Source organism: Amphritea opalescens (genome assembly GCF_003957515.1).
Lineage (GTDB): Bacteria > Pseudomonadota > Gammaproteobacteria > Pseudomonadales > Balneatricaceae > Amphritea > Amphritea opalescens.
Map to the genome: position 1 here is coordinate 1 of NZ_RQXW01000009.1, position 115343 is coordinate 115343.

Sequence of the window (115343 nt, forward strand, 5' to 3'; positions counted from 1 at the left end):
TTGGAGAAAAAAGAAGTCAGGTTTAATCTACGGCACAGCATCAAAGTGCTAAGGGTGCTCCCAAACTGACTGACTTCTTTGCAATGGAGATAGCTAATCATCCATCGCTGAGAGATACAAGGGTGCTTGGTGAGCTTCGCGAACCGCACCGTTGCCAGAATCGTACCAGCGTTAAATCAAAATCCATCGCCTCTAGAAGAGCCTCCCACACAAGACAATACGGCACCCGCAAATTTTTGCGGTGATCAATTGCTGTCGCGGGTGCCGGATATGGTTCGACTTAGCAGAATAACAGGAATAATCCCCACCAACACAATCAAAAGTGCCGCCAGCGAGCAGGCTTCCAGCATCTCATCAGAAGCATACTGATACACGTAGGTGGCCAAGGTGTCGTAATTAAAGGGCCGCAAAATCAGGGTGGCGGGTAGCTCCTTCATCGAATCAACAAAGACCACTAGTGCAGCCGTGAGGATGCCGCCTTTGATCAACGGCAGGTGAACCTTGAGGAGGGTTTGCAGTGGGGAGAGCCCCAGTGAGCGGGATGCCATGTCCATGCTTTCGGTAATCTTATTCAGGCTTGAATCGACCGAGCCTAATGATACGGCTAAAAAGCGCACCACGTAGGCAAAGATAACGGCAAAAGCAGTGCCGCTCAGCAGCAAGCCGGTGGAAATGCCAAAAAACTGATCCATCAGGCTGTCGATCGTATTATCAAACGCGGCTAATGGGATGATCACCCCGATCGCTAATACGGCCCCAGGCATTGCGTAACCGAGGCTGGAAAATTGCACCGCTATCTTCAGGCTTTTGTTTTTATGCAGTCGCTTCGAATACGCCAGTAAGAGGGCGATCATAATGGTTAATATGGCTGCGCTGCTCGATAGTATAAAACTGTGACTGGCATAGGTGAAAAACTCGAGAGTCCAGAGTTGATCGATATTGTGCAGTGCATAGCCAGCTAATACCCAGACAGGAATAAAAAAGCCAGTGATGACCGGTAGGGCGCAGAGTAGAGTTGCACCCCAAGCACGCCAGCCCGATAGACGATAACCGGTGAGCACTTTATAGCGGTCTGGGCTATTAAATTGTCGCTGTTTCGCCCGAGCGAGGCGCTCTAATGAGATCAGTATGACCACAAACACCATCATCAGGCTGGCGATCTGCGCTGCGCCCCCTAAGTTGCTCATATTTAGCCAGGTATCGTAGATACCCGCGCTCATGCTTTTGACAGCAAAGTAATCCACGGTACCAAAATCGTTGAGTGTCTCCATCGAGACGAGGGATAAGCCGACGGCGATGGCAGGTCGGGCGATGGGCAGCGATACACGGTAGAAACTTTGAAACGGTGTGCAGCCAAGGGTGCGGCTAGCATCATGGATGGTGGTCGATTGTTCTAAAAATGATGCCCGTGCTAACAGATAAACATAGGGATACAGCACCATCGATAGCATCAGGATCGCGCCCCCGAGGGTGCGAATATCGGGGAACCAGTAGTCGCGGGCGGTTTGCCAGCCGAACAGTTCACGCAGCGCTATCTGCAGCGGGCCGGAGTATTCCAGCAGGTCGGTATAGACATAGGCGATAACATAGGCGGGAACAGCAAAGGGCAGCAGTAGCGCCCACTCGAATAGCCGACGGCCGGGGAAACGACACATGGTGACGAGCCAGGCACCACAAACGCCGGTGGCGACGGACAGTGCGCCGACGCCGAGCATCAGTGCCAGTGTTGTGGTGATATATACCGGCAGTACTGTGGCGGCGAGGTGAGACCAGATATTTTCGCTGGGAAACAGCGCTAAATAGAACACAGAGAGGATCGGCAGCGCCACCATGAGCGCTGCGCCCCAGGTGCCACTGTACCAACCAAACAGGTAGTTCTTCTGCTGAGGCGCTGAAGCGGGCTGCTGGATTTCTTGGATGGCGTGCTCTGCCTGCATAGCTGTGTCTTCTTAAACAAAAAACGGTAGCGCGCAGACTACCGTTTTGATCTTGAATTGTCCAAATATGTCGTTAGGCGGGTTTAGTTATCAAAACCCACTTTGTCGACCATGCGTGCCGCAACGGCACGTAATTCGGCAATATGTTGCAGGCTGACGTCATCCTGTTTGAATTCGCCCATGTATTTGTCAATCAGGGCTGAACGCTTGGTGCCTGGACGGATAGGGAACTCAAAGTTCGCTTCAGCATACATCGATTGTGCTTTAGCTTGGCTGAGGAACTCCATGAGTTGGATCGCCGCTGCTTTGTTCGGTGCATATTTGGTCAGTGCAGCCCCAGAGATACTCATATGTGCGCCGCGACCCTCTTGGTTAGGGAATACCAAGTTAACGGAATTAGCCCACTCTTTCTGTTCAGGTTGCTGCTCGTTAGTGAGCATCTTGCCAAAGTAGTAAGAGTTACCTAGGGCTAGATCACACACGCCCTCTTTAACAGCTTTTACCTGAGCACGGTCGTTACCTTGTGGTTTGCGGGCAAGGTTGGCCTTTAAACCTTCGAGCCACTGTTCTGCTTCGGCTTCACCGTGGTGAATGATCATTGAGCCGATCAGTGACAGGTTATAGGTGTGTTTACCGCTGCGGGTACAGATGCGGCCTTTCCATTTAGGATCGGTCAGTTCTTCGTAGGTGGTAATCTCGCCCGGTGCAACGCGGTCTTTAGAGGCGTAGATCAGTCGAGCACGGCTTGTTAGGCCAAACCAGTGAGCGTTGGGATCACGGTAATGAGCAGGGATATTCTCTTCCAGCACGTCGCTGTGGACTGCTTGGGTTAAACCCTTGGCGACGACATCGTAAAGTGGGCCAATATCAGAGGTGAGGACGATATCAGCGGGTGAGTTTTTACCTTCGTGCTGTAGGCGCTCAATCAAGCCTTTTTTGGCGAATACTACATTGGTTTTAATGCCGGTCTCTTCACTAAAGGCGTCTAGCATCGGTTGAATCAGGAATTGCTGGCGGTAAGAGTAGATATTTACTTCATCGGCAGCAGATACATGGGGCGCTGCGATCGAGAGAGGGAGTGTAAGGAAGGCCAGTTTTTTCAAATGATTTCGCATGATTGGGGTACCTGATCTGTGGGACGCTATATAACGCCGCAAGAGATGACTAATCTGTAATATTGGTAATGGGAACTATTCTTATTTAAAAGAGGCTTAATGTCAATGGTAATGCGTATGATTCTCAATTAAATTAAGCGCGGTGTTCTATCGTTGCCGGTTTTAAGGGTACTGAGTGTTAAATCGCTGCCCTTTAGTATTAGAAGGCAGCGTCGAAAAGGGCTAGTGAAGCATAGTTAAGCCACGGTGCTAAACGGGAAAGAGCCGCGATAATAGCACCGGCACGGCGTTTTCTACCCGTAAAATTCTAGGGCCGATATGAATCGCTGCAAAGCCTGCATCTTGTAGTTTTTCGACTTCATAGGGGATAAAGCCTCCTTCAGGGCCGACGGCGAGGGTGGTGTTAATATCCTCTGCTGGCGGACAGATAGCGGCGTTATAGGGGTGGGCTACCAGTGCGCGACTGTCTTTGATGAGGGCGGGGAGCTCATCTTCAACAAAGGGCTTAAAGCGTTTGCGTAAGTGTACCTCTGGCAGTTGTGTGTCACCGGCCTGTTCTAATCCTAGATAGAGCTGCTCATTGACGCTGTGTTCTTGTAATACCGGCGTTGACCAATAACTCTTATCAACCTTGTATGAGTTGATTAGATAGATCTGTTTCACTCCCATACTCGTGACGGTTTGCAGGGTGCGCTTGAGCATTTTTGGCCGGGGGAGCGCGAGTATCAAGGTGAGTGGTAGTGGCGCGGGTGGTTGCTTATCTAATGTAACCTGTAAGGTAATCGATTGATCGCTAAGTTGAGTGACCGTGCCTTGGCCAATCTCTCCATCCAACAAGCCTACTTTTAACTGTTGCGCCTGCACCGGTTGATAAAACTGTTTGATATGGTGGAAGCGGCGGTCATTAATAACAACGGTGTCGGCGGCGATAAAATCACTTTTAAACAGCAGAATCAGATTCATGTTATCCCAATGTAGCGTCAATTTAGGCTCGCCATTCTAAAGCAGCCTATTTAAGTTATCTATCTTGCTGTGGGTTGTTGCGACATATAGTCGATCAGGCCATCGGCAAAGGCTTTGACCTTGGCTGAGAGGTGCTGCCGATGCGGGTAGATAATATTGAGTGGTATCTGTGTCTGGCAGGTGTTGACTAATACGGGGACCAGTTCGCCAGTCTGTAACATTGTGCTGATGGCAAAGTCTGGACAATAGGCCATGACGGTGCCGCTGCGGGCCATATTAGCGGCGGCGAGGGCGCTGTTCACACGGACAACAAATGTGGGGCGGACCTCAACCAAGCCTTGCTCTGTTTGAAAACTCCAGCTGGCACCTGCTCGGTGATTACTGTCATAAACACAGGGGAGTTGATTCAGTTGTTCTAAGCTATCCGGCACACCGTATCGCTTGAGATAATCGGGGCTGGCACAGAGCATCATTTTTAGTGACCCAGCGGAACGGGTGATCAGGTTAGAATCTTCCATTTGACCAATACGGATGCCCACATCAAAGCCTTCAGCAATAAGATCGGTAAAGCGATCACTCAACACTAACTCGATGTTTAAGTTGGGGTTTGCTGCCATGATTTGAGCAATATAGGGCATCAGCACCAGCTCACCGAAGGTGGTGGGGGCGGCAACCCGTAAGCGACCCACTAAGGTGCGGTGTTGGTGCTGCAGTTCAGCCTCTAGCGTGGCGATATCATCGATTATTTTCTTCGCTTGTTCATAGTAACTCTGACCTTCGGCGGTGAGTTTCATGCTGCGGGTCGAGCGGGTAATCAGTCGGACTGTCAGCCATTCCTCTAATTGCGACACATGAGTGCTCAGCAATGCCTTCGTTTTACCCAGTTGCCGTGCAGCAGCGGTAAAACTGCCTTGTTCTGCGACAGAGATGAAGGAGGTCATGAGGTTGAGCTTATCCATATTGTTAAATATATCCGAACAATGTTTATATAAAATGGATTATTGTTTATTTTTTGTCTTTGGTCAAAAATCATCGCATCTAAACAACACCGATTTGATTAAGGAACAGAAAATGAATACACAACAGGAATATGCAACGACACTGTTACGCATCACACTGGGGGCGATGTATCTAGCCCATGGTTTACTCAAGCTGCTGGTGTTTACACCAGATGGAACCGCGGGTTACTTTGCCTCATTAGGGGTGCCTGCTTTTATGGGGCCGCTGACCATGGCGATTGAAATTGCCGGTGGCACCGCATTGGTGTTAGGTGTTTATGCTCGCTGGGTAGCGTTGGCCTTGGTGCCGGTTTTGCTTGGTTCGATTGTCCTGGTACACGGAGCCAATGGTTGGGGCTTTGGTAATACAGGTGGTGGTTGGGAATATCCTGCGTTTCTGATCGTCGCATCCTTAGTGCAAGGCTTGTTAGGCAATGGTCGTTGGGTGTTGTGGGCGGAAAACCGCAAGATTGATCGGTCGTTGAAGCCCGCGGTTTAAATGCAGCCGCGAGAGGCTGTTAGCCAAAACAGGTGAATGGGTCATATTAAAGCAAGCTATATATGCGATTAAGAGGCTAAGCCTAAATGGTTTGCCGCCCGCTGCCCTAGGTTCAGCGGGTATCGTTATTTTCAGGATAATTCATGATGACAGTAGAAAAAGCACCGGTGATGTTTATTAGCCACGGTTCGCCCATGTGGGCCCTCGAATCGGGAGAGGCGGGCGATCATTTGATGCAGCTCACGCCTGAATTTGAACGATTCGCGGGCGTTGTGATTATCTCACCCCACTGGATGACGCGAGAGGCGGAAGTCACATCAGCGTTACAGCCTGAGACCATCCATGATTTTGGCGGTTTTCCCGAAGCGCTGTATCAGTTGCAATATCCTGCACGGGGTAGTGCGGAGATAGCGGGGCAAGTGGTTCGCTGCCTGAACGATGCAAATATCAAGGTATCGCTGAATGCTCAACGTGGGTTGGATCACGGTGCTTGGGTGCCGTTACGTTTTCTGCTGCCAAAGGCGAATATTCCAGTGGTGCAATTATCACTGCCGGTGAGCTTGTCGCCAGCACAGTTAGTTGAGCTGGGTGAATCACTGGCATCGTTGCGGGCGCAAAATATCGCCGTGATTGCCTCGGGCAGTCTTACCCACAACCTGCGTGATATGGTGCGTGACGACCATGCGGTACCGGCTGGGTATGTCGAGCGGTTTCAGGCATGGGCACGCGATAAGGTGCAGCAGCGAGATATTCCCGCGTTATGCCAGCCGCATCTTGAAACCGAGACCTTTGCGCAGGCACACCCCTCGGCGGACCATTATCTGCCATTACTGATCGCCATGGGCGCCAGTCATCCGGCTGATCACCTTACCGTGCTGCAAAGCCCTATTCAGTACGGTGCACTATCGATGGAATCTTATCTCTGGCGGTAATGCTACCGGATCTGCCTCACTCTCACTTTCTAAGCAGCCTGACATTGATCAGGCTTTTTTGCGTCTTTTTTGTCGTGGTTAATTTAGATGCTTCGTTTAGACGCTTAATTTAAAGGCTTAATTAAAAGGTATGAGTTAAAAGCTGAGATTGATGGCTGAGTGGCGGGCATATTTCAAATACTGTCCTATAGTGACGGAGTCCTGTTGTCGGTTTACTGATCAGAGTGATCGATTGCGTCGATGCTCAATTGATTAAATGATCACTTGGCTCGGCTTAAATTAATCATTTGATCACTTTTCTTGAGAGGTGAATCTTTATTTTAATCTGATTTTTTATTGAAAGTGTTTATAAAACAATAAGTTAATTTTGTTTCAGAGATAGTGGCTCAGTGTTTGCTTATTCATTAGGGCAATCATCGAGTGTTAAGTGTGGAGTCTCTTATGCCCGATTCGCTGATACATCAGATCAAGGTGGTTAATCGTCAGCTGAGCTTTAGCTGCAGTGAAGATCAGGCCTTACTGATGGGAATGGAGCGATGCAACGCTGGTGCGATTAATGTGGGTTGCCGGGGTGGCGGTTGCGGTGTCTGTAAAATTCGTATTCTCAGTGGAGAGTATGAAGTGAAACGGATGAGTCAGGTTCACTGTTCAGCGGATCAGTTGCAGCAAGGTTTTGCCCTTGCCTGCCGAGTGTTTCCGAGATCTGACCTTGAGATTGAATCTGATCACTGTGATGCCGTCTTGATACCTGGTGATAAACCGGCTGAGCAAAACGAATGAACATAATAAATACTAATAACAGTAAGTGCAGAGGTTAATATGAGAAATGGCGTTATGCGTCCCGGTCATGTGCAGATACGGGTTTTAGATATGGAAGAAGCACTGGAACATTATCGTGATCTGATGGGCTTAATCGAAGTTGAGCGCGATAATCAGGGGCGTGTTTACCTGAAAGCCTGGACTGAGGTCGATAAGTTTTCCGTTGTGCTACGCGAAGCCGATAAGCCTGGTATGGATCATATGGCTTTTAAAGTGCTGAATAATGAAGTGCTGGAACAATTGGAAGCAGAGCTGGTGGCCTATGGGTGTGAAGTAGAACAGATTCCCGAAGGCGAGCTGAGTGGCTGTGGTCGTCGTGTGCGTTTTGTCGCGCCAACCGGGCATAACTTTGATCTGTTTGCTGAGAAAGAGCAAACCGGTAAATGGGGTATCTCTAGCGTTAACCCAGAAGCCTGGCCGCGAGGCTTGAAAGGGATGAAAGCGAGCCGCTTCGATCATTGCTTGCTGTATGGGCCGAACATTGAAGAAACCTATGTGCTGTTCCGTGATGTGCTGGGCTTTGAACTGGCCGAACAGGTAGTCGACCCTGAAGGTGGCCGGGTGGCGGTTTTCTTGACCGTCGGCATGAAAGCTCATGATGTGGCGTTTATCGATTGTCCTGAACCGAATAAATTCCATCACGCATCCTTCTTCCTCGAAACTTGGGAAGCCGTATTGCGTGCCGCAGATTTGATCTCCATGACCAATACGTCTATCGATATTGGCCCAACCCGTCACGGCTTGACTCACGGCCAGACCATTTATTTCTTTGATCCATCGGGTAACCGTAACGAGGTTTTCTGTGGTGGTGATTATCACTATCCCGATCACGAACCGATCACTTGGAAAGCTGAAGATCTAGGTAAGGCGATTTTCTACCATGACCGTGTACTGAATGAACGCTTCCTAAGCGTGCTTACCTGATTTGATGCGCTGCCCTAGGTTGGGCAGCTGATTACTTGACCATTGTTATTTTCACCGAGGCTTGAGAATGAAAGAATTTAAGAACTTTATTAATGGCGAATTTGTTACCAGCGCCAGCGGTAAAACCTTTGAAAATCGTAACCCGGTGGATAACAGTCTACTGGGTCAGGTACATGAAGCGGGTGAGCCAGAAGTGGCCGCCGCTGTTGCAGCGGCTAAAGCGGCCATGAAAGGCCCTTGGGGTAAAATGACCCAAGCGCAGCGTATTGCATTACTGGATAAAGTGGCAGATCGCATCAATGAACGTTTTGATGAGTTTCTTGATGCTGAATGTAAAGATACCGGTAAACCTCACAAAATTGCATCGCACATCGATATTCCTCGGGGCGCGGCGAACTTTAAAGCGTTCTCTGAAACCCTCGCTAATCACCCGACCGAAGCTTACAAGCTGGATACACCGGATGGTCGTGGTGCGCTGAACTATGGTCACCGTTCCCCTAAAGGGGTGATCGCGGTGATCAGTCCATGGAATCTGCCGCTGCTGCTGATGACTTGGAAAGTAGGCCCAGCACTGGCCTGTGGTAATGCTGTGGTAGTGAAACCGTCGGAAGAAACACCGGCAACAGCAACCCTGCTCGGCGAAGTGATGAACGAGTGTGGTGTACCTGAAGGTGTGTATAACGTGGTGCATGGTTTCGGCCCTGATTCGGCGGGTGCTTTCTTAACCGCACACCCCGATGTAAATGCGATTACCTTTACTGGTGAGACTCGCACCGGCGAAACCATTATGCGTGCGGCCTCGGTTGGCCTGCGGAATATTTCACTGGAGTGTGGTGGTAAAAACCCTGGGATTGTTTTTGCGGATTGCGATCTGGATAAAGCGATTGAAGGCACCATGCGTTCGGCGTTCGTTAACTGTGGTCAGGTCTGTTTAGGTACTGAACGCATCTATGTTGAACGACCTATCTTTGATGAGTTTGTGGCGCGGTTAAAAGCCGGTGTTGAACAGCTTAAATTGGGTGTGCCTGAAGATGCTTCTGTCGATTTTGGCCCGCTGGTCAGCCAAGAACATAAAGAAAAAGTGTTGTCCTACTACCGTTTAGCCGTCGAAGAGGGCGCCACGGTTGTCACGGGTGGCGGTGTGCCTGAGATGGGTGATGCCTTGAATGCTGGTGCTTGGGTTGAACCTACTATCTGGACCGGCCTTGCGGATGATGCTCGGGTGGTCAACGAAGAGATCTTTGGCCCTTGCTGCCATATTCGTCCGTTTGATACGGAAGACGAAGTCATCGAACTAGCAAATGATACTAAATACGGTTTGTCGGCGGCGATCTGGACGGAAAACTCGTCCCGTGCTTCCCGCGTCGCTGAGGCGATGGATGTGGGTATCGCTTGGGTTAATAGCTGGTTCCTGCGGGATCTGCGTACGGCGTTTGGTGGAGCAAAAGAATCGGGTATTGGCCGTGAAGGCGGGGTACACGGTTTGGAGTTTTATACCGAATTGAAAAATGTCTGCATCAAGCTGTAACCGTTTGACTAAATAGAGAATCATGATGAATAAAGAACAGATACTACTGTGCGGCGATGAGTTATATGAGGCGATGACCCAGCGTCATACGCTACGTCCTTTTACCGAACGCTTTACCGACATCACTATTGAAGACGCCTATGCCATTTCGTTGCGCATGATCGAACGTCGCGTCGCCGCCGGTGAAAAAATCATCGGTAAAAAGATCGGTCTTACATCAAAAGCCGTGCAGAACATGCTGAAAGTCGGTCAACCGGATTTTGGTTTCTTGACTGATGCGATGGCTTACTCTGAAGGTCAAGAGATGCCGATCAGCGAGAAGTTGATGCAGCCAAAAGCCGAAGGTGAGATCGCTTTTATTCTGAAAAAGGATCTCTTAGGCCCAGGCATCACGAATGCAGATGTGCTGGCCGCAACCGATTGTGTGCTGCCTTGTTTTGAAGTGGTGGATTCGCGTATCGAGAACTGGAATATCAAGATTCAGGATACCGTAGCGGATAATGCGTCCTGTGGCCTGTTTATTCTGGGTGATAAAGCCGTTGATCCCCGTAAAGTCGATCTGTCGACTTGCGGTATGGTGGTTGAGAAGAACGGTTCGATTATTTCCACCGGTGCGGGTGCTGCGGCGTTGGGTAGCCCGGTTAATTGTGTGACCTGGCTGGCGAATACTCTTGGGCACTTTGGTATTCCACTGAAAGCGGGTGAAGTGATTCTGTCCGGTTCATTAGTACCGTTAGAGCCTGTTCAGGCCGGTGACTTTATGAGTGTATCTATTGGTGGTATCGGTTCTGCATCGGTCCGGTTTGTTTAACGACCAGTGACTGGGAAACCATCAACAGAGCTGAAGGTGAGAAGAATGAGTAAGAAATTAAAAGCAGTGATTATTGGGCCGGGTAATATCGGCACCGATTTGTTAATGAAAATAAAACGCTCCGAGTGGGTCGAGCCGGTTTGGATGGTGGGTATCGACCCTGAATCCGACGGTCTTAAACGGGCGCAAGCAATGGGTATTAAAACCACCGCTGAAGGTGTGGATGGTGTGTTACCCCACATTATTGAAGATGATATTCGAGTGGCGTTTGATGCGACCTCGGCTTATGTTCATGCCGAAAATAGCCGCAAGCTGAATGAGCTAGGCGTGATTATGATCGACCTGACGCCTGCTGCGATCGGCCCTTTCTGTGTGCCGCCGGTGAATCTGGTGCAACACGCGAAAGAACTAGAGATGAACGTCAATATGGTGACCTGTGGTGGCCAAGCGACGATTCCAATGGTTGCGGCGGTCTCTCAAGTACAGCCGGTTGAATATGGCGAAATTATCGCCACGGTCTCCTCTAAATCGGCTGGCCCCGGTACCCGCAAAAATATCGATGAGTTCACCCGAACCACCGCCAGTGCGGTGGAGAAGGTTGGCGGTGCTAAACAGGGTAAAGCGATCATCATTATCAATCCGGCTGAACCGCCATTATTGATGCGTGATACCGTCCACTGTCTGACTGAAAGCGAGCCGGATCAAGCAGCAATCACAGCATCGGTACAGGCGATGGTGAAAGAGGTGCAGAAATATGTGCCGGGTTATCGTTTGGTGAACGGCCCTGTCTTTGATGGCAATCGTGTTTCTATGTTTATGGAAGTTGAAGGACTCGGTGATTATCTGCCGAAGTATTCCGGCAACCTAGACATCATGACAGCGGCGGGTTTACGTACGGCTGAGATGTTCGCTGAAGAAGCGAATAACGGCAATATTACCCTGCCAGCACGCGGCTAAGTGGAGGAAAAGAGAATGAACTTGAACGGAAAAAAAGTAGTACTCCACGACATGAGTCTGCGTGATGGTATGCATGCGAAACGTCATCAGATCTCATTGGAACAGATGGTTGCTATCGCTACCGGCTTAGATGCAGCTGGCATGCCGCTGATCGAAGTAACTCATGGTGATGGTCTCGGTGGCGCGTCGGTTAACTACGGTTTCCCCGCCCACAGCGATGAAGAATACCTCGGTGCGGTGATTCCCAAACTGAAAAACGCTAAGGTTTCTGCACTCCTGTTGCCGGGGATCGGAACGGTTGATCATCTGCGCATGGCCAATGATCTCGGCGTGAACACTATTCGTGTCGCGTCTCACTGTACTGAAGCAGATGTGACCGAACAGCATATTGGCTTAGCGGCCAAGCTAGAGATGGACACCGTTGGCTTCTTGATGATGGCTCACATGGCTAGCCCAGAAAAAATTCTGGAACAAGCGCGCCTGATGGAATCCTATGGTGCTAACTGTATCTACTGCACCGATTCCGCCGGTTATATGTTGCCGGATGAAGTGACTGAAAAAATCGGTCTACTGCGGGCAGAATTAAACCCAACCACCGAAGTCGGTTTCCACGGTCATCACAATATGGGCATGGCGATCGCTAACTCATTAGCGGCGATTGATGCTGGTGCTATCCGTATCGATGGTTCGGTAGCAGGCTTAGGCGCAGGGGCGGGTAATACGCCACTGGAAGTACTGGTCGCTGTGTTGGATCGTATGGGGGCGGATCACGGTATCGATCTCTATAGCATCATGGATGTGGCGGAAGATTTAGTGGTGCCTCTGATGGATCACCCGATTCGACTGGATCGTGATGCGCTGACATTGGGTTATGCCGGTGTGTACTCATCCTTCCTGCTGTTCGCTAAACGCGCAGAAGCGAAGTATGGCATTCAAGCACGAGACCTGCTGGTGGAACTGGGCCGTCGCGGCACTGTCGGTGGACAAGAAGATATGATTGAAGATTTGGCGCTGACCATGGCCAAAGAGAAGGGGTTAATTTAATGTCCGATGTAAATGAGAATAAGCTGTCACAAACGCAGATCGAAGAGCTAGCGGAACATCTAGAAAATGCCGAGCTACAAGCGTATGAAGTGACTAAGATCACCGATGACTATCCCGATATGACCTATAAGGATGCATTTGATATCCAGTGGGAAATTCGTCGCCGTAAAGAAGCCCGTGGCAATAAAATTGTCGGTATGAAGATGGGTCTGACCTCTTGGGCAAAAATGTCCCAAATGGGCGTTGAACATCCTTGCTATGGTTTCCTCGCAGACTACTTTACCGTGCCCGACGGTGGTGAAATTAAGCACGACGAACTGATTCACCCTAAGATCGAGGCGGAGTTGGCATTTGTCACTAAAGCGCCGTTGAAAGGACCGGGTATCCATATTGGTGATGTGCTACGGGCAACTGATTTTGTGATGCCGGCCGTTGAAGTGATCGATTCACGTTATAAAGATTTTAAATTCGATCTGAAATCGGTGATTGCCGATAATTCCTCTTCGACTCGGTTTATCACCGGTGGTCGGATGGCGGATGTAGCGGATCTTGATCTGAAAACCCTTGGCGTGGTCATGGAGATCAACGGCGAAGTGGTTGAAGTCGGTGCTGGCGCGGCGGTGTTAGGGCATCCAGCTTCCTCTGTCGCGATGCTGGCGAATATGCTGGGTGAGCGCGGCGAAGAGCTGCCTGCTGGTTCTTTCGTGATGATCGGTGCCATTACTGCGGCGGTTCAGGTGAACAAAGGCGATTCTTTTTGTGTTCGTTATCAGGATCTGGGTACAATCAGTGGTAAATTTGTGTAATTAACTGAGGTGTGACAGTGACGGGCGAAACGGGTATTGAACAACAACTGACCGAACCCGGTCAGGAAGGTCCAGTCACTGTCAGTATCTCCCGTAAGGTGATTGCGGGGAAAGAAGCGGACTTTGAACAGTGGGTTTCAGACGTTGTTGAAGAGGCGTCTGTCTATCCCGGTCATCAGGGGAGTAATGTGCTGCGCCCCTCTGCCTCTACCGGTAACTGCTATGTGCTGATCTACCGTTTTGATAACTACAAAAATTGTCAAAACTGGGAGAATTCAGAGGTACGCCGGAAGTGGCTCAAAAAACTTGAGCCAATCATCGAGGGGGAGCCTGAGGTACAGCGGGGTACCGGACTCGAGTTTTGGTTTGACCTGCCTGAGCTGCCGGTGAGCAAGCCTTCACCCCACAAAATGACATGCGTGTTATTAGTGGTGGTGTATGCCTTAGTGATGGCGATCAATGTGCTGTTAGGGCCCTTTCTTAATAGTCTCGATCTATGGTTGAGATCGGTGGTGATTGTGCTGTTACAGGTATTACTGCTGACCTATATCGTGATGCCCCGCGTGACCCGGTTGCTGCAATCCTGGCTGTTTAGTCAGGGGCCTAAATAGGGCGATTAACAAGAGGAAAACGGCATGCCTATCGTGACGGTTAATATGATGGAAGGACGCTCCGATGAACAGAAAGAGCGGATGATCGCGGAAGTGAGCGATGCTTTGGTGCGTTCTCTGGGTGCGCCTATCGAAAGTGTTCGGGTATTGATTAACGAGATGCCTAAGCAGCACTTCGGTATTGCGGGCCAGTCGGCTAAAAAAATGGGCAAATAGTTCCATCTTCATCTGCTGAAACCTCCTACGGGAGGTTTTTTTATGCCCCTTTACTGATGACTACAGGGTTGATGACACATAGCACCCTTGAGCGGGTAGAGGTATGATGGCGGCTATTTTAATCTTATGTATAAAGGTATTGAGTGAAATCTGATCTGCTGAACGATGAGGTCCGACCTACCCTGATTAAAATGACGCTACCGATGATGCTCGGTATCGTCAGTCTGATGTTATTTAATATTGCCGATAGTTATTTTGTTAGTCAGTTGGGCACCCACCAACTCGCCGCCTTGGGCTTTACCTTTCCCGTGTCATTTACGGTGATCAGCCTATCGATCGGCTTGAGTATCGGCACTTCCGCCACTATCGCGAGGTTGATAGGTTCGGGTAACGAATCCGGTGCCCGGCAGCTAACCACCGATAATCTATTGATGACCACTCTGTTGATGGTCACGATTGCCGTACTGGCCACTCAGATGATCGATCCACTGTTCCGCTTGCTCGGTGCCGGTGACGATCTACTGCCGTATATCGATCAATATATGTCGGTGTGGTTTGGTGGGGCGGTTTTCTATGTCTTGATTATGGTGTCTAATAGCTCTTTAAGGGCCAGTGGCGATACTCGTTCTCCGGCATTATTGATGGGCATCTCATCACTACTCAATTTTATACTCGATCCCATCATGATTTTTGGCTGGGGGCCGGTGCCTGCATTAGGGATTCAGGGGGCTTCGATTGCCAGTTGCATTGCCTGGGGCTTAACCGCGGTGTTTGCTTTATGGAATCTTTATTTTAATAAAGGTTTATTAGTACTGCGGATTGAGTCGGTGTCTGTTGCGCTGCAACACTGGATGATGGTGATGAAAATCGGTTTTCCGGCGGCATTGTCCAATATGATGACACCTATCGCTGCGGCGATTATGACGGCGATTGTGGCCACCCACGGGCCTGAAGCGGTGGCGGCATTCGGGGTGGGGAGTCGGCTTGAGTCTCTTTCGTTACTGGCCAACTTGGCGCTCTCAATGACCCTGCCGCCCTTTATTAGTCAGAACTTTGGCCGTGGTTATGTTGACCGTGTGCGGGGGGCTTATCTGGCGGCAGTCAAATTTGCGTTGCTATGGCAGGCCGCTGTCTATCTCTTGTTGCTGCTGTTTGCTGGTGGGATTGGTTCACTGTTCAGCGACAACGATTCGGTGATCAGTTTGATTGGCTTATGGATTTTGATTGTGCCTTTAGGTTTTGGTTTTCAGGCGGTGACTTTTTTGACTGCATCGAGCTTCAATGCCTTACATCAACCGATTAGAGCGATGCGAATCAGTATCTTTCGGTTATTTTGTCTCTATGTTCCCTTAGGGTTATTAGGCAATTATTTGGCTGATTTACAGGGGATGTTTATTGGTTTCGTGATCGCAAATATGTGCACCGCAGCAATGGCTTACTGGTGGATGCAGCGACATCTGAAGCGTCTGTAAAGGCTTTGACTTCAGTAAAATAAGTTGTATGTTGTCATTAGGCCGTAAGGAAGCAACGATAAGCTTTTGAGCTAGATCAAACGTTTGTTTAATAGTTGATCTAACTGCTGTTACGTGCTGAGTATGACTTAATCATGGTGGTAGTATTGAGTACTCAACCAAAGTCATATTATCACGCTGATCGGTTCGCTATATGATCGGTGTCGATAACATAATAATTACAACGCTAAACAACGACTCGAAACAATTAACTCTCAAAAAGCAAAGGGGACACGAGCATGACACAGAAAATTGCTCTAGTTACAGGAGGTACTGGTGGTATTGGCTCCGCCATCTGTCGGGCATTGGCTGACGCAGGCGTCAAGGTTGTTGCAGGTTATAACTCCGGCGGCAATCATGAAAAAGCCAAAGCTTGGCAAGCAGAGCAAAAAAAGGATGGTTACGATATTTTGGTCGCCTATGGCGATGTTACCAATGAAGAGTCATGTGCTGCCTGTATTAAAACGGTAGAAGAAGTTGCCGGCGGCAGTGTTGATATCCTTGTCAATAATGCGGGTATTACCCGTGATGGTACGTTCCGCAAGATGAGTTGGGAGCAATGGAACGAAGTGCTGTCTGCTAACCTTGATTCAATGTTCCATATGACCCGTCTAGTGATTAATCCAATGCTGGATAAAGGTTGGGGTCGGGTTGTCAATATCTCCTCAGTCAACGCTCAGAAAGGCCAGTTTGGTCAGTGTAACTACTCCGCGGCTAAAGCGGGTATTCACGGTTTCACTAAGGCATTAGCGCAGGAAGTAGCCGCTAAAGGTGTGACGGTTAACACTGTTTCTCCCGGTTACGTTATGACGCCCATGGTTGCTAAGATTCCTGAAGAGGTGCTTGAGAAGATTATTCGTCAAGTGCCTGTCGGTCGTCTAGGAGCACCTGAAGAGATTGGTAAAGCGGTCTCTTATCTGGCCAGTGATGATTGTGGTTATGTCACCGGTTCTGACTTCTCCATTAATGGTGGTCAGCATATGTCATAAGCTGTCTTCAGCTGATAAAAAAACCCGCCATTGCGGGTTTTTTTGTGCCAGTCATAGAATGCTAGTGTTGAAGCATCGATTATCGCGGCTTAGCTTACTTGCTGAAGGTTGCTATAGAAGCGGATCTGCAGTGCTTCATGTTGCAATGTTAAGGGTTGGCACTGCCACTCCAGTTCGAGCTGTTTAAGGTCGTTATTATCGGTTGACGTTTGGCGCTGTTCCAGGGCCTGTTGTAACCGATCCATCTGATATTCCATGCGTAGGCTTTGATCCTGTTCGGGTGACTCTAGCCCCAGTAGGATTTCCAATCGAATACAGAGTTGGCGTAATGACTTTTCGGTGATCGCTAGTAAGTCTTCTATCTCTATCTCGCCGGAGATGTAGGCCAATAAACGTTCGTAGCGGGCGTTGATGCGAGGGCCGAAGTCGTTATCGACCGCACCGCACTGCGCCCAAGCCGCTTCAATCTCATCGAGCGCGAGTTGATCGAGCGTGCCATCTTGAATAAAGTTTTCCAACTGATCACATAACGCGATACGGCTTAACAAGGCTTGATAGGCGGGGCTATCGACCAGTGCTAATGAATCATTCTTTTCGGTGGTTGAATGGGCCGGTTTATGGATTTTCTGCTGTTGGTTGAGTTTTTCAAACACCAGATTGCAGGCATGACGAAAGGCAGGCCAAAGCTCACGTTCAACGCTATGGAAGGTATTGCCAACCTCTTTCCAGCGTTTCTGCAGCCTTTTAATGTCGGCCGCTGCGGTGGAGATATTATCTTCCAATAGCAGTTGCTCGGCTTGTTCTAATAAGGCTTTTTTCTCGCCGGCGACCTGATCGCGATGGGCTGAAATCTTATGGTCGATCTGCTTTAACAGGGCGTTAAATTCGGTTTGTACTTGACGGCCTGGGGTGCGGTCGACGGGAGCATACTCTTTCCATTCTCGTTTAGCGGTGCGGCTGACCTGTTCGATCAGTGACCAATCGGCCTGTTCCCAGTCTACTTGTTCGAGGAAATTACTTAACTCGGCGGCCAGATTAATCCGCTTTTTGAGATTATCGGTACGCTGTTGTTTCTGCACCCGAAAGTACTGTTCGCAAGGAGAATAGGCTTGATCGGACGCGGCTTTAAAGCGTTGCCAGACTTTATGGGAGTGCAGAGGGTCACCGCTATCGAGTGCTTTCCACTGTAACTGCAATGCGTTGATCTGTTTCGCTAGGAGCGGAGGCTCAGTGGTGCTGCCGATCAGTGCTTCCATCGCTTCGCAGAGTTCTTCCTTCTTCGCTGATACGGCAAACCCTTGCCAGTTTTTCAACTCAATCAGACGGGCGAGTAAGCCTTTATAACGTTGCTGCAGCGATTTGGGCAGTGTGCCGTTGAGCTCGCTGAACTGTGCTTCTGCTTTCTGTTCTAATTGGCTCGCACGTTTAATCTGACCCGCGTCGATCTGTTGCTCTAGCTGATTTAGCAGCTCAGACAGATCTTGATTGCTATGTTGTTGTTCGCGTTTTAGCAGATTAATCTGCTGTACTAGGGTTTCGCGCTGCTGCTTAAGGTTTTGTAGCGGTTCCGGCGATTTTACATCGTCAGGCCAGTTGAGCTGTTCAGTGAATCGATCAATCTGTTCTAGCTGGCTCAGTAGCAGGGGCTTCTCTGCGGCCTCAGGCTGTTCGGCGTCCAATAGGGCTATGATGGCCTGTTGGTGTTGCAACCACGTACGACCGGCTTGCTGATAGTGATCAAAGCGCTGTTTCAGTGGTTTGATAAGAGCGGAGGCTTTGGTTGCATCGATCTCCTGTAGTTCGGTGCAGTTATTGTCCCAGCAACTTTGTTCTGCATCGAGGTCGGCTTTGCCAAAGAGTTCGCCGGCGATCAGTGATGCGCAGCGGTTAACGGTATCTTCCAGTTTTTGCCGCAATGCAGTTTGTTGCAAGGTTTGGCTGTGTATCTTTTGCTGTTCAGCCTGTTGCTGCTCGTTTTTGATCTGTTCTGCGCGAAGGGTGCTTTGGCAGCATTCAACCAGATCCTTATAACGCTGATCCATGCTGGCATCATGAGCATCTGTTAGTGCCTTCCATTGAAGGCTGAGGGCTTCTAGCTTAGCGCTATACAGGGGAAAGTAAGCGGTTCTACTGAGCTGTTCAAGGCTGCAGAGGAGTTCCTCTTTACGTAGCAGCAGCTGCTCTTGCTGCCGTGCTTGCTCCTGCTGCTGCTGCTGTTTGTTACGGATAATACGATAAACAGTTTTGTCTCGTCCTCTGATGGCCTTGGCGGCCTGCTCTAGCAGTTCAGACGACTCTAGTTTTTCAGCGGCCAATTGACGTAGCTGGGTACAGTTGCCATTGACGATGACCGAGATAAGGCTGTGCTGATCATTGATGCGCTGTATCGCTTGCTGTTGTAACTTTGAGTTTTCACTGTTGAGGGCGATATGGGCGAGCATATTTTCATCCTGAAGACAGCTGATACACTCATGTTGCTGACTATAGGTATAGCCGGGGTCGAGGATGATTTCACAGATCCGTTTGGCGACGCTGCGCCGGATATCGGGGTCTTCATCATGGGCTAGAATATCGGATAAAAGGTCTGGTGCGGCAATCTTTTCGACCGCGGCTAAACGGACATCGACACTCTGATCCTGCCGAGCGAGTCGGGCTAGTACCTCACGATGTTCGGTGTTACCAGGGCTCAAACGGTGCACCGCTCGGATACGAACAGTGGCCTTATTGTGCTGCCAACGGGGTTTAAAAAACTTTGCAAACATTACATCGATCCTGCAAGGGCCACTCTATAAAAGCAGTACTGGTGGCAAAAGCCCGTATTCTACCGGCGTTTAGCGGTACAGGAAAAGCCTTGACAGAAAAGAAAAAATGTCTCTGTCAGGCGACATTGAAGGCGGTTTGCCTGTCTGTGGGGCTTTACGGTCATTTATCGACGTAAATTTTATTTATTCTTATTGATGATTTCGACGTCCCCTTCTACGTAAACCCAATGATTGTCCTCTTTTCGGAAATATGAGCGCTCGTGAAGGTCGGCTTTTTGTTCACTGGTTTCAAAATGGGCGATAAATTCCACCACGCCTTCTTGATCATCCGGCTGGCCAGCTTCGGTATTTAGGATCTTGAGGCCGGTCCAGGTGGTCGCTTTAATCTGTTCGGCCATCAGCGCGGCATCATCGGGATCGCGTTGCTCAACGGCGGTGCTGCTGATTAGATAATCAACGGCGCCAAGCACAAAGGCGGTGTACCGCGAACGCATCAGCGCCTCGGCGGTGGCGGCGGGTTTATGTCCCTCTATTGCGGCTTCACAGCAGAATGAAAATGGCTTATTTGAGCCACAAGGGCAGGTAAGCGTGGTATCTTTATGGTTATGAAGCATGTGGGCTCCGGCTTAGATAGAAATCGACTATTGATAGGCTATTATAAGGGGCACAGAAATGAAACCTATTGATCAAAAGCATTAACCGGTTAACCGGTGCAAAGGCGAATAGAATGGCGGCATCAGCAACACCTACCTTTTTTTGGCATGACTATGAAACCTCTGGGGCGGACACTAAGCGAGATAGGCCGTTACAGTTTGCGGGTATTCGCACCGACCAAGACTTGAATATCATCGAAGAGCCTGTGATGTTTTATTGCAAGCCGGCAGAAGATCTACTGCCACATCCTCAGGCCTGTTTGATTACGGGGATTACACCGCAAAAAGCGCTGCAGGAAGGGTATTGTGAAGCGGAGTTTATCGCGCTGGTGCATGAGCAGCTAGCGCGGCCCGACACCTGCGGCGTGGGTTATAACAGTATTCGTTTTGATGACGAGATTACCCGTTATTCGCTGTACCGTAATTTTTACGACCCCTATGGCCGAGAGTATCAAAATGGCTGCTCCCGCTGGGATATTATCGATATGCTGCGGCTGACCCGGGCGCTCCGGCCTGAGGGCATTGAGTGGCCGGTCTATGAAGATGGTCGTCCGAGTATGCGTTTGGAAGACCTAACCAAAGCGAATGGTATTGATCATGGCAATGCCCATGATGCCTTGGCCGATGTCTATGCCACCATTGCGATGGCTCGGCTGGTGAAAGAGCGGCAACCCAAATTGTATCAATATGCGTTGAATAACCGCGATAAGCGCACAATACAGGGCATGCTCGATGTGATGAGTATGAAGCCTGTGCTGCATATCTCCTCTATGTACCCCTCTGAGTGGGGTAATGCCGCGGTGGTGGCACCGCTTGCACAGCATCCGGTGAATAAAAATGCCGTTTTAGCCTTTGACCTGCGCTGTGATCCAACGCCACTGTTAACCTTGCCGGCGGATGAAGTACGCCGCTTGATCTACACCCGCACTGAAGATCTTGCCGAAGGGGAGCAGCGTATCCCTCTGAAACAGATACATACCAATAAGTCCCCCGTTATCGCCCCTGCGTCGATGTTAACGGCGGTAGAGGCGGAGCGCTTGAATATCTCTGGCGATCTTTGTCGTACTCATTTGGGCATGTTGCGTCATAGTCCCGATCTGAAGCAAAAGTTGGCGGAGGTTTTCTCCGTCAGTGATTTTGAGGAGGATTTCGATCCCGATCATATGCTTTATAGTGGCGGATTCTTCGGCGATGCCGATAAAAAGAATATGGATATCATCAGACATACGCCGGCAGACGAGCTAGGGACACTCGACTTAGCGTTTCAAGATGGCCGCTTGGAGGAGATGTTCCTGCGCTATCGTGCCCGCAACTATCCGTTCAGTCTGAATGACGAGGAGCGGGCACGTTGGGAAGAGTTCCGCCATCTGCGCTTACTCGGGCCGAATAATGGTGGCCATCTCACCATGACCGAGCTCTTTAGCCAGTTGAATGAGTTGTATCAAAAACCAGATCTGTCTGCGGCCCATAAAGAGATCCTTGAAGAGTTAGCGCTGTATGCTGAAGCGATCTATCCCTTGGATGAGGTGTATTGATGAGCCAATCTATTAGCGCAGTATCGTTAGGCTTGATCGCGTGGACGATCAGCTTGACGGTGATGGCTGATAGAAAAGAGGATCTGGTCGATCCGATTGGCTATGAGGTGGTTCAGCCAGCGGGGGATATCGATCTGCCCGTGGATCCGAAAACCGTGTATGAATATAAACGGCGCGGCTATGTTGATAGCGAACCGATGACGGAAATTAAGCCATATGTGCTGCCCGACCGGCAGCTACCGCCGCCCACTGTCGTGCCTTATAGTGAACCGGAACCGGTTGAGCGGATAGTCAGTGTGGAAAAAAAGGCCCCGCCATTGACGGGTGAAGATAAGATCTTTGCACAGATTGAACGGGATCAATTGGAGATTCAATGTGCGTTGGACGATACCCTTGAGCAGTGTGAAGGGGTTGAGATCGTCCAACCGAAAGAAGAAACAAAACCCCGCTCACGCAGGGTTATCGAACGTCAGATTCAGGCGTCTGGGACAAACTGATTAGCCTGTTTGAGATTGGCGATCTCGCTATCACATATTTTATCAAGCGCCTGTTTATCGACCCCTTGACGGTGTTGTTCACCAAAGGAGCGAACGGTGAGCCGGCGTAGTGGTAGTTGGGCGTAGCACTTGTGTAAATCCTCTAGTGTTAGCGCCTCAATAGCGCGGGTGAGCTGCTCGCGACTATCAAAGTTCAGCTCCCCTCGATCAATCTCCTGCCAATACCGCTCGCTCAGTTCGCCCATACGATTCTCTTTACGGTTGATGCGGGAGATCAAGCTTCGTTTAAAGGCATTGAGTTGCGATGCATCCATCGTCGCTAAGGTGGTTCCCGTCGAGTCGATAAATTGATTAATCTGCTTTTCCAACCCCAATGGGTTGGTATTCGGTGATTGAATCACAAAAGCCAATCCAGGGGCTTTACGCATGGGGAGAGAGGTTTCGAACACAACATAACCTAGCTGCTGCTCTGTCCGCAGGCTGCTGTAAAATGGCGCCGATAGCATTTCGCCTAGCAGGGCGTATTCGGCCCGGGTCTGGGTGCTGCTGTTCTCACCTTGAAAATAGACGCTGATGGCTGAATCGTTATGATCCAAGGGCAGTGTTTGTGTTAGCTCGGTATTGGATTGTAATCGAATGACCGGCAACGTATTGCTGTTATGGAAGGCTTTCTCTGATGGTAGGCCCGCTTCGACGGTTTGGGCCATCTCTAGAGCGTCCGCCTGAGTAAGGTTGCCGTGTGCCAGCATCCGTACTTCGACCTGATTAAGAAGTTTAGGCACAAAGGTATGTAATGTTTCTAGGGTAACGCCATCTAAGGCCGCCAGCTTTTTGTCGGTGCTCCAGCTCTGCAGCAACAGGTTATAGACTTCGCCGATGGCTTGGTTGAAGGGTTTGTCTTTACGGCTGTTCTCTAGCTCTTGGGTATACTTCTCTTTGATGCGGGCAAAGTTATCTTCGTCAAACTGAGCCTGCTGTAGGCTGGAGATGACCTGTTTTAGCAGCTTCTGCTGCTTATCATCATAGCCGGAGATACGCACACTTAGGCCACGCATATGGGGATAGATACGGGTACTTAACCCTGCAAGGGAAGCATCGTAGAGCGTTTCGTTGAGCTGGTCATTGATCAGCTTTGTATACAGCGAAGTCATCACGGCGTTTTCTGCCGTTTGGTTTGCCTGTGGCGAAATAATGGAAAAGAAGAAGTCGGCTTTTGGCAGTTTAAAAATAGAGTCCTGTTTGTGCCAAAGGGAGAATCCTCCCTGCTGCAGAATCCGTTCGGGATGTTGCTGCTCATGCTCAATCGGTTTAAGCGTAAAGCGTTCTGCAATATAGGGGTTGAGTTGACGAATCTGTAAGGCGGCAACCGCTTTCGGCTGGCGCCACTGTTTGAGACGGTCGGCATCGATAGAGGTGACGCTATACTCCGCCTTGAACCAAGGGTCTTGCTGATCGGTTTCGACGTTTTTAGCCTGTAAGGTGATCAAAAGGTTATCCGGTGTCATCTGCTCCAGAATATTGTTGATCAGTGCGGGATTAAATTTCTCCATCAGATAATCGGCACTGATCACCGCATCGGCGGGGTAGAGTTGCAAGTTGTGCGATAGTCGCGTGACCTCATGGATCGGTTCAGACTGCTCTTTGAAGCGAAAGCTGATCTCGCTTAGTTTCTGCTCTTCTTGATAAAGTTCGGCGGAAACCCCTCGTTGTTTCAATAACTGAATGGCGGCGAAAGTCGTTTCGATCACTTCATTATAGTTTTTCAGCCCGTCATCGGTGAGCGAAATGGAGAGTTCAATCGATGATTGGTCAGGCAGGTCGGTGCCTCGGTAAGCACTTAGACTATTCACCCAACCTTTTGCTTTGAGAGTCGAGAACAGACTACCTTTACCCTCATAGCCAAGCATAGAGGCGATATAATGGGCCGGTTTTTCGCGATAGTATTCACGGGTGGCTTGTATTGGGAAGGTCAAGGTTAACTGTTGTAGATCTTTCAGCGTTTTAATATTTTGCTGTTGTGGCAGGTGCTGATAGAGCGGCACAGCGGTGATGAATGGCGTGGCGTGACGATTTTCGACGGGAGAAAATTTGGCTTCAACCAGTGCTTTTAATTCGGTCACAGAGGCTTTACCCAATACCACCAGAGACATCAGATTGGCAGAGTAGTAGCGTTGATAGAAATCGATTAGATCATCTCTCAGTTTGCCCTGTTTATTCGATAGGGTGGCTAAACTGCCGACAGCAAACCGACTCATGCTGTGCTCTGGGTTAATCAGATGCTTGCCCGCAGAATAGCCTCGACGACCATCGTCCCGCAGTTTGGATTGATATTCAGAGTTGACCGCATGACGTTCACGATCGACATAGTCTTCAGCGAACAGAGGGTCGATAAAAAAATGTGAAAAACGGTCGAGAGCAGGTTCTAATTGATCAGCTTTAATATCGAAGAAGTAATTGGTGTTTTCAAAGGCGGTAAAGGCGTTGTGGCTGCCCCCATGGTTGCTGATATATTCTTGATAACTGCCTGCTTCGGGGTATTTTTCAGTGCCGAGAAAAAGCATGTGCTCAAGAAAGTGGGCCAGCCCTAGACGGTTTTCCGGATTAGCATTTGAGCCGACATCAACATTCATCGAGGCGGCGGCTTTATCGGTACTGGGATCGGAGATGACCAACACCTGCATCTGGTTAGGTAGGGTAAAGGTTAGATAATCTCGCTGATCGGTGGGGCTTTTGATAACGGCGGCATAAGCGGCGTTAGAGGTCAAAAATAACAGCAGTAGAAGGGTGTAGATGATATTTTTGTTATGTACTGTATCTCGCATGCACTCAAGCCTCTGGATGTTAAGCGGTTATTTCAAAACCCTGATAATGGCCAATGTAAGGGGTTATCTCTCTTTTCTATAGCAACTGGCCGTTTTTGGATACTGTGTTATCAAAAACTTTATTGGTCGCCCTGCGATTTTTTGTTCAGGGGTTCCTGTTATATATCATTGCTATCTGCTTATATATAGTCAGTGGTAACCAATCAGGAGATTGGACAGAGATTTTCGGTGTCAGTTCGATTGTTTCTCTATTACCTCGGGATGTTTTACAATTGCGCTGTAAGTTTTTGTTGTTATAACTATTTTTCACTTGGTGGATGGATTCTATGAATCGCGAAAAGGTGATTTACGCTTTCTTTATTGTGCTTGCCTTAACCATGAACTTTGGTTTTTTCATTGGTGAAATGGATGATCCAACACATCATAATGTGTATGAGTTTTTTGCCGCCATCGTTATTAGCATCGTCTGTACCGTGCTGAAGTTTGGTGACCGGACTCATTTGGGTGCGTTGATGTTGGCAACCAGTTTGGTGGCCGATCTTCAGTTAGTGATTGCGGCGATGATCTGGGGTTATGGCGCCCAGTTATCGGCGAATGGGGTAACGACCGAAATGTTCAGCAGTGTGATCTCGATGTCGGGTGGAGCGCTATTGGCCAATATCGTATCGGTGATTCTGCTTATGGTTGAGACCGTCGTCGTGCGCCGTTAAGCGGCCTGCGTTATGAATGATATCTTCTATTTGATGTTACGCCGCCTGCGGCACCCTTTGATAACGTTGATTGTTATCTATTCGGTGACGATCTTGGGCTTTGTCATGATCCCCGGTCAGGATGATCAGGGTAATGTCTGGGCGATGGATTTTTTCCACGCGATCTATTTTGTCAGTTTTATGGGATCGACCATCGGTTTTGGTGAGATCCCTTATGCTTTTACGTCGGCCCAGAGGGCTTGGACGCTCGTCACCATTTACGGCACCGTGATTGCGTGGTTGTACTGTATCGGCTCACTGTTGGCGCTGTTACAGGAGCCGGTTTTTCGCCGGATGTTACGCCGTCGTTCATTTGCTAATGAGGTGAAAAACTTCAATGAGCCGTTTTATCTGATCTGTGGTTACGGTATTACTGGCAGTGCCATTGTTGAAAAATTGTGTGAACGCGGTATTCGTTCGGTCATTATCGATATCGATCAAGATCGGATTGATCAACTCGAAATTGACGGCTTAGTGTTGCGGGTACCGGGTCTGTGTGCCGATGCCTCCTTACCGGAGACACTGGATGATGCCGGGCTACAGCATCCCGATTGTATCGGTGTCTTGGCACTGACCAATGATGACAATGTGAACCTGTCTATCTCGATCGCCAGTAAGCTGTTGGTGCCAGAGCGGATTGTGGTGAGCCGCACGGAGTCTGAGGTGAATGCGCGAAACTTAGCGTCCTTTGGCACCGATCATATTATCGACCCCTTTAAAGATTATGCCGAATATCTCTCATTAGCGGCCCATGCGCCCTATACCCATCTGGTTTATGACTGGTTGGTCAATCCCTTTCATCGGCCGCTTTCCAGTGCTTATAAACAAGCCAGTGGACGGTGGATTATCTGTGGGTTGGGACGCTTTGGTAAAGCGTTGTATCGGGAGTTCGCTAAACAGGATGTTGAGCTGGTGTTGCTAGATGACAATGCCGCGCAATTGAAAGGCTATCGCAATACTGTGACTGGGTTAGGCACGGAGGCGGCAACGCTGCAGGCTGCCGGTATCAATGAGGCGGTGGGGATTATCGCGGGGACGCATAATGATGCAGATAACCTCTCGATTATCATGACCGCACGGGAGTTAAATCCGAAATTGATTACCGTGGTGCGTCAGAATCTGAATAGTAATACCCTGATCTATCAGAACTCTAAAGCTGATTTTATTATGGAGCCGGGCAAAATTATTGCCAACCGGATTCTGGCTAAGCTGAAAACCCCGCTGTTGCCCGCCTTTATTGAACAGATGAAATTGCAGGACGATGTTTGGGCGCACACCTTGTTAAATCGGATGAGTAGTGTAGCGGGGGATGACGAGTTGGATAGCTGGTCGATCACCGTGAGCCCTCAGATGACACCGGCAATCTGTGCGATTACCGCGGAAGGGCTAGAGGTGAAATTGAGTCATTTGATGAAAGACCCTCGTCATCGCAAGGAACAGTTACCCTGTTTTCCCTTGATGTTTAGACGTGATGGCGAAAGTAAACTCCTGCCCGGTGAGTTGATGGTGCTTCAGGAAGGGGATGAAATACTCTTCTGCGGGCTAGCAGCAGCGAGCAATCAGATGAGCTGGAGTATCAATAATTACAATATCTTGTTTTATCTACAGACCGGTGAAGAGCCGAGTCATAATCTGTTAGCCAAACTGTTGAAGCGAATCTAATGCCTTATTTTCTATTGACCATGACGGTGCTTTTTTGGGCCGGTAATTTTGTAACAGCTAGGGGAGTGCATGGTGACTTCCCCCCTCTGACGATGTCTTTTATGCGTTGGGGGATAGCGCTGTTAATTATTCTTCCTTTTTTACTACCACGTTTGCTGCGCAAATGGCCGCTCATTCGCGCTAATCTGCCGATTCTCAGCGTACTCTCGGTATTGAGCGTCGTCTGTTTTAACTCTTTTATCTATCTGGGTGTACAGACCACTCAGGCGACGAATGCCACGCTGATGCAATCGGCTATCCCCATTATTATTCTGGTATTTACCTCGCTATTTTTGGGTGAAACGGTGGTTCGCCGGCAGTGGTTAGGGGTGGCTATTTCATTAGCGGGGATTATTACGCTGGTGTCTAAGGGTGATCCCGAGATATTGCGGACATTCTCGTTTAATAGCGGCGATCTTTGGATTTTGGCTGGGGTGCTTAGTTGGTCGGCGTATTCGGTGATGCTGCGTCTAAAACCGATGGATCTAGATGGCTTTACCTTTTTTGGTGTTACCGTCGTGGTGGGAGTCATCGTGCTATTTCCCTTTATGGTATGGGAGTTCATGTCAGGCGCTCGGCCGGTGTGGAATCCTCAGACCGTGTCGGCGATTATTTATATGGCGATCTGCCCGTCGATACTCGCGTATATCTTCTGGAACCGCGGGGTCGCCGAGTTAGGGCCAGCGAAAGCGGGGTTGTTTATCCACCTGATGCCGCCATTCGGTCTGATACTCTCAGTTATCTTTCTCAATGAAGCCGTGGAACCTTTCCATTTTATAGGTATCGGGCTAATATTCAGCGGCATCTATTTAGCGATCATTACCGGTCGCAGCCAGAACGATAAAAAGTCACCCGCCTAGGTAAACCATGGCCAAGTGGCTCACTAAAACAAAGGAGTTTCTATGCGTACACTGTTGGTTTCATTTTTTGCACTGATTATCAGCTTCGGTCTGATAGTCCCTGATGCTGAAGCGAAACGATTTGGGGGAGGTTTTAGCTTTGGTAAATCCTATTCAACCCCTAAACGAGTTCAACCTGCAGCACCAACGCAGCAAAAAGCCGCACCAACAGGTAGTAGTGCTAAGGCTGCGGGTCAGCCGCGCCGTAGTGGCTTTGGTGGTTTGATGGGTGGTTTATTAGCGGGTGGATTACTGGCTGCGCTGTTTATGGGCGGTGCCTTTGATGGTATCCAGTTCATGGATATTCTGCTGATCGGTTTGTTGATTTTTGCGGCGATTAAAATCTTCTCTGCGATGAAGAAACCCTCTCAGCCACAATATGCCGGCGCTCAGCATCGTCAAGCGTCTGACGTATCAGAAACCCCAGAAACGCCTACTTATCAGAATGATGCTCCGGCTGCGACTGCAGCTCCGGCTTCAGACGCTGGGTTTGAATTTGCAGCGGGCGAACTGCAATTGCCTGAATGGTTTAACGAGCAAGCCTTTTTGGAAGGTGCGAAAGGTCACTTCAGTCATCTGCAGAATGCTTGGGATAATAGTGACTGGGATGATATTAAGACCTACACCACCCCTGAATTACTGGCAACACTGCAAGAGGAGCGGGCCAAGCAAACCGATGGTCAGAAGACCGAAGTTGTTTCTGTGATGGCTGAATTGGCGAACTTTATCGATAACGGTGATCACGTTGTCGCGTCGATTAACTTTTATGGCTGGCTGAAAGAAGACAGTGATGAAACCACCGAGTTTAGCGAAATCTGGCATCTGCGTCGGGATATGGATGGCGCCGATACTAACTGGGTGATTGTGGGTATCCAGCAGCCTTAATCGGCTGAACTTATTGGCTTAAATCATCATTAAGCAACATTAAAAAACGCAGCCATGAGCTGCGTTTTTTTGTGCTAGCGAAAGCAGAAAGCGGGCACGTTATGCCTCTTTACGGGTAAAGACCCAGGTGTCGCCTTTGGATTGATCTTCATCATATTGATATCCGGCGAGGTCGAACTGCTTCAGTTGTTCAGCATCATTGATGCGATTTTTGATCGCGTAGCGACACATAAGACCACGGGCTTTTTTGGCATAGAAGCTGATGATTTTATATTGGCCATTTTTCCAGTCTTTGAACACCGGCGTAATGATGCGACCGTCTAATGCTTTAGGCTTCACGGATTTGAAGTATTCATTGGACGCTAGGTTAACCAGTACGGGATTAGCGTTATCGGCTAACGCTTGGTTCAGATCGTCAGTGACGATATTGCCCCAGAAGGCATAGAGATCTTTACCCCGAGGGTTGCTGAGTTTTGTTCCCATCTCTAACCGGTAGGGCTGCATGAGGTCCAGCGGTTTAAGTACGCCATAAAGGCCGGAGAGAATACGCAGGTGTTGCTGAGTGAAGGTTAGGTCTTCATCGTTGAAGTCATCAGCGTTCAGGCCACTATACACATCGCCATTAAAGGCTAAGATGGCCTGTTTGGCATTGTCGGGCGTAAAGGACTCAGACCAGCTTTCATAGCGGGCGACGTTGAGTGCTGAGAGCTTATCGCTGAGTTTCATTAGCTCAGCAATATCCTGTACCGAGTATCGGCGTAACTGCTCAATGAGTTCTGCGGACTGATCCAGGTGCTGTGGCTGTGTGTAACGCTCGGTGGTGGCCGGCGTATCGTAATCGAGATTTTTTGCGGGGGAAATAACCAGTAGCATAGTCTTCTAGCTTCATTGTCTGATAATGACTTGATCCTAAACTAAAAAGGCCAGCTCTGGAAAGAGCTGGCCCGATTAGTTCTATTTATTAGCCTGATAGTTAGCCATCTGGCTATGATTTTAGCGCTTAAGCATGCAGCCTAGTATTCAGGTCATCCACGACTTCGCTCCAGTCTGAATCACGGTCCAAGCATTCTTGGATAAAATTGGCTTGGCTATCGCTCCAGAACGGCGCTTCATTCAACTTAACGTCTTGGTTGGACAAGGTGTGCGTGCGGATAAACTGATCAATATAGGCATCATCATTAGGCATACCTAATTGTGCGAAGAGAGCATTAATCGTATGTGCTGATCTGTCCATCTCAACCTCTATAAATGTAGTTAATTGCAGCCTCTTTAGTTTTGGCTAGGGTGGTGCTTTTGTCAATGCATCCTTAGCTTAGCCCTAGCGTTAACTTGATTTTAATCAGGTTTGCTACGGTCTCCTGGTTTGCTGGGTATGGTTCGGTGCTTCTCGAGTTTTTGCTTTTCATCTAGTTTGATATAGATCGCTAACGAGCCAAAGGTACCGATCGCCACCAAAACCGCGATGATGTAGGGATTGGAATTTTCATTGCCAACCGCGCGGGTATACATCGCTGACACTATCAGGCCGCCAATAAAGCAGAAGACGGACATAATTAGGTTGCTCACAATGGTGCCAGGCTGTCGATCCGGTGCCCGTCGCAGCATGATAAACAGGGTAACGAGTAGGGAGCCGAGCACGATACAGGATGGGATAATCGATGACATAATGATTCCTTACATTAGAGATGGCTATTTGTACCACCGATCAGCATTTGAAAAAACCCTTGTCGTCATTTCAAGCGCTATTACATAGGCCATACGGTTAATTTTCTTGTATTATATAGCCCACATTTCGTTAGATTCAGTATAAAAGATAATCAAATGACCAAACAGACCGTTCTGACCGGTATTACGACTTCCGGTACCCCGCACATTGGTAACTATTTAGGTGCTATCAAGCCTGCTATTGAGGCGAGCCTAAACAGTAATAATGACAGTTACTTCTTTCTCGCCGATTTTCATGCGCTGATCAAATGCCATGATCCTGATCGGGTAGCACGTTCTACCCGCGAAATCGCCGCGACCTGGCTGGCATTGGGGTTGGATATCGATAAAGCGACCTTCTACCGGCAGACGGATATTCCTGAAATTACCGAGTTAGCTTGGATTCTCACCTGCATGACCTCGAAGGGGTTGATGAACCGAGCGCACGCTTATAAAGGCTCGGTTGATGCTAACCGTGAAGCCGGTCGTCAGGATGATGACGATATCACCATGGGGCTGTTTAGTTACCCGGTTTTGATGGCGGCGGATATCTTGATGTTTAACGCCGATATTATTCCGGTGGGTAAAGATCAGATCCAACATATTGAGATGGCGCGGGATATTGCCGGCCGTTTTAACCATACCTATGGCACGCTATTTAATCTGCCGGAAGCTCAGGTTGATGAGCAAACTCAACTGATTCCAGGGCTAGATGGCCGCAAGATGTCTAAGAGTTATGACAACACTATTCCGTTGTTCAGCAGCTCGGATGATCTGTATAAATTGATTAAACAGATCAAAACTGATGCCCTGCAACCGGGCGAGCCAAAAGACGCGGATAACAGCACGATCTTCCAGTTGTATGCCAACTTCGCGTCATCGGCAGAGCAGGCGCAGATGCGCGCTAAGTTTGAGAACGGTATTGGCTGGGGCGATGCTAAAAAAGAGTTGTTTGAATACTTGGATAGCTACCTGAGCCAACCGCGAGAAGAATATAACCGCCTGATGGGTGATCTTGGTTATGTCGAAGAGCAGTTGCTGAAAGGCGCCGACAAAGCCCGTCAGGTTGCTGCGCCGATGTTGGAAAAAGCGCGGGTTTCGGTGGGTATTCGTCCATTGAACTGGCAGGAGAGTCCGGCTCCACAGGAAGAAGCCAAACAAGAGAAAGAGCAATCGGCTGAACAGGTTGCCCGTGCCGAAGAGGGACGTCGTCGTGCGATTCTGATGCAGCTTAAACCGTTGCTAGATCGGGTGAATAATGCAGCGGATAAAGCTCAGGAAGCGGCCTTATTGATTGCTGAAAAAGAACAGCAAGTCGCTAGTTTGAAAAAGAAAGCCAAACAGAAGGCGCAGAATGAACTGGATTTTCTGCGTGAAGAACTGTCTGGCTTACTTGGCTAATAACGTCCATTAGATTGAAAGGAGAAGGTTCCATGTTGACTACCCTGATATCAGTATCAGCGTTGGCTGATCGGCTGGATGATAACGATATGACCACGGTCGTATTGGATTGTCGTTCATCGCTCATGGACCATGATCAAGGTCGACGCTTCTATGGGGAAGGGCATATCCCTTCGGCTGTTTTTATCGATCTAGAAACGGAGCTATCGTCACCTATTACGGCGTACAGCGGCCGTCACCCATTGCCCGATTTTACCGAGCTAGCCGCGATACTGCGTGGTGCCGGTGTCAACTCGACCACTCAGGTTGTGGTCTATGATGACTGTGGTGGGGCGATGGCCGCGCGTGCATGGTGGTTAATCCGCCTGCTTGGCCATGCGGCGGTCGCGGTATTGGATGGTGGCTATCCCGCCTGGTTGGCTGCGGGTTATCCAGTGACGGATCAGGTTGCCGAGGTGATACCGGGCGATTTTTCCGGCGTGCCTGATCTCAGTATGATCGTGCCGTTACAACAGGTGGCCGATGTGCCGACTAAGGGGATGCTGATCGATGCGCGTAGCGCTGAGCGTTACCGTGGCGAACAGGAGCCTATTGATCCGGTTGCGGGGCATATTCCGGGAGCGTTTAATCGACCGCTGCAGCAAAACTTGACGGCCGATGGATTGTTTAAGTCGGCAGCCGTCTTGCAACAGGAATGGCGTCAGTTGATCGGTGGTTTTCAACCGCAACAGATCGTTCACTACTGTGGCTCAGGGGTGACGGCCTGTCATAACCTCTTAGCGATGGAGCATGCAGGCTTGGCGGGCGCTAAAGTCTACCCTGGCTCTTGGAGTGAGTGGGTCCGTGACCCGCAGCGGCCGGTCGCAACCGGCGAAGCACCGTAGCGCTGAAATCCATAAAATGGATTATGAGGCGACCCGCCTGTATATGTTAAGTCTTCCCGCGGCTTGGGAGGACTTCCCCTTTTATCCCCATATCGCGGTGATGAAAATCCGTCACAAGATGTTCGCCACACTTTCGGTTGATGGTGATATTGCGCGTATGAATCTTAAATGTGATCCTGCAGAAGCGCAGATGCTAAGAGATATTTTTAGCGCAGTGCTGCCGGGTTATCATATGAATAAACGCCACTGGAATACGGTCTTACTCGATGGCAGCATCCCTGCAGGGGAGTTGCAGCGTATGATCGACCGCTCGTATGGTTTGGTGGTGAAGGGATTACCGCGTAAAGATCGCCTGCCGCTAGAGCTGCAATATGGTGCCGAGCGGTTATATCGCTAGGGCTTGGTCGGCTCGTCTGTTTGGAACGAAAAAACCGGTGTGATCAATGCTGAATCGAGGGGGCTGCACTCCATCGATCTGTTTTATTGAGCTCATTGAAAAGCAATACTTACTTTCTGCCATTAGATTTATATACTGGTGAAAAATGATACCCACAATGGAGTTCGTTATGACCCGCTTTCAGTCAGGTGTTGTTGCTGAGGCTAACACCGACGCCCAATTTATTACCCTTAATATGGTGCGTTCAGCGGACGCAGTCGCGCATTTACGCAAAGTATTAGCGGAGATTCCCGCAACCGAAGCGCAGTTTCGCCAGCAGTATCCCGACGCTGATTTTCATATCACCGTTGCTATCGGTAGCGAGTATTGGGATCAATTGAGTCCGGCGCAACGGCCCGCTGAGTTGGCTGCGTTTCCCGTCTTTAATCACGGGGATATCAAGGCTGTGCATACACCGGTTGATCTATTGCTGCATATCCGTTCTGAACGCCATGATCTGAACTATCAGGCGAGTGTGATGTTAACCAGTCGCTTGGGTGATGATGCAACCCTAGTCGAAGAGATGCATGGGTTTCGCTACTTTGAGATGCGTGACATGACGGGCTTTGTCGATGGCACGGAAAATCCGCAAGGGGATGATCGTATTCAAGTGGCCGTAGTGGGTGATGAAGACCCCAATTTTGCCGGTGGCAGCTATATTCATCTGCAGCGCTATGAGCATGATCTCGACGCGTGGAATAAGATCAGTGTTAAGCAGCAGGAAGATATTTTCGGTCGTACCAAAGAGGATAACATTGAGTATGATGGTGCCGATAAAGCGGCCTTTGCACATACTAAAAGAACATCCTTGAAAGATGCCGAGGGTAACTCTATCGAGATCCTACGGCATAGTATGCCCTATGGTGATCTGACCCGCAGAGGATTGATGTTTATTGCCTATGGCTGTTCAGCTGCACCGTTCACAAAAATGCTTGAAAGTATGATTATGGGCGATGAGGCGGGTCATCATGATCATTTGCTGGATTATACTCAGGCGTTAACCGGTCAGGCTTTCTTTGCCCCTTCGGTGGCATGGTTGGAAAAGTTAGCTTGAAACACTATCTTTAAAAGCTATCTTTAAAGCTGTCATAAGTTTGTCAAACAGACTGGATAGACTACACTTACAGAATAGTAATATTCTGGATGATCAGGAGATTAAAGCGGCGGCTTAATCGTTGTAGCTCACGTAGATGAGCACCATGATTGGGCTGTTAAAAAGTAAAGTGCGAAAATAAGAAGAGGAGCCCATTATGCATGCAGAGGCGATACAAAGAACAATTGCGGTATTAGGTGTTGACGGTGAAAACTTTGAGGTGGATGGCCATTTTGAAGGCGATGAACGAAAAGCGCGTTGGTATACAGTCAAGAAGCTAAGTGATGGTCAGGTCTTTGTCGATCATCTGCCAACCTTCCCTAGTCATGATGAGATTCGCCGAATGGCATCCTAATGAGGATGTAGTTTTGTGATTAAAGTTGCATTAACACAATAGCTGCACATATAAAAACCGGGCCTAGCCCGGTTTTTTAGTAATTGCTATATAGCAGTTCGGTTTATTACTGCACGGTTTCGTTGTCGCTGAAGCTGCCTTCAAACAGGACCGTTGATAGATAGCGTTCGCCGGAATCCGGCAGAATGACCACGATCATTTTATCGGCATTACCCGGTTCTTCGGAGACCTTGATGGCAGCACTCAGGGCTGCGCCGCAAGAGATACCCGCCAAAATACCCTCTTTTAGCATGAGCTGACGCGCGGTTTCGATGGCGTCTTCGTTGCTGACTTGTTCAACCTGATCAACGATGGAAAGATCAAGGTTTTTAGGGACGAAGCCTGCGCCGATACCCTGGATTTTATGGGGTGAAGGTTTGAGCTCTTCGCCGTTAATCGCTTGAGTAATAATAGGTGAAGCAGTCGGTTCGACGGCAACACTGGTAATCGCCTTGCCCTGTTGTTGTTTAATATAGCGAGAGATACCGGTAATGGTTCCGCCGGTGCCAACGCCCGCGACTAGAATATCGATTTGACCGTCCGTATCGTTCCAGATTTCCGGTCCAGTGGTTTGCTCATGGATCTGTGGGTTAGCTGGGTTTTCAAACTGTTGCAGCATCAGGTGTTGGGCTGGGTTGCTGTTAACAACTTCCTGGGCTTTATCGATCGCCCCTTTCATCCCTTTAGCCGGTTCGGTTAGTACAATATCGGCGCCCAGTGCTTTCATCAGTTTACGTCTTTCAACGCTCATGGAGGAGGGCATGGTCAGCGTCAGCTGGTATCCACGTGAGGCGGCAACAAAGGCCAGGGCGATACCGGTATTACCCGAGGTAGGCTCAACCAGTGTCATACCAGGCTTGAGTGTGCCATCTTTTTCGGCGGCCCAGATCATGTTGGCACCAATACGGCATTTGATGGAGCCGGCAGGGTTGCGGCTTTCCACTTTGGCGTAGATCTTCTTGCCTGGGGCTAAACGGTTGAGATGGACCAGTGGGGTTTCACCGATCGTCAGGGAATTATCTTCAAATATTTTCATAGGGGTACCAGTAACGACTAAAAACCGGCCGCTAAAGCGCTTGTTAAGAGACGCCTGCTGACCGTACTGAAAAGAGGAAACTAAGCGATTTAAACTTATTCCTTTAAGATATAAAAAGTAGTTTTTCTATATCTAAACTGGCATTGATTTAAACGCAATAACTAACTTATATCAAGTAGAACCATGCTCTGATGTTAAGCCTGTTATGCTGGGCTATTCGCAGGCAGCGGTTTTACTTTATCAGTCGTTAAATGCTTGGGTTTACGGCCACTCAGTAGGCAAATGGCGAGTGCTGAACGACCGCTGCTGAGGTTTTAGCGGTTTAAATATTAGCGAATTCTGATATGGTGTCGTTTTTATCCTCTATCGCTGAAGGTATTTAGATGCGTTTGTTGATGACACTGATCGCCCCGCTACTGGGTTGGATCGCTCTTCGTCTGTTCCACCTATCATTTATGAAGCGCTCCCGCGCTAAGCATCAGCTCGTTATGAAGCTGTTTCGCTATGCCGCCGATTATGGCAGTGTGCGTGCTTTATCGGTGTATGGTCATCTGCTGTTTTTTCGGGGCGAGGGGATGACGAATCGGATACAGGGGTTGATCTATCTTGAGCGGGCGGCCGACAAAGGTGATAGCAAAGCGGCTTATCAGGTAGGTAAGGTATTTGAAGAGGGTTATCAGACCTATCCGGCCGATTCTGTTAAAGCGCTGAAATATTACCGTCTAGCGGCCGAGAGTGGCCATATACTGGCGATTAAGCGCATGGTCGATATCTTCACTAACGGTGAGCTTGAGCAAGCGCCATCAGAGGCTGAGGCCGCGAACTGGTCGGCGAAATTAGAGGCTATTAACCTTTAAGCGCCCAGCTTAGGCTTGTTGATCTATCGACCTACCCCACACTCTATGGGATAGGTCGCAGGCCTTGATGATCTATCAGGGTTTCTTTAACTCGGTTTTAAAGATGAGTGATGCCTGTCCATCGGCGGGCACTTCGACCTGCCAGCGAAGCTGACTGGCGTTGACGCGGTTATAGGGCTGGTTGCTATCGACGACTTTCCAGCTGTGATGGAAGTTGGCGGTGATCTCCACCTGTTTCGCTTGATCGCCGCTGTTGCTGAGTTCTAACTTATAGGCGGTCAGAAAACTATCGTAGGTTTTCTCAAACAGGGTTTGCTGCTGTTTAATGGTCAGATCGAACGCTTTACCGATCGGTAGATTTACCTTTTGCCCTTGGCTGCTATTGCGAAGGCTGGCGCTACCAATAAAGTGCCGGCTACCCTCATCGTCGGGACTGAATACTCGTGCGGTACCGGCGGGGAGTGGGAAGCCTAACCCCTCTTGCTGGGTGTTATTAAAGCTGATCTGTATATCCGGTTTCTGTGCATAGGTTTGGCGGTCCATTGAGGGGGACACTTGGAATTGGTAGTGATAGCTTTTTACCGCATTGACCTTATCGGCATTGATTAAGCTGACCTGCTTTGTTTGTCCATTCAATAAACTCGCCCGCTGCGGCAGCTTGTACAGTTGGTAATCTTGAAAGGCCTGCGGTGCGCCGCTACCCGCCATGGAATCCGCCATCAGGGCCATGGTTTTCTGGCGTACCATCGGTGCTTGGGTTTGGTTGACCTGACCGGCCATCAACAAGATCTTGGCATTGCGAAAATCGACACCGGTGTGGTTGTTGAGGGTGGCGAGACCATCGAGTTCCAGTTGGTCGCCTGCGCTATTCAGCACCAAGGCATAATCCATCTGCCAACTGAGCCCTTGGGTCAGATAGGTGAGTACGGCATCACTGGCTTTTTTGGTGCCCGCCGAGCGGATTTCTAAGCTGGGGCTGGCCTGCATCCCTTCGGGGAGTGCGGGGAAGATAAAGCGCCAGCCTTGCTGGTTGACCGGTAGGGTTTCAATATGACCCTCTTTTTCGATCAGCGCTTGGTTGCCGTCAGATCGGAGTAGTCGTGCCTCAGTGATGGTCTCGGTCCCCGTAACGCTGTTAAAGCGTGCTAATTGAATCATCTTGCCGTTATAGGCATTGAGCAGTGCGGGCACGGAGATCAGGTTGTTATTGAGGTTCTGTTCTAGAATCTTACCCGCATCTTCGACCTGCAGGGTTTGGCTCATAATCTGATGGCTGACATCTTCAATGTAGAGGGTCTGGCCTGGATTGATACGGGGTAGAGCACGGACATCCCTGACGAGTCCTAGGTTTTGGTTATACAGGGTGATGGAGAGGTCCTGCTGTTTTTCAGCATCGACTGCCAAGGGGGCGGCATACACTTGGGTGCTGGTGATGAAGGCTAACCCCAGGGAGGCGATGAATCCTGGGGTAGCGAGTGCGATTGGCTTAAACATTATCTATTCCTCAGCGGTTTTATCGGGCAGGTCGAGTGCTATACGGAACCCCCAGCTGTTTTTGCTGCTGTCCGGTAGATAACGATAACGGCTAGATGAGCGGATAACCCTGCCGATATCGAACCAGGAGCCGCCGCGCATAACCCGGAAATCACAATCGCCATCGATCATCGCTGAACCATCAGTCGGTGCGCCGAAATAGGAATCTTGATAGCAATCCTCAACCCATTCATCGACATTACCGCTCATATCATGAATGCCCCATGAATTTGGAGGAAAGGAGGCAACCGGCGCAGTTTTTTTACCATCCCATTCGGTGCCACACTCCCCGCATACCGCCCGTTGGGGCTCGAATTCATCACCCCACCAGTAATTGGTATCGGTATCGGCGCGGGCGGCATATTCCCACTCCGCCTCGGTGGGTAAGCGGTAGGGCTGCCCGGTGAGTAGCGCCAGCCATTGCACATAGGCTTTGGCATCTTTCCAACTGACATTGATTACCGGGCGGTTACCGCGGCCCCAGCCCTCATCATCGGGGAGGGGGCGGCCCATTGAGCGGGCGTAGTAATCATAGTCGTTAAAGGTAACTTCGTTTCGTGACAGTGCAAACCGGTGGCTGATGGTGACCTGATGGGCGGGCAGTTCGTTATCATCGCCGACGAGTTTTTGATCGCCCATGGTAAAGCGGCCTCGGGGCATAATGATCATCTGTGGGGCTTTGAAACCATCATCGAGTTGATCGGTGAAAACCGTTAATTTGTCAGGGTCAGCAAATTTTACACTCAGAAGTTCTTTGTGCAGCGAGTTTACTTCATCCATTTTACGGTTGAGTTCTGACTGTAGTGTGTCGGTTTCCAGTGTCCGTTGCTCACGCTCTAGTTGAAGCGTTGCTTGGAGGTCGGCGATATCAGTTTGGACCTGCTGTAGCGCTGTCTGGGTTTGGCTGAGTGCCAGTTCAACCTCGTTGGTATTCTGAAGGCCAATCACGAAGGCAATACTAAAACCCAGTAGAAAGCCAACAGCAAAAATCAGTGCGGCTTGCGCCCATTTAGGCATGGCTAGACGCCATTTTTTGCCTGAACTGTCCTCCGGTGCGTGTAGTGGTTCTGGAGCTTCTTCATCCGCTTCTGGGGGCTTATCTCCCGCATCAAAAACCTGTTTGAGCAGGGTGCTAGCCTTAAGGGGGCGTTCTTCAGGGTCGGTTGCGAAACCCGATTGCAGCAGTGTCCATTGTTCAGCATTGAGTGACGCGGGTTTCTTTAACTCTTTACGCACGCGGGTGGGTTCATCATCCGTCGCTAAAAAGGGCGCTTTACCGCTTAGTAGTTGATAGGTGATGCAGGCAAAGGAGTAAATATCTGCTTTCATGGTTACCGGTGCGGGATGAAAGGCTTCCGGTGCTTGATAGGCGAGATGGGATGATGGGGTGTTGCTGAGTTCTCCGGCGACTTTCATTGCTTCATCAAACGCAAAGTTAGCCAGCTTCACGCCACCCTGCTTATTGATAAACACCGATTCTGGGCAGATCGCTTTATGGGCTTGTCCGGCACCGGCATGGGCGATATCGATCGCTGTTGCCAGTTGTTGCAATAGGCCTTTTTTTTGATTCTCTTTGAGTTTGCTAATTTGGCCGCTGTCGATCAGTTTTTCGAGGGTGAGCCCATCCATCAGTTCAATGGCAAAAAATAGCAATACGCCTTTCTGCCGGAACATGCCGTAATATTCGGCTAAATGTGGGTGCTTGAACTTTTTACTGAGAACGATATGTTTTTGTGCCGAATCGATAAAGCCCTGGTATTTGAGTAGCGATGGATCAAATATCTGTAGCGTCACGGGCACCGAGCGGCTGGTGGACAGGTCTTCTGCGTACCAGAGCTGGCCAAACCGGTTTAGTCGTAACAGGCTTGTAAGTTTGAACTGGTGATGATCCGGGCCAATAATTTGATCCGGTTTGAGTCCGTCATAGATCGGTTCTTGTGAAGTAGCCATCGTACACCCGTAATCGAGAATCCTAGCGGTTTTATTCGATAATAGAGTATGACTAACAAAGAGTTAAGCGTCATAGCAATTTAATCTCCGCTATCGGGCCTGATACCGGAGATATGACTGGCTGGGCGACCCTGATAGGGTCGCATCACTGTTTACTCAGTGATCAGAGGAGGAAAACTTTTGATTAACTCATCGACCGCTTTCATCTGGGCCAGATAAGGTTCTAGTTTGTCTAATGGCAAGGCGCAGGGGCCATCACACTTAGCCTTGGTTGGATCAGGGTGGGCTTCTAAAAATAGCCCTGCAATCCCTTGGGCTAAACCGGCTCGGGAAAGCTGTGCAACCAGTGCGCGGCGGCCATCGGCTGAATCACTGCGTCCACCGGGCATCTGTAGTGCGTGGGTGGCATCAAACATGATTGGATAACCCATCTCTTTCATAATGGAGAATCCGAGCATATCGACGACGAGGTTGTTGTAACCAAAGCTACTGCCCCGCTCACAAAGAATAAGGTTGCTGTTGCCTGCTTCTTCGCACTTATTGAGAATATGGCGCATCTCTTGTGGCGCGAGGAACTGGGCTTTCTTGATATTAATCACGGCGCCGGTTTCGGCCATCGCCTGTACTAGATCGGTCTGGCGAGAGAGGAAGGCGGGTAGCTGAATAATATCGCAGACTTCTGCCGCAGGTGCAGCCTGAGACGGTTCGTGAACATCGGTGATAATGGGAACATTAAAGGTCTCTTTGATCTCTTGCAGAATTTTGAGGCCTTCATCCAAACCGGGTCCACGAAAGGAGGTAAGTGATGAGCGGTTTGCTTTATCGAAAGAGGCTTTAAACACATAGGGAATGTTTAGTCGGCGGGTCACCTCAACATAATGTTCGGCGATCTGCATCGCTAAGTCTCTAGATTCTAAAACATTCATGCCGCCAAACAGAACCATTGGCGTCTCGTTTGAGATTGAAATATCCCCGGCTTTAACCACTTTCTGTTGCATATTTACCCATCCTATCAGTTTTTTATAGCCGCTTGATTATACGTTAATCTTTTCAGATGTAAGGTATATTTATAGGCTATTCGTTTAAAAAATCTGCCATAGGAGATGGGTATGTCTGGCACATCGCAGGTCGATGATGAGGCGTTGGCGTTATTAGAGCATTTACTGGCATCGAGTCAGGCTCTACAGCTGGCCACCTTGGGGGAGGGGCCTGAAGCGAGTTATGCGCCTTTTGTATTTACCGAAGGTGCGCTGTATATCTATATCAGTGAGTTAGCGGGGCATACAGAGAATCTGATGCGTTCGTCTGCAGTTGGCGCTATGTTGATTGAGGATGAAGCGGCGAGTCGAAATCAGTTTGCCCGAAACCGAATCATGTTGCAGTGCTCTGCCGCAGAGGTCGGTGCTGATACTGAGGAGTATGATGCGGTGCTCGCTTTATATCGAGAAAAGCACGGCCCTACCGTCGATCTGTTACGCAGTTTACCTGACTTTATATTATTTCGGTTAACGCCACGGGAAGGACGCTTAGTGATCGGGTTTGGGCGGGCCTTCACGCTACAGCTGCCCGGTTTTCAGCTACAGCCTATCACGGCTAAATCGTGAGATAGGCGGTAGCAGGGTTAAACAGGAGGTCATGCAGCGTGATGGTTTCTAAAACGGATACTTTATCCGCCTTCCATCATGTAAATAACCACGGTTTTGACTAAAAAGGCCGCCAACCCTAGGCCTAATGCAAAAAACAGTACGATGGTGCCGAATTTACCTGCATTCGATTTTTTGGCTAGATCGTAGATGATAAAAAATATATAAGCGGCAAACACCGTGATGCCGATATTCAGAGATATTGCTTCAATTTCTGCCAGGCGCACGCTGAAATCCTTCTAATGAATGGAGAGGAGCCCAGATTTTACCGAGTCAGGCGGGATATATGCAATCGTATTGATGCAAAAAAAGCATCCAGCCTTGCGGAATATCTTAGGTATAAGCTTGGGTTGTGTCCCGCTGTTGAGGATAAAAGAGAGGAGATTGTCAAAAATGATAGTGTATTTGACTGAGGTGGACGTGATCTAGGAGGCACGCTTTCACTTGATCGCGGCCTCCTCGGATTATTTTGTTGCGGTTTTAGCCCTCTTTTTTGCACAAAACATAGGTAGCAAAAAGAGTCGCAATAATGGCTAGCGGGCCGACGACCATCAGTGCTTCAGCCATTGTGATGCCAAACAAGAGTTCGGGTGTCCAGCCGCACAGTTCCCAAGGCTCAAACATGGCGGGGAACCATTTATCCAGTGCAAACCAGTCCGGCAAGCCTGAGCCCATGCTGCAACTACCGTCAATTAAGTTGCGTTCAATGGCAAAGGTTAGCCAAGAGCGTTCTGTTAGCCCTATGGCGGCGATCACCGTTAGCACACTAATAAAGATGCGGACAGGGCGGCTTTTATGGCCCAGCAGCCCGAATATGCCTAATAGAATAAAGGCCATTACCCAGATGCGAACATGGATACAGAGTACGCAGGGACCATAATTCAGGCCATATTGATAATAGAGCGCTACCGCTTCCATGATGACACCGGCAACAATCATCGCCAGCCAATACCATTGGCTGCGCACAAAATAGCAGAGGGCGTTGAACATTGAACATTCCTGTTATTAAACGATTAATGGTGAATAGTGGCTGATCTGATTCCGGAACACTAAAGAAGTTCAGCTCGGGTTGCTATCTTACCCCTAGCGGAGGCTGAATCAATAGTCAGGGGTGACGCGGGACTTCAGCCAACTGTTTTTGAACCTACTTAGGTGTTTATTCCTGAAAGTGGATCTGGCTATTAAAGGCGATAACGACACGATCTTTCTGTCCAAAGTAGGGCATGGCCGCATGTTTTAAGTAGGAGGGGAAAATCACCACCTGACCTTCTACGGCTGAAAAATCCCAGCTACCGGTACCGTTTAGATAAGAGGTGCCGGCATCTAGGTACTGATCGGCGCCATGGCGGGGGTCATAAAAACGGTTGATACCGTTGCGGCTGTGGATATCGCACTCGCCGGCATCGATATAGTAGATACCACACCAAGAACAGTTAGGGTGTGCGTGGGTGTCGTGATAACCGCCGTTTTCGGTGATATGAAACCAGGATTCGACAATATCGGCCCTCGCCTGAGCGCCTTCTGGCCAAAAGGGTTCGTTAACCGCACTGGCAACCGTGACCAGCATCGCTTCAATAAACTCACGTAATTCTGAAATCACCGGTTCTGGGCGTTGCAACAGATCCAAGGTGCTTTCATAGAGTGCGTGTTTGGCGGTGGGAGCAACATCGCTCTCGATCGCTTGATGCTGGTTATCCCGCAATGTATAGATAAGTTTGAGCAGAGGGTCACGGATGTCACTGTGTAATGGATTTTGCACAGTGAACATCTGAGTTTCCCAGACACTGATATCTTCTATAAGGACGTCCGGTTGTTGCATAGTGAGAATCTTATTCCGTGGTGTTGAGTATGTTCATGAGTGCGTGGGCATGGTCTGCCGCTTCATGGCCAAGAGGGGTGAGATAGCCGCCATCAAAGAGGGTGATCAGCTTTTTATCAAACAGTCGTTGCGTGGCATCAACCAGTGCTTGTGCAGCAACATCGTGATGTACCTTAAGTCCTTGATGATCACTGCTTTGGCTAAAGCGAATGAGCATGTTGATCTCTTCCATAATCTCGTTGGTGTAAGGCATTATGTAAATCTCCGTGCTATTACATTTTCTCACACATTGGCACAGGATAACGACGAGGTACAGAGGAAGCGTTAATTAATCTGACAGTTATTGATATGAGGCGTTCTTTTGGAGCGTTATTGTGCGTCTTTGTTGGCGTCAATCTGCATCGGTAGGATTAGCTGTGTTTTATGCATTTAGATTAAGTGGTGGGGCGTTTTACGTGTGGCGTTTTTTGAGGGGTTGAATGTGTTTAATCACGACGGTCTTCGCTGAAGAGTTACCGCTAGGTCGTAAACAGCAGGCACAAAAAAGCCTCGCTATTAACGAGGCTTGATTGTTTAAATAACTGGTGGGTGGATGATACCCCTTCGGGCCGTTGCACAAAGAGCGTGCAACGTTGTCTGTGTTCGCAAGCTCACTTCGACTCGAGCCACGTCGGCGGTCTTCACCCACCTCGCACTCACTAATTAGATCGTAAGCAGCAGGCACAAAAAAGCCCCGCTATTAACGAGGCTTGATTGTTTAAATAGCTGGTGGGTGGATGATACCCCTTCGGGCCGTTGCACAAAGAGCGTGCAACGTTGTCTGCGTTCGCAAGCTCACTTCGACTCGAACCACGTCGGCGGTACTCATCCATCCCCCACTCACTAATGAGATCGTAAGCGACAGGCACAAAAAAGCCCCGCTATTAACGAGGCTCAAATGTTTAAATAACTGGTGGTGGGGGGTGGATTCGAACCACCGAAGCTCGCGCGTCAGATTTACAGTCTGATCCCTTTGGCCACTCGGGAACCCCACCACAGAGAGCGCGTATACTATTGACTTGTGACTGCGCTGTAAAGCGAAAAGATCATTATTATGTAATGTTTCAAAATTGGGAGTTCGCCGGGAAAGGCGATTAAAGAGAGTGTGCTCGTTTTAAGTAATAGGTAAGGGGTCAGATTGTGTTTAAGTCAGCCGGAGTTGAACTTAGATAAGAGAATGCTGTTCTAGGTGTAGCGCTAGGAATATTCGAAGTAGGGCTGTGTCGTTTCCATGATTGGCTCGATTCTTTTTAAGCCATTTCTTAAATCATGCTGCAGTCTAGAGCCGAAGGGCGTCAGATTGGCCCTGTTATGCTCAGGTAAAAAGGTCGCGCATGTTATTGACTTTCAATTGTACTGTAAAGCGAAAAGACCATTATTTTTTGCTGAATGAGCGGTTTTTTTTGTGATTACTAGAATTTATCAATTGTCGGTTTTTAATTAAAATTTTTCTCAATTTAAGGCTGTTTTCTACAATGCCGATGGCACGGGCTTTTGACCTGCTTTTACGGGCCGACTACACCCATAAAAGGGCAAAATCAAGAGTTGTAATTTTGTTGTTTTTCACTATATTTAGTGGCTGTTATTTAGGTGCGCACTACATATAGTGTGACAGTGGTCGTGGCAACACTAGTCTTTAGCGTCGTGTTGGGGACATCACTCAACTCGATATACTGACGACATTCTTTATTCGAACTCCGCACTGGAAAGGTTCAGTGAAGAAACCTTATTTTTTCATACTTGGGAACGCGAAATGCAAGACATATTGGTAACGAAGCGGAATGGTCGACAAGAGAAGCTAGACCTTGAGAAAATTCACCGAGTCGTTATCTGGGCCGCCCATGGTCTTCAGAATGTCTCAGTTTCACAGGTAGAACTTAAAGCCCATATTCAGTTTTATGACGGGATTAAAACCGCCGATATCCATGAGACTTTGATTAAGTCAGCGGCGGATCTGATCTCTGAAGATGCTCCCGATTATCAGTATCTGTCTGCCCGACTGGCTATCTTTCATCTGCGTAAGCGTGCTTTTGATAGCTTCGAGCCACCCCATCTGTTGGCCCATGTGACGAAGATGGTGGATGCCGGTCGTTATGATAAACACCTGATCGAAGATTACAGCGAAGAAGAGTTTAATCTGCTGAACGAATATCTCGATCATAGTCGGGATATGAACTTTAGTTATGTCGCGGTTAAGCAGCTAGAAGGTAAGTATCTAGTTCAGAACCGTGTTACCCACGAGATCTATGAGAGTCCGCAGATCCTTTATATGCTAGTAGCGGCTTGTCTATTCGCTAACTACCCGAAAGATACTCGACTCGAGTATGTGCGTCGTTTCTATGATGCCTGCTCTCTGTTTAAGCTGTCTCTGCCAACGCCGATTATGGCAGGCGTGCGTACGCCAACCCGCCAGTTCAGCTCTTGTGTGCTGATTGAGTCCGGTGATTCGTTGGATTCTATTAATGCCACCGCCAGTGCGATCGTTAAGTATGTGAGTCAGCGGGCCGGTATCGGTATCAACGCGGGTCGTATCCGTGCATTGGGTAGCCCTATCCGAGGTGGTGAAGCGTTTCATACCGGCTGTATCCCGTTCTATAAGTATTTCCAAACCGCGGTGAAATCCTGCTCTCAGGGTGGTGTTCGTGGTGGTGCGGCTACTTTGTTCTACCCGCTTTGGCACCTTGAAGTTGAATCGCTGCTGGTATTGAAAAACAACCGTGGTGTGGAAGAGAACCGTGTTCGCCATTTAGACTATGGTGTGCAGCTGAATAAGCTGATGTATACCCGTTTGATCAAGGGTGGTGATATCACTCTGTTTAGCCCCCACGAAGTACCTGGGCTTTATGATGCGTTCTTCGCAGATCAAGATGAATTTGAACGCCTCTACCTGCAATACGAGCAGGATGAATCGATTCGTAAGAAAACCATTAAAGCCGTTGAGCTATTTGGTATTCTGGCTTCAGAGCGTGCTTCGACAGGCCGTATCTATATTCAGAATGTGGATCACTGTAATACACACAGTCCCTTTGATGCCAAAGTGGCACCGGTTAAGCAATCGAACCTCTGTCTTGAGATCGCTCTGCCAACCAAACCATTGAACGATATTAATGATCCGGAAGGTGAGATCGCGCTCTGTACTTTGTCTGCGTTTAACCTCGGCGCATTGGATAACTTAGACGAGCTGGAAAACTTAGCAGATCTGATCGTACGTGCATTGGATAGTCTGCTCGATTACCAAGATTACCCGATTAAAGCCGCGAAGATTGCCTCGATGAATCGTCGTACACTGGGTGTTGGGGTAACTAACTTTGCCTACTACCTGGCTAAAAATGGCGTGCGTTATTCCGATGGTTCGGCGAATGGCCTGGTACATAAAACCTTTGAAGCCGTGCAGTACTATCTGCTGAAAGCTTCGAATCAGCTGGCAAAAGAGCAGGGCCCATGTAAGTTGTTCCACGAGACTAATTACGCGAAAGGGATTCTGCCTACCGATACCTATAAGCGTGAAGTGGATGAGTTCTGTGATGAGCCACTGCACTACTTCTGGGAAACATTGCGTGAAGATATCCGCGAATTTGGTCTACGTAACAGCACACTGACCGCCTTGATGCCGTGCGAAACCTCTTCTCAAATTACTAACTCAACCAACGGTATCGAACCTCCGCGTGGTTATGTGAGTGTTAAGGCGAGTAAAGATGGTGTCATGAAGCAGGTTGTGCCTGAGTATGCTGAGCTGAAAGATGATTATGAACTGCTGTGGCAGATTCCATCCAATGACGGTTACCTACAGCTGGTGGGCATTATGCAGAAGTTTGTCGATCAGTCTATCTCGGCAAATACCAATTATGATCCTGCGAAATTCCCTGGCGAGAAAGTGCCGATGAAGAAGTTGCTGCAAGATCTACTGACCGCCTATAAATATGGGGTTAAAACCCTTTATTACCATAACACCCGCGACGGTGCGACCGATCAGCACGATGATATGAGTGGTTGTGACAGCGGTGCTTGCAAGCTATAACGGCTTGCACCCCTTAGCTTTAGTAAGTTTAGGCCGGTTGTTAGCTTAACTGCCGGCAAATAGTTTTGACCCCCTGTTCAGGGTAAGAGTATTGATGCGACATGCTATATTCAACGTTTGATCCGACTTTCAATGATGCCACTAAAGAGCCGATGTTTTTTGGCCACAGCGTTAACGTCGCCCGTTACGACAAGCAAAAATATCCCATTATTGAAAAGCTGATCGATAAGCAGTTGTCGTTTTTCTGGCGGCCCGAAGAGGTTGATCTATCGACCGACCGTAAAGACTTTATGGTGATGCCGGATCATGAGAAACATATCTTTCTCAGTAACCTGAAATATCAGACGCTGCTTGATTCTGTTCAGGGGCGTTCACCCAATATGGCGTTTCTGCCGGTAGTGTCGCTGCCTGAACTGGAGACTTGGTTAGAAACTTGGTCATTCAGCGAAACGATTCACAGTCGCTCTTACACCCATATTATTCGTAATATTCTCACCGAACCGTCAGAAGTGTTTGACGAGATCGTGACTAACGAAGAGATCGTTAAGCGGGCGCGCAGTGTGACGCGTTTGTATGACGAGTTCATCGAGTTGGTGAATGTGTATATGATTCAGGGGCCGGGTGAGCATGTTATCGATGGTAAAACCTACGATACGAGCCTGTATAACCTTAAGAGTAAACTGTATCTGACCCTAGTGTCGGTTAACGTCCTAGAAGCCATCCGTTTTTATGTTAGTTTTGCTTGTTCATTTGCCTTTGCTGAACGGGCGATCATGGAAGGCAATGCTAAAATTATTAAATTGATCGCTCGGGATGAGGCACTGCACCTAACGGGTACTCAGTTTATGCTCAATATGTTGGCGTCCGGCGCCGACGATCCTGAATTTAAAACGATCGCTAAAGAGTGTCAGCCTCAGGTATATGAGATTTTTCGTGAGGCTGCCGAGCAGGAAAAAGAGTGGGCTAATTACCTGTTTAAAGATGGCTCGATGATCGGTCTCAACGCGCGAATTTTGTCCGACTATGTCGAATATATTACCAATGTGCGGATGAAAGCACTTAACCTTGATGAAATCTTCCCGCCTAAACAGAACCCTCTGCCTTGGATGAATGCATGGCTAGTCAGTGACAATGTGCAGGTAGCCCCACAAGAAGCGGAGATTAGCTCCTACTTGGTCGGTGCTATCGACAATGAAATGGGTGAAGATGACTTCGATGGTTTCGACCTCTAAGGAACGGGTCATGTCAGGAATACCAAGAATAAAGGTGAATAATTTCAGCACCTTTTATTATCAGTATGAGTTTTCTCTGCTCGATGCGATGGAAGCGCAAGAGATTCCCGCGCCCTATAATTGTCGTGGCGGCTACTGCGGTTGCTGTCGCGTTCGCTTGATAGAGGGTGAGGTGGAAGAGGTGCAGGATGCACTGTATGACACCGTGGGCGATGAGATTTTAGCCTGCTGTTGTAAGCCTGTTTCCCATATTGAGATTGAGATACCAGAAGACTAATAGGGGTTAACCCGCGAATAGGGGTAGCTATTCCTCATGCTGTTATCATCAATCGATAGCTGTTCGTCAATGAACACCTGTATCACCCCCTTCGCTACCGATCCTACTCGAACGGCCTTAGCCAAAGCACCTCACCTTAACGTTATAAAAAAACAGCCTAAAACGGGTTGGTAAATAGCATCCAGCAAAAAAGTTCTTAACAGGCAGAAAAACGGATGTGCATACCCACGCGTTTAATTATCCACACCTGATGATTGAGCCTTGTAGTGAGTGCTAACCTATTGAAAATAAATAGAGTTGTTCTAGTGTGCTGCTTTTATAGACAATTCCCTCTAAGCCCCGTACTATCGACTTCACAGCGACTTACCAAAAAGTAATGCACTGATTTATCCACAGAATTTGTGTATGATAAAATACTTGAATAAGTTACTTGTTACAGGCATGGGGTAGGCGACACTCAGTGCTATCCTGCCCCTTTTATGTCGTCGTGATAGCGCGGTGATTAAGGTGTGCAACAGGGGTTAAGTGAGGCGCTAGTATGGCTGTACCATCGAGGCTCTTCGGTGTTGCTACGATGGGTTAGTGCAATGCAAAGATCGCTTTAGTCAACTATCTTCTGAAGTGAGAGGCAAACTTCGGTAGAATAAGGTTTCCTTTGATTTCCGATCAAATTCAGGCTCAGTATTCATGAACAGAAAGAAGAAAATAAACAGCATATTGAAAAAACGTGCTAAAAAAGCCAACGCAAAAGTACATGTGTCGGGTAAGCCACGCTATATCTCTAAAGATGAACGTGCCAATCTGGAACAGCAGGACGTTGAGCAATGAGCGGAACGCAACAAAATAATCCGCTGCATGGTGTAACGCTACAACAGATCGTGATTGATCTCCAAGACGAATATGGCTGGGAAGAGCTCGGACGGCGGATCAATATTCGCTGTTTCCAGAGTGATCCTAGTGTTAAGTCTAGCCTTAAATTTTTACGTAAAACGCCTTGGGCAAGAGAGAAGGTTGAACAGTTGTGGGTTCACTCGCAGCGAAACGTTCGCTGAATATATCTTTTCTGAATAAGCCCTCTGAGCAACTCAGAGGTGTCGTCTATTATCGGTTAGCTGCCGTTACTCTTTAAGCCGTTCCTCACTCCGCCTATCGCTCTATTTTCCTGAATGAACGCTAAGAGAGAGACTGTGCGTCAGTCTCTTTTTACCTCTTTGGTGAATGGGGTGCCTCTGCGTATTTCACTTTTTGACAGAAGGGTTAATAGAGGTTAAGGATCGACGAACTGTTCACTCTAAAATCTCGAGTGAGTTGACGGTGAAGCACGCAGTTGTACGTATCACCGCTTATGTCATAGCGTTTCAATATGGGTCGATTTTGTATTGCGCACGAGGGTGATTAACGACTTTGAAATGGTTGGAATCATTAGGATTTTTTTGGCGATTATGGGTTGCATTATCATAAAAATATTTTCTTTAAACTGTCCGTCAATGACGACAGGAATGTAGTGAGTAACTACTCTCTTTTGAGGCCGTGAAAGAAGCGCTGTCATCAAATTGCAATATTTAATTCACAGCAGAATGTAAATTTTTATGATGCTGGGTTAGGGTTGGCGAAAAACTATTATAAATTCCTGTTGTAATACGTAAGTTATTGAAAAATAAAAGCTAAAATTTGTGTGTCGTTTATGTGTACGATTTGTGTCAGGGCCAATAACCACGGGCGTTTTAGACATCTGCCCCAATACTACTAACAGTTTTATCCACAGAAAATGTGTACAACTAGTCCGGTGCATAACTGCTATTGGTGGAAGGGTCTATTTTGTCACTGACGCTTAAAGATGACAGTTAAATGACATTCTACAGCGGTGTCTATAGGTGATGATCTGGGCCCGTTTATGCGCAGTTTAAAGCGCTTACGCTGAGTCGATCTGGTGAGGTGTTAATTGAAATATTCAGTACAGTTAGGTGGTTGTCTAGAGGGAAGCAAACCGGTTGAGCAACCGTTTGCTTCAGCGATGACAAGAGAGGTTATTCTGCTTTATCTTTGTATTCACAGAGGTCTTCAATCAGGCAGGAGCCGCAGCGAGGTTTACGGGCGACGCAGGTGTAACGTCCAAGCAGGATAAGCCAATGATGTGCATCCACAAGGAACTCCTTGGGCACAAAGCGCATCAGTTTCTTTTCCACCTCCAGTACGTTTTTACCCGGTGCTATTTTGGTACGGTTGGAAACCCGAAAAATATGGGTGTCCACGGCCATGACCGGTTGGCCAAAGGCGGTATTGAGCACCACATTGGCGGTTTTACGTCCTACGCCGGGTAATGCTTCAAGGTCTTCTCGATTATCAGGCACAATGGAGTGATGCTGTTCAATCAGCATTTTACAGGCCTTAATAATGTTTTCGGCTTTAGCGTTATACAGACCGATGGTTTTTATATAGCTCTTTAAACCGTCCACCCCGAGTGCATAGATCGCTTCAGGCGTGTTGGCGACGGGGAACAGCTTGCGGGTTGCTTTATTGACACCGACATCGGTTGATTGGGCCGATAGCGCGACAGCCACCAACAGTTCGAATGGGCTGCTGTACTCAAGTTCGGTTACTGGGTGAGGATTGGCTTCCCGCAGGCGGGCAAAAATCTCATAGCGTTTAGCAGCGTTCATTCGTTTCGTTCATTGTCAGTTGAAGAGGGCTGTATGGTATCGGGCTGGGTTAATGCGGGCAAGGGTGCTGGTAGACCGTCTGCCATTAATGGTGACGGCCGCTGGGCTCTGAGACTAAGTGTTGAGGTTAAAGCCGGTGTTGTGATGGGCATTTATAGAGTGGCTGATATATAGTTAAGTGCGTGCTTGTTAGGCCTTGGGGGTCTGTATGGTGAATCTACCGTTGGCTGAAGATAGAAAGCTATTAGTCATCTACCGGGTTGAGTCGGGCTGTTTGGGGCCTGAAGGTAAAAAATTAGTGGCTGAGTTTTGTCGCTTTGCTCAGGAGCAGATTCAATCTCAGGATTCCGATGCGATTAGATGGAATATCGTGCCGAGAAACAGTAAAACACTTCCTGAAATAGAATATAATGTGGTCGGTAAGAGAATAAGCTATTCTCAAGCTGTTCGGTACTTAGCGTTGTTCGGTAAAAGCCTCGATAAATTCGAAGGCCATTTGGGTGAAAGGATTGCATTATTTATAGAGGATTTTATGAGTCGTACATAATCGTCTCATCACTCAGTTTCTTTAAACCTCCGCTGATACGTTTGGCCACACGATTAAATGGTATCGAGTACTCATACCAACCACCCTTATGGAATTACAATGAAAAAGACGTTTCACTTAGCGCACCCTAAGCTCACTGTGCCAAGGCATGTTGATGCCATTAAGCATGAAGTTAAAAAGTATTTAAAAAGAGAGCGTCATAAGACGTTGCCAGAAGGTGCTGATTTCTGGGATTTTGATTGCCGTTTTGGCGATGATGAAGCATCTAGTGCTGAGATTCATCTGTCTGAGATCAGCAAAAAAATCTCAGAAGTTGAAGCTAAAAACCAAGAATCCTTCTATCTAGAGATTCTGGCTAAACCCGGCTTTCGCACTGAAAAACCTGAATAACGCGATAATGAGCTAAAGAAAAGCGACCCGATGGTCGCTTTTTTTATTTGTTTTGAGTTGTTTTGCTTCGTTGGCGGTAACCTTTGCCGCCGATACCGTTCTGAATATCTCGTCATCGATGATGAGACACCTCAGTCAGGGGCAGAGGTTTGCTGTCAGCTTCCTTTAGCGGTGCTCACCCAACGTTCCGCTGGCTTCGCCCTTATCTCGTTTCGCCGCTTTTTTCTCTTTGGCGGTCATGAGTGGTTTTTTCTTCGATTCTTTCTTACTGTTCTTATCTTTGCTCATGTTAGTGCTCCAGGAAATATTGAATATTTACAGAACAACCACAGTCACTCTTTTTAACAGTACGATCAGGCACACAGAGGCGCTGTAGGGGCTGTTAAATGGATAGGGAGTAATAATGGAGCTTTTGAACTTAGCCGAGGCTACACAGGAAGGATTGTCATGATGTGCAGGAAGGACAGATCATCATAGCACGCAAAGGGACGGGCCGTGATGATCATTCACTGTTTGCTGCGAGATCTCAGTATCCAGGCCTCGCAGCAAAGGGTTTGCTATCAGGATATATTACCGGTCACCCGAACTCGGCGGGTTTCAGCGCCCGGTTCTGTCGGGACGGCAGGGGCTTTGCGTTTCTCTTCTAAGCGTTTATCAATAATATTTTTGACGGCGATTAACAGCCCCATACCGACAAAAGCACCCGGTGGCAGGATGGCGAAGAGAAAACCGACATAATCTTCAACGATAATAATCTTCCAGCTTTCAGCCGCTGGGCCAAAGAGTAACTGCATATCACTGAACAGTGTGCCCAGGCCCAGTATTTCGCGCATACCGCCTAACACCATCAGCACTAATGTGAAGCCAAGCCCCATCATGGCGCCATCGAGCAGAGACGCGCCGACGGGGTTTTTGATGGCGAAGGCATCGGCACGGCCCATGATGGCGCAGTTGGTGACGATCAGCGGGATAAAGATACCGAGAATGGTATATAGCTCGTAGGTGAATGCCTGCATTAAGAGTTCGATACAGGTGACGAACGAGGCGATAATCATCACGAATACCGGTAAGCGTACCGATTCCGGAATAAATTGACGGAACATCGAGATGCTGAGGTTTGATCCCATCAAGACGATGGTACTGGCAAGCCCCAGTCCCATGGCGTTGACCACGGTGCCGGTAACGGCGAGTAGCGGGCAGAGACCGAGTAGCTGCACCAGTGCTGGGTTATTATCCCAGAGCCCGTCGAGGGTGATTTTTTTGTAATCATTGGCCATCTTGTTTAGCTCCCGGTGCTGAGTTCAGATCAGCGCGGTTATCCAGTAGTGCGCTTTTATGTTCGCGAAAATAGTGAATCGCCCGTCCCGTGGCATTCACGACCGCCCGTGGGGTGATCGTCGCGCCGGTAAACTGATCAAACCGGCCGCCATCTTTCTTCACCGCCCAAGAGGGGTCTTGTTTCCCCTCATAGCGCTGACCGTCAAAGCCATGCAGCCAGTTAGATTTTTTCAATTCTACCTTATCACCCAGCCCCGGTGTTTCTTTGTGGGCGAGTACCCGAACACCGGCAACGGATTCATCGGCATTGATACCGACAATCATATCGATATTGCCGGTATAACCATCGGGTGCGGTGACCGGAATAATAATCGTCGTGACCTGACCCTGACGGCGTGCTCGAAATATATCGACCGGCTGATCACTGCCGGTGAGCGCGGGTTCATTAATCGCGATGGTATCTTCTAGCAGGTTATTATCGATGCTGTCTTTCGGCACGATCTGATACAGGGCTTTAGCCCGTGCTTCCTGTTCGTTGATCTGTATTTGGTCTTTGGTATAAACCTGAGTCAGGGCGATAGCACCCGAGGTGATAACGGCAAAAATACTCAGGCCCAATGCGCTGTTGCGAATAGCAGTTAACATGTCCATTACTTCATTCCCCGGTTAGGTTTGGCATGGCCATAGCTGCGGGGTTGAGTGTACTGATCGATAAACGGAGCACAGAGGTTCATCAGCAATATGGCGAAGGCGACAGCATCGGGGTAGTTACCCCAGGTGCGGATAACAAACACCAGCAGTCCAATACCGGCACCAAACCAGAGTTTGCCTTTATTGCTGGTGGCTGAGGTTACTGGATCGGTAGCGATAAAGAACGCCCCTAGCATCGTGGCGCCGGTGGTCAGGTGAAAGAATGGATCGGGATACTGATCAGGCATCAGAAGGAAAGAGAGTGTTGCCAGTAGCGTCAAGCTGGCCAGCATGGCGACGGGGGTGTGCCAGGTGAAGATTTTTTTATACAGCAGAAAGACGCCGCCCATAAAATAAGCCGCACTGACCGCATGCCAAGCACCAATGCCGTTGGCTAGGAGAGCATCTTTGACCCACATCTCTTCGGTCGTAAAGCCGCCGCGGTGACGCATAATGTCCAAGGGTGTTGCCATCGTATGGGCATCAACCGCAGCGCCGGCGGTACCAAAGATGGCGCTCAGGGTGTCACCTAGGGATACCACGGCCCAGCCATCACCATTCATCACAAAGGGGCCTGCCCAGCTGGTCATCTGTATCGGAAATGAAACCAGTAAGAGGGCGTAGGCGACCATCGCGGGGTTAAAGGGGTTACTGCCCATGCCGCCATAGAGTTGTTTGGCAATGATAATGGCGACAATAATCCCCACCGTCATCACCCACCAAGGGGCGAAGGGGGGCAGGGCGAGTCCGATTAGGACGGCGGTCACCAGTGCACTGTAGTCGGTAAGATAAAAACTGACTGGACGCTGGCGTAATTTTACACAGGCCGCTTCTAGTGCAATGGCCAATAACGAGCCCCAGAGCACTTGAATAAGTGTGCCCCAACCAAAAAAGAAGGTCATTGCCGCTAGCCCGGGCAGGGTAGCCATCAACACAGTAAGCATCACGCTACCGGTGTTGCCTGGACGATGGGCGTGGGGTGATGTGATTCGTATCAGTGACATTCTATCTACTCAGGTCTGCCGCTTTATTTAACAAGGTGTTGTCTAGCAAAAAGATTGGACAACACCGCTGTTTAAAAAGGATTAAAAAAGAAAACTTAGTCATATCCGGCCTAGTCAGAAAAACGTTCTAGGGTGGCATTCAGCTTGTCGGCTTTTGCTCGGATGCTCAGAAGTTCTGTTTCCAATGATTGTTTACTCTCTTGCTCCGCCTTACTCAAGGCGCGTTCCGCTTTGGTGACGGCGGCCCGTGCTAAGGCTGCATCGATCTTCAACTGTTTTAGATCGATCCCTTCGCTGGCGGCAGCCGCAATTTTGTCCGCTTCGGCGGCATCGAAAGAGGCTTTAGCCGCGTCATGGCGAGCTCGAAGTGCTTCTATTTCGGCCATTAGCGAAGCGTTATCTTCACCCTCGGGTAATTCCGCTAGCTGTTTTTCCGCTTTTTTGAGCTTGGTGCGCATAATCGACACCTGCTGCTTGAGTGCCTTAAGGTCGATCGCCGGAGCCTCTTCTGCCTTTCCTTCGGCGTTTGTCTCTAGATGACCTTTGGCTTGAGTTAACTCTGCTTGCAAGCCTTTAAGCTTCTCTTTTAGTTTCTCGACGCCGGCGGCCATTTTATCGGCGGCGGGGCTGCCGGATTCAACCGCAGCCTTCCAAGCGTTTTCCGCTTTATCCACTTTGCCCTGCAACGTGGTGATCTCAGCGTCTAAAGCGGAGGTATCAACAGTCGCAGCAGGTTGAACCGCTGAACGGGCTTGAGTTAACTCTGCTTGCAAGCCTGTAAGCTTCTCTTTTAGTTTCTCGACGCCGGCGGCCATTTTCTCGGCGGCGGGGCTGCCGGATTCAACCGCAGCCTTCCAAGCATTTTCTGCTTTATCCACTTTGCCCTGCAGCGTGGCGATCTCAGTGTCTAAAGCGGAGGTATCAACAGTCGCAGCAGGTTGAACCGCTGAGCGGGCTTGAGTTAACTCTGCTTGCAAGCCTGTAAGCTTCTCTTTTAGTTTTTCGACACCGGCGGCCATTTTCTCGGCGGCGGGGCTACCGGATTCAACCGCAGCCTTCCAAGCATTTTCTGCTTTATCCACTTTACCTTGCAGCGTGGCGATCTCGGCTTCTAAAGCGGAGGTATCGATGGCAACTGGGCTGACCGTGCCGCTGTCGGCGGCTTGATAGGCCTTTTCTGCATCGGCTGATTTCGCCTGCAAGGCGACGACCTGCGCTTTCAGTGCGTCAATATCACCTTCGCCACCGGCCTCTGCGGCCGCCAGTTGTTTTTCCGCTTTCTTTAGCTTAGTGCGAGCGATAGCGGCATTGCTTTTGAGTTGCTTCAGGTCGGTTTCGGGGGCCGCAGCGCTTTTGGCGGGTGCCTGTTGGGCCTCGGTGTAGGCTTTCTCTGCTAACTCCGATTTGAGTTGTAACTGCTTCAGGGTGGCTTGCAGTGTTTCGATGCCATCCAAGCCTTTATCTTGGGCGTTGGCGAGCGCTTTTTCCGCTTTTCTCAGCTTAGTACGGGCGATGGCCGCGTTACTCTTTAACTGTTTCAGGTCTGGAACGCCGGCGTCGGTTGGATTGTTCGTTGCCGGTGAGGCGGCTTTATTGAAAGCGGCGTCTTTCTTCGCGGCCTGAGCGGCGGCAGCTTCGATCGCACGCTGCTTACGGCGCTCCTCTTTCTCGATTTTATCTCGCTCTAAACGTGCTAAGCGGGCTTCAAAGCGAAGACGGGCGTGGTCTGCTTTGCGCTGTTCATCATCCTCTTTGCGAATCTCAGCCTTGGCAAAACGGTAATACTGCACCAACGGTATATTGCTCGGGCAGACGTAAGAGCAAGCGCCGCACTCGATACAATCAAACAAGTTGTGATGGCGAGCTTTATCAAACTCTTTACCTTTGGCAAACCAATACAGCTGCTGTGGTAATAGTTCGGCTGGGCACACCTGTTCACACATGCCGCAGCGGATGCAGGCCTGAGCGGGTGGCTGTGGCGGCATTTCGTGAATACTGGCGGCAATCAGGCAGTTGGTGGTTTTGATCACCGGTATCTGCTCGTTAGTGACAGTAATCCCCATCATTGGGCCGCCAATAATCAACCGCTGCATCTGCGCGCGGTCGACGCCAGAGTGGTTGAGCAGGTCGGCTATCGGTGTGCCAATGCGCACTTCATAGTTTTGTTTATGATTAGCGGACTCACCGGTGACGGTCATGATACGTGAAATAAGCGGTTCACCGAGGATGACCGCCCGATAGACAGCGGTGGTCGTGCCGACGTTTTGGCAGACAATCCCCACATCGGCGGGAATCTTACCGCTAGGCACTTCAACACCGGTGAGTAGCTTGATCAGTTGTTTTTCACCGCCGGAAGGATACTTGGTCGGGGTGATAACGATATCGAGATTAAGATGACTTTTATCTAACGCGTCATGCAGGGCTCGAATCGCTTGAGGCTTGTTATCTTCGATACCCACCATGATATGCAGTGGTTTAAGCAGGTGAGCGATAATTTCAATCCCGCCTAGGATTTCATCGGCTCGCTCACGCATCAGCATATCGTCGGCGGTAATGTAGGGTTCACACTCGGCGGCGTTAATAATCAATGTATTGACGATATGGTCATCGCCGAGGTGTAGTTTTACATCGGTTGGAAAGCCTGCGCCGCCCATGCCGGCCACACCGGCCTGACGGATATATTCGATCAGTTCCGGTTTGGCCAGTTGGGTGTAATCGGGCAGACCTTGATGCTCAATCCATTCATCTTGGCCATCGGATTCAATGACTAAGCAATCGGCATCCATTCCCGATACATGGGGGACGGGGTGAGGTCCGATATCAACCACGGTACCTGAAATAGAGGCGTGGATATTAGCGCTGATACGACCAATGGCTTCGGCAACCCGTTGGCCTTTTAATACCCGATCACCGACCTTAACAATCGGGTCTGCCGGTAAACCGATATGCTGCTGTAGTGGCAGAATAATGCGGGATGGCAGGGGCGCTAACGAGATGGGTGCGCCGGTAGACTGTTTTTTGTTCTCAGGTGGATGAATGCCGCCGTGGAACTGATGTACTCGAATGGTGTTTTTCATCCCTTAACCTCCAGCGCAATGCCTGGCTGACGGTCGGTGGCAATCAGCTCTATGCCGGGTTTCGGGGCTGGCCACTGCCAGTTATTCAGTGAGGGTTCGAGTGGTAACATATCAATACAATCGACAGGGCAGGGTTCAACACAGAGATCGCAGCCGGTACATTCCGACACGATGACGGTATGCATCTGTTTAGCCGCCCCGAGAATCGCATCGACCGGGCAGGCCTGAATACATTTAGTACAGCCGATGCATTCATCTTCGCGAATATAAGCGACTTTTTTGATCGGCTCTTCCGCATCTTCGGCATCGAGAGGGAGTGCTTCAACATCCAATAGATCTGCCAAGGCTTCAACGGTGCTTTGGCCTCCCGGCGGGCACTTGTTAATGGCTTCACCGTTAACGATCGCTTCCGCATAGGGGCGACATCCCGGGTGGCCACATTGGCCACATTGGGTTTGTGGTAGTAGAGCGTCGACCTGATCAACCAGAGGGTTGCCTTCGACTTTAAAGCGGATTGAGGAATAGCCTAGTAGGATACCGAACACCAGACCTAGCCCTAACAATACCAGCACGGCGACTAATACAGCGCTCACGGTAACTCCTTAAAACTGAACCAGACCGGTAAAACCGAGGAAGGCGAGTGACATCAGGCCCGCAGTGACCATGCCGATCGCCGTACCCTGAAAGGGAGCCGGCACATCCGCCACGGTAATACGCTCCCGCATAGCGGAAAACAGAATGAGCGCCAGTGAAAAACCAACCGCTGCACCAAAGCCGTAAACAATCGAATCGACAAAGCCGTTCATTTTTTTGATGTTTAACAGCGCCACACCTAACACCGCACAGTTAGTGGTAATTAGCGGGAGAAAGATACCGAGTAACTTGTATAACAGTGGGCTGGTTTTACGTACCACCATCTCTGTGAACTGCACCACCACCGCGATCACCAAGATGAACGAGATGGTTTTCAGATAGGTGATTTCAAGGGGGGCCAGCAGATAGGTATACACCAAGTAACTGCAAACCGATGATAGGGTTAGCACAAAGGTGGTGGCCAGCGACATCCCCATCGCGGTTTCCAGTTTGTTGGACACGCCCATAAAGGGGCACAGACCAAGAAATTGAACCAAGACGAAATTGTTCACTAGAACAGTGCTGATAATAATTAGCAGGTAATCAGTCATAATACTCGTTACATCATCGCCGGTAATCGTTGTACCGGAGCTGGCTGAAAATGAGAAAGTGCTAAAGTTTACCGATTTTAGCGACTTTCCGGTATAGCTTTATGGTTGATGTGCTTCAACTTTTATCGATCTGGATCATAAAACGGGATATGAAGAGGTCAGATTGTCTCGGCGAGGCATTATACCAGTCTGATTCATGAAAACTTATGGATAACAGAAACTTTCTATAATACCGCGGCTAAAAAGCAAACTGGGCGTTAACGGATGTGTCGGCCCAGTCAGTTCTCTACCTATGAGTGCGATATTAGATCGCACGACTATCGCGTAACTGCTCCAGAATGGCATGAACCTGAGCGGGAACCGAGGGTTGTTCGTTCAAATCACGGCTGTCTAGATCAATCAGCTGTGCACCTTCAGGCAGTGCGCTTGCTGTGGCATCGGTGAGTACCAATAGACCGTTCTCATTCAGTAGTGAAGCGATCGGTCCGATCTCTCCTGGCAGATGACCGTCATCTAATAAAACGGTGATCGCCCGTCCCTGATTGAATAACTGACGTTCGAGGGTGTAGAGCAGCGTCTGACGTTGCTCCTTTGTACCGCCTTGAAGGGCAAGGGTGATCGCTTTCTGTCCGAAACGCTGTTCCCGCTCTGCTTGAGAGATGCTTGGGCTCTGGCTAACCAGCTGGTCATTGATTAAGCTGTCTTGCGCATCATCGGCGACAATCATGCCCGCCGCTACGGTGATATTGGTCAGACGGTCAATAACAATAAATGAACCGGTGGTGTGATGCTCACGGTAGTTGTCGGTGACAACGGGACGTTCTAGGGTGACTTCACAACGGCCAATTTCATTCAGCTTCAGCGTTGCCGCCGGATGCTGTTGCTGGGTATTCACATCGACACAATGGCGAATACTGCTGATCCCACCGGCGACGGTCTGAGTGGCCAGCTTAATATCGTATTGACGCCCAGGGATCAGTTCCTGTTCGGCCATCCAGACAACCATCGCGTCGAAGCGATCGCTGACCTGAGTCTTATCGCTGCTGTGGACAATCATGTCGCCACGGCTGATATCGATCTCATCTTCGAGGGTCAGGGTGACTGCCATCGGTGGGAAGGCTTCCTGTAGCTCGCCTTCATAGGAGACGATCGATTTCACGCGGCTAGTTTTGCCTGACGGCAATACGGTGATCTCGTCACCCGGACGGACAATGCCTGAGCCGAGTGTGCCGCAATAACCACGGAAATCGAGGTTAGGGCGGTTAACATACTGAACCGGAAAGCGTAACTGATCGAAATTCTGATCATTCGCGATCTCGATGGTTTCCAGATGCTCCATCAATGGCGCACCTTTATACCAAGGCATGTTGTCGCTCAGATTGACGACATTGTCGCCTTTTAGCGCAGACATCGGCACAAAGTGGATATCGTTTAGCTCTAAATCAGCGGCAAAGTCTAGATAGTCCTGTTTAATCTCTTCGTAGCGGGCTTCGCTGAAGTCCACTAGATCCATCTTGTTGACAGCAACGATGGTGTGCTTAATCCCCAGTAGCGCTGTGATAAAGCTATGGCGTTTGGTTTGCACCTGCACACCATAACGGGCATCAATCAGGATAATCGCTAGATCGCAGGTGGATGCGCCGGTGGCCATGTTACGGGTGTACTGCTCATGCCCCGGGGTATCCGCGATAATGAATTTACGGGTAGAGGTTGAGAAGTAGCGGTAAGCCACGTCGATGGTAATACCCTGTTCACGTTCTGCCTGCAGGCCATCAACCAGTAAAGCAAGGTCGAGTTCTTCACCGGCATTACCGGATTTGGCATTGTCGGAGTGCAGGGCAGCGAGTTGATCTTCATAGATCATCTTTGAATCGTGTAGCAAGCGACCAATCAGGGTCGATTTACCATCATCTACACTACCGCAGGTGAGAAAGCGCAGTAGTTCTTTATTTTCATGTTGTGCCAGATAGGTTTCGATATCGCTGGCGATCAGATCGGACTGATGACTCATGATTGTGTTCCGTATTCTAAAATTCTGTACAGTGCAGTAAAAGACGTTAAGTCGGCATAACGGTTGGGTGGTTTCACCCATTGAGTGCGTCGGTGAATGATCTCAGCGACGCCAACCGTGTTAGAAGTAGCCTTCCATCTTCTTCTGTTCCATGGAGCCTGCGCCATCGTTATCAATCACTCGGCCCTGACGTTCTGATGTAGTGGCAAGCAGCATCTCCTGAATAATTTCAGGCAGGGTTTGCGCTGTGGATTCCACAGCACCGGTGAGCGGATAGCAGCCAAGGGTGCGGAAACGAACCATCTTCATCTCTGGTACTTCGCCCTCTTCCAATGGTAGACGGTCATCATCAACCATAATCTCGACGCCATCACGAACCACGATCGGGCGTTCAGCGGCGAAGTAAAGCGGCACAATCGGAATACCCTCAAGGTAGATATATTGCCAGATATCCAGCTCGGTCCAGTTGGACAGCGGAAAGACCCGAATGCTTTCGCCTTTATCGATGCGGGTATTAAAGGTGTTCCATAGTTCTGGGCGTTGACTCTTAGGGTCCCAGCGATGGTTTTTATCACGGAAGGAGAATACCCGCTCTTTCGCGCGGGATTTCTCTTCATCACGACGCGCGCCACCAAAGGCTGCATCGAATTTGTATTTGTTCAGCGCCTGCTTCAGGCCCTGAGTTTTCATAATATCGGTATGTTTTTTCGAGCCGTGGGTGAAGGGGCTGATATTCATATCAACGCCTTCCTGATTGGTGTGCACAATCAGGTCCATGCCAACTTCTTTCGCCATCTTGTCGCGGAAGCTGATCATCTCTTTAAACTTCCAGGTGGTATCCACATGCATCAATGGAAAAGGTGGCTTACCTGGATAGAAAGCTTTGCGTGCTAGGTGCAGCATCACGGCGGAATCTTTGCCAACGGAATAAAGCATGACCGGATTTTCAAACTCCGATGCAACTTCGCGAATAATGTGGATGCTTTCTGCTTCCAGTTGACGCAGATGGGTCAGTCTGTGTTCCGGCAATTGACTCATATTGATTAGCTCTTTCTACCTAGCTGATAAATGGGGCCGATGGATAACTCATGCTGATGGTTTAAATCAGTATCAGATAGATGGCACCTTAATTAATGGGGCCATTATGCAGAAGCACTCTTAAAATTAAAAAGAATAAATTGTAATGTTTTAATAGCTTTTTGGTATAAGAGGTTCAGCTTACTGATGCGCTGAGGAAAAGAGGGCTGGATTTTTTTGTTATTCCAAAAAAGAATTAACAAATTAATAATTAGTATTTTACGTTATAAGGGCTAGTCGCTATGATGGCGCAATCTGAATATGCGCTATTCCGTCTTTGTCTTTAATAGGCGGGTAACTTTTTAAGGCAGCTGAGAACGTTGATGGAAATAGCTTACAGCTTTGCCGGCCTGGTGGTTGGCTTTATAGTCGGTTTAACCGGGATAGGCGGTGGCGCTCTGATGACGCCGATTCTGATCGTTATTTTTGGTATTCCACCGGTGACTGCGGTGAGTACCGATCTGATTTATGCGGCGATTACCAAGTTTGGTGGCAGCATCTCCTATGCGCGCAAAAAATTGGTTGAGTGGCGGGTGGTGTTTTTACTGCTCGGTGGTAGTATCCCCGGGGCATTAGTCACACTGTATTACCTTGATGGCCTAGACGGCTTAGAACAAGTCGAGCATCTGATGAATATCACCTTGGGTGTTTCATTGGTGTTGACCTCGATCGCCGTGTTTTTTCGTGCCAAGATCCGTGCGTCAGTGGTCAAACTGGAAGGCACTCGGTTTGAAAAGCATGGCCGGCGGTATCGTCCCTACGTAACCCTGTTAGTGGGTATCGTGTTAGGTGGTTTAGTCACGCTCTCCTCTGTGGGCGCGGGCGCATTGGGCACCGCCATGCTGATTTTGCTGTATCCTCGGATGACCATGCAAACGTTAGTGGGGACCGATCTTGTTCATGCGGTGGTGTTAACCAGTATTGCTGGTGCGGGACACTATGGTATGGGCAGTGTCGATCTCTGGTTATTACTCTGTTTAGTGATTGGTTCTTTGCCAGGGGTGTTCTTGGGTAGCCATTTTGGCAGCAAGCTGTCACCAAGAGTCATACAGCCAATTATGGGCACGCTGTTGTTAGCCATCGGTATGCGTTTTGTACTGGTTGGTTGAATAACAGGTAGCTAAATAAAATAGTTTTTTGAATTGTAATTTTTATAGGGTGAGGGCCGGTTCGCCGGCGGTAATAGACATGTATCAATATAATGAACAGGATCAGACTCTGATCAATGCGCGGGTTGAGCAATACCGCGATCAGACCCGCCGTTTCTTGGCTGGTGAAATTCCCGATGAGGAATTCCGTGGCCTGCGCTTGATGAATGGCCTCTATATTCAGCGCCAAGCGCCGATGCTGCGGATTGCCGTACCTTATGGCCAGATGAACTCTGTTCAGCTGCGTAAGCTGGCGGATATCACCCGTAAATATGATAAAAATTACGCCCACTTCACTACGCGGAGCAATGTTCAGTTGAACTGGCCGAAGCTGGAAGAGGTGCCGGATATTTTGGCTGAACTGGCCGAAGTACAGATGCATGCGATCCAAACCAGTGGTAACTGTCTGCGTAACACCACGACAGATCACTTTGCGGGGATCTCTCCGGAAGAGATTGAAGATCCTCGGCCGTGGTGTGAAATTATTCGTCAGTGGACCACATTGCATCCTGAGTTTGCGTATATGCCGCGTAAATTCAAAATCGCTGTTACCGGAGGCCCAGAAGATCGGGCGGCTTCTCAGGTGCACGATATCGGTTTGCACATGGTTAAAAATGACGCCGGTGAAGTCGGCTTCGAAGTGTTGGTCGGTGGTGGTCTAGGCCGTACACCGGTGATTGGTAAGCTGATTCGTGAGTTCTTGCCAAAACGTGACCTACTCAGTTATCTCGAAGCGATTTTGCGGGTTTATAACCTAAACGGTCGTCGGGATAACAAATACAAAGCGCGTATCAAGATATTAGTCAACGCGATGGGTATCGAGGAGTTTCGTAATCGGGTTGAAGCCGAGTGGGAAATTAACCGAGAAGGCGAGCTAGCCCTAACCGATGATTATATCGCGAAGCTTAAAGGCTATTTCACACCGCCTCCTTATGCGGCTGATGCCGTAGACGGGTTGTCTGTGCTGGAAAATCAGCTCGAGGATAATGCCGAGTTCCGCGCTTGGTATGAGCGGAATACCCGTGTTCATAAAGTGGCGGGCTACCGTGCGGTGGTGATCTCACTCAAGCCTCATCTAAAACCACCGGGTGATATTACCGACGTGCAGTTGGATGCGGTGGCGGATCTAGCCGATACCTTTAATTTCGGCGAAATTCGTAGCACCCACGATCAAAACCTAGTCTTCGCCCATGTGGCCGCCGGTGATCTGTACACCCTCTGGCAATCATTACGTGATCTGAATCTAGCACGGGCCAATATCGGTACCCTGACCGATATGATCGTCTGCCCAGGTTTTGATTTCTGTTCATTAGCAAACGCCCATACACTGGGAGTGGCCGAACAGATTAATGAAAAATTTGACGATCTCGATTATCTCTATGATATTGGTGATATCAAGCTGAATATGTCTGGCTGTATCAATGCCTGTGCCCATCACCATGTGGCGCATATCGGTATTCTCGGGGTGGATAAAGGCGGTGAAGATTATTACCAGATCACCCTTGGTGGCTCATCCCGCGAAGATGCTTCATTGGGTAAAATCATTGGTAAATCAGTGCCTCAAGCCGAGGTAGCCGATACGGTTGAGAAAATCTTGCACGTGTATGTAGACAACCGCCTTGAAGAAGAGCGTTTTATCGAGACCGTACGACGTATTGGTCTAGCACCGTTTAAGGAGAGAGTTTATGCCCCTGTTAATTAATCGAGCAGTTGTCGAAGACAGCTGGTTACTGGTTGACGAAGATAACCTAGCGGCGCATATCAATGACGATATTGTCGTGCCTTTTGAGTTGTTTGAGCAGAATCTTGAGACGTTGCTAAAGGCTGATGGCCAGTTGGGTGTGCAAATCAATGGCGATCAAGATGTGAATCTACTGCTACCACACTTGGCTGCCTTGGCGTTGATCGCCATTGAATTTCCCGCCTTTACCGATGGTCGGGGGTTTAGCTTTGCGAGAATCTTGCGCCGTGGCGGCTTTACTGGTCAGCTTCGTGCGGTCGGGGATGTTACCCGTGACCGTTTAGATCATATGCAGCGTTGTGGTTTTGATGCCTTTGCGATCCCTGATGATCGCTACAGTGACGATATCCTCAGTGCGTTTGGCGAGGTGCCGGTGCGTTATCAGGGCAGTACGGATGACGAACGACCTATTTTCCGTCAGTAACCGATCAGGATAACCGTGATGAGTGAATTATTAACCCCTGAACTGGACGCCAAAGTTGCGAATACCATCGCGGTACTTCAGCAGGCGGCGGCCGAAAATTCAGATACCGGTCTGGTGTTTGCCAATAGTCTGGGCGCTGAAGATGTAGTGATTACCGATCTGATCAGTAAGCATACGCCTCAGATCGGTATGTTTGTGCTCGATACTGGCCGTCTACCGGAAGAAACCCTGAAGTTACTCACCGATGTGCAGGCGCTTTATGGAAACCTCAAAGTTCAGGTTTTTTACCCAGAAGCCGCCGATGTTGAAGAGTATGTGCAGAGCAACGGCGTCAATGCTTTCTATGAAAGTCAGGCGATGCGTAAAGGCTGCTGCTTTGTGCGTAAGATTAAACCGTTGAAGCGGGCACTGGCTAATCGTCAGGCTTGGATTACCGGCCTGCGTCGCGAGCAATCAGTAACCCGTGATGAGATCGGTTTTAAAGAGTTTGATGAGGGTAACGGCATCGATAAGTTTAATCCCCTCGCGGATTGGACTGAAGCGGATATCTGGGCTTATATCCGTGCCCATAAGGTGCCTTATAATGCGTTGCATGATCAGCATTACCCGAGTATCGGTTGCGCGCCCTGTACAAGGGCTGTTGCCGAGGGTGAAGATGTTCGAGCAGGGCGTTGGTGGTGGGAAAACCCGGAGACCCGCGAGTGCGGCTTACATTCCGGTGCGCCAGCCAACAAGGACGAAGCGAAGCCCGTTAATGTGATGGATTTTTTGCCGAAATAAATTAATCTTCCGATACTCACAAAGCCCGCTATCTGCGGGCTCTTTTCTGCTATCTTTTAAGTATGCTACTTTAAAACGTTATATTACCCTAATGCCTATATTATCGACGCTAGCGGGCTAGCCGAGGACGACACATTGGATTATTTGCCGTTATTTTTTAAGCTGAACGACCGGACTGCACTGTTAGTGGGGGGCGGACAGGTAGCGTTGCGTAAAGCGAGCCTGTTGACCCGTGCAGGGGCACGGGTAATTGTGGTGGCTCACCGAGTCGATCCCGAGCTAGTGGCGCTGATTGAACAGCACAACGGGCAGGTGATTGTGGGGGAGTATCATAGCGGCCTATTGGCGGATGCTTATCTAGTCATTGCGGCAACGGACGATAATGAGCTGAACGAACAGGTTCATTTCGATGCGGTTGAGCGCAATATCCCGGTGAATGTGGTGGATAACCAACCGCTGTGTACCTTTATTTTCCCCGCTATCGTTGACCGCTCTCCGATTGTTATCGGCATCTCCTCCGGTGGTGAATCCCCTGTCTTGGCGCGCTTGCTGCGGGCGAAACTGGAAACTTGGATTCCGCAAGGTTATAGCCGGTTGGGCCGGTTGGTGGGTGAGTTCCGCCAGCAGGTTAAGCAGACTTTTAGCCATGTTGAGCGGCGGCGGATTTTCTGGGAAAAAATCCTTCAAGGGCAAGTCGCTGAGAAAGTGTTTGCTGGTCGAGATAAAGAAGCGCGGGCGTTATTGGAATCGGCGTTAGAAAAGGCCGATCCAGACCATCAAGTCGGTGAGGTTTATCTGGTGGGGGGTGGCCCAGGGGATCCTGAACTGCTCACGTTTAAGGCGCTTAGGTTGATGCAGCAGGCGGATGTGGTGCTTTATGATCAGTTGGTATCGCCCGCCATTGTCGATCTTTGCCGCCGAGATGCCGATAGAATCTTTGTCGGTAAGCGAAGGGATAATCATGCGGTGCCGCAAGATGGCATCAATGAATTGTTGGTTAAACATGCGCTACAAGGGCAACGTGTACTACGCTTAAAGGGCGGTGATCCTTTTATCTTTGGTCGGGGTGGTGAAGAACTGGAAACCCTCAAACAGCACAATATTCCCTTTCAGGTGGTGCCGGGTATTACCGCCGCCAGTGCCTGTTCAACCTATGCGGGGATTCCGCTGACGCATCGAAACTATGCACAGTCCGTTAGACTGGTAACAGGGCAGTTAAAGAACCGTACCTCTGATCTAAATTTTGAGGAGTTGGTGCACCCGAACCAAACGATCGTGTTTTATATGGGGCTGCATACATTGCCCACACTGTTCGAACAGTTGATCGCCCATGGCAAACCGGCAGAGACACCCGCGGCGATTATCTCTAACGGTACCCGTGCTGATCAACGGGTATTAACCGGTACCTTAAGCAGCTTGCCCGAGTTACAGGAACAAGCCAAACTGCCCGCGCCCGCATTGATTATCGTCGGTGAAGTGGTGCAGCTCCATGAAAACCTAGCTTGGTTTGGTGAAGAGGTGTTGCATAACCACGGCTTGATTTTGCCGGATGCTAATCCAGATTAAAGACCGGTTGGTATTATTTATGCCGTTATAGCCCCAGTAAATACTAGGGTTGTAGCGGAATAAAAGGCCAACTATTCAATAATAATGAGAATAAGAGTGTCTATAGGTCGGGAGGTGATCTTGTGCCGGAGCAAGCTAAAACGGTATTTAGCCTTGAGCTAGTTAACGCGTCTATCCATACGTTACCTTTATTACACAGTGTGGCGGCTCAGTTAAAGCAACGCAGTCACGAGTCGACGGATTTCTACCCAAAAGTTGCCGAGCTGGCGAGTGAAGACCCCCTTTTGTCCGCGAGAATTATCTCTGCTGCCCATTCTGTCCCTTGCGGCCCTCTTAAACCTGTCTATAGCATCGAAAAAGCACTCGAACGAATCGGGGTATTTAACACGCTGGCGCTGATTAACCAGCTGACGCAGGTCGATACCGAGATGATGACGCCGGGTTACAAGATCGGTTGGCGTCACTCTATCGAGGTTGCGGTGTTTAGTCGTTTTCTAGCGAACCATACCACTGCTTTTAATGTTAATGCTGATCTCGCCTATATGGCGGGATTACTGCATGATATTGGCCGTTTTATTCTATTGCAGATGGTGCTTAACACTGGGCAGCAGAATGAGGCAAGGAGTTGGAATGCACTGGATGAACTCCCCGAAACAGAGATACAGCAGTATGGCTTTACCCATACCGAAGTGGGTTATATGGCGGCGCAGCGCTGGAATCTGCCCCGCACGCTGACCAACGTACTGCGTTTTCATCAGCACTATGATCTGTGGGATTTCAAAACGGTGTCGCTGCCCTTTAAGCAGCTGATGACGGTGGTTCAGTTTGCTGATTTTCTCAGCATGTTATTGATAAAAAATCCGGAATGGCCCGCGTGGTCAAGTACGCAACTGAAAGGCTTTATAGCCGAACACTGTATCCATGAGGATTGGCCCAAGATCGATTTCCCGATTGAATATCTAGCGGAGCAGTTACCCATGTTATCGGAGCAGTGCCAACGGTTGGTGATTAATGCCGAAAAAACGCCGGACGAGGGTCTATGATGATGGCGGGCTTAAGGCGATCGGCTTAGGCTCTAGGGGGAGATCGATCCGGAAGTGAGCGCCTTGCTTGCTGGGGATGGATTGAATATGCCCCTGTAATAACTGGCTGACGAGGTTATACACGATATGCATACCTAAGCCGCTGCAGCCACGGTTACGTTTGGTGGTCATAAAGGGCTCGAATAATCGCGTATGCCAACCATCCGGAATACCTGCGCCGTTATCACGATATTCAATCTGCATTCGATCGGCATAGGGGTTGATCGTCATGGAAATCTTACCGCCGGTTTGGTTATCGAAGCCATGTAGCAGTGAATTGAGAATGAGGTTGGTAAAGATCTGGTAATAGCCGCCGGGGTAGCTGTTGAGTATCAGCTGGGTTGGCCCCTTGATGCTGATATCAGGATTGGCTTGTTTGAGTTTAGGGCTTAGTGAGTGTTGGATTTCGGCCAGATACTGAATAAGGTCGAATTGGCGGCACTGCTCACTGGCTTGGTCGACGGATACCTGTTTAAAGGCGCGAATAAGCTGAGCAGCCCGCTCGAGATTTTGACAGATCAGCTGACTACTTTCGACCGCCGTTTGGGCGAGAGGGTTGTCCTGATGTTGCTGCTGATAAAGCAGCGCTTGGTCGGCCAGATATGATGCTGCGGTGTAGCCAATCCCAATCGGGGTATTAATCTCATGGGCGACGCCGGCGACTAAACCACCGAGAGCCGCCAGTTTTTTCGATTCGACCAGCTGTTGCTGAGTAGCTTGAAGTTTCTTCAGGGTTTCACGCAGCTCTTTATTACTTTCTTCTAATGCCTGAGTACGATCAGAAACCCGTTGTTCCAGTTCGGCATTTAAACGGGCCAGTGAACGCTCGGCTGCCTCGCGTTTGTCTATATCGGTCAGCATGGTTTGGCGCATGCTGTTCATCGCATTGGCCACTTGGCTTAGTTCGTCCTCTGTTTGTCGTGTTTTACGTTTCAATATAAGCGGCGTATTCAACTGGTCTAGTTTAAGTCGTCGGGCATATTGCGCCATGGTGCTTAGGTGGCGGGTGACTAGCTGGTTGAACAGGGCGAGAATAAAGATCGAGACTAAAAAGGTTTTGATGCCCTGGGAGGCAAGAATCAGCAGCACTTTATCTGCGAGCCGACGGTACACCTCATCCAGACTGACGATAAGGGTTAGATCACCCACCTTAACGGCGGCATTGCTGCTATCAACGTAGTTCAGGGCGTAATGGCGTTCGACTGTGGCGCCAGTATTGGGCTTATCGCCGGCACTGTATTGATCGCCAAACTGGGATTCGAGTTTAAGATAACGGACATCCGGCAACTGCAAAATACCGTCCAGTTGCACCTGAATCTGCGTTGGGCTGATCTCCCATAGGCTATTGGCGAGGCTGTTAAGTGAGCTGGCTTCAATCTGTTGTAAGCGTTCCTCGATGGCCGACCGTTCATAACGGTAATCTAACCAGAGCTGGGTGGCGGTGGCGATCAGGGTAATCACTGAACTGTAAAGCAAGATCGCCGTCAGTAGGCGGATGCCCAATGGTTTTTGACGACAGAGTGCTTTAAAGCGTTGGCTTAGGCGCATAGACGATGTTTATCTAACCGAGTGTTTACCATCATGGCATAGAGAGACTGACTGGCTTGAAAGTACTTATCAAGCGTGTGGCTATGTTGTGCGGCTAGAGAGTGGGCGTTGCCTTCTTTAATCATGGCTGTATCTGACAGTGAATGGCGCCACTTTCATCCTGCTCGCTTAAACGCCCCTGCATCTGTTGACACAAAAGTTGCAAGTGATTCTGCAGACACTCTGACCAGTGGCACGATGGAAATACCGGCTGCCCATCGTTTAGGCTAACCTTGATCCGCAGTTGACCCGATTGCGCCGGTTGTAGACTGAGTGTCAGATCGGCGCCATTGGCTTGCAGAATGGCCAACTCAATGGCGCTGATCAGTAGCTGGCGAATAGCGGTCGGATTGGCGTGGATCTCAGCCGGCAACGCCTTATCCAGTTGGTAATCCAGTAACCAACCATCTCGGCGGCTTTGCGGCAGAAAGGTATGCAGTATCTCATCCATCAAAGACGTTAATGCCAGTGTTTCTGTTGGCGCCGCACTATCGTTGATGTTGAGCATGGTCATGCTGTTATGCAGGCGTTGATGTTGAGCATGTAAACCAACCGCCAAATCGTTGGCAACGGGGTTAAGATTCATCTGTTGTAAACGTTGGCTTTGCTTGAGTAGGGGGCGAACCTGTTGCTTTAGCTGCTGCGTAATCGTGATGAGGCGTTGGTCATCAGGGCCAGACAAGCTGTCGTGAGAGGCTTGTAAACGGGCATTTTTAATATCACGAAAGGATCTCAAGGCAACCACAACCGAAGTGAGCAGGCGTGATGCAGACAGCTCCGCTTTACTTAGGTAATCATTGATATCGTAGTTAACAATGACTTTGGATTCCGGTGCATAGCCCGGGTGGCCGGTGCGCAGAATCACGCGGATATCTCGGTTGTGAAGTTGGTGGCGGATATATTCGACCAGCTGCAACCCTTCGTCATCGCTCTCCATCACCACATCGAGTAAGGCGAGGGCGATATCGGAGTGTTCAGCCAGTTTTGCCCGCGCTTCACCGCCACTTTTAGCACTGATCAATTCGATCGGGCGTTGTTCAAACTCATATCCACGGAAGATCATGCGGGTAATGCCATGAATCCCTTCTTCGTCATCAACGACCAATATTTTCCATGGAATCATAAATATCTACATATAACGGCTTTGTTTGAAAGGCTATTTTGCCAGTAAATGTTATCAATGTGCCAGAAAAAGCAGACAGTTTTCGCGAAACAAGCTGCCCCGTGAGGTGCTAGTGGATTGATTGACGCCAAGGTTTTAGCGTTGAGGGGTGTGTCGTGTTATTTGTGTGTGGGTATTTATGGAGACAGAGAGTTGGTTTTTCTGGCGATTAAGTTGTCAATGGAAAGCCTGTTTCTAGTGTTTATAAGAGGCGATAGCTAACGCTTTGTTGTAGTGTCATACTGGATCTGTCTTCGTTGGCAGACAGCTATTAAATCGCCAGTGGGAATTTATTTCATGACAAGTCATCTACTCGTTGGCTGCTAGGAATTAGAATGTGTAAAAGGTTATGGTCATGAAAACTATCATGAGTGAACAGCGTGGTTTTACAGCGTCGTCAGCTGATGCCGAATATCTCCTGACTCATCCGGTGCCATCGCGCTCGGTGATACCGCTGATTCTCTCTCTATTTGGTGTCAGCCTAGTATCGATTATCGGCTTGGTGATGTTGACCTTGGTTAGCATGGAAGGGCTAACGGAGGATAATTTCAAACAGCGTGTTAAAACCGCCTTCAATATCGAAATGATCCGTCAGCAAGGGATCTTGCAGGAATATTCCTATTGGGATGAAGCTCATCAAAAGCTGATCGTTGAGCCGGATGAGGACTGGGCGAAGGATAATCTAGGCGCATACCTACAAGAGACTTACGGTATCGACCTCGTCTGGGCGTTTACCTCCGACATGCAGCCTGTTATGACTCTTACGGATGGTGAGCAGGTAATGATTAGCGCCTCTGAACTACAACTTAGCGATCTGCAAACCTTGGTGCAGGCCGCTGTTGATAGTGATATGCCGCATATCGTGAGTGGTTATCGCGAGTTTTTTGGTACGCCTTATCTCGTGAGTATTGGTATGTTTTTGGATGAAGATGAGATGCAAAAGAGAAGTGATGGTACTTTTTTGCTGTTCGCTTACCGCCTTGACGACCATAAAATCCAACGGGTTCGTGATGAGTATCTGTTGCCTGGGCTGCGTTTTTCTACGGTAAACAATGGTGAGCAGTCCGACTCAGCTAAGGTCTCTCTATATAATTCACAAGGCGTTTCGCTCGCAAACCTAAACTGGGATACAGTCTCTCCCAGTGATAAGTACTTTGTTCGGTTGCTGTTGCCTGTGGTGCTGATTTTTATCGTGATGGCGTTGCTGACATGGCGGCTGTTGGTGGGTGAATATGCCAATCGTCAACTTTATTCATCCCACCTGATAGACATGGCAACGAAAGATTTTCTAACGAATATCAGTAACCGCCGAGAGTTTTACCTTCGGGCCAACCACGAGATCAGTCGAAGTCATCGAGAACAAACCTCTTTAGCATTACTGATGATGGATCTTGATCACTTTAAGAAAATCAATGACTCCCTAGGGCACAGCGCCGGTGATGATGTGCTCGCAGAGTTTGCCCGACTGGTGCAGGAGAATATTCGAGAGTTTGATATCTTCGGGCGTGTCGGAGGGGAGGAGTTTGCCGTGCTGCTGGTGGCTGCTGATCTGGCAAAAGCAGAGGAGATTGGTGAGCGTATTCGCCGAGTGATCGGTGAATATGCATTCCCGAGTTTGTCGGGTAGTCCGCTTCAATGTACCGTCAGTGTCGGTGTTGCTGTTTGGGATGGCGAAGAAGCGCTGGATCGTTTGATGGTTCGCAGTGATGAAGCGCTTTACACCGCCAAGGATAACGGACGCAATCGAGTTAGCGTTGCTTGAATTAAGCCGTTGTGGCCTAAGGCTGATCCAAAAGCTTAGTGCTTAAGCTGATTTAACTGTTCGGCTTTTGCCTGAGCGCCCCATTGTGCATAAATATCTCGGCTTTTTTCGCGACAGAACTGTGCTAACCGGTGCTGTTGTTGCATCTGTAAAAACTCCCCGTAACGCTCATAACACAGAGCTGAATGATAATTGACGCCGTGCTGTTCTGCACAGGCAATCGCCTGCTCAAATAATGGGTAGGGGTCTTGATCTAGCAGGCGGGCTTTTTCAGCTTGTAGTAATAAGCGTTGAGTAGCGAAATTCTCCGGACAGTGTTTTGCCCACAGCTCGAAGCGAGATTCGATCTGTTCCACTTCAACCCGTCGGCGGGGCAGTAGTGCTTGTTGTTGCTGAGCCAGAATCAGTCGCATCATGGCGGTGCAAAACAGGACTTCACTGACACAGAAATAACCGGGTAGATCATTTTCTAGTCGTGCTTCCCAGGCGTATAAATCAGGCCACAGGTGCTGCTGATTGAGCAAAAAGGCGGCCATAATCGAGCTGACACCCTGCCATCCGTGTTGATAGTCGCACTGTTGCGGCAGTGGTTTTTCACCACTGAGTTGTTCCATTAATAGCAATGATGAAGTTTGTAAGCGGGCCGCTTGGGGCTGCTGTTGTGTCAGCATCTGTTGGTAATGCTGACGACAGAGGGGGAGCTGTTCAGTCAGAGAGTGGCTGGTTAGCAGCGATAGTTGATGTTGCAGTAAGCGAGATTCACTCTGCACCAGCCAGTGGCCGTGTTTGGCCGCCAACGAGTCGATATGTTGTAGTTGTTCAGTGCTGTTGTGAATGGGAGCAAACCAGTGCTGTACTTGGCTAGATTGTATGAGCGCCGCATGGGTGGCGATATCGGTGTGGGGCTCGGGGCTAGAGGGTAAGGCTGCTGTGGCGATTAAACCACCAAACTCATTCGCCAGTTGCATCCCTTGCACCGAGAAAATCTGTGCCAGTCGAACATCGGCACAAAACCAACTGGCCACCCAGGCGTAACTCACAAAAGCAAACGCCGTCAGATGGCTGCGACCCTGTTGCAAACTTAGTGTGGTCATCTGGCCAATGGCGCAGGCGGCTAACAGCGGCTGGCCTTGTCGGCGAGCGATGAGGCTGATTTTTTCTAGCAACTGTAGGTGCAGTTGATCTTTTTCGTCGGTTAGCGGCGTTAGTGAGGGTATTAGTCGGTCACCTATCAGTTCGCTGATCGCTTGGTGTTGCGTTAACAGCAGTAACAGTTGTTGATTGTCGTTGTCTGGTAGTGGTGTGTCAGTCAGTTGTTTGAGGCTTTCCTGCAGCTGGGTTAACGCCTGCGCATGCTGATCGCGGTGCAGGCAGATCTCGGCGGTCATTAGCGCCGCTTTGGTCTGTTCGAGCGGTTCAACTTTATCGTTAGGCAGCTGTTGTCGACATTGATCGGCTAGAGTGACTTCCCCCGCCAACAGATGTAGTTGAGCTCGTTGTAATAGCAGTTGGTGTCTTTTCTTGTACTGGTGGCTATGCAGCAAGCGATAGGCGTTAGAGAGGTAGCGGCTCGCGCTGCTAAAGTTGTGTGCCTGTTGGGCGAGCAAGGCGGCGCGGATATTGAGCTGGCGTAACTGTTTTTTCTGTTTAGGATTTGTCTGTTGATAGGCACGGTTGAGATGTAATAGCGCGGGAGTGATCTGTTCAAGTGTGAACACCGCGGGTATCCGTGCCAACATGACCCTACCGCACTGGTGATGAAGCTGGCACTTTTCTGTTTCATTGAGTCGTTGATAGATCGCGCTGCGAATCTCTGGGTGACAAAAATGGCACTGGGTGGCCTCATCCGGAGGTTCTGTTTTGTGACGCGGACTTGGGGCCGAGGTGCTGGCGGCGCCAAGGTCGATGAGTCCGAGCTGTTCTGCTGGCCATAGATGGATAGCCAGTCGTGCAACCTGATGTTGGGTCAGCTGTTCCAGTTCGCTCAGGTTAAAGTGTTCGCCGAGTAGGGCGGCCCATTCGAGTAGTTCGAGGGTAAAGCGGCTAAGCTGACTGATCCGCTTATCAATACGTTTCGTCCGTAGGCGATGATTGCCTTCTAGCCATTCGATTTGCGGGTTCGTGCGGGCCGTCAGTGACGAGGCTTCAATCACGGCCAAGGGTTTAATGTTTTGTCGGTAGTGACTTGGCGCAACCCCCATCCAGCGTTTAAAGGCTTTTTGAAAAGCCGATTGGTTTGAAAAGCCCAATTGAAATGTAATTTCACCAAAGCTGAGCTGGCCCTGTTGGATCAACTGTAAGCAGACTTCCCGTCGGGTTTGATCATAAATATCCTGAAAGCTTGTTCCTAGTAAGCCCAGTTTACGTTGCAGAGTGCGCAGGCTGAGGCCGACGGCCTCGGCGACCTGTTCGCGTCTAACACAGCCTTTGCCCTCCCCGAGTTGGCGGCGTATCAGATTGCGGGTATGTGCGGTGAGGGCGCTCTGCTGTGCTGATTTACTCAGTAAAGAATCGGCAAACTCCCGGTGTAATTGATGCATATCGGGATTGGCATCAAGGCAACGTAACGAGAAATAATCGCTGGCAAATAGCAGCTGATTACGGGGTGCATCAAAACGCACCTCTGCCGCAAAAAATTGTTGATAGGGTAGAGGGTTTTGCGGTTCGGGAAAGGCCAGTTGCACCAGTTTGACCGGGATCTGATGGCCGGTTAACCGGCGGGGCCAGTTAATCATGCAGGCCATCAGGTATTCAACGGGTTGCAGTTCGGGGGCGTTTAATTCCAGTGATAGCAGTGTGCCATCCGCCGTTTGTTCCACCTGAATCAACGCGCCTTCTAGCAGGACGGGCAGATAGTCGCTTAGGGCTTGGTAGGCTTTGCCAAGGGTTTCGGCCGAGGACATCAGAAAGCCAATGGACCCTAGCATTCTGGGCTGAGTGGCTTCCCCTAAATTGAGGGCAATGCGGGGGTTGTCGGTCGCTTGGGCGAGGGTTTGTAGTATCTGGCCATAGGCTGAGGTTGGAAAGCGTACATCCGGTTTAGCTAACTCTTCCGAGGTAAGCGCCGCTATCTCAAGAATATTCGCTTGATCCAAACGGAAATGTTGGATGAGCTGTAGTACAGGCTCTAACAGTTTGGTCGAGGCGGTTATGGGCATTCGCGTAGATCTGGCATGGCTGGACGTATCGGGTTAATGCTGATGACGGATAAGATTATCACAGCCTGCTTTTGAAGTAAGTCCTCGCGTGCCGATGGGTTAGTGGTAGGTGTTGATGATCGCCTCAATACGGCCGGATTCACGTAGTTGGCGAATGGACTGGTTGATAAGGTCGATATCCGCTTGCGGAACCGTTTTTTGACTGAACATAAAGTGGATATCGTCAAGGCTGGCGTGCCAATCTAGGGTGGTGATCTCTTCTTCTAGGCCAAACTCTTTGATGAGTTCCTCGCCGTTATAGAGGTCATTGAGAACAATATTAGTGCGCTGGATATGTAACATTTTGAATAACTGTTCATATTGACTGAGCTGGTGGACGAACAGGGTATCTTTGATGTGATTCCAAGCCTCGCCATAAAAGGCGCCATGTATTACGGCGATACGGGGTTTGAGTTGGGCCAGCTGATCGAAGTTCTGTGCCGCGTTCCAGATCGGGTATTCATCTTTGCGCACAAAAATGGCCATGGTTTCGGAGCGATAAGGTTCAGAAAAATAGGCCCAGCGAGTGCGTTCTTGGTTTTTTGATGCGCCAATCGCGAGGTCGATTTCGCCGGATCTGATATAGCGCTTGGTACGCTCCCAGGGGATGTTCTGCAACTGATAGGCGCATCCGGCGTTATCCATGATGGCTTTAAGCAGTTCGATATCGATGCCGGTAACGCGGTTACCTTTTTGCATCTGATAGGGTTTCCATTCTAGCCAAGCGACAGAAAAGGTTGTTTGGCAGGCGGCATAACTGGCAAGAGGGGTTAGTAAAGTTAGCAAGAGTGCTCGGATGGTAATCTTGACAACAAGGGGATAGTTCACAGGAAGGCATGCCTAAATAGAGTCGGGTGGCCGCTTAGGCTTGAGTGAGCATGAGCGTCTTTCGATCTGATTATAGGGAGGGGTGTCCTTGTCTAGCAACCGTCTTTGCTAGATTAAGGGTATTTCTATTGTTACCGATAGCAAAAGCCCGCGCTGTTGCCAGCACGGGCTTTGGTTTACATTCGAAAGGTATTAGAGATGAAAGGGGTTACACCGTTTCAGTCTTTTGCCTTGTGAGTTTTTTGAGCAGCCATTTTTTTCTCATAACGCTTTTCCCAGAAGGTCGCGTTTTTAATGCCCAGTTTCACCGGGTTAAAGGTGTAGTGCTTAACGCCGGCTTTGTGCTGCGCTTCATAGTCATGCAGCGCTTTGAGTGCAGGTTTTGACATAAAGAAGATAATCAAAATACCGGCAATGTTTAACCATGCCATTAAGCCAACACCGATGTCGCCTAAGCCCCATGCGAGGTTGGCTGTTTTAACCGCGCCATAAAAAGTCGCGGCCATCAGTACCAATTTCAATGCGCCAACCATGCCTGGGATTTTAATGGTCCGTTGGATGTAGGCGATATTGGTTTCAGCGATGTAGTAGTAAGCCAGAATAGTGGTAAAAGAGAAGAAGAACAGAGCGAAGGCAATAAATGGATTACCCAAGCCTGGTAGAACGCTTTCGATCGCCATCTGTGTGTACAGCGGGCCGTTGGCGGCGATATCAGCGCCGAGGTTCTGTACTAGGAAGGTATCCCCTGCACCGTGTACGTTGTATGCCCCGGTAATAAGGATCATGAAGGCTGTTGCTGAACAGACGAACAGGGTATCGATATAAACCGAGAACGCTTGAACCAAACCTTGCTGTGCAGGGTGTTCTACGGCAGCGGCAGCGGCTGCATGTGGCCCCGTACCCTGACCGGCTTCGTTAGAGTAAACACCCCGTTTGACACCCCAGCCAATGGCTGCGCCCATACCGGCCATCGGTGTGAAAGCATCTTCAAAAATCATCGCGATAATGCCTGGCAGCATATCGATGTTCAGTAACACGATAACGCCCGCGATAATGATATAAGCCAGCGCCATGAACGGCACGACAATTTGGGTGAAGCTGGCGATACGTTTAACGCCACCGAAGATGATAAAGCCCAGAATGAGAACGACAATGGTACCGGTGACGATTTTCGCAAAGCTCAGTGTGCCCATCGCGGTGTCGATCATTGCACCCGAACCAAAGGTGGCTTCAACCGCGTTACCGATACTGTTGGACTGAACGCCCGGTAGGAAGACACCACAGGCCATAATAGTAGCGATCGCAAAGATCCATGCAAACCATTTCTGTCCCATCGCTTTTTCAAAGTAGAACGCGGGGCCGCCACGGTATTGGCCTTCATGTTCTTCTTTATAGATCTGCGCCAGTGTGGATTCCGTATAAGCGGTTGCTGCCCCAAGGAAAGCAACGACCCACATCCAGAAAACCGCACCCGGGCCACCAAAGCCAATCGCTGCCGCCACACCGGCAATGTTACCGGTACCCACACGGCCTGAGAGGGAAACGGCGAGTGCTTGAAATGAGGAGATCCCTTTTTCAGACGCTTTGCCTGAAAACAGTAGCACCCACATCTCGCGGAACATTCGAACTTGCACGAAACGTGTGAGAATGGAGTAAAACAGACCGGCGCCAAGGCATAGATAAATCAGTGCCGGACTCCAGATAATGCCGTTTGTAAAATCGACAAATGCTTGCATGTGTAAATATCTCCTGAAAGCAGCGTGCTAGGCACGAAATTAGAATTATTGTATTGCTATGCTTATCCACGGTTGAAGCATGTGTTTAGCTAGCTAGCTAGCTAAGCCGAGCCTATTCGACAGGCGAGGCTGTGCGTCTTTAGGGCGACTCAAAAATAGCGCTAAACTGCCGGAAAGAAGGTCCGTTTTCCTCGAGGCGTGTTGGTTAAAACCGCAAGATGGATTGAAGATAAGCCTATGGCTCTGCCTGATTAAACACTCGAGCCGTTGTTGTACGGCTCGAGTGAGTGTCGGACGGAGCCTCCATCGGTTATCTGTATGCCTAAAACTTTAGTGGCAATGGCTGAGTGAGGAAATATCCTGGTGTGCCTTGTTAACCTCCTTTCGCGCCAGAATGCCGTAATGGCTTTGCCTTAAAGGGGATGAGAGCCCTTGGGTTGCCGAGATCGCGTTATGTTGATCGACAGGCTGTGAGCAGGTAATGCTCTATATGTTGTGATTTTATTTTAGATTTGCGCTGCACGGCCGATAACCCCCTGACTGAATTTTAAAATGGGAATCTGCGATGTTTAACCTCAGTTCAATACCTCTATTACTTAATTCTGGATTGAGTCAGCAATCAGGTTCTCAAGCTAGTGCTGTGCCTACGGAATCTTCGTTAGAGAACCTTAGCCAAAGCTTATCGGCGGTGAATAACGTGGCTGCCACCGAGCAGACTTACTCACTCTCTGAGCGGTTTAGTCGGGACGATAGCTTCTCCCTCAGCCTGACGACCCAAGATGGCGATCAGGTTGAGATCACCTTTAGTAGTGAGACGAGCTATCAATCTGAGTATGTTCAGAGCGGTGGCAATGGGGAGCAAGAGCAGCGTTATAGTATTGATAAGGCGCAAAGCAGTGAGTTTGGCTTTAGCGTGACCGGTGAGTTAGATGCCGATGAGCTTGATGCGATTGCGAGTCTGGTTCAGGACCTCTCTTCGTTGGCGGCGAACTTTTTTAATGGTGACCTGCAAACCGCGATGCAGCAGGCCGGCGATCTCTCCTTTGATACATCAGAGTTGGCGCAGATGGATCTATCCATGCAGCAGTCGATGGAGTATCGCGCGGTCGAGCAGTATCGCGCCGTTCAGTCACTGGGTGAGAACAGCGTTGCCGCACCTCAGCAGGCGTTAACGCCCTTTATTGAACAGCTTCAGGGGTTGGTCGATAGTAGCCAAACCTATATTGAAAGTGCAGCCAGTGTTTCGATGAGCCTATTGGTCACCTTGGTAGAACATGATTTTCGCTTTACGGATGCAGATGAGGTTGAGCAGGGGGCGATGAAAGAGAATCTCGCTCGCTTAAATGATCAGATTCACAACGGTGAGCGTAGCGATCATACAGAGGCGAATGAATCCGAACAGGCATCGACTCAGGGGCATAAGCATGATGCAGATGAGTCACGCGGCACTCGCCATGATGCTACTGAACCAACGAACAGTATTTATCAGGCTGATACAGTCGATCAGGCTGATATCACCGCTTAATTTTGTTTTGTTATTGATAACGCCATCCACTGGATGGCGTTTTTTTTGCCTGTAATTTGGTGCTCGGCTGTTAGAATACCCGCTTCTGTTTACTGACTGCACCGGAAACCTTCACCCATGACCACTCTTGCTGTTTCGGATGTTCTGGATCAGCTTAATGCCGCCCTGAGCGAGCATCATGATGTGGTGCTTGAAGCGCCACCCGGGGCGGGTAAAACCACCTTGGTGCCGCTAGAACTGCTGCAACATCCGCTGCTCGTTGGTCAAAAAATCCTGTTGTTAGAACCACGCCGCTTGGCCGCCCGAATGGCGGCTGGGCGCATGGCTGAGCAGTTAGGGGAGTCGGTGGGTCACCAAGTGGGCTATCGGGTACGGATGGATACTAAGATTGGCCCCAACACCCGTATTGAGGTGGTGACCGAAGGTATCCTAACCCGCATGTTGCAAGATGATCCGAGTCTTGAAGGCTATGGTTTAGTGATCTTCGATGAGTTTCATGAACGCAGTCTGGATGCGGATTTTGGTCTAGCGTTGACGCTACAGGGGCGGGAGTTGTTTCGAGACGAGCAGCCGTTGAAAATACTGTTGATGTCGGCGACCTTGGATAAGCGGGTGATTGAGCAACTGTTGCCGCAAGCCCCGCTGATCAGTAGTCAGGGGCGGATGTATCCGGTGGCTATTCACTATTTGGGTGCCGTCGGTCGAGATCAGCGATTAGAACAACGGGTTGCACAGGCGGTATTGCAAGCACTCGAGGATGAACCGGGGAGTGTGTTGGTGTTTTTGCCCGGCCAGCGGGAGATTCGGCAGGTGATGAGAGCCCTTAGTGGCCAGTTATCCACCGAGATTGTCTTGGCACCGCTCTATGGTGATCTCAGTATTCAGGCACAGCAGCAGGCGATTGCGCCAGCCCCCGAGGGACAGCGTAAAGTGGTGCTGGCGACCAATATTGCCGAGACCAGTTTAACCATTGAAGGCATTCGGGTCGTGATTGATGCCGGCCTGAGTCGAGAAGCGCGGCTAGACCCTGGCAGCGGCATGACTCGGTTGCACACCTGCCGCGTATCGCGGGCCGCGAGTATTCAACGTGCTGGCCGCGCGGGACGGATGCAGCCCGGCTGTTGTTATCGGCTCTGGTCTGAGGCGCAGCAAGCACAGTTAGCGCCCCATGCGACGCCGGAGATTCTGTCTACCGATTTGACCGCGTTAGCACTGCAATTAGCCCGTTGGGGAGTGGATGATCCCGCTGATCTTCGCTGGCTTAATCCACCGCCGGCCGCAGCATTGAGCCAAGCACGTGATCTCTTGGTGCGCTTACGGGCATTGAACGACACAGAGAAGGGCTTTCAACTGACGACTGCCGGTGAGTTGATGGCGCGGTTACCGCTTCACCCGCGGCTGGCTCATCTACTGCTGGTGGGTTGGCAAGCTGGCGCTACTCGGCTCGCCTGCGATGTGGCGGCACTGTTAAGCGAGCGCGATCCCCTGAGCGGTGATGCGGATATGAGCCGGCGTTTGAGTTGGCTTAAAGGTGATATTCGCTGTGATGCTCGGCAAAAGGGGGTGTTGCAGCGTATCCGCCAACTGAGTCAGCAGTTTTATCGGCTCTGTGGTCAGTATTTGGGGGCCTTGTCGCAAACGCAGACTGGGCTATCCGAATCGGAGTTAGTGGCGGTATTGATCGCTCAGGGCTATCCCGATCGTATTGCCGCCCGACGTCACAGTGGCGATCATTATCAACTCAGTGGTGGGCGAGCCGTTCGCTTAGTCGAGGCTGATCCGCTAGCCAAACACCGGTGGTTGGCGGTCGCCAATTGTGGGGGGATGCAGGGGCAGAGTGTGGATCGGGTGTTTCTGGCCTGCCCGCTACCGGATCGGTTGTTTGATACCGCCCTGTCTAGCTTGGTCGTAGCGCACACCGTGGTCGAATGGGATCGTCAGCAAAACCGTATGTGCTGTGAGGTGCAACATCGTATTGGGGTGCTGGTGGTGCGGCAGGTAGAGCTGAAAACCATCCCGATGGCGGAGAAAAACCGCGTTCTGATTGAGCAGATTCGCAAGCAGGGGTTGTCATTATTGCCCTGGAGTGACGGCATTAACCGTTGGCGTCAGCGGGTGGGTTTTCTCTATCAAGCACAACCCGCCGATGGTCCTTGGCCAGACCTCTCCGATACCGCACTACTGGCGGGGCTGGAGCAGTGGTTAGCCCCTTATCTCGATCCGATTAGCCACCTTAATCATTTTGCGCGGTTGGATCTCGCGGCTATTTTGCAGGGGTTACTGCCATGGCCGCTGCCGAATGAGCTGGAAAAGCTGGCACCATCCCGCTTAACCTTACCGTCGGGCCACAGTGCTGCGGTTGATTACAGTGATACTCCACCGGTGTTGGCGGTTAAGTTGCAAGAGATGTTTGGTTCAACCGATACCCCAGTTATCGGCTATGGGGTGGCGTTAAAGATACATCTACTTTCCCCTGCGCGTCGTCCATTGGCGGTAACACAAGACTTAGCTAGTTTTTGGGCCAACGGTTATCGTGATGTGCAGAAAGATATGAAAGGGCGATATCCCAAGCATCAATGGCCTGATAATCCTCAGGCATGTTTACCTTCGGACGGAATAAAACGAAAAAATCGCAAATAATTCAGTGGTGCTATTAATAATTTTCAAGATAGGCGCGCCTAACTCGACTAATATAAAAGTGCTCAGGTCGAGCATGAAAGCCTCAATCCGTTGGGGCCACCAATGAAAAATACGATAAGCCTTTGCATGCTTCATGTTGCCCCGCCAGCGCGGGGCTTTTCATTGCTAACGAAGGCAGTCATTGATCATCTTGAGCCAATCTATCCGCTATACGGTTATCGTCATTGATCCGGTTTTAATGCTCTGTTGAGGATAATAGCGCGTCAGTCTAGGGTGATAAGCAGCCGTCATTAGTTTTAATTGTCGATGGACTGATTGAAGCTAAATGGGCTTAGGATTGGATAATTAAGCCGATATTTACATGCTTTGTTGCGGTGCGGAAAAAAAGGACCCGGCGGGCGCCGGGTCGAATCAAGCCAAATGTGTGGCTCAAAAAGCAAAGTGCAACTACAATATAGCGAATTTTTTGTGCAATGCAAAATAAATCATAAATTTTTTTAAAACAGTATTGTTGACGTTCCACAGACTTACTTCTTGTTTGAATGATGATCGATAGATGGTCACGCCTTACATGAAGCTATTGTCCGCCTTATCTAAAGGGTGCAAGCCTTGGTTAAGGGGTTATGTCAGAGCGTGATTGAAGGGCCGCTTATCGCGGCGCGATCTTGATCGTCTTAGGTGGGAAAAGCGGTGCCGTCGTATCGACATGACGGTGCGTGGTTAACGTCTAGGGTAGGGTGAAATAAAAACCTTCCGCTCTGCTGATGCCTCGCAGGGATATCATCGGCTCATCATCAAACAACATGGCATCACCGGCTTCCAATATGCTGCCGTTAACTTCCAATTGACCGCGAAAGAGGTAGAGAAACCCGTGTTCAGCGACCGGTAAACCATAACTTTTGTGCTGCAGGCGGAACTGATACATCTCTAGCTGCTGGCCTATCTGTAAAGAGTCATCCCGACCATCGGCTGAGACAATCAATTGCACACCTTCACGGCTGAGTAGCTTACGTGATTGATAGCGGGGTGTTTGACCGGTTTTTTCTGGCACGATCCAAAACTGTAGCATTTTAAGGGTGGTTTCGAGGGAAGCATTTTGTTCTATGAATTCAGTGCCGGTACCGGTGCTGAGCAGTTGTAGGCTGCGGCCTTCCAATAATTTACGGGTGCCGAGAGAGTCGGTGTGTAGGTTTTTGCCATCCAGAATAACAGAGATGACCTCCATATCGGCGTGGGTGCTCGGGTCGATGGCTGCACCCGGATGAAGTAGATCTTCATTGGCGACGCGTAGCTCTGATATACCCATCCAGTCCGGGTCGAAATAGCTACCAAAAGAGAAAATATGGCGAGATTCAAGCCAGCCGAAATGGGCGTATCCTCGGTCTGAAGCGCGTTTTATTCTAATCATGTTGGTCCGCAAGTCGAAACAGTTCAACTCTGTTTTACCCTGTCGCTGGCAAGCTGTAAATATACTAATTGGTTTTCTGCCTATTAAGATCAGGATAAGATGCTGTTTTTGTGGGGAATCATATGGAACAGATCTTATCGTTTAGTGCTGCTTTCTGGATATTAGCGGTGTTGGGTGTGCTGGTGACCGGCATTTCAAAGTCGGGCTTCGCTGGCGGTGTTGGGGTGATTAGCGTACCGCTGATGTCGCTCTATATTGGGCCGGTGCAAGCGGCGGCGATTATGTTACCGCTGCTGATTTTGATGGATTTTTTCAGCGTTAGAGCCTGGTGGAGCCATCGGCGTGTCGATTTACTTAAGATCATGCTACCCGCCGCGATACTGGGGATCATCATTGGTTATCTGCTGTTTGGCTATCTGAATGACGATGTTTTGCGGTTATTGCTGGGGATATTATCGATTAGCTTCGGTCTTTGGGGGCTATTAAAAGGCTCTCGTTTTGGCGGAAGTTCGCCAATTATCGGCTATATCACTAGTACATTGGCGGGTTTTACCAGTTTTGTCGCCCATGCGGGAGGGCCGCCAATGAATTTTTATCTGTTACCGATGAAGTTACCCCGGGAGCAGTTTCTCGGCACGGCGGTGGTTTTTCTCGCGAGCGTCAATTTCGTTAAATTATTTGCCTACGGTGCTTTAGGGCAGATCAATACCGATAACCTGCTGGTGGGCCTCGTCTTGGCGCCTGTGGCTTGGATCGGTACGCGGTTGGGGTTAGTGATTCACAAGAAGCTGGATGACCAGCTGTTCTATCGGATCATTTTGGTAATGTTGGTGATCATTGGCGTAAAACTGGTTTTCGATGGTCTCTGATCAATCCTCGTTGATCGATTTTTTCGTTAAACGGGTTGGCGTTGTTATGGGTAGGGTGTTGTGGGCAGGATGTTGTGAGTAGAGAGTCTTGTACATGGTGATAAACAAAAAAAATCCGGTCGCCATTGGGGCGACCGGATTTTATTGTATTTACGCAGCTGATTTAGATACGGGCGGTATCCGCTTCAGTAGGTTTGTTGTAGATAGACTCGTCTAACTCATTTTCGCTTTTGCCTACCAGCATAGAGACCATCAGGTCGCCACAGACATTGACACTGGTACGCGCCATATCGAGGATACGGTCGATACCGGCGACAATCGCCAAGCCTTCGATAGGTAAGCCAACCGTGGTCAGCACCAGTGACAGCATGATCAAACCCGCACCCGGAACACCGGCGGTGCCGATAGAGGCGAGTGTGGACGTCATCACGATCAGTACATAATCCGAGAACGCCAGATCAATGCCAAAGGCTTGAGCGATAAAGAGTGCGCAAACACCCTGATAGAGAGCGGTGCCATCCATATTAATGGTTGCGCCTAACGGCAGTACGAAACTAGAGATGCTTTTAGAAACGCCCATCTCTTCCTGTGCGGCTTTAATCGTGGCCGGCAGAGTGCCAGAACTACTGGTGGTGGTAAAGGCGACGGCCGCTGGGTTGAGCAGGCCTCTCAGGTAAGGAATAGGGTTGAGTCGGCCGAGTATGCTGATCATACCGGTATAGAAAACCAATACATGGATCAGGCAACCGATATAGACAACGGTAATCACCTTGATCAGCGGTAGCAGAATGTCCATGCCGTATTTACCGGATACCCAAGCCATCAGACCGAATACACCGTAAGGCGCTAATTTCATCACCATTTCGGTCAGTTTGTACATCGCTTCGGCAAGGCTTTCAAACAGCTTAATGGCCGGTTCAGCTTTTTCACCGCTGAGGGTCAGTGCGATACCTAATCCCAGTGCAAATACGATAATTTGCAGAATGTTGCCGGCCGCTAAAGCGCTGACAGGATTCTTAGGAATCATGTTGAGTAGGGTTTGCACCAGTGTTGGCGCTTCTTTGGCGACAACGGTGGTATCGGTAATCGCCATATTCAGCCCTTCACCTGGGGTGAAAATGGTGGCTAGACCTAGACCGATAGTGATCGCGGCTGCCGTGGTGCAGAGATAAAGCACCACTGATTTTAGACCGATGCGACCCATTTTACGGGTGTCTTGCATGGAGGTAACACCGACCACCAGAGAGCAAAAGACCAGCGGTACGATGAGCATTTTAATCGCATTGATAAAGAGGGTGCCGATCGGTTTGAGCATCTCCGCATCCGGCCCCATGATGGCGCCGGCGGCGACACCGAGCACCATACCGACGAGAATCTTTTTCCACAGGGCTAGACCGCTCCAGAATCCTGCGCGGCTATCATTCGTTTTAGTGTTAGGCATAAGTCTTATCTCTTTATATAGTTATTTGATTGGCGCCTAGGCGCGTTAGGCTTGTGTCGTTAGCTAAACTTAGTGGTGGCGACGTTGTGGGTTAATCATATTGCTCGGTTTGAGAATGTTCTGTAGCGCGTCTTCACTCATCAGCTCTTCCTCTCTGATGAGTTCCAGTACGCCTCGGCCGCTTTCAAGGGCGGCTTTGGCTATGCGAGTAGAGTTTTCATAGCCGATGTAAGGCACCACGGCGGTGATGATACCGATACTCTGGTCAACCAACTCTTGGCAGCGGTCTCGGTTAGCCGTGATCCCCCGCACACAGCGGTTTTTCAGCATATCCATCGCTTGAGTCAGCATGCGAATCGATTCAAGAATGTTATAGGTGATCAGCGGCTCCATTGCGTTAAGCTGCAGTTGGCCGGCTTCCGCCCCCATGGTGACGGCAAGATCATTGCCGATAACCTGATAGGCCACCTGATTCACCGCTTCGGGAATCACCGGGTTGATCTTGCCGGGCATGATGGAGCTGCCGGGCTGTTGGGCCGGTAGGTTAATTTCCGACAGACCACAACGAGGCCCCATGCTCAGCAGACGTAGGTCGTTGGATATTTTGGAGAGTTTTACCGCCAGACGTTTCAGCATGCCGGAGAACAACACAAAGGCCCCCATATCCGAGCTGGCTTCGACTAGATCAGAGGCGCGTTTGAATTCGAATCCACTGATTTCGGAAAGATGGTTGACCGCCATTTTGGCGTACTCAGGATCAGTATTAATACCGGTGCCGATGGCGGTACCCCCGAGGTTGATCTCTTTGAGTAGTTCAGACAGTCCGGCGATACGGTCGATATCTTCCGAGAGTGTGCTAGCGAAGGATTTAAACTCTTGGCCTAGTGTCATCGGCACCGCATCCTGTAGCTGAGTGCGGCCCATTTTGATGACATCGGCAAATTCGTCACCCTTGGCGGCGAAGGCATCACGCAGAGATGATAGGGCTTTCACCAACACGCCATGTTTTAACAGAATGGATAATCGAACCGCCGTTGGATAGGCATCATTGGTCGATTGGGACATATTGACGTCATTGTTGGGGTGCAGGTAACGGTATTCGCCCTTGGCATGGCCCATCTGTTCGAGCGCGATATTAGCGATAACTTCGTTGGCGTTCATATTGGTGGATGTACCGGCACCGCCCTGAATCATATCCACCACAAATTGGTCGTGATATTCACCCGCGAGGATTGTTTTGACCGCTTTTTCGATGGCAGAGGTCTTTGTATCATCGAGCAACCCCAACGCATTGTTGGCCTTGGCGCAGGCTAATTTGACCAGCGCGAGTGCTTCCACGAGTTGCGGAAAGTGGCTAACGTGAACGCCGCTGAGGTCGAAGTTTTTCTGTGCTCGCTGAGTTTGAATCCCATAATAGGCATCAGATGGCACGAGTGCTTCACCGAGTAGGTCTTTCTCGCGACGTCCGTTTGCTTGTTGCTGTACCTGTATGGTGTCAGCCATGTTGTTACCCTCGTGGATTTTTATTGTGATCTATAGAGCGTATTACTAAGCAGGTAGAGTGCCAATAGTGTGCTTTTTATATAACACATTGTATTTAATGCGTTTTTTCAAGTTGTTTGGGTGGGCTGTTGATCGTAAAGGGGTATAACTAAAGGAATGATTATCTGTTGATAAAAGCAATAAGTTATTATAAATCAGATGGTTATATGATTTTCTGGTGGTTATAGAGGTGACGTTGGTTATAGGGGTTTGAGCTGGGCCGAAACCGCCTGTTGATACTAGGCGGTTTCGGGGATGATCAGAGTTGATTTGATGGTGTGGCTATCGCGGGTTAAGGCTGTTGTTTTTTTAATCGTTTACTGAGGGCTGGTTGGGATATGCCGAGTAAGCGAGAAGCCAATGATTGATTACCTTGAGCGCGTTCCATCGCCGCTTCAACCAGGAGTTCACCGACTTCCTGTAAGGTGGGGAGAGGTTGGTCTGGATTAAACAGGGGTTTAGTGAGATCCGTATCGGGTTGGGGTATCTCTTGACTCAACACGCGGCGAAATACCTCCATCGACAGCATGCGGGACCGGTGTTGGCTCATCGCATCATAGGCTAGGGCTCTCAGCTCACGGATATTGCCCGGGAACTCATAGTTAGCCAATAACACGGGTAGCTCTTTGGGGATGGTGGGTTTGTTCTTATTGAGTTCATCGGCGGCCTCGGTCAGGAAGTACTCCAATAATAGGGCGATATCACCTTTACGCTGTCGCAGCGGGGGAATAGTTACCTGATGGATACGTAGGCGGTAGTAGAGATCTTTACGGAACTCGCCGGATTGTTGCTTAGCGTCTAGATTTTGGTGGGTGGCGACAATCACTCGCGCGCGTATTCGTTTTGGCCGGTCGCTTCCCAGTGGGTAGTATTCCCCCTCTTGTAGCAGACGCAGAAGCTTAACCTGCGACGGTAGGCTGAGATCCCCTATCTCATCGAGAAACAGGGTACCGCCAGCCGCTTGTTCAATCATCCCAGCCCTTGTGCTATCGGCCCCGGTAAAGGCGCCGCGTTGATGCCCGAATAGAGTGTCGGCAAAAACATTGTCGTCGAGTCCGGCGACATTGACACTGACGAGTGCCCCATTACCGTTACTCAGGGTATGAATGGCTCTGGCGATCAGTTCTTTACCCACACCGCTTTCCCCCGTAATCAGCACCGGCTGACTACTGGTAGAAATAGATTCGAGGTACTGAAATACCGAACGCATGCCTTTGTCTTGGGTGATAATATCGGCGAATACATCGGGGCGCTCTAAGGTGTCGGTGAGAAACCGTTGGCGCATCGCCTGACTTTCCTGACGCATCTCCTGTAACTGGATCGCCCGTCGCACCCCCTCAATCAGTCGTCCCTCTTCGGTAGTCTTAACAAAGTAATCATAGGCGCCAAGGCGGATACACTTTACGGCGGTTTCCAGTTGGTTTAGGCCGCTAATGATAATAACGCCTACTTCAGGGTGTTCTTCGACGATCTGTTGTAACAAGGTTTCGCCAGACAGATGGGGCATGGTGAGATCAAGCAGTACCAACCCGATCGGTTCGCGGGCGATCATATCCATTACTTGGCGGCTATCGTCGCAGCGATAGATATTGTTGATCCCTCCGAGGCGTTCGAGGGCGATGCTGAGACTGCGTAAAAAAGAGGCTTCATCATCAACCAGTAATACGCCAAAGCTAGGGTAACGATTGTTATTCATAGGTAAACGTCTCTTGGAGTTGCGAGTAAGAGCAGGGTAACAAGGGTTCCCTCGTGGGGGGTGGAATCGTAGACGAGATTGCCGCCATGTTCTTGTACGATACTCGCCGAAACCGATAGGCCAAGCCCCGTGCCGCCCTGTTCCCGTTTAGTGGTGAAGAAGGGGTCACTCAGACGGGTGATATTGTCCGCCTCGATGCCGCAACCTTGATCCTGAATAGCTAGACAGAGGGTGTTATCTTTGGCGCGATAAGAGGTGTTGATTGTAATACTCTGATCGGTTGAATCTAACGCCTGACAGGCATTGACGATCAAGTTGATAATCACCTGTTCAATACGTTGTGCATGGCCCTTAAACGGCGGTAAGTGGGTGCCGTAGGTGACGCTGAAATGATCGGTAGAGCTGCGGATGGTGTTATCCACTAAGCGAATAGCGGTCGCGAGTACCTCATTGAGATCCACCGTTTCGCTAAGGTCGGCCGGACCTTGACGGGCAAAGTCCCGTAGGTCATCGACAATTCGTCGAATACGCTGGGTGCCCGCTAACATATCATCGAGCATAGGGGGGATTTCATCGCGCATGCGACTGTAGTTTAGTCCGCCCATGATGAAATCACCGTTGGTCTGGTAATGGTTTTCGAGAATCTCTTCGGCATCCTGATAAGCTTCTTTTAACACCGGCAGATTAAGCAATAGTAAGCTGCTAGGGTTGTTGATTTCGTGTGCCACCCCTGACACCAGTATCCCTAAGGATGTCATTTTATCAGCCTGCAGCAGCTGCTGTTGCTGTAATTTTAATTCTTGGGTACGGCGACTGACCTGTCGGGTTAGCATCCGGTTCCAGATGACGATGCCGCCCAATATCAGTAAGAGTAACGCCGAAATAATCGCCGCGGCCTGACCAATTTTTTTCCACGGCAACCCGGCGTTTTCCAGTGGGCCTAGCCAACGATCATAGATCGCTTGCTGACGTCCGGTGTTTTTCAGGATGGCTAGCCCCTCGCTAAATTGAGAGAGAAGGTCCTCGTTACCCTTCATGACCGAATAACCATAATGTTGTGCGCCGAATGGTTTGCCAACCGGCACAATATTAGACAGTTCGAGCTCTTGGCCTAGGTAGAGCCCGGGCAGGTTGGCTACCAAGGCGTAATCGTGTTGTCCGGAGGCGAGTAAACGCAGGGCGGCGGTGTGGGTGTCGACTAGGATTAAGTGGGCTCCGACATTATTTTGTTGTAAATAGTCATGCATGATGCCACCACGTTGAACAATGACTTCGTGGCCTTTAAGTTCTGCTAGTTGGTTGACTTTAGGGGTGCCTTTACGAGCAAAAATCGATTGGTGAACGATGGCATGGGGGGGCGAGAAACTATATTTTTTGGCTCTATCGACTGAATAGATAATGCCCTGCATGGTATCGATATCACCCTGTTCAAACCGCTTGCGCATGCTGTCCCAGTCGCCAAGGGTGATTTCAATATTGATACCCATGACTTCAGCGATCGCTCGGGTGAGTTCCGTGTTGTAACCGTCCGGTTCACCATCTTCATTGATAAACTCATACGGTGGATAGTTATAATCGCCACCAATCTGAATGACTCTATTCTCAGTTGAACGGGCTTGAACCGTTATGCTCAGCAACAAAAGCGTTGTTAGGCCAATGAGCCGTAAGGGGAGCCGATAGAGCAGGGCAGTGATGCGGTTTAGAGTCATATAGGCTTGTTTGGCTTCATTTCAGATTAAGTTAAGGGCTTAGCTTAATGAACTATGTGTGGCGACTAGCGACTAACTAATAGATTTAAATGGCCCACGATTTAAGTATTGCATAGCATAACCTTTATCTAGGATCTCTGGATAGCCACGCTACCTGCCTATGATCGTGATTTGGTTGTGGAGATTGACGGGCTTTCAAATAAGCACGAAGAATTAGCCAGACGTCATGTTAGGGGCAAACATAGGATCAGGATCAATAGTTAATGAATCACTTGCGATTCAAGCATGAGAGTCGCTCGACATGGAAGGGGGAAAGGCATTTAATAATAGTATATCAGCACAGCGGTTATTTAACTGTGCAGGCAGGGACGGCACAGGGTGCCCGAACTGAGGAATATCTCATTTTAGATAAAACGCTGAAATGAGTCGTCCGGCGCTAGGTGGTTGTCGCTTTAACAACACCACATCTAGCCACCGAGTCATGTCATTACACTTTAAAGATGAGGACATAAAATGACTGATATAGATATTGGTATAAGCAAACAGGATCGCACCGCCATTTCAGATGGTTTGAAACGTTTATTGGCCGATTCTTACACCTTGTATCTACAAACACATAATTTTCATTGGAATGTCACGGGCATGCAGTTTCGTGAACTGCATCTGATGTTTGAAGAGCAGTATACCGAATTGGCGATCGCCGTCGACGATATTGCGGAGCGTATTCGGACACTAGATGTGCCAGCACCGGGGACCTATAAAGAGTTCGCTAAACTCAGCTCCATTGAAGAGGTCGAGGGTGTGCCTAGCTCTGCTGAGATGGTCGAGTTGCTGACCAAAGGTCACGAGCAGGTCATCAGAACATCCCGTCAAGTGTTGAAGATTGCGCAAGATGCAGATGACGAATCAACCGCTTCTCTGGTATCCGATCGTATGCGGTTACATGAAAAAACCGCTTGGATGTTAAGAGCAACCAAAAAAGCATAAGATGCTTTTCAACTGAACATGATGATTCGCAACCCGCTATAGTGGGTTGCGATATTGTTATTCTATTTTCCCGTTTCCCGTTTCCCGTTGTTTAGGCGTTAAGCAACGACCCCTCATAAAAGCACTGCAATCCTCATAGCGTTTTGTGTGATACTACCCATATAAACAAACCTTTAAGCCACTGATAGAAATATTGAGGAAAACGAATGTCGAGCCGAGTGTATGTGTTAGCACAATTTAAGCCGAAAGAGGGTAAGGAAGCCGCGCTGTTTGAGGTGTTAAAAGCGTTGGAACCGGATGCGTATCGTGAAGAAGGCTGTGTTCAATATCGGGTGACCCGTCAAATCGTTCATCCCAGTGCGACAAACAATGAATACACCATCGTATTTAATGAAATTTGGCAAGATGCGGCTGCTTGGTCAGCCCATGGTCGAAGAAAACAGATTCAACAGTTTTTTGAAACCCAGGTTCAAGCAGACACCGGCTTAGTCGAGGATGCTATTGTTACCGCCTATACCGATGAGAGCGCCGATTTTGATGCGCCGGTTTTTGAGTAACACTTTCCTGTGATTTCGCTGAGTAATCCTATCGCCCATCACCCTATGGGTGATGGGGTTCAGGCTGATGACGTGGGATTTTAGCGCTAACATTCGGCAACCATTACGACGCTGGCGCAAGCTTGCTAAGAGCAAAAGTAATCACACAGTGGTCTATATATTTCTGAACGAAGATGCTGGTGACTTTTGATGTCGGGCCTCTATGATTGAATCACTTTCCCCTCAGCAAGCGAGAAAATTGGTGCTGTTATCGCAACGGCTACCTCCAACTCGTCAAGGTAATGCTATCGCGGCAACGCTAGCGGCAATCGAACACCTTGGTTATATTCAAATCGATACGATCTCAGTGGTGCAGCGCGCCCATCATCATACGTTATGGAATCGTAACCCCCGTTATAACCCTTCACACCTTGAACAACTTCTAGCCGAGCAGCAGATCTTTGAGTACTGGTCCCATGCGGCGGCTTATTTGCCGTTACGTGACTTTCGCTTTAGTTTGCCCCGTAAGCAAGCACTTGCCACGGGTGTACAGAAACACTGGTATGAGCGAGATGAAAAGATGATGGCTTTGGTGCTGCAACGCATTGCGGCTGAAGGGCCTTTAATGGCGAAGGACTTCGATTATCCCGGTGAAAAACTGGGTGAATGGAAAACGAAGCCCGCCAAAAGAGCACTAGAATCGCTATTTATGCAGGGTGATTTAATGGTGCCACGGCGTATTAATTTTCATAAAGTTTATGATCTGACGGAGCGGGTACTGCCCAGTCATATCGATACTCGAATGCCTGATACCGAAGAGTACGCTCGTTTTTTGATTAACCGCTATTTACGGGCCAACGGGTTAGCTCAACCGGCTGAGATCGCCTATTTACTGAATGGGGTTAAGCCACTTGTGACGGCAACATTGAAGGAGATGCTGTCAGCGGGAGAACTGCTGCAGGTGAGTGTTGCCGGTCAATGCTATTACACCTCATCGGCCTCACTGGAATTGCTCAATAAACCGTTAGCTCGCCGTAAACTAAAGATACTGTCACCCTTTGATAATCTGCTGATTCAGCGGAAACGAATGAAGGCGTTGTTTGGTTTTGATTATCTCATTGAATGTTATCTGCCAGAGGCTAAGCGTCGCTATGGCTACTTTTCGTTGCCGCTGCTTTGGGATGGAAAGCTCGTTGCGCGTATGGACTGCAAGGTGAATAGGGGTGAATCATTGCTGCATATTCATCATTTGGTATTGGAGCCATCGGTTTCGAATACGGATGCTCTGTTTTTAGCGCTACGTCAGGAGTTAGCTGCATTTTTGCAATTTAATGGCTGCCAGAAACTACGTCTCGGTCGTATTAGCCCTGCCAAGTTAAAACCCGCACTGCTGCGGGTGGTTGAGGATTTGACAAGCTAAGGGCTGCGAGGTTTTGGTATTGCGAGTGTTAATTGAGGGCATATAAAAGGTTAATTGATATATATCAGAGTGGTACTGTTTCCTTCGCGTAACATTGTGAGCGGATTAAATCCGTTTTATGCGGGGATAAACCCCTGCAAATATTTAAAAACCATAGTGATAAGGATATCATCAGCTAAGCTGCTCAGGGATTGTAAGGGTATGCTTTATCAAGATGTTTCATGGATGAAAAAGGTTGAGCCCTATTTCACCCTCCCATAGATACCTCTCTTTTAGTCACCGATTCTGGCGGCAGAAATGTAAGTGTTTATTCAAAACATTAGGCTCGTCATTGGCTCTTTGGCCGGTCTAAAAACTCTCATGAGCCACAATGGAGATAAGATGAAGTTACGTCGAATGACACTGCTAATCGTTGCTTGCTTGTTGTTACCGCTACAAGCGTTTGCGGATTCCGCATTATCTAATCGTTTTTCAGATTCTGAATTGGTTCGAATCATGAAAGGTGAAGGTTATGGAGCCGTTAAGAAAATTGATGATGGTTCTATAAGAGTTAAGATCGATGGACGGACATACATGCTGTTCAACCAGGATGATGGTGATCTTCAGGCTTATTATGGTATCGGTGGTACCAGCATCTCGTATCGGGATATTAATTCGTGGAATAGAACAAAGCGTCTGTCTCGGGCTTATTTAGATTCAGATCGTGACCCTGTGCTTGAAGCCGACCTGCTAGCCAACGGTGGCTTAACGGTAGAAAATGTCACTGAATTCTTTAAGGTCTTTGTCGGTTCTGTTGAGCATTTTAGAGAGTTTATCATTGAGCATGATGATAGTTAATTTAACGGCTATACCGTATTAACAGTTGCGCTGAAAGGTTCTTCTGTTTGATAGGGGCGCTTAAGGGCGCCCCTTTCTTTTGCCTATCCGTTTCTATACTGTGGCGATAACTGTTTGACTAGTGCAGAGATATTTATGATTCAAGCAATCACCGGTTTCCATAAGGATGAAGAAGATGACTGGGTAGCTGAATTACAGTGCGGTCATTTTCAACACGTGAGGCATAAACCCCCCTTTATTAATCGGCCTTGGGTGGTCACAGAAGCGGGGCGCCTTGGGAAACTTGGCGCCTGCTTGCAGTGTAAGAAGTGTGACCTAGGTGAGCCTAAAGATTCTTTGGCTTAAACCTGTCTGTATTTTCCTCCGTCACCAGATGGGTGTTTGTCAAAAGGGGGTGTTGCAGAGTATCTTCGACTTGTCTGCTGATGATTTGAGCCTTAATGATTAGCCTAGCGATGATGGTATCCCGTAAGATTGTCGTGCAAATGAATCTGGCAGGTGTTCGGCCTCTTTCAACGGGCCTGCTGCCATAGCGGCCGAGTGTTAGGGGCTCTTTTCTGATCAATAGGGTTTAAACATGGAGTTAGTATGCTTAAGGTAAAACCTGAATCCCCTGATTTTAATATTAAGCATGAGACGCATGTCGAGGTGCTATTAAAGTTCTTGTTGTTGGCTTTTATTCTGGTGGCCTACTTTCTGTACATGAGCTGGAAGTATGATGCCTCGACGGGTTTTGCGGTGGCATTGTTAAGCTGGACCTTCTTTGTGCTCTGCACGCCGGTGGCCGATGGCGGATTTATTCTCGCTTTTCCCATTCGCTTATTATTCGGTATTAAGATGTCCATCACACAGGTGGTGCTATGGTTTGTCGCATTAGGGATTAATATCTTTATGCTGCTGTCCGGTTCAGATGCCTACGATCTGACCTATCTAACACAGTTGTTAAAACATATTTTGACAGTGCCTTATCCTTACTGGTGCATCTTGATGTTGAGTGCTGCAGGGACACTGTTATCGATCTATTTTGGGGATGAGATGATGGATGTGACGGCACATAAAAATCGAGCGTTACACCACCGTCATGGCATGAAGTATCGGGCCTTAATTGTGGCGGGCTTCGGTGTGCTGACGATAACGTCCTATTACTTTTTACTCAAAAGCTTGAATGTTCAGCTACCGGGATAGATTCTGTGTTATTTTTTAAAAAAGGTTAAAGGCGGTCACGGTACGCCGGTAGGTATGACGGTTAGTTTTCGGTAGACGTTATTTTAGCCATCGTTATGGTGTGGTTATTTTGAAGGTGTTACTTGGGTAGTGCTGAAGGCAGTATTTTTGTGGTGATGACTATGGCTGCTTTCGCCGTTGAGGAAGAGGCTTATGGAAAATTCGTATGAAGCTTTAAGTCTAATCCTAGATTCGATCACAGAACACATCGTGGTGATCGATGGTAACGGCATTATTCAATATACCAATAAAAGCTGGTCTGAGTTTGGTGATAGTAACGCCTGTGCTATTAGCGATGACTGGCGTGGAGTGAACTACATCGAAGAGTGCGATAAAGCGTCCGTTATGGGGGATGATTTTGGCATTCAGGCGAAAAAGGGTATTTTAAGCGTTATCAGTAAAGAAGCGCCGTTCTTTTATTTTGAATATCCCTGTCATAGCATCGATGAGAAACGCTGGTTCACAATGCGTGTTACGGCGTTAAAAATGTCCAATAGGGACTACTTCGTTATTTCCCATCAAAATATTACCGAAAGGAAGTTAGCTGAAGAGGAAGTGCGTAACCTTGCGCGGCTTGATGGACTGACTGATATACCTAATCGCCGTACTTTTGATGAGTTTTTGCATAATGAATGGCGCCGCTGCTTGCGACTTAATAAACCTATCTGTCTAGCGATTGTCGATTTAGATCATTTCAAATTACTCAATGATCACTATGGACACCAGATTGGCGATGAGTGTTTAATTAAGATTGGCAAACTGCTTAAAAAGTTTGCCTGCCGTCCCGGTGATATCTGTGCTCGCTATGGCGGCGAAGAGTTCGCTTTGATCTGGGCTGATACGCCTTTAGAGCAGGCTGAACGGTTATCAAATGAACTGTTGGCAAAAATAGTTGCATTGGGTATCCCCAACGAGAGATCGCCCACCGATGATTATCTGACGGCCAGTATTGGACTGGCAATGAGTGTCCCCGAGAAAGACAGTAATGAGCGTGAGCTTATTAGTTTGGCCGATAGCATGCTTTATCGAGCGAAAGAGAGCGGGAGAAATAAAGTTGAACTGTTTAGCCATCCTGAAGCGCTGCAACGTTAGTATCAACCCCGTCTTCATTTTGCTACTGGTCAACGGGCAGCTCAAAGGGTGTTCGTTAACGATTGGGTAGAGCATGTTACCCCTATCAGCCGGCTTCGCCGTCACTGTATATCAATATTAGTTTTAGGTTTTGTTGCTGAAGAGCATATCGATTTAAACGAGTTTAATACGCATCAATAGCGATGAAGTATCGAAAGGAGAAGTTGTTTGGACAATGCTAGAGGCAGTATTTTTATGGTGATAGCCATGGCTGCATTCGCTGTTGAGGATATGTTTGTGAAAGCCGCCGCTAACACGATCGCCATCGGTTTAATTTTAATGCTGTTTGGGCTGGGGGGCATGTTGATTTTTATCTTTCTAACATGGCGCAGAGGCGAGTCGGTTTTCCATCCGGCGATTCTGTCCCGGCCGGTATTGCTACGGGCGATATGCGAAGTGGTTGGGCGTATGAGCTTTGCCCTCGCGATCACCCTGACAGCCTTATCGAATGCTTCGGCGATTCTTCAGGCCACCCCATTGATCACCATGCTAGGTGCGGCGCTATTCTTTAGCGAACGAGTGGGTTTAAAGCGTTGGTTGGCGGTGATGGTTGGCTTCGGGGGTGTGTTAATGATTGTTCGCCCCGGTTTAGAAGGTTTTGAAGCGGCTTCATTGTTTGCCGTCGTGTCGACCCTTGGTTTTGCGGGGCGGGACCTTGCCACTCGAGCGGCACCCTTGGCACTGTCGAATATGCAGTTAGGGGTCTATGGTTTTTTTGTCCTGATACCTACTGGGTTAGCGCTACTGCTGTATAGCGGTGACGCCTTATATGTTGAGCCTGTGGCGTTAGCGCAGGTTGCTGGGGCTATCATTTTTGGTGTTCTGGCCTATAACGCACTTACCATTGCGATGCGTACGGGGGATGTGTCGGTGGTGTCTCCGTTTCGCTATACCCGCTTGCTGTTTGCATTGCTCTTGGGGATTTTTGTATTTGGCGAGAGTCCCGATGCGATCACACTGCTAGGCAGTTTGCTGATCGTCTTGAGCGGTGGTTATACCTTGATACATAGCCGGCGAATCGCGGTGGCCAAATTGAATAAGCTATCCGCTAAGGTGTAAGCCATAGCGGGGTCTAGCATCGGGGTTGTTAACCGAGGAGCGGCTCGACCCCTATAGCCCTATAGCCCGATAGCTTGATTGTTAATAATATCGAGGCATCGGGTTTGGTCGTATGGTAACCGCGCTTTTATTCCTGCAGGAACTGATTCTGAGTACGAAAGTTATGCGCTTCGTAGGTGCCGAGATTGCGCATCTCTTTGGTAAAGAAAGCGAGCTCCTGAAGTGCGTACTGCATCATGCGATCATCGGGATGGCCTTCAACATCCAGATGAAAACTGGCGCCTTTGGTTAGCCCATTACGGATATAACTTTCTAGTTTCACCATATTGATACCGTTGGTGGCAAAACCGCCCAGCGCTTTATAGAGCGCAGCGGGAATATTGCGCACGGTAAACATCAATGAGGTGATATAGGCGGTGTCTGCTTTGCGTTCAGGGATGCCCTGTTCGCGAGACAGAATCAGAAAGCGGGTGGTGTTGCCGGTAATGTCTTGAAAGTTGTCTTGCAGGATATCTAGGTGATAAAGCTCAGCGGCTAAGCTTGATGCGATCGCGGCATGGCTTGGGTCTGGGTTTTGCGCCAGTTCGAAGGCCGAACCTGCAGTATCGAAGCCGGCAATCGGCTCTATGTTCAGTTGTTTGATATGGCCATCACATTGGGCAAGCGCCTGGGGGTGTGATGAAACGGTTTTGAGTTGTTCGATTGAACCGCCTTTGACGCCTAGCAAACAGTGATTCACGGGTTCGAAATGTTCACCGATGATATGTAACTGGCTTTTGGGCATGAGGCGATAGATCTCTTCCACCCGGCCTGCGGTTGAGTTTTCCAGCGGAATCATCGCAAGTTTTGACTTGCCCTGATCGACCATGAGCATCGCTTCCACAAAGGTTTCACAGGCAAACGCCTCCATTTCAGGGAAAACTCGGCGACAGGAAAGGTGTGAATAGGCGCCTTCGACGCCCTGAAACGCGATGATGTTGGGTGTAGCTGACATGGGGAATCCGGTCGATGAAAATAATAAGACACTAATTATGTCATAGATTTTAATATTTGCAGTGAGCGGGCGTGATTTTTTCAGTAATATGGCCGCAACTTATTGACCCGCTTAATTTTGCCAGCTTAATGTGAGAAGCCGATGACACCGGAACGCACCGCTAAACTTATTCAGACGCTCAACCGCCGACAGCCTGATCTGACCCTGATCACGGATCAGGTTCATAAGCCGCGTAATATTGCGGCATTGATTCGCACCTGTGATGCGGTGGGTATCTCTCGGATACACACGGTGAGCCCGAAAGTGGGATATGAGTTTACCGGTACTACCCGCGGTAGTGATCGTTGGGTTGCCAGTGAAAACCATAACAGTGTTGATGAAGCGGTTGGGGTTGCTAAAGCGCAGGGCATGAAAGTCTACGCGGCGCACTTTTCGGATCGAGCGATTGATTATCGCGATGTGGATTTCACCATTCCCTGCGCACTGTTGATGGGGGCCGAAAAAGATGGCGTGAGTGATGCTGGTGCGGCGTTGGCGGATGAACATATTTTGATTCCGATGATGGGGATGGTCGGCTCGCTGAATGTCTCGACCGCGGCGGGCATTATTCTCGTAGAGGCGCAGAACCAACGTCTGAAGGCGGGGTTGTATGAGCAGTCTAGGCTTGACCCTCAGGAATATACCGATACTCTGTTTGAGTGGAGCTTTCCTGAGCTAGCGGATTTTTGCCATAAAAAAGGCTTGGACTATCCGCCGTTGGATGAGCTGTTAGCATTGCAGGATGCGCCGGCCTGGTATCAGGCGGTCCGTGAGGGGCTAGCGGCGAAACGACAATGGTAGTGCGTATTAATAACCCAGAGTCTATCCGCAGAGGCTTTTTGGCCTCGGGATTGTCTACTTGCTGCGTTTGACATGATCCCCTACGCCTATAATCGGAGAGAGTGAGTGCAGTTTCCGCGTTTTGTCCCGCTTGTCTTGCTGATGCTGTTGCTATCTGTAGTAGGCACGACACTGGTGACACAGTTTGTGCGTAACTGGGCGTTGAATGACTTACAGGAGCGTGGCGAGAGTCAGCTGTTAGATATCATCAGCCAAACCCGTTCGGAATTGGCGGAATATCAATACTTGCCCTTTCTGGTGTCCCAGAGCCGGGAGGTGGCTGAGCTGTTACAAGCCCCTTCGTCCGATCAAGCCGCGCGGGTGAGCCGTTATCTTGAGCAAACAAACTTAGTGGCCGGTACAACGGCGCTGTTTGTTTTGGATGAGGAGGGGCGTCCCCAGGCGTTTAGTCACTGGCGAGCGCAGCAGAATTTCTATTCGGTGAGTCATCAGCAGCAGGCTTATTTTCTTCAAGCATTAGAAGGGTTACAGGGTTTGCATGTGTTGCTGCCCACGGCTCAAAACGATGGGGCGGTGTACCTTTCGGCCCCCGTTTATGTTGAACGAGAGCTGCTAGGCGTAGCGACGGTTCGGATCGACCTTGAATTGCTACAGGCGGGCTTGGAGCAGGCGAGTCAGTATCTGTTTAGTCAAAACAATCATATTCTTATGGCGAGTCACTCGTTTCAGTCGAGCAAACAGTTGAATGAGCTGTTTGTTAAACAGCAAACGTCGCGACTTTACGATGGTTCTGATATTACGCTGGTTGAGTTAGCGACCGGAAATAAAGGCATCCTACAAACCGTCACCTTGGATGATTTAGGTTGGCAGGTATCGGTCTTCAATGATTTGAGTGAAGTGACGCGGATTCAGCGTAACGCGAGCCTGTTTACCATCGCTTTCTGTGTTGTTATCTCGTTATTGGTTTTTCTCTTGCGAGAACGACAACTTAAACATATCTCCCGGCGGGAAACTCAACAGGCATTGGAGCGCAGTGAGGCGCGTCAGCGGGATATTATTAATAACGCCCATGTGGGGATGATTACCCTGAACAGTCAGGGGCAGGTTCTGTTTATTAATCCGATGGCGATGCAGCAGTTTGGCGTGTCTATGCCGCGCATACTCGGTACCTATATCGGTGAACTGATCGAGCCGGAAGTCTTTCAAGGGGTGATGAAGCGGGTGCTGGGCCGTTTAGGTACCCGTGGGTTTGCTCAGGTGACGGCGATGGAGACGGTGGGCAAGCGTTCCGATGGTAATATTTTCCCCATGTTATTCTCGATTAAACAGATGAAGCGGGAATCAACCGAACACTATCTCGTGACCGTGATCGATATTACCCAGCGGAAACGACTCGAACGGGCCTTGCGCAAGGCCAATGATGAGCTTGAACATCAGGTGCAGCAGCGTACACAAGCACTCAGAGAAGCGCAGGATGAGTTGGTGCAGGCGGAAAAAATGGCAGCCTTGGGGCGTATGTCATCCGCGGTGGTACATGAGCTAAATCAACCCCTCACGGCGTTGAGAACCTATATTGCTATCTGTCGGAAACTGATTGAGCGACAGGAGACAGAGCAGCTTGATAGCAATCTTCAGTTGATCAATGATCTGATCAGTCGTATGACGGTGCTCACGCGGCAACTGAAAACCTTTGCATATCAAAAACCGCAGCACCTCTCGCCGGTCGATCCGGTGTTAGCGCTCGATCAGGTGGTTAACCTATTTCGCGGACGGATGGCGCGGGAGCATATTGAGCTGCTATATCCGAGTACTGATCTACAGGTGCAGGTGAGTGGAGATAGTGCCCGGCTAGAGCAGATCTTCGTCAACCTTATCAGCAATGCCTGTGATGCACTGCAGGACGTCAGTGGAGCACAGTTGTCGATCGGTCTACACAGTGACGGCACCACCGTGAGTATTGAAGTGGCGGATAATGGCGCGGGGATTAAAGAAGCCGATCATTCACAGCTGTTTGAACCCTTTTTTACGACTAAACCGATTGGTGAAGGTTTGGGGTTGGGGTTATCGATTATACGCTCGATCATCCGTGATCTGCAGGGTGATATCCGCGTGAGTAGCGAGCCGGGGCGTACCTGTTTTACGGTGACCCTGCCATTAATTAGTGACGCTGAGGAGTGATAATGAAGAGTGGTCAGGTTTTGCTGGTGGATGATGATCCGCTAATCCGTCAATCAACATCTCAATGGTTAGAAATGGCGGGCTTTGATGTGATTGCCTGTGACCGAGCCTCCGATGCACTAACCCATCTGGATGAGCATTTTCCGGGTGTGGTGGTCAGTGATGTGAAGATGCCGGAGATGGATGGTCTGGCGTTTATGCAGCAGGCTCGTTCGATTATTCCCGAATTGCCGGTGATTCTGATCACCGGCCATGGGGATGTGGATATGGCGATCGGCGCGATGCGTGATGGCGCCTATGATTTTATCGAAAAGCCCTTTGTCCCTGAACGTTTAGTCGAAACCATTAATCGCGCCTGTGAAAAACGCTTGCTGGTGCTGGAAAATCTGCGCCTACAGCAGGACATCGCATCCCGTAGTGGTATCGACGGTAAGATTATTGGTATCTCACCCTCTATTCAGAAGCTTCGCCGGGATATTCTCAAATATGCGGCACTGAATACCAATGTCATTATCTATGGTGAAACCGGCAGTGGTAAAGAGTTGGTAGCCCAGTGTCTGCATGAGTTTAGTCTGCGCAGTGAGCGTAACTTTGTACCGATCAACTGCGGCGCTATTCCTGAAAATTTGATCGAGACTGAACTGTTCGGCCATGAAGCGGGGGCCTTTACCGGTGCTGCGAAAAAACGTACCGGTAAGTTTCAACACGCGGATGGTGGCACACTGCTGTTGGATGAGATCGAGAGTATGCCGGCCAATTTACAGGTGAAAATCCTGCGCAGCATTCAAGAGGGGATGATTGAACCGTTAGGATCAAACAAGCAGGTGCCGGTGGATCTACGGATTATCGCGGCGTCTAAAGCCGATCTATCGGTGGAAGAGAATTTCCGTCAGGATCTCTATTATCGCCTGAATGTCTCCTGTCTCTATCTTTCGCCGCTACGTGAGCGTACCGAAGATATTCCGCTGTTATTTGAATACTATGCCCGTCAAGCGGCGACCCAGCACGGTCGTGAATTACGAGCGATTACCCGACAGGATCTAACTAATCTGCAACAGTATCCTTGGCCGGGTAATGTTAGGGAGCTGAAGAATATCGCCGTGCGTTATGCGATCGATGACACTCTACCGGTGGCGGATCTGATCTATCCGGAAACGGCGATCGAACCCATGGGCGGTGAGCGGGACAGCGGGTTACCACTGGCAGCACAGGTCGCTAATTTTGAATATAAAGTGATCTGTGATGCGTTACGCCAGCATAACGGCAATATTAAGGCGGTGATGGAAGTGCTAGATCTGCCAAGACGGACACTGAATCAAAAAATGGTTAAGTATCAAATCGACCGCGCTCAGTTTATTGACGATAGTAAAGCATAAGCTCGCTGTGGCGACCTTGTCGCCCCTATTTCTCTATCATAAGCAAAAAATTGCTTATTGATCCTCCATTCCCCCAAAACTGTGCTTAACTTCAGTGTGAAGCAGAGGTTAAGTCGTGGATTTTGTCGCACAAGCGTCCAATATTTCCCGTTATAAGCAAAAAGTTGCTTATGCTTTGCTGTCGCTATAGGCAATAGTTTGCTTATCCGGTCTCTTTTTAAAATCACCTATTGATAAAGAAGTTTTATTTATCAATGAGTTAAATATTTTATCTTTGATTGGCATTGGTATTGCTTATAAAGAAGCACACTAACAATAAATTCTAAATCCCGAGTGAAGGAATCCAACATGCAAAGCAGTAAACGAACTCTGATTAAAGGTATTGGCCTTGCTGTTACATTGAGTGCCGCTCTGGGCGGTACTACGATGGTACAGGCCGCAGAAAACCGCTCTTATATTCTAGCGACGGCCTCTACCGGTGGTACTTATTACCCGGTCGGTGTGGCTTTGGCGACACTGACTAAAGTAAAACTCGAACCTAAACATAAAGTATCGCTGTCGGCGATTAACTCTGCAGGTTCCGGTGAAAACATTAAGTTGCTGAGCGAAAATGAAGCTCAGTTCGCTATCCTACAAGGCCTCTATGGTGCTTGGGCTTGGAATGGTGAAGGCGCGTTTGCACAAAGCGGTCCGAAGAAACACCTCCGTTCTGTTTCTATGTTGTGGCAGAACGTTGAGCAGTTTGCGATTAAAACCGATCTGACGAAAACCGGTACTGTCGATGACTTAGCGGGACTGGATGGCAAGAAGTTCTCAATCGGTAAGAAAAACTCAGGTACTGAAGGTTCAGGTCTACAAATTCTGGGTGGCCTAGGTGTTAAGGCTGACAGCTTAGATATGGCTTACATGGGCTATGGTCCTAGTGCGGATGCACTGCAAAACGGCACCATCGTGGGTATGAACATTCCATCAGGCGTACCGACTTCGGCGATCACCCGTGCTTATGCATCTCTGGGTAGCGATATGACCGTGCTGAACTTTACCGATGAGCAGATTAAAAAAGCGAACGGTAATTATCAGCTGTGGACCCGTTTTGTGATTCCAGCCAATACCTATCCGGGTCAGGTTAAAGATATCAACACCATGGCACAGCCTAACTTCTTGGCCGTACGTGATGATATTTCAGAAGAAGATGTTTATCTGCTAACCAAAGCGGTTTATGAAAACCTGTCATTCTTGAATGGTATTCACAAGGCCACTAAAGCGATGTCACTTGAAAAAGCGATTGCCGGTTTACCTCTGCCGTTGCACCCAGGTGCTGCTCGTTACTACAAAGAAGTGGGTCTGACGATTCCTGCACATCTTATCGCTGAGTAATCAGTGTCGCTGATCTCTTCAGCGAACTTGTCGGGGTCTGTGAATGACCCCGGCTTACGTTCTATGTTCACCGTCAACGGAATATCGTTATGAGCTCGATTGATACCCATACTGATCAGGAAACGGCTGCAAAGCTAAAGAGTCTGGAGCTGGTTCAGCGTCCGGAACATTCGCTGACAGGTCGTTTTATTTATTGGATCGGTGTGATCTTTGCACTGGCACATATCTATTTTAATACCCTCAGTACTGTCTCAGAATTATGGGTGTCGGCTATCCACTTTGGTGGTTTTGCGATGCTATGTGCCCTGATGGTGCCCTCTATCCGCAGTAATACTGCGGCGGGTCGTCGGGTCGCACTCATACTGGATATCTTGTTAGGCTGCGCCGCGATTCTCTGTACGCTGTATCTGATCGGTTTTGAGGATGCTCTGTACGCTCGTGGGGTTAAGTTTGACGATCTCGACTGGGTATTCTCGCTCTGTGCCATCTTTATTGCATTGGAAATGGCGCGACGGACCACCGGTTGGTTTATTCCCTGCATGATCTTGTTCGCTCTGACCTATGTGTTTTGGTGGGGGCAGTATATTGACGGTATCTTTGGTTTCCCGGGCCTGAGCCTAGAAACATTGTTATATCGTAGTTATTTCTCTTCTGAAGGGATGTTCGGCCAGATTGCGCGAATCTCCTGGACCTATGTGTTTATGTTTATTTTGTTCGGTGCCTTTTTAGTGAAATCCGGTGCCGGCGATTTTATTATTGAACTGTCTCGCTGTGCTGCGGGACGGATGGTGGGCGGCCCCGGTTTTGTGGCGGTGTTAGGCTCGGGTTTGATGGGCTCTGTTTCAGGTTCATCGGTTGCCAATACCGTTTCGACCGGTGTTATCACGATACCTTTGATGCGCAAAGCGGGCTTCCCAGCGCGTTTTGCCGCGGGTGTTGAAGCTGCCGCTTCTACGGGTGGGCAGTTGATGCCGCCGGTGATGGGAGCGGGTGCCTTTATTATGGCGTCTTATACTCAGATCCCCTATGTGGATGTGATCTCCGTTGCTGCGCTGCCTGCACTGTTGTATTTCCTCTCGGTCGGCTTTTTTGTTCGAGTCGAAGCGATGCGCAGTCAAGCGCAGGCGGTTGAGCTGGATACCCGTCCGATCGGTGAAGTCTTCCGTGACGGCTGGCATTATCTGCTACCGCTAGTGGTGTTAGTGAGCCTGTTAATCTATGGCTTTACGCCGACCTATGCCGCCGGTATCTCCATTATTTCGGTGGTGGCTGCTTCTTGGTTGTCGAAACATCCAATGGGAATCAAAGATATTTTTGATGCACTGGCTCAGGGGTCGAAAAATATGGCGACCACGGCGATGCTGCTGATTGCCGTTGGTTTGGTGGTCAATGTGGTTGCGATGACCGGCATTGGTAATACCTTCTCGCTGATGGTGGCTGACTGGGCTAATGGTAGCTTGCTGATTACTATCTTGTTGGTGGCGCTGGCTTCACTGGTGTTAGGGATGGGCTTACCGGTTACCGCTGCTTATATTGTATTGGCGACGCTATCGGCTCCGGCACTCTATAACCTGATCGCTGAAATGCAGCTGATTGACATGATGGTTGATGGCACTTTGCCCGAGGTGGCTCGGACGATCTTCATGTTAGTCGATATGGATAAAGCCGCGTTGCTGGCAGACCCCATGAGTAAAATCGACGCCCAGCAGTTGTTGGCGTTGGTGCCGGGTGATTTTAAAGGTCAGTTGTTAGAGCAGGCGATCGATCCCGCTCGTTTAGCGATGATCTTGCTGGCCGCTCATATGATTATCTTCTGGTTGTCGCAGGACTCCAATGTGACTCCACCTGTTTGTCTGACCGCCTTTGCGGCGGCGGCGATCGCGAAAACACCGCCGATGGCGACCGGCTTTACCGCCTGGAAAATAGCGAAAGGGCTCTATATTGTGCCGCTGCTGTTTGCTTATACCAACTTTATCGGCGGCACCAAGGCAGAAGTGATGACGATCTTCTTCTTCTCCGTCTTCGGTATCTATGCGTTGGTAGGCTTCATGGAAGGCTATCTGGAAAGTCCATTGAATCTGTTGTTGCGGTTGATATCCGGTGTGGCGGGCATGTTGATGTTATGGCCCCATGGCGAATGGATGATCAGCTGTGTAGGTCTAGTGGTCTTCATCGCGCTGTTTGTCTACAGTCGTTATAACCGCAAAGAGGAAGATGGCGTTGCCGTGACGGCGAGCTAGCACCATGATTGTTATGAAAAACCGGCCATCTGGCCGGTTTTTTCGTTTTTGAGCTAAATAATGGCGATTGTCACTTATTGCATGGGTTACAATTTGCTAAATTAGGCTTTTGAAGGCTGATTTATCAAGGTTTTTATGGCCGGTATGCGTTTTGTTTCCGGCTGTTCTAATGCTATTGTCAGTAGCATTTAGATTGGATTGATTTTTAGCAGTCGGTTGTCAATGACGACGGTCGTCGGCTTTCGCTTAATTCCGGGGGGGAGTTGAGCTGGATAAATGTTACGAAGATGTCTAAACGGACGCTTCTAGCTCGCGGTAGGGACTATGCAAATAAAACTGAACTTAACAGGCTCACAGTTGTTTTTTCGTTTATCCACTATTCTTGGCGTGAGTTCCACGCTGCTGTTTTCGTCTGTTGTTGCAGCTAATGACGCAAAACAGAATGACTGCTATCAGCTATTTACCGCGACTCAGTATCAGGATGCTCGCCACCAGTGTCAGGAGCTTGCCGAACTAGGGGATGCCAAAGGTGCGTTTCTGTTAGCGACGATGTATTACCAAGCATTGGGTACGGAGCGTGATGATCAGCGAGGATTATTTTGGGATCAAGTGGCGGCAGAAAAAGGCCATCCAGAATCCGCTTATCGCCTAGGACTTGCTTATCAGTTAGGGCAAGGCGTCAGTCAGAGTAATAGTCAGGCACGTCACTGGTATCAACAGGCGGCGTTAGCACAACATGCCAAGGCGCAAAAATTACTCGGTTCTATGTTTGAATCCGGTGCCGCGGGTGAGAAGGATCAACACCGCGCTTATCAGTGGTATCTCAAGGCGGCGCAGCAGGGTGTGATGGGCGCGCAACTTAAAGTTGGCACCATGTTACTAGAAGGTCGTGGCGTTAACGCTAACCGAGCATCGGCTCAGCATTGGATCAGAAAGGCTGCCGAAGCGGGGAATTCAAATGCTCAGGTTGCGATGGGGGTGATGCTGGCAGAGGTTGATCCTGATGAGAGCCTGAGCTGGTATCAACAGTCGGCTGATCAGGGTAATGGGTTAGCGCTGCAAAACTTGGCGCTGGTGTATTACGCCGGTCAAGGGGTGGAAGCCGATCATGCGAAAGCGGCGACACTCGCGCAGCAGGCGTTGGATGCAGGCAACACCGAAGCGGCATCATTGTTGAACCTGATACGTTTAGAAACCGAACAGAAAAAAGTGGTTGAGTTGCAGGCAGAAAAGCAGCAACTAGCGCGCAAGATACGAGAGTCTATTCCTGATAATGGTTCAGGCGAACAGCAATTGCTCTTAGCGACACTTGCGGTTGATCGCGACCCTTCAGAAACGGATGAAAGCGATACGCCAGCGGTGTTGGTTGATCAACAACCGGCCGCGGTTGCATCCATAGAGCCTTCAGAGTCCTCAGAACTAGCCTCAGAGCTAGTCTCAGAACCAGCCTCAGAAACGCCTTTAGAAGCATCTACAGAAACATCCACAGAAGTCTCGTCAGCAGCGTCAGAGGTATCAACCGAAGCGGTCGTTCAGAGTGCGTCACAGCCTGTAGCAAAAGGGGCGACGGCGGCTCAAGCAACACCTAACGCAAAACCATGGCAGCCTGATAATCAATATGCGCTGGCTGATGGTTGGGTGATGGATAAATTCCCACCTAATTTCACCATTCAGTTGTTATACGGCACCGATGAGCGAGGCGTGCTTAAGTATATCGCCAAACATAAACTGCCGGATACGGTACGTTATTTCCGTACACAGCGTGAAGCGGGGCTTTATTACGTGTTGGTTTATGGGGATTACAAAAGCATACCCGAGGCGCGTGCCGCGTTAGACGAGATTCCAGCATCAGCCCGTAAGAGTCATTGGATTCGTAAATTCAGACGACTGCAGGAGCTTTACGTCGCTCCGTAGTTGAGGCGTTGTCTGTCCTCGGTTGTTGAGTGCCTAAGACCGGTTGAAGGATTGACCGGTCTATATTGTTCTTAATCTATTGTTCTTAAACGTATAACGCCCCTTTGTTCGGAACTGATATGGCCCGTATTGTATTTTCCCTATTGAGTCTGTTGTGCTTTTGCGCAACCGCGGTCGCGGCTGATGATCAGCGTTGTCGCACCTTCTATGATAATCAGCAAACCCGTGAAGCGTTACATCACTGCCTGCCCTTAGCGGCTCAGGGGGATGGCGAAGCCAGCTTTATTCTCTCTAGCCTCTATAGTCAGGGATTCGAGGGAGGGTCATCCGATCTAAAGCAAGCGCTTAAATGGTTAACCCGATCTGCTGAGCAGGGGTATGCGCCGGGCTGTTATAACCTCGCGGCTCTTTATGATCGTGGTGAAGTTGTACCGCAGGATATGGCGGCGGCTTTTCGGTGGTATCTTGAAGGTGCTAAGTTAGATCATCTCGCGAGTCAGTTGCAAACGGGGCTTTTTTATCTAAAAGGTAAGGGTGTCGAGCAAGACTATGTGCAAGCGCATCATTGGCTAGCGATTGCGGCGAATCGCGGCGATCAGCGTGCTCAGGTCACCTTGGCGACCCTGTTAAAAGCGACTAAACCAGCAGAGTCCGTGAAACTTTTCCAACGGGCGGCGCAGTCAGGCAATAGTTATGCTTATTATCAGCTAGCGTTGCTGTTTCGCGAGCCTCCTGCTGGTATCTCGATGAATCTGAATCAAGCACTAGAGTACGCTTTAGAGAGCGAGAAATTAGGTTATCAGCCTGCGGTGGATTTAGTTGAAAGTATCAAACAACAACAGGTGCTGGAAGAGGCGCACCGTGTTGCTCTTGCTGCACTCACGGAAGCAGAACTAACCGGGGTGGAGAGTTCACCAGCTCCTGCTGTCGAAACAGTTATTGCCGAGCCTGTTACGCCGGTCGACGATGTCCAGGCTGAGGATCTTGCCTCTCAAACCGTACCGAAAGAGAGCAATCAACAGAGTGGCCCCGATGAGCCGTCAGTAGAGACGGTTGCTTCAGCGGCTAGTTCGGCAACTAACGACGCCCAAACAGAAACCGAAGCACAAAAAGAAGTGCAAACAGAAGTCTCGTTAGCCGAGCGTGAATCAACCGAAGTGGTCGTCGCCAACAGTGCTGTCGCACCGGTCGAAAAGCGAACAGTCACTCCGAAAACGCCGGCGGTTAAACCGCTTGGCGATAGTTCTGCGAATACTCACTCTGCTGCCACTGAGGCAAACGTCGATCTCGCGGGTTTGCGGGATTTCACTTGGTTGATGGCGCAGCCGCGTCAGCATTATGTCTTGCAGTTAGCTCAGTTGAGTAGCGATGAGTCGGTTAACGCTTATCTTCGGGATAACAAACTGCAAGGGCGGGTTAACTTTTTTAAGGCGGTGACCGCCGCCGGTAATAAGTATGTGGTGCTTTATGCTGAGTCAGCGACGTCGCTTCAAGGCGCAAAGCAGATAGCGGCAACCGAATTGCCGAAAAAGCTCTCGGGTATGGTCTGGTTTCGAACCTACCATGCAATTCAAAACGCTTATAAGCCGGTTGATTAATGGTCATGCTCTATCACCGGCCAGTGTCGGCAAGTGTTGGTAAATATCGGTAGATGTCTGGTGTTTCTGTTTTTTTTAAGTAGAGGCCCAGTCGCGTTACGGCAATATTAAACGTATGTGTGTTACTGGGTTTTAAGGATTGTAGATGCGTCTTGAATTGAAGTTAGCGATGGCCTCCGTGATGATATGGCTATCCTCGGTGAGTTTAGCGGCCGATAGTGATCAGTGTTATCGCGACTATAGTGCAGGAAAAGTGCTACAGGCTTATAACAGTTGCCTGCCATTGGCTCAGGTAGGCGATCCTCAAGCGGCATTTATTGTGGCGCGGTTGTATGCATTGGGTGTTGAGGGTGGTCCCCCGAATTGGGAGACGGCGGTTGAATGGTTAACTCGCTCTGCGGCAGGCGGTTATTCGGAAGCAGCGTATAATCTTGCCATTGCCCATCAGGTGGGTAAGGGAACGCCGGTGAATCTGGCCGAGAGTGTGGCCTATTATCGTCAGTCTGCCGAACAGGGTAACCCTAAGGCGATGCGTAATTTAGCACTGTTATATGAAAAGGGTGACGGCGTTGAGCAGGATCTTGCTCAAGCATTTTCGCTATATCAGGCTTCTGCTGAGGCAGGGTTAGCCGATAGTCAGCTTAAGATAGGCTTGATGCTGTTTCGAGGTGAAGGCGTCGATCAAGATCGATTAGCCGCACGCCGTTGGATCGAACAAGCGGCAGAGTCCGGCTATGACCAAGCGCAGTTGGCGTTGGCTGGCATCTTGATTGATTCAGAACCCGCGAATGCGATCGAGTGGTACCAGCGGTCGGCTGCCCAAGGTAACCCCTATGCCGCTCATAATTTGGCCTTAGTTTACTCCGACGGTTTTATTATCCCTCCCGATCTATTGCAGGCGTTGGCCTATGCGGATGTCAGTATCGAATTAGGTAACCCAAAAACTCAAGCCCTATATGACAAAATACTCACTAAAATTCAGCAAGAAGGTATTAAAGGGACGGCGTTGAGTCATCGTCAGGATGCTGCCGATAGTCAGATGGGATCTGCGACTGAAACGGCAGTCTGGCTTCGGGATCGAGATTGGCTACAACAGCAGTCGCCAGGTTTCTACGCGGTACAATTGGCGCGGCTAGCGAGTCAAGAAAGCGCCCTACGCTTTATGACCGAGTATCAATTACAGGGAAGGGTGGATGTTGTGCGTCTTGCAGCCGATGACTATGTGGTGCTGTTGCAGGATAGTTTTGCTGATAAAGCCATGGCGCAAAATGCCTATCGGGATAAACTCCCCTCAACCTTAGTGAATGAAGCGTGGGTTCGTAGCTACCGCTCACTGTATGCCAAATAAGTTTAGCGAGACGAGGCGTAGAAAGTGAAGATACTGCTACTGTCCGCCTACGATGCGGCGAGTCACCGTTATTGGCATCAGGGGTTGGTGAGTAATCTCAATCAGCATCAGTGGACGGTGCTCACACTGCCACCACGTTACTTCTCATGGCGCATTCGCGGTAACAGCCTGAGTTGGGCCATGAATGAGCGAGAGACGCTTGAACAGCCTTACGACCTGATTATCGCAACCTCAATGACGGATCTATCAGCGCTAAGAGGGTTTGTGCCCCATTTGGCAAGCATCCCGACGCTGGTGTATTTCCACGAGAACCAATTTGCTTACCCCGAATCGGGTCGTGAATACGGTAATGTTGAGCCGAAGATTCTCAATATATATACAGCACTCGCCGCCGACCATATCTGTTTTAACACCGCGTACAACCGAGAGACTTTTCTGACGGGCTGTCGCGCTTTATTAAAAAAGTTGCCGGATCAGGTGCCGCTTGGTGTGGCTGAACAACTGGAGCAGCGTTCATCGGTGCTGCAAGTACCCCTGCCATCCTCGGCTTATCAGCCTCATGATCCTCAGAGTGGCGCTGTACGGCTGATTTGGAACCACCGTTGGGAGTTTGATAAAGGCCCCGATCGTTTGCTGAGAGCGGTAGAGGGGCTCTGTGATGCCGGTGTGGACTTTCGTTTAGACGTGGTTGGACAGCAGTTCCGCCGTGTACCACCGGTATTTGAAGAACTTAAAACCTTGCTAGCCGAGCGGGCAGGGCGCTGGGGGTTTGTTGAATCGGTGGCTGAGTATCGTTTGCTGTTGCAACAGGCGGATATCGTACTTTCAACGGCACTACATGATTATCAAGGTATTGCGGTACTCGAAGGGGCCGCGGCGGGTGCGCTACCGTTAGTGCCAAATCGGCTCGCTTACCCCGAGCTTTTCCCGCAAGAGTGCTGTTATCAAAGTGGTGATGCTGAAAGCCAAGCGCTGGTGAGTGCCGTTATTGATTATGCGGCTGCAAAGCTGCAGGGCCACCCGCCGGCAGCGCCCGATATCTCG

At 49.4% G+C, this 115343-nt stretch carries 99 protein-coding genes and 1 tRNA gene (1 of these 100 running past the window's edge); 60 read left to right on the top strand and 40 right to left on the bottom strand.

Features of this window, described 5'->3' with window-relative positions; translation table 11 throughout:
- Window positions 1-245: 245 nt before the first annotated feature.
- The 4 genes from EH243_RS11150 to EH243_RS11165 all read right to left on the bottom strand — a co-directional run bounded on the left by EH243_RS11150 (window position 246) and on the right by EH243_RS11165 (window position 4974).
- Complete coding sequence (locus tag EH243_RS11150) at window positions 246-1937, bottom strand: ABC transporter permease (RefSeq protein WP_126158747.1); 1692 nt, start codon at window positions 1935-1937, stop codon at window positions 246-248.
- An 83-nt stretch (window positions 1938-2020) separates the two neighbouring features.
- Window positions 2021-3052: a Fe(3+) ABC transporter substrate-binding protein gene (locus EH243_RS11155; RefSeq protein WP_126158748.1), complete on the bottom strand. Its 1032-nt coding sequence runs from the start codon at window positions 3050-3052 to the stop codon at window positions 2021-2023.
- A gap of 249 nt (window positions 3053-3301) precedes the next feature.
- The gene (locus EH243_RS11160) at window positions 3302-4015 is read right to left on the bottom strand and encodes a 16S rRNA (uracil(1498)-N(3))-methyltransferase (protein ID WP_126158749.1); all 714 of its coding nucleotides are present in this window, start codon (window positions 4013-4015) and stop codon (window positions 3302-3304) included.
- Window positions 4016-4074: 59 nt separating this feature from the next.
- Window positions 4075-4974: a LysR family transcriptional regulator gene (locus tag EH243_RS11165; RefSeq protein ID WP_126158750.1), complete on the bottom strand. Its 900-nt coding sequence runs from the start codon at window positions 4972-4974 to the stop codon at window positions 4075-4077.
- Window positions 4975-5086: 112 nt separating this feature from the next.
- Between EH243_RS11165 and EH243_RS11170 the strand changes: the two genes are divergently transcribed.
- The 13 genes from EH243_RS11170 to phbB all read left to right on the top strand — a co-directional run bounded on the left by EH243_RS11170 (window position 5087) and on the right by phbB (window position 16660).
- Window positions 5087-5512 carry a DoxX family protein gene (locus tag EH243_RS11170; protein WP_126158751.1) on the top strand — a complete coding sequence of 142 codons (426 nt, stop codon included), beginning with the start codon at window positions 5087-5089 and terminating at the stop codon, window positions 5510-5512.
- Window positions 5513-5655: 143 nt separating this feature from the next.
- A complete protein-coding gene (locus EH243_RS11175) occupies window positions 5656-6444 on the top strand; it encodes a DODA-type extradiol aromatic ring-opening family dioxygenase (RefSeq protein ID WP_206441596.1) in 789 nt (262 codons plus the stop codon).
- 441 nt (window positions 6445-6885) lie between these two features.
- Window positions 6886-7224, top strand: coding sequence for a 2Fe-2S iron-sulfur cluster-binding protein (locus EH243_RS11180; RefSeq protein ID WP_126158752.1), 339 nt, complete (start codon window positions 6886-6888; stop codon window positions 7222-7224).
- Between the two features lie 39 nt (window positions 7225-7263).
- Window positions 7264-8187 carry a catechol 2,3-dioxygenase gene (locus EH243_RS11185; RefSeq protein ID WP_126158753.1) on the top strand — a complete coding sequence of 308 codons (924 nt, stop codon included), beginning with the start codon at window positions 7264-7266 and terminating at the stop codon, window positions 8185-8187.
- 67 nt (window positions 8188-8254) lie between these two features.
- Window positions 8255-9715 (top strand): 2-hydroxymuconic semialdehyde dehydrogenase, encoded by a 1461-nt coding sequence (locus tag EH243_RS11190; protein ID WP_126158754.1) that lies wholly within the window; start codon window positions 8255-8257, stop codon window positions 9713-9715.
- 25 nt (window positions 9716-9740) lie between these two features.
- Complete coding sequence (dmpE, locus tag EH243_RS11195; RefSeq protein ID WP_126158755.1) at window positions 9741-10526, top strand: 2-oxopent-4-enoate hydratase; 786 nt, start codon at window positions 9741-9743, stop codon at window positions 10524-10526.
- A gap of 45 nt (window positions 10527-10571) precedes the next feature.
- Complete coding sequence (locus EH243_RS11200; protein ID WP_126158756.1) at window positions 10572-11483, top strand: acetaldehyde dehydrogenase (acetylating); 912 nt, start codon at window positions 10572-10574, stop codon at window positions 11481-11483.
- A gap of 15 nt (window positions 11484-11498) precedes the next feature.
- Complete coding sequence (dmpG, locus tag EH243_RS11205) at window positions 11499-12527, top strand: 4-hydroxy-2-oxovalerate aldolase (protein ID WP_126158757.1); 1029 nt, start codon at window positions 11499-11501, stop codon at window positions 12525-12527.
- Entirely contained in the window at window positions 12527-13333 is an 807-nt protein-coding gene (gene dmpH, locus EH243_RS11210; protein ID WP_126158758.1) for a 2-oxo-3-hexenedioate decarboxylase, read from the top strand. Before dmpG ends, dmpH begins: the two co-directional genes overlap by 1 nt.
- 17 nt (window positions 13334-13350) lie before the next feature.
- Entirely contained in the window at window positions 13351-13944 is a 594-nt protein-coding gene (locus tag EH243_RS11215) for an antibiotic biosynthesis monooxygenase (protein WP_206441597.1), read from the top strand.
- A gap of 24 nt (window positions 13945-13968) precedes the next feature.
- Complete coding sequence (locus EH243_RS11220) at window positions 13969-14160, top strand: 2-hydroxymuconate tautomerase (protein WP_126158759.1); 192 nt, start codon at window positions 13969-13971, stop codon at window positions 14158-14160.
- 143 nt (window positions 14161-14303) lie between these two features.
- Window positions 14304-15632: an MATE family efflux transporter gene (locus EH243_RS11225; RefSeq protein WP_241235066.1), complete on the top strand. Its 1329-nt coding sequence runs from the start codon at window positions 14304-14306 to the stop codon at window positions 15630-15632.
- 278 nt (window positions 15633-15910) lie between these two features.
- Entirely contained in the window at window positions 15911-16660 is a 750-nt protein-coding gene (phbB, locus tag EH243_RS11230; protein WP_126158760.1) for an acetoacetyl-CoA reductase, read from the top strand.
- 89 nt (window positions 16661-16749) lie between these two features.
- Here phbB and EH243_RS11235 read toward each other — a convergent pair whose 3' ends face one another.
- Window positions 16750-19422, bottom strand: a complete 2673-nt coding sequence (locus tag EH243_RS11235; protein ID WP_126158761.1) for a DUF349 domain-containing protein — start codon at window positions 19420-19422, stop codon at window positions 16750-16752.
- Window positions 19423-19601: 179 nt separating this feature from the next.
- The gene (locus tag EH243_RS11240) at window positions 19602-20036 is read right to left on the bottom strand and encodes a YchJ family protein (protein ID WP_126158762.1); all 435 of its coding nucleotides are present in this window, start codon (window positions 20034-20036) and stop codon (window positions 19602-19604) included.
- A gap of 113 nt (window positions 20037-20149) precedes the next feature.
- On the opposite strand from EH243_RS11240, the gene sbcB reads away from it, so the two are divergent.
- Together sbcB and EH243_RS11250 are read left to right on the top strand one after the other, a co-directional pair.
- Complete coding sequence (gene sbcB / locus EH243_RS11245) at window positions 20150-21610, top strand: exodeoxyribonuclease I (protein ID WP_126158763.1); 1461 nt, start codon at window positions 20150-20152, stop codon at window positions 21608-21610.
- Window positions 21610-22107 (top strand): hypothetical protein, encoded by a 498-nt coding sequence (locus EH243_RS11250; RefSeq protein ID WP_126158764.1) that lies wholly within the window; start codon window positions 21610-21612, stop codon window positions 22105-22107. Before sbcB ends, EH243_RS11250 begins: the two co-directional genes overlap by 1 nt.
- Here EH243_RS11250 and EH243_RS11255 read toward each other — a convergent pair.
- The gene (locus tag EH243_RS11255) at window positions 22086-24929 is read right to left on the bottom strand and encodes an insulinase family protein (protein ID WP_126158765.1); all 2844 of its coding nucleotides are present in this window, start codon (window positions 24927-24929) and stop codon (window positions 22086-22088) included. The two genes, EH243_RS11250 and EH243_RS11255, sit on opposite strands and share 22 nt — an antisense overlap.
- A gap of 326 nt (window positions 24930-25255) precedes the next feature.
- Between EH243_RS11255 and EH243_RS11260 the strand changes: the two genes are divergently transcribed.
- From EH243_RS11260 to EH243_RS11275, 4 genes are read left to right on the top strand one after another with little or no spacing between them, the layout of a single operon-like run.
- Window positions 25256-25639 (top strand): DUF6394 family protein, encoded by a 384-nt coding sequence (locus EH243_RS11260; protein ID WP_126158766.1) that lies wholly within the window; start codon window positions 25256-25258, stop codon window positions 25637-25639.
- 12 nt (window positions 25640-25651) lie between these two features.
- A complete protein-coding gene (locus EH243_RS11265) occupies window positions 25652-27340 on the top strand; it encodes a potassium channel family protein (RefSeq protein WP_126158767.1) in 1689 nt (562 codons plus the stop codon).
- A complete protein-coding gene (locus tag EH243_RS11270) occupies window positions 27340-28239 on the top strand; it encodes a DMT family transporter (protein WP_126158768.1) in 900 nt (299 codons plus the stop codon). Before EH243_RS11265 ends, EH243_RS11270 begins: the two co-directional genes overlap by 1 nt.
- Before the next feature lie 42 nt (window positions 28240-28281).
- Window positions 28282-29163: a Tim44 domain-containing protein gene (locus EH243_RS11275; protein ID WP_126158769.1), complete on the top strand. Its 882-nt coding sequence runs from the start codon at window positions 28282-28284 to the stop codon at window positions 29161-29163.
- Window positions 29164-29262: 99 nt separating this feature from the next.
- Here EH243_RS11275 and yaaA read toward each other — a convergent pair whose 3' ends face one another.
- The 3 genes from yaaA to EH243_RS11290 all read right to left on the bottom strand — a co-directional run bounded on the left by yaaA (window position 29263) and on the right by EH243_RS11290 (window position 30828).
- On the bottom strand, window positions 29263-30036 hold the full coding sequence (yaaA, locus tag EH243_RS11280) for a peroxide stress protein YaaA (protein WP_126158770.1): 774 nt from the start codon (window positions 30034-30036) through the stop codon (window positions 29263-29265).
- A 127-nt stretch (window positions 30037-30163) separates the two neighbouring features.
- Window positions 30164-30397 (bottom strand): DUF2789 domain-containing protein, encoded by a 234-nt coding sequence (locus tag EH243_RS11285; RefSeq protein WP_126158771.1) that lies wholly within the window; start codon window positions 30395-30397, stop codon window positions 30164-30166.
- Between the two features lie 101 nt (window positions 30398-30498).
- Window positions 30499-30828 carry a hypothetical protein gene (locus EH243_RS11290; protein WP_126158772.1) on the bottom strand — a complete coding sequence of 110 codons (330 nt, stop codon included), beginning with the start codon at window positions 30826-30828 and terminating at the stop codon, window positions 30499-30501.
- Between the two features lie 156 nt (window positions 30829-30984).
- Between EH243_RS11290 and EH243_RS11295 the strand changes: the two genes are divergently transcribed.
- From EH243_RS11295 to EH243_RS11315, 5 genes are all read left to right on the top strand, one after another.
- Complete coding sequence (locus EH243_RS11295) at window positions 30985-32268, top strand: tryptophan--tRNA ligase (RefSeq protein WP_126158773.1); 1284 nt, start codon at window positions 30985-30987, stop codon at window positions 32266-32268.
- 32 nt (window positions 32269-32300) lie between these two features.
- Window positions 32301-33152 (top strand): sulfurtransferase, encoded by an 852-nt coding sequence (locus tag EH243_RS11300; RefSeq protein ID WP_126158774.1) that lies wholly within the window; start codon window positions 32301-32303, stop codon window positions 33150-33152.
- A 16-nt stretch (window positions 33153-33168) separates the two neighbouring features.
- A complete protein-coding gene (locus EH243_RS11305; RefSeq protein WP_126158886.1) occupies window positions 33169-33549 on the top strand; it encodes an MmcQ/YjbR family DNA-binding protein in 381 nt (126 codons plus the stop codon).
- 169 nt (window positions 33550-33718) lie between these two features.
- Entirely contained in the window at window positions 33719-34642 is a 924-nt protein-coding gene (locus EH243_RS11310) for a Dyp-type peroxidase (RefSeq protein ID WP_126158775.1), read from the top strand.
- 196 nt (window positions 34643-34838) lie between these two features.
- Window positions 34839-35036 (top strand): hypothetical protein, encoded by a 198-nt coding sequence (locus EH243_RS11315; RefSeq protein ID WP_126158776.1) that lies wholly within the window; start codon window positions 34839-34841, stop codon window positions 35034-35036.
- A 106-nt stretch (window positions 35037-35142) separates the two neighbouring features.
- On the opposite strand, the gene cysK is transcribed toward EH243_RS11315, so the two are convergent.
- A complete protein-coding gene (gene cysK, locus EH243_RS11320; protein ID WP_126158777.1) occupies window positions 35143-36111 on the bottom strand; it encodes a cysteine synthase A in 969 nt (322 codons plus the stop codon).
- Window positions 36112-36494: 383 nt separating this feature from the next.
- On the opposite strand from cysK, the gene EH243_RS11325 reads away from it, so the two are divergent.
- Complete coding sequence (locus EH243_RS11325) at window positions 36495-36968, top strand: tetratricopeptide repeat protein (RefSeq protein ID WP_126158778.1); 474 nt, start codon at window positions 36495-36497, stop codon at window positions 36966-36968.
- A gap of 75 nt (window positions 36969-37043) precedes the next feature.
- Here EH243_RS11325 and EH243_RS11330 read toward each other — a convergent pair whose 3' ends face one another.
- The 3 genes from EH243_RS11330 to kdsA all read right to left on the bottom strand — a co-directional run bounded on the left by EH243_RS11330 (window position 37044) and on the right by kdsA (window position 41449).
- On the bottom strand, window positions 37044-38462 hold the full coding sequence (locus EH243_RS11330) for a DUF4139 domain-containing protein (RefSeq protein WP_126158779.1): 1419 nt from the start codon (window positions 38460-38462) through the stop codon (window positions 37044-37046).
- Window positions 38463-38465: 3 nt separating this feature from the next.
- Complete coding sequence (locus EH243_RS11335; RefSeq protein ID WP_126158780.1) at window positions 38466-40451, bottom strand: SUMF1/EgtB/PvdO family nonheme iron enzyme; 1986 nt, start codon at window positions 40449-40451, stop codon at window positions 38466-38468.
- A 152-nt stretch (window positions 40452-40603) separates the two neighbouring features.
- Complete coding sequence (gene kdsA / locus EH243_RS11340; RefSeq protein WP_126158781.1) at window positions 40604-41449, bottom strand: 3-deoxy-8-phosphooctulonate synthase; 846 nt, start codon at window positions 41447-41449, stop codon at window positions 40604-40606.
- 111 nt (window positions 41450-41560) lie between these two features.
- Between kdsA and EH243_RS11345 the strand changes: the two genes are divergently transcribed.
- Window positions 41561-42055: a HugZ family pyridoxamine 5'-phosphate oxidase gene (locus EH243_RS11345; RefSeq protein ID WP_206441598.1), complete on the top strand. Its 495-nt coding sequence runs from the start codon at window positions 41561-41563 to the stop codon at window positions 42053-42055.
- 62 nt (window positions 42056-42117) lie between these two features.
- Here the strand turns inward: EH243_RS11345 and EH243_RS11350 are convergent, their stop codons facing one another.
- The 5 genes from EH243_RS11350 to EH243_RS11370 form a co-directional block, all read right to left on the bottom strand.
- A complete protein-coding gene (locus EH243_RS11350) occupies window positions 42118-42321 on the bottom strand; it encodes a DUF2788 domain-containing protein (RefSeq protein WP_126158783.1) in 204 nt (67 codons plus the stop codon).
- Window positions 42322-42574: 253 nt separating this feature from the next.
- The gene (locus EH243_RS11355; protein WP_126158784.1) at window positions 42575-43084 is read right to left on the bottom strand and encodes a disulfide bond formation protein B; all 510 of its coding nucleotides are present in this window, start codon (window positions 43082-43084) and stop codon (window positions 42575-42577) included.
- A gap of 166 nt (window positions 43085-43250) precedes the next feature.
- Window positions 43251-43913, bottom strand: a complete 663-nt coding sequence (locus EH243_RS11360; RefSeq protein WP_126158785.1) for a TIGR02466 family protein — start codon at window positions 43911-43913, stop codon at window positions 43251-43253.
- Between the two features lie 10 nt (window positions 43914-43923).
- Complete coding sequence (locus EH243_RS11365) at window positions 43924-44166, bottom strand: TIGR02647 family protein (protein WP_126158786.1); 243 nt, start codon at window positions 44164-44166, stop codon at window positions 43924-43926.
- A 697-nt stretch (window positions 44167-44863) separates the two neighbouring features.
- Window positions 44864-44947, bottom strand: a tRNA-Tyr gene (locus EH243_RS11370).
- 758 nt (window positions 44948-45705) lie between these two features.
- On the opposite strand from EH243_RS11370, the gene nrdA reads away from it, so the two are divergent.
- The 5 genes from nrdA (at window position 45706) to EH243_RS11395 (ending at window position 50531) form a co-directional block, all read left to right on the top strand.
- Window positions 45706-47970, top strand: a complete 2265-nt coding sequence (gene nrdA, locus EH243_RS11375; protein WP_126158787.1) for a class 1a ribonucleoside-diphosphate reductase subunit alpha — start codon at window positions 45706-45708, stop codon at window positions 47968-47970.
- Between the two features lie 101 nt (window positions 47971-48071).
- On the top strand, window positions 48072-49202 hold the full coding sequence (gene nrdB / locus EH243_RS11380; RefSeq protein ID WP_126158788.1) for a class Ia ribonucleoside-diphosphate reductase subunit beta: 1131 nt from the start codon (window positions 48072-48074) through the stop codon (window positions 49200-49202).
- Window positions 49203-49212: 10 nt separating this feature from the next.
- Window positions 49213-49479 (top strand): class I ribonucleotide reductase maintenance protein YfaE, encoded by a 267-nt coding sequence (yfaE, locus tag EH243_RS11385; protein ID WP_126158789.1) that lies wholly within the window; start codon window positions 49213-49215, stop codon window positions 49477-49479.
- Window positions 49480-50166: 687 nt separating this feature from the next.
- Window positions 50167-50307 (top strand): DUF2986 domain-containing protein, encoded by a 141-nt coding sequence (locus EH243_RS11390; protein ID WP_126158790.1) that lies wholly within the window; start codon window positions 50167-50169, stop codon window positions 50305-50307.
- Window positions 50304-50531 carry a VF530 family protein gene (locus EH243_RS11395; RefSeq protein ID WP_126158791.1) on the top strand — a complete coding sequence of 76 codons (228 nt, stop codon included), beginning with the start codon at window positions 50304-50306 and terminating at the stop codon, window positions 50529-50531. The genes EH243_RS11390 and EH243_RS11395 overlap by 4 nt, the downstream gene beginning before the upstream one ends.
- A 975-nt stretch (window positions 50532-51506) precedes the next feature.
- On the opposite strand, the gene nth is transcribed toward EH243_RS11395, so the two are convergent.
- Entirely contained in the window at window positions 51507-52139 is a 633-nt protein-coding gene (gene nth, locus EH243_RS11400) for an endonuclease III (protein ID WP_126158792.1), read from the bottom strand.
- Window positions 52140-52347: 208 nt separating this feature from the next.
- Here nth and EH243_RS11405 point away from each other — a divergent pair, with 208 nt between their 5' ends.
- Window positions 52348-52686, top strand: a complete 339-nt coding sequence (locus EH243_RS11405) for a hypothetical protein (RefSeq protein ID WP_126158793.1) — start codon at window positions 52348-52350, stop codon at window positions 52684-52686.
- Between the two features lie 99 nt (window positions 52687-52785).
- Window positions 52786-53076, top strand: coding sequence for a DUF6172 family protein (locus EH243_RS11410; protein WP_126158794.1), 291 nt, complete (start codon window positions 52786-52788; stop codon window positions 53074-53076).
- 165 nt (window positions 53077-53241) lie between these two features.
- Here the strand turns inward: EH243_RS11410 and EH243_RS18785 are convergent, their stop codons facing one another.
- From EH243_RS18785 to cysD, 9 genes are all read right to left on the bottom strand, one after another.
- Entirely contained in the window at window positions 53242-53364 is a 123-nt protein-coding gene (locus tag EH243_RS18785) for a hypothetical protein (RefSeq protein ID WP_277600710.1), read from the bottom strand.
- A gap of 272 nt (window positions 53365-53636) precedes the next feature.
- Window positions 53637-54353: an electron transport complex subunit E gene (locus tag EH243_RS11415; protein ID WP_126158795.1), complete on the bottom strand. Its 717-nt coding sequence runs from the start codon at window positions 54351-54353 to the stop codon at window positions 53637-53639.
- Window positions 54343-55005 (bottom strand): electron transport complex subunit RsxG, encoded by a 663-nt coding sequence (gene rsxG, locus EH243_RS11420; protein WP_126158796.1) that lies wholly within the window; start codon window positions 55003-55005, stop codon window positions 54343-54345. The genes EH243_RS11415 and rsxG overlap by 11 nt, the downstream gene beginning before the upstream one ends.
- The gene (gene rsxD / locus EH243_RS11425) at window positions 55005-56048 is read right to left on the bottom strand and encodes an electron transport complex subunit RsxD (RefSeq protein WP_126158797.1); all 1044 of its coding nucleotides are present in this window, start codon (window positions 56046-56048) and stop codon (window positions 55005-55007) included. The genes rsxG and rsxD overlap by 1 nt, the downstream gene beginning before the upstream one ends.
- Window positions 56049-56158: 110 nt before the next feature.
- A complete protein-coding gene (gene rsxC / locus EH243_RS11430) occupies window positions 56159-59125 on the bottom strand; it encodes an electron transport complex subunit RsxC (protein WP_126158798.1) in 2967 nt (988 codons plus the stop codon).
- Window positions 59122-59718: an electron transport complex subunit RsxB gene (gene rsxB / locus EH243_RS11435; RefSeq protein WP_126158799.1), complete on the bottom strand. Its 597-nt coding sequence runs from the start codon at window positions 59716-59718 to the stop codon at window positions 59122-59124. The genes rsxC and rsxB overlap by 4 nt, the downstream gene beginning before the upstream one ends.
- Before the next feature lie 9 nt (window positions 59719-59727).
- Window positions 59728-60309, bottom strand: coding sequence for an electron transport complex subunit RsxA (gene rsxA / locus EH243_RS11440; protein ID WP_126158800.1), 582 nt, complete (start codon window positions 60307-60309; stop codon window positions 59728-59730).
- A 304-nt stretch (window positions 60310-60613) separates the two neighbouring features.
- On the bottom strand, window positions 60614-62320 hold the full coding sequence (gene cysN / locus EH243_RS11445; RefSeq protein WP_126158801.1) for a sulfate adenylyltransferase subunit CysN: 1707 nt from the start codon (window positions 62318-62320) through the stop codon (window positions 60614-60616).
- Between the two features lie 120 nt (window positions 62321-62440).
- Complete coding sequence (gene cysD, locus EH243_RS11450; protein ID WP_126158802.1) at window positions 62441-63358, bottom strand: sulfate adenylyltransferase subunit CysD; 918 nt, start codon at window positions 63356-63358, stop codon at window positions 62441-62443.
- A gap of 362 nt (window positions 63359-63720) precedes the next feature.
- Here cysD and EH243_RS11455 point away from each other — a divergent pair, with 362 nt between their 5' ends.
- The 6 genes from EH243_RS11455 to EH243_RS11480 all read left to right on the top strand — a co-directional run bounded on the left by EH243_RS11455 (window position 63721) and on the right by EH243_RS11480 (window position 70099).
- On the top strand, window positions 63721-64506 hold the full coding sequence (locus tag EH243_RS11455) for a sulfite exporter TauE/SafE family protein (protein WP_126158803.1): 786 nt from the start codon (window positions 63721-63723) through the stop codon (window positions 64504-64506).
- 79 nt (window positions 64507-64585) lie between these two features.
- Entirely contained in the window at window positions 64586-66247 is a 1662-nt protein-coding gene (locus EH243_RS11460) for a nitrite/sulfite reductase (RefSeq protein ID WP_126158804.1), read from the top strand.
- A complete protein-coding gene (locus tag EH243_RS11465) occupies window positions 66231-66710 on the top strand; it encodes a DUF934 domain-containing protein (protein WP_126158805.1) in 480 nt (159 codons plus the stop codon). Before EH243_RS11460 ends, EH243_RS11465 begins: the two co-directional genes overlap by 17 nt.
- Before the next feature lie 18 nt (window positions 66711-66728).
- On the top strand, window positions 66729-67490 hold the full coding sequence (locus EH243_RS11470) for a phosphoadenylyl-sulfate reductase (RefSeq protein ID WP_126158806.1): 762 nt from the start codon (window positions 66729-66731) through the stop codon (window positions 67488-67490).
- Window positions 67491-67625: 135 nt separating this feature from the next.
- A complete protein-coding gene (gene cysG, locus EH243_RS11475; RefSeq protein ID WP_126158807.1) occupies window positions 67626-69056 on the top strand; it encodes a siroheme synthase CysG in 1431 nt (476 codons plus the stop codon).
- A 122-nt stretch (window positions 69057-69178) separates the two neighbouring features.
- Entirely contained in the window at window positions 69179-70099 is a 921-nt protein-coding gene (locus EH243_RS11480) for an HDOD domain-containing protein (RefSeq protein WP_164549106.1), read from the top strand.
- On the opposite strand, the gene EH243_RS11485 is transcribed toward EH243_RS11480, so the two are convergent.
- A complete protein-coding gene (locus tag EH243_RS11485) occupies window positions 70094-71686 on the bottom strand; it encodes a sensor histidine kinase (protein WP_126158809.1) in 1593 nt (530 codons plus the stop codon). The two genes, EH243_RS11480 and EH243_RS11485, sit on opposite strands and share 6 nt — an antisense overlap.
- A 121-nt stretch (window positions 71687-71807) precedes the next feature.
- Window positions 71808-72848 carry a response regulator gene (locus EH243_RS11490; protein WP_126158810.1) on the bottom strand — a complete coding sequence of 347 codons (1041 nt, stop codon included), beginning with the start codon at window positions 72846-72848 and terminating at the stop codon, window positions 71808-71810.
- Window positions 72849-73242: 394 nt separating this feature from the next.
- Here EH243_RS11490 and EH243_RS11495 point away from each other — a divergent pair, with 394 nt between their 5' ends.
- A complete protein-coding gene (locus EH243_RS11495) occupies window positions 73243-74649 on the top strand; it encodes a sensor domain-containing diguanylate cyclase (RefSeq protein WP_164549107.1) in 1407 nt (468 codons plus the stop codon).
- 35 nt (window positions 74650-74684) lie between these two features.
- Here the strand turns inward: EH243_RS11495 and EH243_RS11500 are convergent, their stop codons facing one another.
- From EH243_RS11500 to EH243_RS11510, 3 genes are all read right to left on the bottom strand, one after another.
- The gene (locus EH243_RS11500) at window positions 74685-77807 is read right to left on the bottom strand and encodes an AraC family transcriptional regulator (protein WP_126158812.1); all 3123 of its coding nucleotides are present in this window, start codon (window positions 77805-77807) and stop codon (window positions 74685-74687) included.
- A 99-nt stretch (window positions 77808-77906) separates the two neighbouring features.
- Complete coding sequence (locus tag EH243_RS11505; protein ID WP_126158813.1) at window positions 77907-78632, bottom strand: substrate-binding periplasmic protein; 726 nt, start codon at window positions 78630-78632, stop codon at window positions 77907-77909.
- A gap of 260 nt (window positions 78633-78892) precedes the next feature.
- Window positions 78893-80410: an alanine/glycine:cation symporter family protein gene (locus EH243_RS11510; RefSeq protein ID WP_126158814.1), complete on the bottom strand. Its 1518-nt coding sequence runs from the start codon at window positions 80408-80410 to the stop codon at window positions 78893-78895.
- Window positions 80411-80975: 565 nt separating this feature from the next.
- Here EH243_RS11510 and EH243_RS11515 point away from each other — a divergent pair.
- Both EH243_RS11515 and hrpB read left to right on the top strand, forming a co-directional pair.
- Window positions 80976-81935 carry a hypothetical protein gene (locus EH243_RS11515; protein ID WP_126158815.1) on the top strand — a complete coding sequence of 320 codons (960 nt, stop codon included), beginning with the start codon at window positions 80976-80978 and terminating at the stop codon, window positions 81933-81935.
- A 117-nt stretch (window positions 81936-82052) separates the two neighbouring features.
- Window positions 82053-84575: an ATP-dependent helicase HrpB gene (gene hrpB / locus EH243_RS11520; RefSeq protein ID WP_126158816.1), complete on the top strand. Its 2523-nt coding sequence runs from the start codon at window positions 82053-82055 to the stop codon at window positions 84573-84575.
- A gap of 727 nt (window positions 84576-85302) precedes the next feature.
- Here the strand turns inward: hrpB and EH243_RS11525 are convergent.
- On the bottom strand, window positions 85303-85983 hold the full coding sequence (locus EH243_RS11525) for a pirin family protein (protein ID WP_126158817.1): 681 nt from the start codon (window positions 85981-85983) through the stop codon (window positions 85303-85305).
- A gap of 122 nt (window positions 85984-86105) precedes the next feature.
- Here EH243_RS11525 and EH243_RS11530 point away from each other — a divergent pair, with 122 nt between their 5' ends.
- A complete protein-coding gene (locus EH243_RS11530; RefSeq protein WP_126158818.1) occupies window positions 86106-86852 on the top strand; it encodes a sulfite exporter TauE/SafE family protein in 747 nt (248 codons plus the stop codon).
- A 163-nt stretch (window positions 86853-87015) separates the two neighbouring features.
- On the opposite strand, the gene EH243_RS11535 is transcribed toward EH243_RS11530, so the two are convergent.
- The 4 genes from EH243_RS11535 to EH243_RS11550 all read right to left on the bottom strand — a co-directional run bounded on the left by EH243_RS11535 (window position 87016) and on the right by EH243_RS11550 (window position 93240).
- Complete coding sequence (locus tag EH243_RS11535; protein WP_126158819.1) at window positions 87016-88293, bottom strand: dicarboxylate/amino acid:cation symporter; 1278 nt, start codon at window positions 88291-88293, stop codon at window positions 87016-87018.
- Window positions 88294-88362: 69 nt separating this feature from the next.
- On the bottom strand, window positions 88363-89796 hold the full coding sequence (locus EH243_RS11540; RefSeq protein WP_126158820.1) for an aspartate ammonia-lyase: 1434 nt from the start codon (window positions 89794-89796) through the stop codon (window positions 88363-88365).
- A 331-nt stretch (window positions 89797-90127) separates the two neighbouring features.
- Window positions 90128-91531: a sigma-54-dependent transcriptional regulator gene (locus EH243_RS11545; protein WP_126158821.1), complete on the bottom strand. Its 1404-nt coding sequence runs from the start codon at window positions 91529-91531 to the stop codon at window positions 90128-90130.
- The gene (locus EH243_RS11550; RefSeq protein ID WP_126158822.1) at window positions 91528-93240 is read right to left on the bottom strand and encodes a transporter substrate-binding domain-containing protein; all 1713 of its coding nucleotides are present in this window, start codon (window positions 93238-93240) and stop codon (window positions 91528-91530) included. The genes EH243_RS11545 and EH243_RS11550 overlap by 4 nt, the downstream gene beginning before the upstream one ends.
- A gap of 513 nt (window positions 93241-93753) precedes the next feature.
- Here EH243_RS11550 and EH243_RS11555 point away from each other — a divergent pair.
- The 8 genes from EH243_RS11555 (at window position 93754) to EH243_RS11590 (ending at window position 100434) form a co-directional block, all read left to right on the top strand.
- The gene (locus tag EH243_RS11555) at window positions 93754-94227 is read left to right on the top strand and encodes a Dps family protein (RefSeq protein ID WP_126158823.1); all 474 of its coding nucleotides are present in this window, start codon (window positions 93754-93756) and stop codon (window positions 94225-94227) included.
- A 206-nt stretch (window positions 94228-94433) separates the two neighbouring features.
- On the top strand, window positions 94434-94784 hold the full coding sequence (locus EH243_RS11560) for a putative quinol monooxygenase (protein WP_126158824.1): 351 nt from the start codon (window positions 94434-94436) through the stop codon (window positions 94782-94784).
- Window positions 94785-94986: 202 nt separating this feature from the next.
- A complete protein-coding gene (locus EH243_RS11565; protein ID WP_206441599.1) occupies window positions 94987-96183 on the top strand; it encodes a winged helix-turn-helix domain-containing protein in 1197 nt (398 codons plus the stop codon).
- 381 nt (window positions 96184-96564) lie between these two features.
- Entirely contained in the window at window positions 96565-97020 is a 456-nt protein-coding gene (locus EH243_RS11570) for a YbjN domain-containing protein (RefSeq protein ID WP_164549108.1), read from the top strand.
- Between the two features lie 135 nt (window positions 97021-97155).
- Entirely contained in the window at window positions 97156-97365 is a 210-nt protein-coding gene (locus EH243_RS11575) for a DUF3565 domain-containing protein (RefSeq protein ID WP_126158826.1), read from the top strand.
- 243 nt (window positions 97366-97608) lie between these two features.
- Window positions 97609-98205: a hypothetical protein gene (locus tag EH243_RS11580; RefSeq protein ID WP_126158827.1), complete on the top strand. Its 597-nt coding sequence runs from the start codon at window positions 97609-97611 to the stop codon at window positions 98203-98205.
- A gap of 192 nt (window positions 98206-98397) precedes the next feature.
- Window positions 98398-99336 (top strand): sensor domain-containing diguanylate cyclase, encoded by a 939-nt coding sequence (locus EH243_RS11585; protein WP_126158828.1) that lies wholly within the window; start codon window positions 98398-98400, stop codon window positions 99334-99336.
- Window positions 99337-99543: 207 nt separating this feature from the next.
- On the top strand, window positions 99544-100434 hold the full coding sequence (locus EH243_RS11590; RefSeq protein WP_206441600.1) for a DMT family transporter: 891 nt from the start codon (window positions 99544-99546) through the stop codon (window positions 100432-100434).
- Window positions 100435-100561: 127 nt separating this feature from the next.
- Here EH243_RS11590 and EH243_RS11595 read toward each other — a convergent pair whose 3' ends face one another.
- Window positions 100562-101428: a prephenate dehydratase gene (locus EH243_RS11595; RefSeq protein WP_126158829.1), complete on the bottom strand. Its 867-nt coding sequence runs from the start codon at window positions 101426-101428 to the stop codon at window positions 100562-100564.
- Between the two features lie 141 nt (window positions 101429-101569).
- Between EH243_RS11595 and trmH the strand changes: the two genes are divergently transcribed.
- The 9 genes from trmH to EH243_RS11640 all read left to right on the top strand — a co-directional run.
- A complete protein-coding gene (trmH, locus tag EH243_RS11600; protein ID WP_126158830.1) occupies window positions 101570-102268 on the top strand; it encodes a tRNA (guanosine(18)-2'-O)-methyltransferase TrmH in 699 nt (232 codons plus the stop codon).
- 105 nt (window positions 102269-102373) lie between these two features.
- Window positions 102374-104446: a sensor histidine kinase gene (locus tag EH243_RS11605; RefSeq protein WP_126158831.1), complete on the top strand. Its 2073-nt coding sequence runs from the start codon at window positions 102374-102376 to the stop codon at window positions 104444-104446.
- 2 nt (window positions 104447-104448) lie between these two features.
- Window positions 104449-105822: a sigma-54-dependent transcriptional regulator gene (locus EH243_RS11610; protein ID WP_126158832.1), complete on the top strand. Its 1374-nt coding sequence runs from the start codon at window positions 104449-104451 to the stop codon at window positions 105820-105822.
- A gap of 348 nt (window positions 105823-106170) precedes the next feature.
- On the top strand, window positions 106171-107199 hold the full coding sequence (locus tag EH243_RS11615) for a TAXI family TRAP transporter solute-binding subunit (RefSeq protein WP_126158833.1): 1029 nt from the start codon (window positions 106171-106173) through the stop codon (window positions 107197-107199).
- An 89-nt stretch (window positions 107200-107288) separates the two neighbouring features.
- Window positions 107289-109439, top strand: coding sequence for a TRAP transporter permease (locus tag EH243_RS11620; RefSeq protein ID WP_126158834.1), 2151 nt, complete (start codon window positions 107289-107291; stop codon window positions 109437-109439).
- A gap of 324 nt (window positions 109440-109763) precedes the next feature.
- On the top strand, window positions 109764-111353 hold the full coding sequence (locus EH243_RS11625; protein WP_126158835.1) for an SPOR domain-containing protein: 1590 nt from the start codon (window positions 109764-109766) through the stop codon (window positions 111351-111353).
- Window positions 111354-111472: 119 nt separating this feature from the next.
- Complete coding sequence (locus EH243_RS11630; protein ID WP_126158836.1) at window positions 111473-112951, top strand: SEL1-like repeat protein; 1479 nt, start codon at window positions 111473-111475, stop codon at window positions 112949-112951.
- A 145-nt stretch (window positions 112952-113096) separates the two neighbouring features.
- Window positions 113097-114299, top strand: coding sequence for an SEL1-like repeat protein (locus EH243_RS11635; RefSeq protein WP_126158837.1), 1203 nt, complete (start codon window positions 113097-113099; stop codon window positions 114297-114299).
- Window positions 114300-114323: 24 nt separating this feature from the next.
- Window positions 114324-115343, top strand: the 5' portion of a protein-coding gene (locus EH243_RS11640; protein WP_126158838.1) for a tRNA-queuosine alpha-mannosyltransferase domain-containing protein. Its footprint extends 63 nt past the window's final position; 1020 of the gene's 1083 nt are visible here — the first part of the coding sequence; the start codon lies at window positions 114324-114326; the stop codon falls past the right edge of the window.

Excerpts from the sequence above, each read along its gene's own strand:
- EH243_RS18785 (WP_277600710.1), bottom strand. The coding sequence starts at position 53,364 with ATGAGCAAAGATAAGAACAGTAAGAAAGAATCGAAGAAAAAACCACTC.
- EH243_RS11525 (WP_126158817.1), bottom strand. The coding sequence starts at position 85,983 with ATGATTAGAATAAAACGCGCTTCAGACCGAGGATACGCCCATTTCGGC.
- nrdB (WP_126158788.1), top strand. The coding sequence starts at position 48,072 with ATGCTATATTCAACGTTTGATCCGACTTTCAATGATGCCACTAAAGAG.
- EH243_RS11565 (WP_206441599.1), top strand. The coding sequence starts at position 94,987 with ATGATTGAATCACTTTCCCCTCAGCAAGCGAGAAAATTGGTGCTGTTA.
- EH243_RS11455 (WP_126158803.1), top strand. The coding sequence starts at position 63,721 with ATGGAAATAGCTTACAGCTTTGCCGGCCTGGTGGTTGGCTTTATAGTC.
- EH243_RS11390 (WP_126158790.1), top strand. The coding sequence starts at position 50,167 with ATGAACAGAAAGAAGAAAATAAACAGCATATTGAAAAAACGTGCTAAA.
- EH243_RS11535 (WP_126158819.1), bottom strand. The coding sequence starts at position 88,293 with ATGCCTAACACTAAAACGAATGATAGCCGCGCAGGATTCTGGAGCGGT.
- EH243_RS11305 (WP_126158886.1), top strand. The coding sequence starts at position 33,169 with ATGGATTATGAGGCGACCCGCCTGTATATGTTAAGTCTTCCCGCGGCT.
- EH243_RS11260 (WP_126158766.1), top strand. The coding sequence starts at position 25,256 with ATGAATCGCGAAAAGGTGATTTACGCTTTCTTTATTGTGCTTGCCTTA.
- EH243_RS11355 (WP_126158784.1), bottom strand. The coding sequence starts at position 43,084 with ATGTTCAACGCCCTCTGCTATTTTGTGCGCAGCCAATGGTATTGGCTG.
- EH243_RS11415 (WP_126158795.1), bottom strand. The coding sequence starts at position 54,353 with ATGGCCAATGATTACAAAAAAATCACCCTCGACGGGCTCTGGGATAAT.
- EH243_RS11250 (WP_126158764.1), top strand. The coding sequence starts at position 21,610 with ATGAGCCAATCTATTAGCGCAGTATCGTTAGGCTTGATCGCGTGGACG.
- EH243_RS11585 (WP_126158828.1), top strand. The coding sequence starts at position 98,398 with ATGGAAAATTCGTATGAAGCTTTAAGTCTAATCCTAGATTCGATCACA.
- EH243_RS11495 (WP_164549107.1), top strand. The coding sequence starts at position 73,243 with ATGAAAACTATCATGAGTGAACAGCGTGGTTTTACAGCGTCGTCAGCT.
- EH243_RS11300 (WP_126158774.1), top strand. The coding sequence starts at position 32,301 with ATGTTGACTACCCTGATATCAGTATCAGCGTTGGCTGATCGGCTGGAT.
- EH243_RS11620 (WP_126158834.1), top strand. The coding sequence starts at position 107,289 with ATGAGCTCGATTGATACCCATACTGATCAGGAAACGGCTGCAAAGCTA.
- EH243_RS11405 (WP_126158793.1), top strand. The coding sequence starts at position 52,348 with ATGGTGAATCTACCGTTGGCTGAAGATAGAAAGCTATTAGTCATCTAC.
- EH243_RS11255 (WP_126158765.1), bottom strand. The coding sequence starts at position 24,929 with ATGCGAGATACAGTACATAACAAAAATATCATCTACACCCTTCTACTG.
- EH243_RS11470 (WP_126158806.1), top strand. The coding sequence starts at position 66,729 with ATGAGTGAATTATTAACCCCTGAACTGGACGCCAAAGTTGCGAATACC.
- dmpG (WP_126158757.1), top strand. The coding sequence starts at position 11,499 with ATGAACTTGAACGGAAAAAAAGTAGTACTCCACGACATGAGTCTGCGT.
- EH243_RS11150 (WP_126158747.1), bottom strand. The coding sequence starts at position 1,937 with ATGCAGGCAGAGCACGCCATCCAAGAAATCCAGCAGCCCGCTTCAGCG.
- EH243_RS11175 (WP_206441596.1), top strand. The coding sequence starts at position 5,656 with ATGATGACAGTAGAAAAAGCACCGGTGATGTTTATTAGCCACGGTTCG.
- EH243_RS11540 (WP_126158820.1), bottom strand. The coding sequence starts at position 89,796 with ATGGCTGACACCATACAGGTACAGCAACAAGCAAACGGACGTCGCGAG.
- EH243_RS11315 (WP_126158776.1), top strand. The coding sequence starts at position 34,839 with ATGCATGCAGAGGCGATACAAAGAACAATTGCGGTATTAGGTGTTGAC.
- kdsA (WP_126158781.1), bottom strand. The coding sequence starts at position 41,449 with ATGCAACAGAAAGTGGTTAAAGCCGGGGATATTTCAATCTCAAACGAG.
- EH243_RS11365 (WP_126158786.1), bottom strand. The coding sequence starts at position 44,166 with ATGCCTTACACCAACGAGATTATGGAAGAGATCAACATGCTCATTCGC.
- EH243_RS11275 (WP_126158769.1), top strand. The coding sequence starts at position 28,282 with ATGCGTACACTGTTGGTTTCATTTTTTGCACTGATTATCAGCTTCGGT.
- yaaA (WP_126158770.1), bottom strand. The coding sequence starts at position 30,036 with ATGCTACTGGTTATTTCCCCCGCAAAAAATCTCGATTACGATACGCCG.
- EH243_RS11410 (WP_126158794.1), top strand. The coding sequence starts at position 52,786 with ATGAAAAAGACGTTTCACTTAGCGCACCCTAAGCTCACTGTGCCAAGG.
- EH243_RS11575 (WP_126158826.1), top strand. The coding sequence starts at position 97,156 with ATGATTCAAGCAATCACCGGTTTCCATAAGGATGAAGAAGATGACTGG.
- EH243_RS11220 (WP_126158759.1), top strand. The coding sequence starts at position 13,969 with ATGCCTATCGTGACGGTTAATATGATGGAAGGACGCTCCGATGAACAG.
- EH243_RS11490 (WP_126158810.1), bottom strand. The coding sequence starts at position 72,848 with ATGATTCCATGGAAAATATTGGTCGTTGATGACGAAGAAGGGATTCAT.
- rsxD (WP_126158797.1), bottom strand. The coding sequence starts at position 56,048 with ATGTCACTGATACGAATCACATCACCCCACGCCCATCGTCCAGGCAAC.
- EH243_RS11190 (WP_126158754.1), top strand. The coding sequence starts at position 8,255 with ATGAAAGAATTTAAGAACTTTATTAATGGCGAATTTGTTACCAGCGCC.
- EH243_RS11465 (WP_126158805.1), top strand. The coding sequence starts at position 66,231 with ATGCCCCTGTTAATTAATCGAGCAGTTGTCGAAGACAGCTGGTTACTG.
- EH243_RS11345 (WP_206441598.1), top strand. The coding sequence starts at position 41,561 with ATGTCTGGCACATCGCAGGTCGATGATGAGGCGTTGGCGTTATTAGAG.
- EH243_RS11200 (WP_126158756.1), top strand. The coding sequence starts at position 10,572 with ATGAGTAAGAAATTAAAAGCAGTGATTATTGGGCCGGGTAATATCGGC.
- EH243_RS11170 (WP_126158751.1), top strand. The coding sequence starts at position 5,087 with ATGAATACACAACAGGAATATGCAACGACACTGTTACGCATCACACTG.
- hrpB (WP_126158816.1), top strand. The coding sequence starts at position 82,053 with ATGACCACTCTTGCTGTTTCGGATGTTCTGGATCAGCTTAATGCCGCC.
- rsxG (WP_126158796.1), bottom strand. The coding sequence starts at position 55,005 with ATGGACATGTTAACTGCTATTCGCAACAGCGCATTGGGCCTGAGTATT.
- EH243_RS11625 (WP_126158835.1), top strand. The coding sequence starts at position 109,764 with ATGCAAATAAAACTGAACTTAACAGGCTCACAGTTGTTTTTTCGTTTA.
- nth (WP_126158792.1), bottom strand. The coding sequence starts at position 52,139 with ATGAACGCTGCTAAACGCTATGAGATTTTTGCCCGCCTGCGGGAAGCC.
- EH243_RS11165 (WP_126158750.1), bottom strand. The coding sequence starts at position 4,974 with ATGGATAAGCTCAACCTCATGACCTCCTTCATCTCTGTCGCAGAACAA.
- EH243_RS11285 (WP_126158771.1), bottom strand. The coding sequence starts at position 30,397 with ATGGACAGATCAGCACATACGATTAATGCTCTCTTCGCACAATTAGGT.
- EH243_RS11510 (WP_126158814.1), bottom strand. The coding sequence starts at position 80,410 with ATGCAAGCATTTGTCGATTTTACAAACGGCATTATCTGGAGTCCGGCA.
- EH243_RS11335 (WP_126158780.1), bottom strand. The coding sequence starts at position 40,451 with ATGGCTACTTCACAAGAACCGATCTATGACGGACTCAAACCGGATCAA.
- sbcB (WP_126158763.1), top strand. The coding sequence starts at position 20,150 with ATGGCGGCATCAGCAACACCTACCTTTTTTTGGCATGACTATGAAACC.
- EH243_RS11240 (WP_126158762.1), bottom strand. The coding sequence starts at position 20,036 with ATGCTTCATAACCATAAAGATACCACGCTTACCTGCCCTTGTGGCTCA.
- EH243_RS11555 (WP_126158823.1), top strand. The coding sequence starts at position 93,754 with ATGACTGATATAGATATTGGTATAAGCAAACAGGATCGCACCGCCATT.
- EH243_RS11295 (WP_126158773.1), top strand. The coding sequence starts at position 30,985 with ATGACCAAACAGACCGTTCTGACCGGTATTACGACTTCCGGTACCCCG.
- yfaE (WP_126158789.1), top strand. The coding sequence starts at position 49,213 with ATGTCAGGAATACCAAGAATAAAGGTGAATAATTTCAGCACCTTTTAT.
- EH243_RS11485 (WP_126158809.1), bottom strand. The coding sequence starts at position 71,686 with ATGCGCCTAAGCCAACGCTTTAAAGCACTCTGTCGTCAAAAACCATTG.
- EH243_RS11155 (WP_126158748.1), bottom strand. The coding sequence starts at position 3,052 with ATGCGAAATCATTTGAAAAAACTGGCCTTCCTTACACTCCCTCTCTCG.
- phbB (WP_126158760.1), top strand. The coding sequence starts at position 15,911 with ATGACACAGAAAATTGCTCTAGTTACAGGAGGTACTGGTGGTATTGGC.
- EH243_RS11185 (WP_126158753.1), top strand. The coding sequence starts at position 7,264 with ATGAGAAATGGCGTTATGCGTCCCGGTCATGTGCAGATACGGGTTTTA.
- EH243_RS11265 (WP_126158767.1), top strand. The coding sequence starts at position 25,652 with ATGAATGATATCTTCTATTTGATGTTACGCCGCCTGCGGCACCCTTTG.
- EH243_RS11270 (WP_126158768.1), top strand. The coding sequence starts at position 27,340 with ATGCCTTATTTTCTATTGACCATGACGGTGCTTTTTTGGGCCGGTAAT.
- EH243_RS11500 (WP_126158812.1), bottom strand. The coding sequence starts at position 77,807 with ATGCCCATAACCGCCTCGACCAAACTGTTAGAGCCTGTACTACAGCTC.
- EH243_RS11330 (WP_126158779.1), bottom strand. The coding sequence starts at position 38,462 with ATGTTTAAGCCAATCGCACTCGCTACCCCAGGATTCATCGCCTCCCTG.
- EH243_RS11550 (WP_126158822.1), bottom strand. The coding sequence starts at position 93,240 with ATGACTCTAAACCGCATCACTGCCCTGCTCTATCGGCTCCCCTTACGG.
- EH243_RS11630 (WP_126158836.1), top strand. The coding sequence starts at position 111,473 with ATGGCCCGTATTGTATTTTCCCTATTGAGTCTGTTGTGCTTTTGCGCA.
- EH243_RS11610 (WP_126158832.1), top strand. The coding sequence starts at position 104,449 with ATGAAGAGTGGTCAGGTTTTGCTGGTGGATGATGATCCGCTAATCCGT.
- EH243_RS11360 (WP_126158785.1), bottom strand. The coding sequence starts at position 43,913 with ATGCAACAACCGGACGTCCTTATAGAAGATATCAGTGTCTGGGAAACT.
- EH243_RS11515 (WP_126158815.1), top strand. The coding sequence starts at position 80,976 with ATGTTTAACCTCAGTTCAATACCTCTATTACTTAATTCTGGATTGAGT.
- EH243_RS11235 (WP_126158761.1), bottom strand. The coding sequence starts at position 19,422 with ATGTTTGCAAAGTTTTTTAAACCCCGTTGGCAGCACAATAAGGCCACT.
- EH243_RS11160 (WP_126158749.1), bottom strand. The coding sequence starts at position 4,015 with ATGAATCTGATTCTGCTGTTTAAAAGTGATTTTATCGCCGCCGACACC.
- EH243_RS11395 (WP_126158791.1), top strand. The coding sequence starts at position 50,304 with ATGAGCGGAACGCAACAAAATAATCCGCTGCATGGTGTAACGCTACAA.
- cysN (WP_126158801.1), bottom strand. The coding sequence starts at position 62,320 with ATGAGTCATCAGTCCGATCTGATCGCCAGCGATATCGAAACCTATCTG.
- rsxC (WP_126158798.1), bottom strand. The coding sequence starts at position 59,125 with ATGAAAAACACCATTCGAGTACATCAGTTCCACGGCGGCATTCATCCA.
- rsxA (WP_126158800.1), bottom strand. The coding sequence starts at position 60,309 with ATGACTGATTACCTGCTAATTATTATCAGCACTGTTCTAGTGAACAAT.
- EH243_RS11325 (WP_126158778.1), top strand. The coding sequence starts at position 36,495 with ATGCGTTTGTTGATGACACTGATCGCCCCGCTACTGGGTTGGATCGCT.
- dmpH (WP_126158758.1), top strand. The coding sequence starts at position 12,527 with ATGTCCGATGTAAATGAGAATAAGCTGTCACAAACGCAGATCGAAGAG.
- EH243_RS11460 (WP_126158804.1), top strand. The coding sequence starts at position 64,586 with ATGTATCAATATAATGAACAGGATCAGACTCTGATCAATGCGCGGGTT.
- EH243_RS11545 (WP_126158821.1), bottom strand. The coding sequence starts at position 91,531 with ATGAATAACAATCGTTACCCTAGCTTTGGCGTATTACTGGTTGATGAT.
- EH243_RS11595 (WP_126158829.1), bottom strand. The coding sequence starts at position 101,428 with ATGTCAGCTACACCCAACATCATCGCGTTTCAGGGCGTCGAAGGCGCC.
- EH243_RS11580 (WP_126158827.1), top strand. The coding sequence starts at position 97,609 with ATGCTTAAGGTAAAACCTGAATCCCCTGATTTTAATATTAAGCATGAG.
- EH243_RS11635 (WP_126158837.1), top strand. The coding sequence starts at position 113,097 with ATGCGTCTTGAATTGAAGTTAGCGATGGCCTCCGTGATGATATGGCTA.
- EH243_RS11290 (WP_126158772.1), bottom strand. The coding sequence starts at position 30,828 with ATGTCATCGATTATCCCATCCTGTATCGTGCTCGGCTCCCTACTCGTT.
- cysD (WP_126158802.1), bottom strand. The coding sequence starts at position 63,358 with ATGAGTCAATTGCCGGAACACAGACTGACCCATCTGCGTCAACTGGAA.
- EH243_RS11615 (WP_126158833.1), top strand. The coding sequence starts at position 106,171 with ATGCAAAGCAGTAAACGAACTCTGATTAAAGGTATTGGCCTTGCTGTT.
- nrdA (WP_126158787.1), top strand. The coding sequence starts at position 45,706 with ATGCAAGACATATTGGTAACGAAGCGGAATGGTCGACAAGAGAAGCTA.
- EH243_RS11180 (WP_126158752.1), top strand. The coding sequence starts at position 6,886 with ATGCCCGATTCGCTGATACATCAGATCAAGGTGGTTAATCGTCAGCTG.
- cysK (WP_126158777.1), bottom strand. The coding sequence starts at position 36,111 with ATGAAAATATTTGAAGATAATTCCCTGACGATCGGTGAAACCCCACTG.
- dmpE (WP_126158755.1), top strand. The coding sequence starts at position 9,741 with ATGAATAAAGAACAGATACTACTGTGCGGCGATGAGTTATATGAGGCG.
- EH243_RS11560 (WP_126158824.1), top strand. The coding sequence starts at position 94,434 with ATGTCGAGCCGAGTGTATGTGTTAGCACAATTTAAGCCGAAAGAGGGT.
- EH243_RS11310 (WP_126158775.1), top strand. The coding sequence starts at position 33,719 with ATGACCCGCTTTCAGTCAGGTGTTGTTGCTGAGGCTAACACCGACGCC.
- EH243_RS11530 (WP_126158818.1), top strand. The coding sequence starts at position 86,106 with ATGGAACAGATCTTATCGTTTAGTGCTGCTTTCTGGATATTAGCGGTG.
- trmH (WP_126158830.1), top strand. The coding sequence starts at position 101,570 with ATGACACCGGAACGCACCGCTAAACTTATTCAGACGCTCAACCGCCGA.
- EH243_RS11570 (WP_164549108.1), top strand. The coding sequence starts at position 96,565 with ATGAAGTTACGTCGAATGACACTGCTAATCGTTGCTTGCTTGTTGTTA.